This is a genomic window from Martelella mediterranea (assembly GCF_004342225.1).
GTDB classification, from domain to species: Bacteria; Pseudomonadota; Alphaproteobacteria; order Rhizobiales; family Rhizobiaceae; genus Martelella; species Martelella mediterranea_B.
Window position 1 is genome coordinate 230,383 of sequence record NZ_SMAR01000001.1, and the last position, 83,341, is coordinate 313,723.

At 55.6% G+C, this 83,341-nt stretch carries 82 protein-coding genes and 1 tRNA gene (1 of these 83 cut by a window edge); 37 read left to right on the forward strand and 46 right to left on the reverse strand.

Annotated features, from left to right (window positions below; all coding sequences use genetic code 11):
* Positions 1-780 carry the 5' portion of an RluA family pseudouridine synthase gene (locus EDC90_RS01025; RefSeq protein WP_132307606.1) on the reverse strand. The gene continues 249 nt to the left of window position 1, outside the view, so 780 of the gene's 1,029 nt are visible here — the first part of the coding sequence; it begins with the start codon at positions 778-780; its stop codon lies beyond the left edge, outside the window.
* Between the two features lie 146 nt (positions 781-926).
* Here EDC90_RS01025 and EDC90_RS01030 point away from each other — a divergent pair, with 146 nt between their 5' ends.
* Together EDC90_RS01030 and EDC90_RS01035 are read left to right on the forward strand one after the other, a co-directional pair.
* Positions 927-1,310 (forward strand): hypothetical protein, encoded by a 384-nt coding sequence (locus tag EDC90_RS01030; protein ID WP_132307608.1) that lies wholly within the window; start codon positions 927-929, stop codon positions 1,308-1,310.
* Positions 1,311-1,320: 10 nt separating this feature from the next.
* Entirely contained in the window at positions 1,321-2,154 is an 834-nt protein-coding gene (locus EDC90_RS01035) for a TrmH family RNA methyltransferase (protein ID WP_132307610.1), read from the forward strand.
* Positions 2,155-2,160: 6 nt separating this feature from the next.
* Here the strand turns inward: EDC90_RS01035 and EDC90_RS01040 are convergent, their stop codons facing one another.
* Both EDC90_RS01040 and EDC90_RS01045 read right to left on the reverse strand, forming a co-directional pair.
* Positions 2,161-2,454 carry a hypothetical protein gene (locus tag EDC90_RS01040; RefSeq protein WP_132307612.1) on the reverse strand — a complete coding sequence of 98 codons (294 nt, stop codon included), beginning with the start codon at positions 2,452-2,454 and terminating at the stop codon, positions 2,161-2,163.
* Positions 2,455-2,465: 11 nt separating this feature from the next.
* On the reverse strand, positions 2,466-2,981 hold the full coding sequence (locus EDC90_RS01045) for a DUF1134 domain-containing protein (RefSeq protein ID WP_245510880.1): 516 nt from the start codon (positions 2,979-2,981) through the stop codon (positions 2,466-2,468).
* A 296-nt stretch (positions 2,982-3,277) separates the two neighbouring features.
* Here EDC90_RS01045 and EDC90_RS01050 point away from each other — a divergent pair, with 296 nt between their 5' ends.
* The 3 genes from EDC90_RS01050 to EDC90_RS01060 all read left to right on the forward strand — a co-directional run bounded on the left by EDC90_RS01050 (position 3,278) and on the right by EDC90_RS01060 (position 6,829).
* The gene (locus EDC90_RS01050) at positions 3,278-3,922 is read left to right on the forward strand and encodes a histidine phosphotransferase family protein (RefSeq protein ID WP_132307616.1); all 645 of its coding nucleotides are present in this window, start codon (positions 3,278-3,280) and stop codon (positions 3,920-3,922) included.
* A 289-nt stretch (positions 3,923-4,211) separates the two neighbouring features.
* Positions 4,212-5,432, forward strand: coding sequence for an efflux RND transporter periplasmic adaptor subunit (locus EDC90_RS01055; RefSeq protein ID WP_132307618.1), 1,221 nt, complete (start codon positions 4,212-4,214; stop codon positions 5,430-5,432).
* Positions 5,433-5,515: 83 nt separating this feature from the next.
* Positions 5,516-6,829 carry a TolC family protein gene (locus tag EDC90_RS01060; protein ID WP_132307620.1) on the forward strand — a complete coding sequence of 438 codons (1,314 nt, stop codon included), beginning with the start codon at positions 5,516-5,518 and terminating at the stop codon, positions 6,827-6,829.
* A gap of 47 nt (positions 6,830-6,876) precedes the next feature.
* On the opposite strand, the gene ctrA is transcribed toward EDC90_RS01060, so the two are convergent.
* Positions 6,877-7,578 (reverse strand): response regulator transcription factor CtrA, encoded by a 702-nt coding sequence (gene ctrA, locus EDC90_RS01065; RefSeq protein ID WP_132307622.1) that lies wholly within the window; start codon positions 7,576-7,578, stop codon positions 6,877-6,879.
* An 88-nt stretch (positions 7,579-7,666) separates the two neighbouring features.
* On the opposite strand from ctrA, the gene EDC90_RS01070 reads away from it, so the two are divergent.
* Both EDC90_RS01070 and EDC90_RS01075 read left to right on the forward strand, forming a co-directional pair.
* On the forward strand, positions 7,667-7,864 hold the full coding sequence (locus EDC90_RS01070) for a hypothetical protein (protein ID WP_132307624.1): 198 nt from the start codon (positions 7,667-7,669) through the stop codon (positions 7,862-7,864).
* A gap of 139 nt (positions 7,865-8,003) precedes the next feature.
* Positions 8,004-8,354 (forward strand): flagellar export protein FliJ, encoded by a 351-nt coding sequence (locus EDC90_RS01075; protein WP_132307799.1) that lies wholly within the window; start codon positions 8,004-8,006, stop codon positions 8,352-8,354.
* A 445-nt stretch (positions 8,355-8,799) separates the two neighbouring features.
* Here the strand turns inward: EDC90_RS01075 and EDC90_RS01080 are convergent, their stop codons facing one another.
* The 3 genes from EDC90_RS01080 to EDC90_RS01090 form a co-directional block, all read right to left on the reverse strand.
* Positions 8,800-9,075, reverse strand: a complete 276-nt coding sequence (locus EDC90_RS01080; protein WP_132307626.1) for a DUF1153 domain-containing protein — start codon at positions 9,073-9,075, stop codon at positions 8,800-8,802.
* Positions 9,076-9,304: 229 nt separating this feature from the next.
* On the reverse strand, positions 9,305-10,342 hold the full coding sequence (locus EDC90_RS01085; RefSeq protein WP_165972697.1) for a DUF2793 domain-containing protein: 1,038 nt from the start codon (positions 10,340-10,342) through the stop codon (positions 9,305-9,307).
* 157 nt (positions 10,343-10,499) lie between these two features.
* Positions 10,500-12,050: a YifB family Mg chelatase-like AAA ATPase gene (locus EDC90_RS01090; protein WP_132307630.1), complete on the reverse strand. Its 1,551-nt coding sequence runs from the start codon at positions 12,048-12,050 to the stop codon at positions 10,500-10,502.
* Positions 12,051-12,314: 264 nt separating this feature from the next.
* Here EDC90_RS01090 and EDC90_RS01095 point away from each other — a divergent pair, with 264 nt between their 5' ends.
* Positions 12,315-12,647: a TM2 domain-containing protein gene (locus tag EDC90_RS01095; protein WP_132307632.1), complete on the forward strand. Its 333-nt coding sequence runs from the start codon at positions 12,315-12,317 to the stop codon at positions 12,645-12,647.
* A 164-nt stretch (positions 12,648-12,811) separates the two neighbouring features.
* Here EDC90_RS01095 and cydX read toward each other — a convergent pair whose 3' ends face one another.
* The 6 genes from cydX to EDC90_RS01125 form a co-directional block, all read right to left on the reverse strand.
* Entirely contained in the window at positions 12,812-12,937 is a 126-nt protein-coding gene (gene cydX, locus EDC90_RS01100) for a cytochrome bd-I oxidase subunit CydX (protein WP_132307634.1), read from the reverse strand.
* A 66-nt stretch (positions 12,938-13,003) separates the two neighbouring features.
* A complete protein-coding gene (cydB, locus tag EDC90_RS01105; protein ID WP_132307636.1) occupies positions 13,004-14,155 on the reverse strand; it encodes a cytochrome d ubiquinol oxidase subunit II in 1,152 nt (383 codons plus the stop codon).
* A gap of 6 nt (positions 14,156-14,161) precedes the next feature.
* Complete coding sequence (locus EDC90_RS01110) at positions 14,162-15,757, reverse strand: cytochrome ubiquinol oxidase subunit I (protein WP_132307638.1); 1,596 nt, start codon at positions 15,755-15,757, stop codon at positions 14,162-14,164.
* Between the two features lie 197 nt (positions 15,758-15,954).
* Positions 15,955-17,658 carry an amino acid ABC transporter ATP-binding/permease protein gene (locus tag EDC90_RS01115; RefSeq protein ID WP_132307640.1) on the reverse strand — a complete coding sequence of 568 codons (1,704 nt, stop codon included), beginning with the start codon at positions 17,656-17,658 and terminating at the stop codon, positions 15,955-15,957.
* Positions 17,655-19,454 (reverse strand): thiol reductant ABC exporter subunit CydD, encoded by a 1,800-nt coding sequence (cydD, locus tag EDC90_RS01120; RefSeq protein ID WP_245510881.1) that lies wholly within the window; start codon positions 19,452-19,454, stop codon positions 17,655-17,657. Before cydD ends, EDC90_RS01115 begins: the two co-directional genes overlap by 4 nt.
* Positions 19,455-19,457: 3 nt before the next feature.
* Positions 19,458-20,039 (reverse strand): GbsR/MarR family transcriptional regulator, encoded by a 582-nt coding sequence (locus EDC90_RS01125; RefSeq protein ID WP_132307642.1) that lies wholly within the window; start codon positions 20,037-20,039, stop codon positions 19,458-19,460.
* A 366-nt stretch (positions 20,040-20,405) separates the two neighbouring features.
* Between EDC90_RS01125 and EDC90_RS01130 the strand changes: the two genes are divergently transcribed.
* Complete coding sequence (locus tag EDC90_RS01130) at positions 20,406-21,914, forward strand: acetyl-CoA hydrolase/transferase family protein (protein WP_245510882.1); 1,509 nt, start codon at positions 20,406-20,408, stop codon at positions 21,912-21,914.
* 69 nt (positions 21,915-21,983) lie between these two features.
* On the opposite strand, the gene EDC90_RS01135 is transcribed toward EDC90_RS01130, so the two are convergent.
* The 3 genes from EDC90_RS01135 to EDC90_RS01145 all read right to left on the reverse strand — a co-directional run bounded on the left by EDC90_RS01135 (position 21,984) and on the right by EDC90_RS01145 (position 24,534).
* Positions 21,984-23,177, reverse strand: a complete 1,194-nt coding sequence (locus EDC90_RS01135) for an MFS transporter (RefSeq protein WP_132307646.1) — start codon at positions 23,175-23,177, stop codon at positions 21,984-21,986.
* A 38-nt stretch (positions 23,178-23,215) separates the two neighbouring features.
* The gene (locus EDC90_RS01140; protein ID WP_132307648.1) at positions 23,216-23,560 is read right to left on the reverse strand and encodes an ArsR/SmtB family transcription factor; all 345 of its coding nucleotides are present in this window, start codon (positions 23,558-23,560) and stop codon (positions 23,216-23,218) included.
* Between the two features lie 206 nt (positions 23,561-23,766).
* A complete protein-coding gene (locus EDC90_RS01145; protein WP_132307650.1) occupies positions 23,767-24,534 on the reverse strand; it encodes a LamB/YcsF family protein in 768 nt (255 codons plus the stop codon).
* 226 nt (positions 24,535-24,760) lie between these two features.
* Here EDC90_RS01145 and pyrC point away from each other — a divergent pair, with 226 nt between their 5' ends.
* Complete coding sequence (pyrC, locus tag EDC90_RS01150) at positions 24,761-25,801, forward strand: dihydroorotase (RefSeq protein WP_132307652.1); 1,041 nt, start codon at positions 24,761-24,763, stop codon at positions 25,799-25,801.
* A 54-nt stretch (positions 25,802-25,855) separates the two neighbouring features.
* On the opposite strand, the gene galE is transcribed toward pyrC, so the two are convergent.
* Positions 25,856-26,848: a UDP-glucose 4-epimerase GalE gene (galE, locus tag EDC90_RS01155; RefSeq protein ID WP_132307654.1), complete on the reverse strand. Its 993-nt coding sequence runs from the start codon at positions 26,846-26,848 to the stop codon at positions 25,856-25,858.
* A 97-nt stretch (positions 26,849-26,945) separates the two neighbouring features.
* On the opposite strand from galE, the gene EDC90_RS20790 reads away from it, so the two are divergent.
* Positions 26,946-27,107, forward strand: a complete 162-nt coding sequence (locus EDC90_RS20790) for a hypothetical protein (RefSeq protein WP_165972698.1) — start codon at positions 26,946-26,948, stop codon at positions 27,105-27,107.
* A 465-nt stretch (positions 27,108-27,572) separates the two neighbouring features.
* Positions 27,573-28,139: a hypothetical protein gene (locus EDC90_RS01160; protein ID WP_132307656.1), complete on the forward strand. Its 567-nt coding sequence runs from the start codon at positions 27,573-27,575 to the stop codon at positions 28,137-28,139.
* A gap of 90 nt (positions 28,140-28,229) precedes the next feature.
* Here EDC90_RS01160 and EDC90_RS01165 read toward each other — a convergent pair whose 3' ends face one another.
* Both EDC90_RS01165 and EDC90_RS01170 read right to left on the reverse strand, forming a co-directional pair.
* Complete coding sequence (locus EDC90_RS01165; protein ID WP_132307658.1) at positions 28,230-29,210, reverse strand: aldo/keto reductase; 981 nt, start codon at positions 29,208-29,210, stop codon at positions 28,230-28,232.
* 63 nt (positions 29,211-29,273) lie between these two features.
* Entirely contained in the window at positions 29,274-30,158 is an 885-nt protein-coding gene (locus EDC90_RS01170) for an aldo/keto reductase (protein WP_132307660.1), read from the reverse strand.
* Between the two features lie 730 nt (positions 30,159-30,888).
* On the opposite strand from EDC90_RS01170, the gene EDC90_RS01180 reads away from it, so the two are divergent.
* On the forward strand, positions 30,889-33,081 hold the full coding sequence (locus EDC90_RS01180; RefSeq protein ID WP_132307662.1) for a putative bifunctional diguanylate cyclase/phosphodiesterase: 2,193 nt from the start codon (positions 30,889-30,891) through the stop codon (positions 33,079-33,081).
* Positions 33,082-33,317: 236 nt separating this feature from the next.
* Here the strand turns inward: EDC90_RS01180 and EDC90_RS01185 are convergent, their stop codons facing one another.
* The 3 genes from EDC90_RS01185 to EDC90_RS01195 are packed head-to-tail and all read right to left on the reverse strand — an operon-like array spanning position 33,318 to position 38,638.
* A complete protein-coding gene (locus tag EDC90_RS01185) occupies positions 33,318-36,650 on the reverse strand; it encodes an error-prone DNA polymerase (protein ID WP_132307664.1) in 3,333 nt (1,110 codons plus the stop codon).
* Between the two features lie 7 nt (positions 36,651-36,657).
* Positions 36,658-38,130 (reverse strand): Y-family DNA polymerase, encoded by a 1,473-nt coding sequence (locus tag EDC90_RS01190; protein WP_132307666.1) that lies wholly within the window; start codon positions 38,128-38,130, stop codon positions 36,658-36,660.
* Complete coding sequence (locus EDC90_RS01195; RefSeq protein ID WP_132307668.1) at positions 38,057-38,638, reverse strand: ImuA family protein; 582 nt, start codon at positions 38,636-38,638, stop codon at positions 38,057-38,059. The genes EDC90_RS01190 and EDC90_RS01195 overlap by 74 nt, the downstream gene beginning before the upstream one ends.
* Before the next feature lie 363 nt (positions 38,639-39,001).
* On the opposite strand from EDC90_RS01195, the gene EDC90_RS01200 reads away from it, so the two are divergent.
* The 3 genes from EDC90_RS01200 to EDC90_RS01210 all read left to right on the forward strand — a co-directional run bounded on the left by EDC90_RS01200 (position 39,002) and on the right by EDC90_RS01210 (position 40,138).
* Positions 39,002-39,145: a DUF1127 domain-containing protein gene (locus tag EDC90_RS01200; RefSeq protein WP_132307670.1), complete on the forward strand. Its 144-nt coding sequence runs from the start codon at positions 39,002-39,004 to the stop codon at positions 39,143-39,145.
* Positions 39,146-39,505: 360 nt separating this feature from the next.
* On the forward strand, positions 39,506-39,649 hold the full coding sequence (locus EDC90_RS01205) for a DUF1127 domain-containing protein (protein WP_132307672.1): 144 nt from the start codon (positions 39,506-39,508) through the stop codon (positions 39,647-39,649).
* Between the two features lie 279 nt (positions 39,650-39,928).
* A complete protein-coding gene (locus tag EDC90_RS01210; RefSeq protein WP_132307674.1) occupies positions 39,929-40,138 on the forward strand; it encodes a cold-shock protein in 210 nt (69 codons plus the stop codon).
* Positions 40,139-40,393: 255 nt separating this feature from the next.
* On the opposite strand, the gene EDC90_RS01215 is transcribed toward EDC90_RS01210, so the two are convergent.
* Both EDC90_RS01215 and hpt read right to left on the reverse strand, forming a co-directional pair.
* Positions 40,394-40,753 (reverse strand): response regulator, encoded by a 360-nt coding sequence (locus EDC90_RS01215; RefSeq protein WP_132307676.1) that lies wholly within the window; start codon positions 40,751-40,753, stop codon positions 40,394-40,396.
* Positions 40,754-40,913: 160 nt separating this feature from the next.
* Positions 40,914-41,456 carry a hypoxanthine phosphoribosyltransferase gene (gene hpt / locus EDC90_RS01220; RefSeq protein WP_132307678.1) on the reverse strand — a complete coding sequence of 181 codons (543 nt, stop codon included), beginning with the start codon at positions 41,454-41,456 and terminating at the stop codon, positions 40,914-40,916.
* Between the two features lie 308 nt (positions 41,457-41,764).
* Between hpt and ftsE the strand changes: the two genes are divergently transcribed.
* From ftsE to EDC90_RS01240, 4 genes are all read left to right on the forward strand, one after another.
* Entirely contained in the window at positions 41,765-42,430 is a 666-nt protein-coding gene (gene ftsE / locus EDC90_RS01225) for a cell division ATP-binding protein FtsE (RefSeq protein WP_132307680.1), read from the forward strand.
* 169 nt (positions 42,431-42,599) lie between these two features.
* Positions 42,600-43,550 (forward strand): cell division protein FtsX, encoded by a 951-nt coding sequence (locus tag EDC90_RS01230; protein WP_132307803.1) that lies wholly within the window; start codon positions 42,600-42,602, stop codon positions 43,548-43,550.
* Positions 43,551-43,721: 171 nt separating this feature from the next.
* A complete protein-coding gene (locus EDC90_RS01235) occupies positions 43,722-44,456 on the forward strand; it encodes a YdcF family protein (protein WP_165972699.1) in 735 nt (244 codons plus the stop codon).
* Positions 44,453-45,262: a lysophospholipid acyltransferase family protein gene (locus tag EDC90_RS01240; RefSeq protein ID WP_132307685.1), complete on the forward strand. Its 810-nt coding sequence runs from the start codon at positions 44,453-44,455 to the stop codon at positions 45,260-45,262. Before EDC90_RS01235 ends, EDC90_RS01240 begins: the two co-directional genes overlap by 4 nt.
* A gap of 137 nt (positions 45,263-45,399) precedes the next feature.
* On the opposite strand, the gene EDC90_RS01245 is transcribed toward EDC90_RS01240, so the two are convergent.
* Positions 45,400-45,951 carry a gamma-glutamylcyclotransferase gene (locus EDC90_RS01245; protein WP_132307687.1) on the reverse strand — a complete coding sequence of 184 codons (552 nt, stop codon included), beginning with the start codon at positions 45,949-45,951 and terminating at the stop codon, positions 45,400-45,402.
* A gap of 52 nt (positions 45,952-46,003) precedes the next feature.
* Here EDC90_RS01245 and EDC90_RS01250 point away from each other — a divergent pair, with 52 nt between their 5' ends.
* Entirely contained in the window at positions 46,004-46,999 is a 996-nt protein-coding gene (locus EDC90_RS01250; protein ID WP_132307689.1) for a DUF2125 domain-containing protein, read from the forward strand.
* A 108-nt stretch (positions 47,000-47,107) separates the two neighbouring features.
* Here EDC90_RS01250 and EDC90_RS01255 read toward each other — a convergent pair whose 3' ends face one another.
* The 3 genes from EDC90_RS01255 to EDC90_RS01265 all read right to left on the reverse strand — a co-directional run bounded on the left by EDC90_RS01255 (position 47,108) and on the right by EDC90_RS01265 (position 50,026).
* The gene (locus EDC90_RS01255; RefSeq protein WP_165972700.1) at positions 47,108-48,037 is read right to left on the reverse strand and encodes a prephenate/arogenate dehydrogenase family protein; all 930 of its coding nucleotides are present in this window, start codon (positions 48,035-48,037) and stop codon (positions 47,108-47,110) included.
* Positions 48,037-49,161, reverse strand: coding sequence for a histidinol-phosphate transaminase (gene hisC, locus EDC90_RS01260; protein WP_132307693.1), 1,125 nt, complete (start codon positions 49,159-49,161; stop codon positions 48,037-48,039). Before hisC ends, EDC90_RS01255 begins: the two co-directional genes overlap by 1 nt.
* 100 nt (positions 49,162-49,261) lie before the next feature.
* Positions 49,262-50,026, reverse strand: a complete 765-nt coding sequence (locus EDC90_RS01265) for a class I SAM-dependent methyltransferase (RefSeq protein WP_132307696.1) — start codon at positions 50,024-50,026, stop codon at positions 49,262-49,264.
* A gap of 85 nt (positions 50,027-50,111) precedes the next feature.
* Here EDC90_RS01265 and gloB point away from each other — a divergent pair, with 85 nt between their 5' ends.
* Entirely contained in the window at positions 50,112-50,882 is a 771-nt protein-coding gene (gene gloB, locus EDC90_RS01270) for a hydroxyacylglutathione hydrolase (protein WP_132307698.1), read from the forward strand.
* Positions 50,882-51,307, forward strand: a complete 426-nt coding sequence (locus EDC90_RS01275) for a cupin domain-containing protein (RefSeq protein WP_132307700.1) — start codon at positions 50,882-50,884, stop codon at positions 51,305-51,307. The genes gloB and EDC90_RS01275 overlap by 1 nt, the downstream gene beginning before the upstream one ends.
* Before the next feature lie 6 nt (positions 51,308-51,313).
* Here the strand turns inward: EDC90_RS01275 and yddG are convergent, their stop codons facing one another.
* Both yddG and EDC90_RS01285 read right to left on the reverse strand, forming a co-directional pair.
* Positions 51,314-52,192, reverse strand: a complete 879-nt coding sequence (yddG, locus tag EDC90_RS01280) for an aromatic amino acid exporter YddG (protein WP_132307702.1) — start codon at positions 52,190-52,192, stop codon at positions 51,314-51,316.
* 41 nt (positions 52,193-52,233) lie between these two features.
* Positions 52,234-53,010 (reverse strand): DUF3108 domain-containing protein, encoded by a 777-nt coding sequence (locus tag EDC90_RS01285; RefSeq protein WP_132307704.1) that lies wholly within the window; start codon positions 53,008-53,010, stop codon positions 52,234-52,236.
* 232 nt (positions 53,011-53,242) lie between these two features.
* On the opposite strand from EDC90_RS01285, the gene rpmB reads away from it, so the two are divergent.
* Together rpmB and EDC90_RS01295 are read left to right on the forward strand one after the other, a co-directional pair.
* Positions 53,243-53,539, forward strand: a complete 297-nt coding sequence (rpmB, locus tag EDC90_RS01290; protein ID WP_132307706.1) for a 50S ribosomal protein L28 — start codon at positions 53,243-53,245, stop codon at positions 53,537-53,539.
* 98 nt (positions 53,540-53,637) lie between these two features.
* Positions 53,638-54,279, forward strand: a complete 642-nt coding sequence (locus EDC90_RS01295) for a VUT family protein (protein WP_132307708.1) — start codon at positions 53,638-53,640, stop codon at positions 54,277-54,279.
* A 134-nt stretch (positions 54,280-54,413) separates the two neighbouring features.
* On the opposite strand, the gene EDC90_RS01300 is transcribed toward EDC90_RS01295, so the two are convergent.
* The 4 genes from EDC90_RS01300 to EDC90_RS01315 form a co-directional block, all read right to left on the reverse strand.
* A complete protein-coding gene (locus EDC90_RS01300) occupies positions 54,414-55,862 on the reverse strand; it encodes a mannitol dehydrogenase family protein (RefSeq protein ID WP_132307710.1) in 1,449 nt (482 codons plus the stop codon).
* Positions 55,863-56,015: 153 nt separating this feature from the next.
* On the reverse strand, positions 56,016-58,388 hold the full coding sequence (locus tag EDC90_RS01305; protein WP_132307712.1) for a glycoside hydrolase family 31 protein: 2,373 nt from the start codon (positions 58,386-58,388) through the stop codon (positions 56,016-56,018).
* A gap of 6 nt (positions 58,389-58,394) precedes the next feature.
* Positions 58,395-59,705, reverse strand: a complete 1,311-nt coding sequence (locus EDC90_RS01310; protein ID WP_207903818.1) for a TRAP transporter large permease — start codon at positions 59,703-59,705, stop codon at positions 58,395-58,397.
* Between the two features lie 12 nt (positions 59,706-59,717).
* Positions 59,718-60,278 (reverse strand): TRAP transporter small permease, encoded by a 561-nt coding sequence (locus tag EDC90_RS01315; RefSeq protein ID WP_132307714.1) that lies wholly within the window; start codon positions 60,276-60,278, stop codon positions 59,718-59,720.
* Between the two features lie 231 nt (positions 60,279-60,509).
* Between EDC90_RS01315 and EDC90_RS01320 the strand changes: the two genes are divergently transcribed.
* From EDC90_RS01320 to uxuA, 4 genes are all read left to right on the forward strand, one after another.
* Complete coding sequence (locus tag EDC90_RS01320; protein ID WP_132307716.1) at positions 60,510-61,505, forward strand: TRAP transporter substrate-binding protein; 996 nt, start codon at positions 60,510-60,512, stop codon at positions 61,503-61,505.
* A 98-nt stretch (positions 61,506-61,603) separates the two neighbouring features.
* A complete protein-coding gene (locus EDC90_RS01325; RefSeq protein ID WP_132307718.1) occupies positions 61,604-63,412 on the forward strand; it encodes a glycoside hydrolase family 2 protein in 1,809 nt (602 codons plus the stop codon).
* Positions 63,397-64,164 carry an FCD domain-containing protein gene (locus EDC90_RS01330; RefSeq protein ID WP_132307720.1) on the forward strand — a complete coding sequence of 256 codons (768 nt, stop codon included), beginning with the start codon at positions 63,397-63,399 and terminating at the stop codon, positions 64,162-64,164. Before EDC90_RS01325 ends, EDC90_RS01330 begins: the two co-directional genes overlap by 16 nt.
* A 61-nt stretch (positions 64,165-64,225) precedes the next feature.
* Positions 64,226-65,383 carry a mannonate dehydratase gene (gene uxuA, locus EDC90_RS01335; RefSeq protein WP_132307722.1) on the forward strand — a complete coding sequence of 386 codons (1,158 nt, stop codon included), beginning with the start codon at positions 64,226-64,228 and terminating at the stop codon, positions 65,381-65,383.
* A gap of 137 nt (positions 65,384-65,520) precedes the next feature.
* On the opposite strand, the gene EDC90_RS01340 is transcribed toward uxuA, so the two are convergent.
* Positions 65,521-66,063: a VOC family protein gene (locus EDC90_RS01340; protein ID WP_132307724.1), complete on the reverse strand. Its 543-nt coding sequence runs from the start codon at positions 66,061-66,063 to the stop codon at positions 65,521-65,523.
* A gap of 135 nt (positions 66,064-66,198) precedes the next feature.
* Here EDC90_RS01340 and EDC90_RS01345 point away from each other — a divergent pair, with 135 nt between their 5' ends.
* Positions 66,199-66,852 (forward strand): TetR/AcrR family transcriptional regulator, encoded by a 654-nt coding sequence (locus EDC90_RS01345; RefSeq protein ID WP_165972701.1) that lies wholly within the window; start codon positions 66,199-66,201, stop codon positions 66,850-66,852.
* On the opposite strand, the gene EDC90_RS01350 is transcribed toward EDC90_RS01345, so the two are convergent.
* From EDC90_RS01350 to EDC90_RS01365, 4 genes are all read right to left on the reverse strand, one after another.
* On the reverse strand, positions 66,845-67,813 hold the full coding sequence (locus EDC90_RS01350; RefSeq protein ID WP_132307728.1) for an esterase-like activity of phytase family protein: 969 nt from the start codon (positions 67,811-67,813) through the stop codon (positions 66,845-66,847). The genes EDC90_RS01345 and EDC90_RS01350 overlap by 8 nt on opposite strands.
* On the reverse strand, positions 67,810-69,708 hold the full coding sequence (gene cobT, locus EDC90_RS01355; RefSeq protein WP_132307730.1) for a cobaltochelatase subunit CobT: 1,899 nt from the start codon (positions 69,706-69,708) through the stop codon (positions 67,810-67,812). Before cobT ends, EDC90_RS01350 begins: the two co-directional genes overlap by 4 nt.
* A 10-nt stretch (positions 69,709-69,718) precedes the next feature.
* Positions 69,719-70,708, reverse strand: a complete 990-nt coding sequence (gene cobS / locus EDC90_RS01360) for a cobaltochelatase subunit CobS (RefSeq protein WP_132307732.1) — start codon at positions 70,706-70,708, stop codon at positions 69,719-69,721.
* Between the two features lie 66 nt (positions 70,709-70,774).
* Positions 70,775-71,413, reverse strand: a complete 639-nt coding sequence (locus tag EDC90_RS01365) for a J domain-containing protein (protein WP_132307734.1) — start codon at positions 71,411-71,413, stop codon at positions 70,775-70,777.
* Positions 71,414-71,522: 109 nt separating this feature from the next.
* Between EDC90_RS01365 and EDC90_RS01370 the strand changes: the two genes are divergently transcribed.
* Entirely contained in the window at positions 71,523-71,804 is a 282-nt protein-coding gene (locus EDC90_RS01370; RefSeq protein ID WP_132307736.1) for a BolA family protein, read from the forward strand.
* An 18-nt stretch (positions 71,805-71,822) separates the two neighbouring features.
* Here EDC90_RS01370 and EDC90_RS01375 read toward each other — a convergent pair whose 3' ends face one another.
* The 3 genes from EDC90_RS01375 to EDC90_RS01385 are packed head-to-tail and all read right to left on the reverse strand — an operon-like array spanning position 71,823 to position 74,858.
* Positions 71,823-73,142, reverse strand: a complete 1,320-nt coding sequence (locus tag EDC90_RS01375) for an HlyC/CorC family transporter (RefSeq protein WP_432419974.1) — start codon at positions 73,140-73,142, stop codon at positions 71,823-71,825.
* Positions 73,139-74,266: a 3-dehydroquinate synthase gene (gene aroB / locus EDC90_RS01380; protein WP_132307738.1), complete on the reverse strand. Its 1,128-nt coding sequence runs from the start codon at positions 74,264-74,266 to the stop codon at positions 73,139-73,141. The genes EDC90_RS01375 and aroB overlap by 4 nt, the downstream gene beginning before the upstream one ends.
* Positions 74,247-74,858: a shikimate kinase gene (locus tag EDC90_RS01385; protein WP_132307741.1), complete on the reverse strand. Its 612-nt coding sequence runs from the start codon at positions 74,856-74,858 to the stop codon at positions 74,247-74,249. The genes aroB and EDC90_RS01385 overlap by 20 nt, the downstream gene beginning before the upstream one ends.
* Positions 74,859-74,947: 89 nt before the next feature.
* On the opposite strand from EDC90_RS01385, the gene xerD reads away from it, so the two are divergent.
* The 4 genes from xerD (at position 74,948) to EDC90_RS01405 (ending at position 78,527) form a co-directional block, all read left to right on the forward strand.
* Complete coding sequence (gene xerD, locus EDC90_RS01390) at positions 74,948-75,901, forward strand: site-specific tyrosine recombinase XerD (RefSeq protein ID WP_132307743.1); 954 nt, start codon at positions 74,948-74,950, stop codon at positions 75,899-75,901.
* A gap of 75 nt (positions 75,902-75,976) precedes the next feature.
* Positions 75,977-76,930: an acetyl-CoA carboxylase carboxyltransferase subunit alpha gene (locus tag EDC90_RS01395; protein ID WP_132307745.1), complete on the forward strand. Its 954-nt coding sequence runs from the start codon at positions 75,977-75,979 to the stop codon at positions 76,928-76,930.
* Between the two features lie 147 nt (positions 76,931-77,077).
* Positions 77,078-78,271 (forward strand): L,D-transpeptidase family protein, encoded by a 1,194-nt coding sequence (locus EDC90_RS01400; protein WP_132307748.1) that lies wholly within the window; start codon positions 77,078-77,080, stop codon positions 78,269-78,271.
* 1 nt (position 78,272) lies between these two features.
* The gene (locus EDC90_RS01405) at positions 78,273-78,527 is read left to right on the forward strand and encodes a sulfurtransferase TusA family protein (RefSeq protein WP_245510883.1); all 255 of its coding nucleotides are present in this window, start codon (positions 78,273-78,275) and stop codon (positions 78,525-78,527) included.
* Here the strand turns inward: EDC90_RS01405 and EDC90_RS01410 are convergent.
* Together EDC90_RS01410 and EDC90_RS01415 are read right to left on the reverse strand one after the other, a co-directional pair.
* Complete coding sequence (locus EDC90_RS01410) at positions 78,501-79,595, reverse strand: CobW family GTP-binding protein (protein ID WP_132307752.1); 1,095 nt, start codon at positions 79,593-79,595, stop codon at positions 78,501-78,503. The two genes, EDC90_RS01405 and EDC90_RS01410, sit on opposite strands and share 27 nt — an antisense overlap.
* Positions 79,596-79,606: 11 nt before the next feature.
* Positions 79,607-80,737 carry a D-alanyl-D-alanine carboxypeptidase family protein gene (locus EDC90_RS01415; RefSeq protein ID WP_165972702.1) on the reverse strand — a complete coding sequence of 377 codons (1,131 nt, stop codon included), beginning with the start codon at positions 80,735-80,737 and terminating at the stop codon, positions 79,607-79,609.
* Positions 80,738-80,876: 139 nt separating this feature from the next.
* On the opposite strand from EDC90_RS01415, the gene EDC90_RS01420 reads away from it, so the two are divergent.
* Both EDC90_RS01420 and EDC90_RS01425 read left to right on the forward strand, forming a co-directional pair.
* Complete coding sequence (locus tag EDC90_RS01420; protein ID WP_132307756.1) at positions 80,877-82,046, forward strand: M20 aminoacylase family protein; 1,170 nt, start codon at positions 80,877-80,879, stop codon at positions 82,044-82,046.
* Between the two features lie 128 nt (positions 82,047-82,174).
* Positions 82,175-82,251: transfer RNA gene (locus EDC90_RS01425), tRNA-Arg, on the forward strand.
* Positions 82,252-82,430: 179 nt separating this feature from the next.
* Here the strand turns inward: EDC90_RS01425 and EDC90_RS01430 are convergent.
* Positions 82,431-82,622 (reverse strand): hypothetical protein, encoded by a 192-nt coding sequence (locus tag EDC90_RS01430; RefSeq protein ID WP_132307758.1) that lies wholly within the window; start codon positions 82,620-82,622, stop codon positions 82,431-82,433.
* Positions 82,623-82,699: 77 nt separating this feature from the next.
* Positions 82,700-83,341, reverse strand: a 642-nt coding sequence (locus EDC90_RS01435) for a DNA adenine methylase (RefSeq protein WP_132307760.1), incomplete at its 5' end; no start/stop codon positions are given.

Sequence of the window (83,341 nt, forward strand, 5' to 3'; positions counted from 1 at the left end):
GTGGGTTCTCCCGGTTTCCAGCCTGCACTCAACGAGAGAGGCAAGGGCGGTGCCATCTGCCTTCTCGCCGAACCGCTCGTCGACCGTATAATGGGTGATCGCAAAATCCGCGTCAGACGAGTCTCTTGATTTGACAGCGCGCCGCACGCGGTCAGCCGAGCGGCCAAGTGGCGCGTCAATCGTGCCGGTCAGCGCTCTGGGGCGTCCCCAGACAAGCGCTTTGTAAGCCCGTTCCAGAGGGCCTGTGCGCCCGTGATCGGCAAATTGCGCCGCCAGCGCCTGATGTGCAATGTCGTTTTTTGCAACGACCATCACACCGCTTGTATCTTTGTCCAGCCGGTGAACAATACCGGGGCGTTTAACCCCGCCAATGCCTGAAAGGGTTGTGCCGCAATGGTGGATCAGGGCATTGACCAGCGTGCCGGTCCAGTTGCCAGGGCCGGGATGAACGACAAGGCCGGGCTGCTTGTTGATGACAATCAGGTCGTCATCTTCATACAGAATTTCAAGCGGAATTGCCTCACCCTTGGGTTCTGGGTCTTCTGCTTCAGGCACTGCAAATGTGACAGTCTCACCGGACTGGATCTTGCGGCTTGGATCTTTTACCGGCACGCCATCTATCGAAACGGCGCCTGCAAGGATGAGCGCCTTGATGCGCGTTCGGGACAACCCCTCATCGGCACCGGCGGCAACGAATGCATCCAGCCGGCCTTTTGTGCCTTCCGGTACGGGAAGGACTTTCTTATTCGGCTCTGTTTGTTTAAAGGGGTCTTCTGTCATAAAAGGTCCGCCAGAGGGCTTTTCCGAGTGAGTTAATCTTCGCATGTCCGGACGGAAAGCCGGTTTCCGCTTTTGCTGGACATGCCGCAGAAACCCGGTACGCAAGACCGCGCTTTTAAGCGAAACAACGCCGTGGGGCAATGAATATGTCGCAGAACAGCTTTGACGAGAATGAAGAAGAGCCGCTTGATCCGGCGGTCGAGATGGTTCGGCGGCGGATGCTGCGCTTGCAGATCGTTTCCGCGTTGATCATGATCGTGTCGCTGATGGCCGTCTTTGGTGCCATTCTCTACAAGGTTTTCAACAAACCGGATGCTGAAGAGGTTGTTTCTTCGGGCGCCATCGTGCCTTCGGATGCGCCCCGGGCTTTGACCGCGACGTTGCCGCGTGGCTTCGTTATCGCCGATATCAGCTATGGCAATGGTCAGGCCCTGATATATGGCACGAAAGAAAACGGCGAGCAGACGCTTTACCTCTACGACCTGAACACCGGCCGCATGGCCGCTGACGTTGAAATCCGCTTCGACTGATCTTGAGCAGATGACGCGGCCCGTTACTGCAATCAGTGATCCCGATGACGACCGGATTGCGCCGTTCAAGGCAATCCGGGAGAGGGACCTTGTTGGGCGCAGCGGGCGGTTCATTGCCGAAGGAACGGTGGTTCTACGAGTTCTGGCAGAGGCGCACGCAGAAGAAGAACGGTTTGTCGCCGACAGGATACTCGTTCTGGAAAACCGGCTGAAGGGTGTTGCCGATATTCTGGATCGGTTCCCGCAGGACGTGCCGGTTTATAGCTGCACCTCAGCGGTTCTCAACGCCATTGCCGGTTTCGACATGCATCGTGGTGTTCTCGCGCTTGGCCGTATTGCACACGCACCGGATTTTTCGGCGCTGATCGCTGACCTGCCCGGGAACGCTCTGGTCGTCGTATGCGTGGGCCTCTCCAATCACGATAATGCAGGCAGTGTTTTCCGAAACGCGACGATATTCGGCGCTGATGCCGTGCTTCTTGATCGGACATCATGCGATCCGCTTTATCGCAAGGCGATCAGGGTTTCTGTTGGGTCTGTGCTTAAAATGCCGTGGCACAGAGGCGGCGAAGCATCTGAGTTGCTGTTCACGCTCAGGGATGCTGGCTTTGATGTGATTACGTTGTCGCCCTCGGGTAAGACACCGCTCAATGCCCTGAAGCCCGCTCAGCGACGCACAGCACTCGTTCTGGGAACGGAAGGTGAAGGGCTGCCGGAGGATATTTTATCCGCATTTCAGCCGGTGCGTATTCCGCAATCCGGCAAACTCGACAGTCTGAATGTTGCAACGGCAGCCGGTATAGCGCTGTTTCAGATTGCCACCGCCAGCGGCCGTATCGTCTGAGCGTTCTCAGTTGCGATGCAACTGATCCATGATTTTCAGTGCACGGTCTGCAAGGCTGAGCCGCGACCTATCGCGACCCTCTGTTTCACCCTGTTTACCAAGAGCATCTGAAATGGCCTCGCGTCCACCTGTCAGGTCGGTATAGGCGATCATCAATGCCGAGAGCTCCGCGATTTCATCACGAAGCTGGCTGTCTTTTTCGCCCGTTTCTGCATCAGCTTCAATTGCCGCGCATATGGCCTGATAGCGTCTTTCAATCGCGCGCTTCAGCTCGTCAGTGGTGTCGCTGCCATTCGTCATGCAGTTGGCTCTCAGAAGGGATTCCAGGTGGGCTTCTGGGTGAGTTTCAGGTAGCCGATATTCACACCGAGCCTAGCACCGACACCGGTTCTGACCGGAACCAGTATGACATTCTGGTTCTTGTAAACCTGCATGGAGAAACCTGCGACGACATATGCAGAACCGGAAACACCGCCATAACGGGCATAAAGTGCAGGAACAGACGGCAGGTTATAAACCAGCATCATCGAACGCGAACCATCGCCGCCGTAATCAATGCCCAGTGACGGGCCTTGCCAGAAAACCTGATGGCGCCCGGCATTTTTGGTATTCAGCCAGCCTTCGCCATAGGTCAGTCCTGCGATAAATGCGCCGGAGCCTTCCGAGCCGAGGATATAGCCGTTGGGAAGGCCGTATTTGGAAAATGCGTTTTGCAGCGCTTTGGCAAGGCCGGAACTGGCCGAGCCGAAGAAGGTGTTGCCCGCGTCAATGATTTCCTGTGCGCTGTAGCTTCCGTCCTGCTGTTGTTGCGGGGGCTGTTGTTGCATTTGTGTTTGCGCTGACGCCTGAGGCGCGATAAGCGCAAGCAGAAAAAAGGCGAAAAGGACCGCTGGACCGCTCCGGTAAAATGATCTGGCACGCATGGCGTTTTCATTCCTTTTGTTCTCGGGCCTTGCCGGATATGAACAAAATCCGGCATGCATAAAAATCTGTCCCATTGTGACCGCGACCTCTTAACAATGGATTTACCAAATATGGTGTTTTTGGTGAAAACGCTTTTACGCAAAACATGGCCATCAAGTCACGGCGTCCGGTGAGCCTGAAACAACGAGGAAATCCGATCATGGAAAAAAATCCTAATCTGACGCTGAGTGCAGCCGATCTGTCCGCGCTTCTTGCAAGCCGCATATGCCACGATGTGGTCAATCCGATCGGCGCATCTTCAAATGGTCTGGAGTTGCTCGATGAAGGCGGGATGGATGAGGATGCTCTGAACCTGATCCGGCAAAGCACGCTCAGTGCCGCGACCCACTTGAAGTTCGCGCGACTGGCCTTCGGTGCATCGGGGACACTCGATACCCCGCTGGATACCGGAGAAGCGGAGACGGCGGTGCGTGATCTGATCGGGCTTGGCAAACGGATTACGCTGAACTGGGTCGGGCCCCGTATCAGCGCCCCCAAGGATCGGGTCAAACTGCTTTTGAACCTTGTGCTTATTGCCCAGTCGTCGATCCCGCGCGGTGGCACGATTGATGTCGGTCTGGATGCGGCTGGCGATATCTTTGCATTTATCGTCCGCGCCCGCGGGAACTATATCCAGTTTCCTACGGATTTCTCACGGATTTATGGTGGCGTGATGGATGATCCCATCACGTCGCATAATGTGCAGGCCTATTACACGGCGCTGATGGCCGAGGAGGCGGATATGAATGTTGAATTCGTTGTCAATGACGGTGAGGTCGTCTTCGAGGCCAAACCGGTTGCTTGACGCCAGACGTTGACTTTAGACGGACAAAGCATGATGAACCGCCCGGCGCATCCACCGGGCGTTTTTCATGAAGGGCTGAACGGTTCCGCCTAAATGCTATGTCTCGTTCTGCTTTTCTTATTCTTGCCAAGCTTTCGCGTTAGCGAAAGAGAAGCTTTGGCCGTGTTTGCAGCTGTTGTTGTGAAAACGTTGCTGTTGTGTGCAGATGCGAAACCATTTCAGGTTTACCGCGTTGCATAAAAGATAAGAGTCCCGCTCAGACCGCCTGACCTCTCCGGGGAGTTGTCACGTGAAATCCTGTATTCAGTCTATCAAACTGATGCCGTTTGCCTTGCTTCTGGCTGCCGCTTCGCCTGCTATCAGCCATGCGGAGGATGTGCAGGCATCTGCAACCGTCGATCAGGCACCGGGCAACGCCAAAAATGCCGTGCCGGTTGAAATCCGCCCCTTTCGCAAGGCTCTCGAAAGACGCTGTGAGATCGGCTATGGCGGTGCGGTGCCTCTTCTGGCGCCGATGAAAGGCGCATTGCGACTTTCAGTCGAGCAGGGCGCGCAGGTTAAAAAAGATGATGTGATCGGTACATTTTCGACAGACACGCTTGAGCCCAAACTTGCCGAAGCAAAGCGCTCTGTGGCTTATGTGAAAGCCCGGCTCGATTACAGGGCTGGGGTTTATCTGGAAAATCTCTCAGCCATTCACACGCTTGATGAAGCGGGGAAATCCGCAGCCCGGGATCATCTGGCCGCGCAGGTGGCTGATATGAAACGGCTTTATGGAAAAGGTCGTTTGGCGCTTGGGCGTTTTCAGGACGCCCAGCGAAGGCTGGATGCGGCTGATGCTGCGCTGGAGCAGGCCCGCCGCCGCCACCAGATGGAGATGCGGGAGGCAAACCTGAATGTGATCAGTTTGCAGAATGACCTTGCCAGACAGGAAGCGGAACTGGGGCGTCTGCAGCAAGAAAAGCACGAAGCGACATTTCTGGCGCCGACCGCCGGGCGCCTGATTGACATTGAAACGGCGAGCGTGTCGGGGCGCTCACTCAATGTGGAGGAAGGTGAGCGGCTTGCTCTTGTTGTCGACCCAGGCATGATGGGGGCGCGATTGACCTTTGACCGGCGGGAAATGCAGCTGGTGAGAAATGCCGATATTCAGGTGACGCTTGAGAACAGCGGCGAACAATACGATGCGCGCATTCTGTCTGTTCAGGCGGTCGAAAGTGAAGCAGAGCGGCGCCTTGGTCACTTCAGAAATGAAATTGAGATTGGGTTTGCAGCGCGCGAAGGCGCGGTACCCGTCGGTGCTGATGCGACCTGCCGCTTTACCCGTCCGGAAGCCGAGACTGCCCCGGCGGTTCCCGTTGCTGCCATTCGTATGGGCAATGGCGGCAATTATGTTGAGAAGGTGAAAGAGGGCGGTAGCGAGCGCGTCAAGGTGGAGCTGGGAGAAGTTTCAGAAAACTATGCACGCGTCCTCTCCGGCCTGAAACCGGGCGATCGGGTGCTTGAATAGTCAGAATGATGCTGCCGAAACCGAAGTCCTGGGTTTTTAAAGCCAGTATGCGCAGACATATGACCGCGGGTGTGGCTGTGTGCGTGTCTATGCTGGCTGCTGGGTGTGTATCGCAGCAACTGGAGGAGACCGTCGGGCGTATCGATGTGATGGAGGCGGAGCTCAATACGTCACCGCCGCCGCCACCGAAGCCGGGTAAGACCCTTGGCCCCGAGGCCCTCCTGGAAACCGCTGAAAAGCGAGGTCGCGACTTCTTGCAGGCGCGGATCAGCCGCGCGCGTGCTGTGCTGGAACTGGATGAAACCAAGTCAGGCCGATATCCGCGCATCTCTGCCGAAGCGCGTAGTGTTTCCACTTACACCGGTCATGGTGACGATAGTGCGGAGACCGTTTCCAATATCGTGCTTGGCGTGAACTGGGATGTTTCGCGCGCGCTTTTGAGGCTGGACCAGAACGAGGTGAAAATCGCCGGAGAGCTGATCCCGGTTCAGTATCAGATCGCACAGCGAAATGCGACGCGCGGGCTTATTGATGTCTATGACGAATACACTGCACTTGATTTCAAGCGCCACGACGTATCGCTTGAGAAGCAAGCGCTGCAGTGTGATGTGGATGGCACAGAAGTGGAGGTCGCGCTTGGCAATGCAAGCGAGTCGGAACTCGATGCACTGAACGAGCAGATTGATGCCGCCGAACGGGAGGTGCTGGCCGTAAGCAGGGCTTTAAACTCAAAGCGGAACGAGCTTTTGGGGCTGGTCGGCCTTTCTGAAGGTGGCTATGACGTTTCTGCCGGTCGTTCACCGCAGGAGGCGTTGTCTGCTTATTCTTCTGTCGGGGTGGATGATGCTGATGTCTGTTTTGATCGGTCCGGTCAGAAGCGCCTGGAAAATCTGCTGGTTGAGGCTGCGGGCGCTCAGCTGGATCGGGCCAAACAATCGCGTCTGACAAAGCTGACCACTTCCATCCCAAGCTTCATGACGCAAACAGGCGGCTTCAATCTGCAATTTTTAGTGTCATATGTCTTGCCGCTCGTTGACCAGGGGGATGCCTTGCGTATCACCCAGACAGCGCGGCTGGCCTTGCTGGAAACGATCTTGACGGCGCGCGACAACCGACGCTCCTTCATGAGTACATTCGATGACCTGCAGGTGTCCCTGGCTTCTGCCGAAAGTGACCTTGCTGCTGCTCGGACCGCGCGCGCAAAAGCCGAAAGTACAGTGCAGAACGCCGGGCCGACGGATCGCTGCACGGCCAATGTCGATCTTCTGAAAGCGCAACATGCAGTGAAGCGCGCTGAATACAAAATCGAGGTATTGCGCGGGAAACTCAGGCTTTTGTGCGCGCCGCTCAGCGAGAAAACAATCGATACGGCCGGTCTGGCGGCGAATGCAAAATAAAAAACCCGGTCAGAGCCGGGCTTTTTGTCATTATCATCTGAACGTGTTCAGGCGCGTTGTTGCATTTCCTGGCTGGACGGATCACGCAGCACGTAACCGCGGCCCCAAACCGTTTCGATGAAATTGGTGCCGCCTGCGGCGTTCGCCAGTTTCTTTCTGAGCTTGCAGATGAAGACGTCGATGATCTTCAGTTCAGGCTCATCCATGCCGCCATAAAGGTGGTTCAGGAACATTTCCTTCGTCAGTGTTGTGCCCTTTCTCAACGAAAGAAGCTCCAGCATCTGATATTCCTTGCCCGTCAGATGAACGCGCTGACCGCCGACTTCAACCGTCTTGGCGTCGACGTTTACGGAGAGCTCTCCGGTGTTGATGATCGACTGCGCGTGACCCTTGGAACGGCGCACGATCGCATGAATGCGCGCCACAAGCTCTTCCTTGTGGAAGGGCTTGGTCAGATAATCATCCGCACCCGATCCGAAACCACGAACCTTGTCGTCCGTTCCGGACATGCCGGAGAGAATCAGTATAGGTGTTGCGATTTTTGAAACCCGCAATGCCTTGAGAACCTCATAGCCGGACATATCCGGCAAGTTGAGGTCAAGGAGGATAATATCATAGTCGTAGATCTTGCCCAGATCCACGCCTTCCTCGCCAAGATCCGTCGTGTAGACGTTGAAATTTTCGCTCTTGAGCATCAGCTCGATGCTGCTTGCTGTGGCGCTGTCGTCTTCGATTAAAAGAACCCGCATGTCTTTCCCCTTGAACCGCCGCAATGAAAGGTCTTGTGTCGCCCCCGACGCGATACGGACTCAGTGATGACCTGATCTGGAAGCTGCCATGGAATGGTTAACAAATTCTGATTCTCTTTGGCAAGATGGTCAGAATTTATTAATGGTTCTCGTCATCATTCTGATTTTTAAGCTTTTTCAAGTAGATAAAAAACTAGAAAAAGGTTTAAGAAAAGAGCTTAAGCGACTCATCCGACTCGCAAGTTTTTCTCCGTATCACTGTGGGAATTTACCGACCCTTAAGTGATGAGGCCTATGATCGGTCATGACTGTAAACGAAAGGTTACCAGCGTTTGGTTTTTGTTAAGCCTTTTTGGCTGGCAAAAACGAATCATGTGCGGGGGGAGCCTTTTGGTCAGGCGTTTGTAAGCCGGGGAGTTTTGCGTATGAAGGCACGAAACAGTCTGTTGCGTCTCAAGGCGTTTCAGGTGAAAGAAAAGAAGCGTCAGCTTCAGCAGCTTCAACTTATGATGGATGAATTCAGCCGCATGTCGGATGAACTCAAGCGTCAGATTGAAGCAGAAGAGCAGAAAACGGGAATCACCGATCCCGAACATTTTGCCTATTCAACCTTTGCCAAATCCGCGCGTCAGCGGGCTGAAAATCTCAGCGTGTCTGTTCAGGATTTGCTGGAGCAACGTAACGTGGCTGAAGCTGAATTGGCGGAAATTGAGCTTGACTATCAGCGCGTTGAAGCGATGGAAGAGCGCGACAGCGCGGGCCGTAAGCGCGCCTGATGTGAGCCCGAGGGGTATAAGCTGCGGCTTTTAAGGAAGCCGCAGGGGGCTCTTAACAACACGGTTTTTCAAACTAAAACGGCCGCAACGTGTGATAACGCTGCGGCCGTTTTGGATCTTGTGTGCACAGGGGAATGTGTTGCCGGAATAATGCTTACTGCTTCCTGCCGTCGTTGTGACGCTCATAACCAGCCACTTTCGGGGCGCTCAATCATTGCCACGCCAGCGCATCAGCAGATGCGATGACGTGAAATATCCGGCAGGCAACTTCCTGGAAAGTTAGTGGAATAAACTTGACATTTGAATCCCGCCTGCCGCCAGTGATAGTTTCAAATGTCAAATTCGAAAATTCCACTAGAAATATAGACTTGGCTAGTGGTTCTTTTGATTCCGGCATTTGGATAAGCGCGTGCGGAAAAGGGAACCAAATGCCGGAATCGAACCACTAGTTTCGGTACTGCTGAATGCGCGTCGTTCGCAAACCAGCAAGTCCATGATCATCAATCGATGCCTGCCATGAAAGAAACTCTTCAACTGTGAGGCAGTAGCGTTCACAGGCTTCTTCAAGGCTTAAGAGCCCACCACGCACAGCTGCGACCACCTCGGCCTTTCGGCGAATAACCCATCGCCTGGTGTTGGTGGGGGGAAGGTCTGCAACCGTCAGCGGACTGCCGTCTGGACCTATGACATATTTCGCGCGTGCGCGGGCTAGCTCGGTCATCGTACTCTCTACTTAAACTCACAACCTACTTTGCTAACCTAGCGCCACACTTTTAAAATTTGACTAAGGCACAGGTAACGCTCTGGTAACCAAAAATACCGGGGTTTTCAGCGATTTTCCGGTGCGACCGGCGTGCTGTCTACCCTTGCGACTCCCGACTCTTTTAAGTTGTGCAGGTCAAACACCAGGACAGTGTTGGCGTGGCTTGGCTTAATCGGGCCGTCAGCCTCTAAATCATGAAGGCAGAAACCTCGGTTGCGCCATAGCCGAAGAGGTGAGTCGGAGTGCCCGAACTCAAAAAGGTGAGTTTGTCGCCGATTGACATGTACATGATGGCTGAGGCTCCGATTGTCGTATTCGTGTCGCCATTTTGGCCCGCTGCGATGCGCAAAACGGTCTCTGTACCGTTCTTTCTCAATTCCAGAGCGTAAAATGCGGAGGCCGCCGCCGTCGAAACCATATGGATCGCATAGTAGCCGCTGGTCGGAAAAACGAGCGATTGTCCGCCTGCTGTCGCCGGATCACCCAAAGCAAAGTCGCCTTGATTACTAAAAATAGTGTCAAAGCCGAAGGTCTCGCCGTCACCCACGGTAACGGCACCTCCCGTTGGTGCAGCCCGCACGATGGGCTTTTGTGGTTGATGCACTGCACCTGATGGATCAAGCCGCAGGGCCTCGAACCAGTTTGAACCGTCAGGGCTGGTTTTGATTGCAAAGGAATCCGAGCCAGCCAGCCCCATTTCTGCACGGCCGGACCAGCCTGTCTGGAACAGAAGAGATGCCGTGTCATCAGGCGATTGCTTGTTGACCTTGAGCTGGTGGCCTCCACCATCATTGTTGAAAAGCGTGGACGGTGCGGCCACAGCAAGACGGTTATTCAAATCGGCAGTGGCATTAATGCCCAGTGTTGCAACGCTTGAATCTTGCGGGAAAGCGGGGACTGTCCAGGCGGCGCCATCAAAAAAACGGTTCTGCTGCACGGCTGAAAACCATGCCGACCACCCGGCAGCAGGCTGGATAAACTGCCAGAGCCCGTCCTGAAACAAGGCGATCTGACCATCATGGCCGGACCAGCTTGCTGACGCGCCTAGGCCGACAAGATAACAAACCCCTTCGTCTGGTTCGTCTGGCGGAGATATCAGCTCATCAGCGATCGCGATGTGAACAAGAGCATCGAGGCGTTGCAGAGCCTCGTTATGGGTGACGTGTTTCTGTGCCTGTGCTGGCAGAATGAAAGGCAGGCCAAGCTTTTGTGTCGTATCGGTCATTTGTAAACCCTTCGTAGTGGCGGATCGGGTGCCGCGTCTCAAACGAAGAATACATCTGCCTTGCTGCCACGAGGAAAATGGTGGGTCAGATTGTAGCGCAGTACGAAGTGCTGATTTCAATATTTTCTGACTGATGATCGTCTGTTGCGGGAAAATATCACATCGCATGCGTTGCTCCGGTGGTGTCGTTCTGGTGGCCCGGCGTGGCTCGGTAAGCAATCGCTTCACCGATATGCATTCGCCCAACCTGTGCTTTTCCATCAAGGTCTGCGATCGTGCGCGCAACTTTCAAGATGCGATGATAGCCGCGGGCTGAAAACTTCATCTTTTCGGCCGCCTCGCGCAGCAGCGCCAGCCCAGCGGCATCCGGCTCGGCCAGTTTTTCGATCAGGTTTGCCGAACAATGCGCATTCACGGTTGCCGCATATGAAAGACCGGCAAAACGCTCTCTTTGTGCATCCCGGGCGCGCGCGACGCGCTTCGCGACACTGGCACTGCTTTCCCGCTGCTCCTGCGCTCCAATCAGGTCAAGGGCACTGACAGCAGGTACATCGATGCGGATATCGATACGATCCATCAGCGGGCCTGAAATACGAGCCTGATAGTCGGAGACACAGCGGTGGCCGCGTGCACAGCTGTGGCCGGGTTCGCCCGCCATCCCGCACCGGCATGGGTTCATCGCGGCGACAAGTTGAAATCTGGCGGGATAGCTGACCCTGTGATTGGCGCGGGCGATGACACATTCCCCGGTTTCAAGCGGTTGCCGGAGTGCATCGAGAACCTGGGGCGGAAATTCCGGAAATTCGTCGAGAAACAACACACCATGATGTGCAAGCGATGCCTCGCCCGGCATCGCCTTTAAGCCACCACCTACCAGCGAGGCCATACTCGCAGAATGATGCGGTGCGCGAAAAGGCCGGCGGTCAGAAAGTTTGCCACCGGCCAGCTTGCCTGCGATTGAATGCACCATCGACATGTCCAGCAATTCATGCGGCAGCAGCGGTGGCAAAATGGAAGGCAGGCGCGCCGCCAGCATCGATTTTCCAGCACCGGGCGGCCCCACCATAAGAAGATTATGTCCTCCGGCCGCGGCGACCTCCAATGCTCTTTTTGCGCTTTCCTGTCCTTTGATGTCGGCAAGGTCTGGCAGTTCACCGGAGCCAGTCCGAATGGCTGCCTGTGGTCGCGACAGAACCTGCGTGCCCTTGAAATGGTTTGCAATGGCAATCAGGCTGCGGGGCGCCAGAATATCGAGGTCGGCACTGGCCCATGCCGCTTCGGGGCCGCAGCCTGCAGGGCATATAAGCCCCTTATCGTCTGCGTTGGCGGCCATCGCGGCAGGCAGAGCGCCTGCCACATTGGCAATGGTTCCATCAAGATTGAGCTCACCGATCACCACATAGCCGGAAATGGCGTCCGCCGGTATCGCACCCATGGCCGCCATCAGCCCGAGCGCAATCGCCAGATCAAAATGGGACCCTTCTTTGGGAAGATCGGCAGGTGCAAGGTTCACGGTGACGCGTTTTGCAGGAAGCGCAAGACCCGTGGCATGAAGTGCTGCCTGAACCCTTTCACGGCTCTCTGCAACGGCCTTGTCGGGCAGTCCAACGATCTGCATGCCGATCTTGCCGGGCGCGATCATGATCTGGACATCGACCGGCACCCCTTCGACGCCATGAAATGCAACCGTTGAAACCCTCGAAACCATCGTCCGTCTGCCCCAAACCAAGATGAAATATGATGAAATGTATCTTATGGTTGTAAAGGTTGCACACTTGGATTAAACAATCAAGAACAAAATAGGAACAAGTCTGAATGGGATGGACAAGCTTCTCCATCGGCCTTAATCCGACGAAAACCGCAGCCTGTCGGCGACTGAACGGCAGGATGTTGAATTTTTGACATGGTGGAACGGGCCAACGGGCAGCTGTCGGCTTCATGTATGGAAAGCGTGCCAGCGGAGAGGCAGAATATGGGACTTACGACTGAAGAGCAGATCCTGATCGAACAGCGGGTGACAAATGAGGCCAAATCGACGGCTGCGACCTATCTTCTTTGGTTCTTTGTCGGCTGGGCCGGCGCACATCGGTTTTATCTGGGGCGTAACGGCTCGGCGATCGCCATGCTTTTGCTGAACATCGTTGGCTGGATGACGTTCGCTTTTCTGATCGGTATACCGCTTGTCGTGATCTGGGGCATCTGGTGGCTTGTCGACCTGTTCCTGATCCCCGGAATGATTGACGCACAGAAGAACAGTGTCCGCAATTATCTGACGCAGGAAGCACTCGTCCGGCAGAAGTCATAATAGATATGCGCTGACGAAGCGTATTATTGCCGTGAGGTCGAAACCGCACGAGGTGTGCGTTTTGGGTATTGCCGGAAAACTGTCAAAAAAAACCAAAAGCCCGGATGCTGTTGTCAGCATCCGGGCTTTTGTTTGTCAGGTCAGAGCGTGATCGGTCGGCCTTGTTAAAGGTCGCCGGACTGCGCCTGTTCCTGCTTTGCCTTGTCGTCCATCAGTTCATACCACATGGCGTTCAGCACTGCGAAAAGTGCGGCCAGCGGCAAGCCCAGGATCCATGCAAAATACCACATTGAAATCTCCTTTATGGATTTCTTGACCCTTTCAGTGGAGGGGCCGCATGCGGCCCCGTCCTGTGATCAGTAGGCGTGTCCGTCGCCGGTAACATCCTTATCCGTAACCTTGCCCCACATGATGTGGTAGACCCAACTCGTATAAGCGATGATCAGCGGAACGAAGATCACTGCACATACCAGCATGATGAACAAGGTGAGTTGGCTTGAAGACGAATCCCACACTGTCAGGCTGCTCGACGGATCCTGCGAAGACGGCAGAATGAACGGGAACATGGCTACGCCGGGCGTGGCCACAACGCCGAAAACCGAGGCTGAGCTGGATAGCATGCCGAGGATTTCCTTCTTCGTCTTAAAGCCGATCAGCGCACCGATAGCACCAAGAAAGCCGAGAGCAGGTGCCAGCATCATCCACGGATATTTGCCGTAGTTTGTGAACCAGGCTCCGGGTTCGCGCGCCACGTCGCTCATCAGGGGATTGGACGGGCCACTCGCATCGACAGCACCGGTGAAGGCATAGCCCTGAATGCCGTAGTAGAGCCAGACGCCGGCGAGTGCGAACAGGACGATCAGAGCAACGGCCGAGATGCTGCCGAATGCACGTGAGCGTGCTGCAACCGGCCCTTCGGTCTTCAGTGCCAGCCACGATGCGCCATGCATTGTCAGCATGGCAACGCAGACGAGGCCGGTCAGAAGTGCGAAGGGGTTCAGGAGTGCGAAGAACGAGCCGTCATAGAACATCCGAAGATCATCATCGAAGCGGAAAGGCACACCCTGAAGCGTGTTGCCCAATGCGACGCCGATGATCAGCGTCGGCACAAAGCCGCCAATGAACAGCATCCAGTCCCAGGTCGTGCGCCAGGTCTGGCTTTCCCGCTTGGAGCGGTATTTGAAGCCCACCGGACGCAGGATGAGCGCGAACAGGATCGCAAACATCGCCAGATAGAAGCCGGAAAAGGATACCGCGTAGACGAACGGCCAGGCGGCAAAGATGGCGCCGCCACCAAGGATCAGCCACACCTGGTTGCCTTCCCAGACGGGACCGACTGTATTGACGACAATGCGACGTTCAACATCGTTCTTGCCGACGAAGGGCAAAAGCGTCGCCGTGCCCAGATCGAAGCCATCCATGACGGCATAGGCGATTAACAGCACGCCGAGCAACAGCCACCAGATAACTCGGAGGACTTCGTAGGATATAAGATCGTGTAGTACCATGATGATTTACTCCGCAGGTGCAGCCATCGTGCCGTGCTGGCGGCGGAAGCCGAGCGTTGGCATTTCAGGCCCGTTGTCGGGTTGCGGTCCTTTGCGGATCGCGGCGAGCATCAGGCCCATTTCGACAATGAACAGCACCGTGTAGATTGCGACAAACGCGACAATCGTCAGCAGAACAGTGGATGCACCGAGGCTTGATACGGCAGCTGCCGTGGGCAGAATACCTTCGATAATCCAAGGCTGACGGCCAAACTCGGCAACAATCCAGCCGCATTCGGCAGCAATCCAGGGCAGTGGGATGATCCAGACTGCGAGCTTGAGAAGCCACGGATAGTGGTCGAGACGGCGCCGTGCCGAAAGGTAGAAGAATGCCCCCATGACCGCGATAAACAGGAAGCCGCAGGCAACCATGATGCGGAAGGTCCAGAACAGGATCGGGACATCCGGAACGAGACTGTTGGCGGCCATGTCGATCTGTGCCGGGGTTGCATCGCGCGGGTCATCAACCCAGCGCTTCAGCAGGTAGGCATAGCCGAGGTCATTGCCATACTGTTCAAGGCGCTGCTGATCAGCAGTGTCTGCGACGCCCGTTCCCATGTTTTCACGCACTTTGACGAGAGCGTCATAGGCAATGATGCCGTTTTCAATCCGGGTCTTGCCCTGTTCGACAAGCTGATTGATCCCCTCGATCGGCGTGTCCAGAGAGCGGGTCCCGATCAGGCCCATAACCCATGGAATGTGAACGGCGAAATGGGTTTCACGGTCCTGCATATCCGGAATGCCGAAGAGGGTAAACGACGCCGGTGCCGGTTCGGTATCCCACATGGATTCGATTGCGGCGAGCTTCATCTTCTGATGTTCGGTGGTCAGGTAGCCGCTTTCGTCACCGAGAACGACCACTGAAAGAGCGGCCGCAAGGCCGAAGGAACAGGCTACAGTCATCGACCGTTTGGCCAGTTCCGAATGGCGGCCCTTGAGAACATACCAGGCAGAAACGCCCAGAACGAACACAGCAGCCGTCACATAACCTGCTGAAACTGTGTGGACAAACTTCGCCTGCGCAACCGGATTGGTCAGCACTTCAAAGAAGTTCGTGACTTCCATACGCATGGTTGCCGGGTTCAGCTGCGAGCCCACCGGGTTCTGCATCCAGCCATTGGCGATCAGGATCCACAGAGCCGAAAAGTTTGAGCCGATTGCCACACACCAGGCGGTGATCAGGTGGGCAACCTTCGACATGCGATCCCAGCCAAAGAAGAACAGGCCGACGAAGGTGGCTTCCAGGAAGAAGGCCATCAACCCTTCGATCGCCAGCGGTGCACCGAAGATATCACCGACATAGTGGCTGTAATAGCTCCAGTTCATACCGAACTGAAACTCCATCACGATGCCTGTGGAAACGCCCAGCACAAAGTTGATGCCGAACAGGGTTCCCCAGAATTTGGTCATCTGCCGCCATATGCGGCGACCCGTCATGACGTAGACCGTTTCCATGATCGCTACGATCACGGAAAGGCCCAGCGTCAACGGCACAAACAAAAAGTGGTAAAGTGCCGTCATAGCAAATTGAAGGCGCGATAGCGCCACGATATCCAGTTCCATTGCGTCTCTCCCGCGTTCAAACCGGGTCTTAATTGACCGGCTGCGCCACCCTCTCCGGCAGCGAAGCCGCATTCTTTTTATTTTCAGCCGCGTGGCCTGATGGGGCCGTTCACTGCTGACTTCGGTTCGCGCACCGTTCCGGGGGAAAGCCGGAAACCGGGTTTCACCCGGAACAGTGCGCTGTCACGACCAGACACTCAGTCTGGCCGAAGGGCGGCCAGTGCTGCCTGAAAGGCAGGTTCGCCGCGTTTCGGGGCGGCAATAATCCGCCCGGAATTCATGATCAGAAGCCGGTCGGCAATTTCTGCCTCGCGGCGGATGTGTGTCGCGATCAGGAGCGTGCGTTCATCAACAGCGCGCTCATCAATCCGCGCCATCACATCGCGCGCCGTCGGGCCATCAAGGCCCTCGGTCGGTTCATCGAGAAGCCAGACCGGCGTGTCACGCAGCAAAAGCCGCGCCAGTGCCAATCGCCGCGCCTGACCACCCGACAGTCCAAGACCTTTTTCGCCAAGCTCTGTATCCAGGCCTGCCGGCAATCCGCGCACCGTCTCGTCAAGTCCGGCGGCATCAAGCGCGTTCATCAGGGTTTCGTCGCCGGCAGCTGGCAGGGCAAGCTTCAGATTGGCGCGCAGCGTGTCCTGAAAAAGCTCTGTGCGCTGGGTGAGAAGTGTCGTTGGCAGTGCCGAAACAGAACCTGACACAGGGGCAGCTTCTCCTGCGAAAAGTGCCATGATCGAGGATTTTCCAGTGCCACTTGCACCGATCAGCGCGACCTTTTCACCTTTTGCGATTGAAAGTGAAAGTGCGCTGACAGCAGGTGCACTGCGACCCTCATATTGCATCGTCACAGCATCAAGGCTCAGAGCTAAACCGGGCCCGGGCGTGGCTGGCTGAAATTCGGTCGTATCCGGTGTGCCTTCAAAGCGTGGTGCGAGCCTGCGCGCAGCCAGAAGCGTGCGTCCGAGCTCCAGAGCACCCCGTCTCAATGCTGCAAATGGTTCAAGCGCTGCAAAGGCAATCAGCAGAGCAAGAGCGGCGAGCGGTGCGGAAATTGTCCCGGCTTCACTGAGGCTCGCACCCGCCAGCAATACGCCCGCGAGGATGCAGGCTGTAACAAGGTCGAAACCAAAGCCGGTATTGGTCTCGATACGGTTCAGCGCAACATCGGCTTCCCTTTCGCGCGTATCGGCGTCAAGGACACGTCCACGCTGAGCGTGAAGTTCGCCTGCGAGTGCCAGCTCACTCTGACCGGCAACCATATCTACAGCGCGGGCGCGAAGCGCTTCCTGTGCGTGTGCCCGGCGACGCGCCGGAACCTCAGCGCGACGAGCGGCGAGAACCGGCATCATAATGCCCGGGATCATAATGGCAGCGGCAACAGCCAGTGCCAGTGGCCACGAGAGAAAGCCAAGCACGATCATGGTCGTCAGACCTGCGATCACAGCCACTGCGCCTGGAACGAGAACGCGCAGGTAAAGCGTATCCAGTGCGTCTACATCAGCTGTCAGTCGGAAAAGCAGGCGTGCCGGGCGGAAACTCAGCGCCTTGGCGGCTCCTGGCGCTGCAAACCCCTTGAACAGGCGGACGCGCAAATCCGCCAGCACTTTCAGCGTGGCATCATGGGTCTGCAGGCGTTCACCATAGCGCGCTGCAGTTCGTGACATGGCAAGAAAGCGGATGGCCGCCGAAGGGGCGAACACGTCAAAGGCCAGCGCGGTCGCACTCGTCAGACCGGCAATTGCCGTTGCTGTGACAAACCAGCCGGAGACACCAAGAAGGGCAACGCCTGCCAGCACAGTCGCTGCAGCAAGTGCTGCGCCGGCCAGCAGACCTCTGCGCTGCTCCGACCAGAACAGTCGGATCACCGGTTTCAGATATGAAAGGCCATGCCGTCTCATTGTGCATCCCTCCGGAAGCGATCATTGAGGTCGATAACCCTGTCCATGCGCTCCGCCAGAACCGGATCATGGGTTGCCACGATCAGCGTGCGGTCCGTTGCAAGTGTGAGCAGCGATTCTGTTATATCATTCGCGGTATGGTTGTCCAAATGCGCCGTTGGCTCATCGGCGAGAATGAGGCCGGCGTGATGATTGGCCGCAGCGCGTGCAAGTGTCAGGCGCAATCCTTCGCCGCCGGAAAGCCCCGCGCCATTTTCACCGATCATCGCGTTGCCATGCGCATTGGCGGCGTGCTCAAGCGAGGCCAGTGACAGCGCCGCTTTGATATCGTCAGGGCGGATATTCCTGCGATGGAGGCGGATGTTTCCGGCAATGGAACCGGCAAAGAGGTGCGGATCCTGCCCGATCCAGGCGATGCGTGCGCGCAAGGCCGACGCTGTTTCGGGTGAGAGCGTTTCGCCATCAATGATAATGCGACCATGGCGGATTTCAGCGAGTCCTGCGATCAGCGCCAGAAGTGTTGATTTCCCGCTGCCTGATGGTCCCAGCAGTGCCACATGCTCGCCGGGTTTGACTGAAAGACCGAAGCTGTCGAATACGGCTTCAGCGCTCCCCTGATGGGTGAACGAGAGGTCTCTGATTTCCACAGCAACAGGGCCATGCGAAATTGCATCCGTGCTTATCGAGCCAGACGGCTTCTGGTCCACCATGACGAGACCGTCTTCGGCGAGGCCGTCAAGCGCCAGAAGGGCTGCATCGCCCGACGCGCGATCATGCCAGACGGATGACAGCATCCGCAGCGGATCGAAGAATGCGGGCGCCAGCAGAAGAATGAAAAGACCTTCGGAGAGCGACATTTTGGTGCCCCAGGCGCCGAAGTTGATCTGGCCGAGAAGGTGAAAGCCGATATAGGCAGCGGCCATCGCCACACCAAGCGCAGAAAAAAGTTCAAGCACGGCAGAGGTGAGAAACGCCACCCGCAAAACTGCCATTGTCCGCTTGCGCAGGTTTTCGGCTCTGAGGCGAAGGCGCCGTGAAACCTGTTCGACGGCATCAAAGGAGCGAATAGTTGAAAGGCCCCGCAGCCGGTCCAGCAGGAACGCATTGAGCGTGCCCATGTCGGCCATGTGTTTTTCGCTGGCCGACTGCGCACTCCATCCGATCAGGGCCATGAAAACCGGGATCAGTGGTGCTGCAATCAGGAGTACCAGGCCTGCAATCCATGAAATCGGAAAGACAACAGCCAGAATGGCAAGCGGTACAACCGATGCCTTGAAACGTGCCGTCTGAAAGCGCGAGAGATACGGGACGATGTATTCGGCCTGCTCGGCAAGAATGCTGGCTGCTTCGCCGGATGCAGCACGGCTGCTATCCAGCGGAGAACGCATCGCCATGGCCGAAAGTGCGGCTTCCCGCTTTTCGCTCAGGATATTTCGGGCCGCCCGGTATGCACGCCGGCTGCCGGCCTTTTCCAGCACAGCCTTGAGAAAGCCAAGGGCAAGCACGCCAAGAGCAAGCGGCCAGACGGCAGACACACCCTGTCCTTGCGCGATCAGCCCGATCCCGTGCGCCAGACAGGCGGCCTGCGGCAGCCACATCAGTTCGGCGAGCGTCTGAAGCCAGGCTGCTGTCTTCAGGTCCCGGCTTTTTGGCACTGGCGCACGTTGGCTTTTGCGTGTTGCGCGTGTTTGAAGCGGCTTTTTCGACTGAGGCCGGGTCTCAGATGCATGCATGCCCGTTCGCGGTGTTGAACCCACGTTCTTTAGCCTGCTTTTGTCACGAACAATCTGGTCCATGGCCTATGCGCCTGCCTTGTTGCGCTTGGATGCTGACGTTTTGCCGAGCGAGACCACCTTGTCTGCTGTGTCCAACAGTTTTGTGACTTTCGAGCCAAGCCCAAGCAACATCACCAGCCGCTCTGTCTCAAGGTCCTTCACGTCGTCATACCAGTTGGAGAGCTGCTCAATCATGGCCTGCATCTCGCTCATCTTGCCTTGAGCATAGGCCTCATTTTCATCCTGCGGCTCGCGCAGAGTGACCTCCCGCAAAAGGCTGAGCGTGGGGTCGACCTCGCGCTTCTTTCTTTCTTCGGCCAGCGTGCGCAGGATCGCCCAGACATCATCCGGGGTGGTGTAAAAATCGCGGCGGTCTCCGGGAATATGCCGCAGCAGCACTAGGTTCCAGCTTTGCAGCTCTTTCAGGCCGGTTGCGACATTGGAGCGCGACATCTTGAGCAGCGAAACCATGTCGTCAGCGCACAACGGTTCCCGTGAGGCATAGAGCAGGGCATAGATCTGACCGACCGTGCGGTTAATCCCCCAGCGACTGCCCATTTCTCCAAAATGAAGCACGAAATCCTGCATTAGCGGTGACAAAGTCATTAGTATTCCTGATGCGTCAGAATTTTCAGTAATTTCTGAAAATTATGTACCGCGAAATCTGATATCGTGCAAGCGCGAGCCTGCTCTCCATCAAAATACGCAATCCCATCCCCTTTAATGGCAATGGGTTTAGCAGAGGGGGGGAGGTGGCCGTTTGATTTATGTCATCTTGCGGTAAAAAGTCGCTCCCCGACTAAGGTCGTGGTTGTTCATTCCATTCTTGCACTGCAAAACAGTTAAGTTCGGGGCTGTGGACAGTCTGTGTCCAGAAAGTTCCGGATCATGTCTTTTTGCGTTGCAGGTCATGCTGAAGCACTCTTGCCTGTTATCCCCTGCGACGCCTTATCCAGAAAAGGGAGGCAGGTTTTGGATAACCGGGTTCGTGATCGGAAGCTGCGCGACAAAATCGTCAGTGCAGAGGAGGCAGCGAATTTAATTCACGATGGCATGGTCGTCGGCATGAGTGGTTTTACCCGTGCCGGAGAAGCCATGGCGGTGCCGCTGGCGCTTGCCGAGCGCGCGAAGAAAGAGCCTTTTCGCATCACGCTGATGACGGGCGCATCTCTGGGCAATGATCTCGACAAGACACTGGCGGAAGCTCACGTTCTGTCGCGGCGAATGCCATTTCAGGTGGATCCGGTTTTGCGCAGTGAAATCAATGCGGGCGAGGTGATGTTTACTGATCAGCACCTTTCACAAACTGTCGAACTGCTTCGCACCAGGCAGATACCGCCGGTTCAGGTTGCTGTTATCGAAGCGGTTGCCGTTTTGGAACATGGTGGCATTGTGCCGACCACCTCTGTCGGTAATTCCGCCAGTTTTGCAATTCTGGCCGACAAGGTGATTGTCGAGGTTAATCTGCATCATCCTGAAACGCTGATCGGCTTGCATGATGTTTTTATTCCTGCCCAGCGTCCTTCGCGAACACCGATCCCGGTGGTTGCGCCCGAAAGCCGTGTGGGGCTGCCCTATATTCCCATCCCACCTGAAAAGATTGCGGCAATTGTCATCACCGACAAGCAGGACAGCGAAGCAAAGGTGCAGCCACCGGATGCTGAAACCCGCGCCATTGCCGGACACCTGATGGAGTTTCTCAAGCATGAAGTGAAGCAGGGGCGGCTGACCAATTCACTTTTACCTCTGCAGGCCGGGATTGGCGCCATCGCCAATGCCGTGATGAACGGCTTTCTCGACTCACCGTTCGAAAACCTGAAAATGTATTCTGAGGTTCTGCAGGATTCGACATTCGAGCTTTTCGATGCAGGTAAGCTGGCTTTTGCGTCCGGCTCCTCAATCACGCTTTCGAATGCGATGTACAAGAAGGTCTTTGCTGATCTTGACCGGTACAAATCCCGGCTGATCCTGCGCCCGCAAGAGGTTTCGAACCACCCGGAGGTGGTGCGGCGTCTCGGCACGATCGGGATCAACACTGCGCTTGAGTTTGATATTTACGGGAATATCAACTCCACCCATGTCGGTGGTACGCATATGATGAATGGCATCGGCGGTTCCGGTGACTTTGCCCGAAACGGGTTTCTTTCCGTATTTGTCACCAAGTCACTGGCAAAGGGTGGGGCGATTTCGTCGGTCGTACCGATGGTCAGCCATGTGGATCATACCGAACATGATGTGAGTGTCGTTGTTACCGATGTCGGACTGGCGGATCTGCGCGGTCTGGCACCCAGAGAGCGCGCTCGCCAAATTATCGATCACTGTGTCCACCCGATCTACCGCGAGAAGCTGAATGACTATTTCGAACGCGCCTGTCATCGTGGCGGACATACGCCGCATGTGATGGAAGAAGCCTTCAGCTGGCATACAAACCTGAAGCAGTATGGTTCGATGATGCCGGAAGCGCGTGCTGCCGCTGAATGACGTTCCTTCAGCATCGGCCCGAAAATCGGAATCGATTTTCGGAAAGCACTTCGCTCCAAAAGCCGCCCGTCAGGCGGCTTGCCTTTTGAAAGAAAATACGAGGAAGGTGAGCGGGATCAGCACGGCCGGGAAAACCAGCCAGTTCATCAGGGCCCAGCCATTATCCGTATTGACCAATGCGCCGGCCAGAAATGAGGCAAGGGCCACAGAGCCGAAGACCAGAAAATCGTTCAGGCCTTGCACTTTGCCGCGTTCTTCCGGTGTATGGCAGTCGGTGATCATCGCTGTCGCTCCGATAAATCCGAAGTTCCAGCCGACTCCGAGCAGGATCAGCGCGAGCCAGAAATGCGTGAGGCCGAGGCCGGAGAGCGCAGTCACCGAGCAAAGGGCGATCAGAATGAGGCCGGTTGCCGCGATCTTTTCCTTGCCGAAACGTGCGATCAGCCGGCCTGTGACAAAACTTGGCCCGAACATGGCCAGCACATGCCACTGAATGCCAAGTGTAGCCTGCCCGACGCTGTGACCGCAGGCCACCATTGCCAGCGGTGTTGCCGTCATGATGAAGGACATCAGTCCGTAGGAGACAACGCCGGTGCCTGCGGCCAGGATGAAACGCGGTGAGCGCGCGATCTCACCGATCGTGCGACCGCCCGTGAGGTTGGTTTTCTGATCGGGGTGACTTCTGGGGAAATGCAGGCGACTGACCAGCAAGAGCGTCGCCATAGCCAGCACAGACTGGCCAACGAAACTCGCGGCATATGGAATTCCGGGGATTGCGTCGCTGGTCCATATCACAACCTGCGGCCCGATGATTGCGGCAAACAGGCCGCCGATCATCACACGCGAAATCGCGCGCGCTTTCATATCGCCGGAAACGGAATCTGTCGCGGCGAAACGAAAGCTTTGAATATAAGCGCCGTAAAGACCTGCAAGCGCAGTGCCGATGCAAAACAAAACGAAGGTCTCTGCCGCGATTGCTCCGGCTGCAACGAGCCCGCCCAGAATGCCGATCATGGCACCAAAGACATAGCCATGACGCCGGCCCACTTTTCGCATCAGCCAGGCGGCTGGCAGTGTACCGACTGCAACACCGAGATTATAGATGCTGACAGGAATGGTAGCGAGTGCGGGATCGGGTGAGAGCGTCTGGCCGACAATACCGCCAAGCGAAATAATGATCGGCGGGCCTGCGCCACCCAGTGCCTGAGCGACGGTCAGAATCCGGATGTTACGTTGACCGTCGGCTGCGGCTGGATTTTTCATTTTAGTCTACTTCTGGAGATCAGACAAACGCGAAGGCGTCAGCCACATTGGGTTTCGGCAGTCGCGCCAGTGTCTGCATCGTTCGGCGCGCAATATGTTTGATAAAGTGCTGTTACAATTTCACGGGCAGGGTGGCTTTCGATGTGATACCAGATCGTCTGACCATCCCGGCGGCCAGCAATCAGCTTTTCACGGCGCAGAAGAGCCAGATGCTGTGACACCGTTGAATCGCGAATGCCGAGGAATTCCGCCAGTTGACCGACCGAGCGTTCGCCGTCAATCAGCTGGCATAAAATGAGCAGACGATGCCGGTTGCTCAGCGCTTTGAGCAGCTCGCAGGCTTCGTTTGCTGTTTCCATCATATCTTCAGAGTTAACGTTCATATTTTCGTATTTACGTTTCTTTGTATATAATGTCAAGGTGAAGGTCTGGTTGGTCTATCGTATCACCTGACAAAGCGCAAATAACGGCCTGCCAGCAAAGCTTATGCATATCTGTTGCGAACGGCCTACGAATGCGGGTGTCGAAAAGGCGATGAGAGCGTCGGGCGAAAAAGTGGGATCCGTTTTTTTGGACAATCACGGCGGCTCTAGTGGATGAAGTTGGCGATCGCGTAGCCCTGCTTTTCCAGTCCGTTTCGCACTGCCTGAGCAATGGCGGTCGCTTCCGGCATATCGCCGTGGACACAGATCGAGCCGATATGGGTAGGAATTCGTTTGCCTGTGACAGTGACGACTGCGCCCTCGCTGACCATCTCGACAGCGCGCCATGCAGCAACATCGGGATCACGGATGACGGCATCTTTCTGTCCGCGCGGCACCATTTCGCCAGAATCCAGGTAAGAACGATCAGCCGCAATTTCCGGTATGACGGTCAGCCCGGTTTCCTCGGCAATTCTCTGCTCGTGTCCCAGTGCAGCAGCCAGACAGATCAACGATGGGTCCACAGCCTTGATTGCATTGGTGATGGCGCGCGCTACGCTTTTATCCTGCTGGGCAAGGCGCCCGAGCGCGCCGTGAGCTTTCACATGCGTGATCGGATGTCCGACATATTGAGAGACGGCTTGTGCAGCGCCGATCTGGTAGGCCACCATCCGTTCAATCTCGCCGACAGAATATGGGATATGACGGCGACCGAAGCCCATAAGATCCTGAAACCCCGGATGCGCACCGACGGCGACGTTGCGATCACGTGCCATGGCAAAGGTCTGGGCCATGATATCCGGATCGCCTGCATGAAAACCGCAGGCAACATTGGCCGATGAGACAATTCGCAACATCGCTGCATCATCACCCATTTGCCATGCACCGAAGCTTTCGCCCATATCGCTGTTGATATCGATTCGCCGACGCGTCATGCCGCAGGCCTCCCGTTTCACACGATTATATCTTTTCATTCAGTGTAGTGGTTCCGGGGAAAGCGTCACAATGGTTTTCTGGAGATCAGTTATGCAATATTAGCATTTCTGGGATGTGCTTGATGCATGGTTCCTGTCGTTTTAAAGTGTCCTGATCGTTGGCTCAGAGTTGCCATATGTTCGAAAGCGATGCTATCGCCTGATGAAGCGTTACAGGAGATATGGCATGAACCGACTGACGATCCGCCGCCCGGATGACTGGCATCTGCATTTGCGTGACGGCGCAATGATGGAGGGCGTTGTTGGTGACACTGCAAGGCATTTCGGTCGGGCGATCATCATGCCAAACCTTGTGCCGCCGGTTGTGACCGGAGATGACGCTGCAGCCTATCGCGACAGAATCCTGAAAGCATTGCCTGAAGGCTCGGCCTTTCAGCCGCTGATGACCCTTTATCTGACGGAAACCACAGATCCGGCAGATGTGGAAAAGGCTTTTAAAGCCGGTCTCATACAGGCAGTGAAGCTTTATCCGGCTGGCGCAACCACCAATTCGGCAAGCGGCGTCCGTAATTTTGAAAACGCGATGCCGGTTCTGGAAAAGATGGCCGAAACCGGTCTCAATCTTTGTGTTCACGGCGAAGTCACCGCGCATGATGTCGATATCTTCGATCGCGAAGCGGTTTTCATCGAGACTGTTCTGGAGCCGCTGCGCGCGCGTCTTCCAGAACTGAAGATCACGATGGAACACGTGACCACCAAGGACGGCGTCGATTATATCAAAGGCTCAGACTGTAATATAGCCGGTTCGCTGACCACGCATCACCTGATTATCAATCGGAATGACATTCTCGTCGGTGGAATTCATCCACACTACTACTGTTTGCCGGTTGCCAAGCGTGAAAACCACCGTCAGGCGCTGGTAGAAGCCGCGACCTCTGGCGACAGCCGTTTCTTCCTGGGAACGGATTCCGCACCGCATGTCGATCCCTCGAAAGAATGCGGCTGCGGCTGCGCTGGCATTTATACGGCACCTAACACGATGAGCTGCCTTGCCCATGTGTTTGAAAATGCGGGCGCGCTGGATAAGCTTGAGAGGTTTACGTCGCTGAACGGCCCAGCCTGGTACGGGCTTGAGCCGAATACAGATACGATCACGCTTGTGAAGCGCGATACACCGGTTGCCTACCCGCCGAAACTTTATACCGGAGCGGGCATGGTCACGTTGTTTGATCCGAAGTTTGCGCTTTTCTGGGATGTCGAGGCCTGACCGCCCAACCGGCGAGCAGGCTTTTTGAAAGGGCGGTAAAAGGCCGCCCGCCGACTAAAGCTTCACGCGACCTTTCACGAGCTGGTCTTCCCAGTCCAGAGCGTGCTTCACGATGGTGTCAAGGTCATCATATTGCGGTTGCCAGCCGAGGATCTCGCGAACGCGGGCACTGTCTGCAACCAATGCCGGCGGGTCGCCCGGTCGGCGTTCGGCCAGATCAACACGAAAATCAACGCCGGAGACCCGTTTGATGGCATTGACCACCTCAAGAACCGAAAATCCGTGACCATAACCGCAATTGGCGACGAAGTTGTCACCGCCATTGAGAAGATGCATCAGTGCTTTCACATGCGCATCGATCAGGTCGGTGACATGAATATAGTCGCGCAGGCAGGTGCCGTCCGGAGTCGGATAGTCCGTCCCGAAAATCTGCATACGGTTACGGCGGCCAGTGGCGGCCTGCGCAGCAATTTCAATCAGGTGGGTGGCGTGTTCACGGGATTCACCTGTGCGCCCCTGCGGATCCGCTCCGGCGACGTTGAAATAGCGTAAAGCTGCGTATTTCAGGCCGTAGGCTGCAGCACTGTCGCGCAGCATCACTTCCGTCATCAGCTTGGACCAGCCATAAGGCGAGACGGGCTGCAGGTTCTGTTCCTCATCCAGAAGGTCGACGCCCGGTTCGCCATAAACTGCGGCGGTGGATGAAAACAGGAAGGCTTCGATTTTGGCTTCGACGGCTGCTTCGATGAGCGCGCGCGATTTGACAGTGTTGTTTTCATAATAGGTCAGCGGATCGGAAACGGAATCCGAGACCACGATGGAACCGGCGAAATGGGCAATCGCATTGATGTCTTCGTCGGTAATCAGTTTTGCGATCAACTGTTTGTCCGCGATATCGCCTTCGACCAGTTTTGCCGCTTCCGGGATGAGTTCCTTATGTCCCGTCGAAAGGTCGTCGATTACGATGACCTTTTCGCCGCGGTCAACGAGTGCGTGTGCCATGTGGCTGCCCACATAGCCGGCGCCGCCCGTAACCAGTATTGCCATTGTTTCCTCCTGCGGTATTGCGAGCGAACCAGATTTGCGAGGGTCCGCTGGAATTTAACTTGTCTAAAACTGCTGAAACCGACGTGATGCTTGCACGATGATTGCGCTGGACAATGCAACAGAACGCAACTGTTTGGAAGGCCGCTTTATCGCTCTTTTTTCGCTTTCGGCAGTCTCCGGCGCCGGATCTGGCACTGGCACCAAAGATGAAAAATGTCTCTGGCCTGGCAGAGAGAAACATATCTTTGCGGCTTATTAAATTTCCTGATTTTTCTATTCCATGATGTAGGCTTTAGTTTCGGTCACATTCCTCTTCGTTTCCTTCCGACCTTCAAACTTCAGGGTATATTGCGCCATGATGAAACATGTGACGAAAAACTGTATTCTGTCTGTTCATCCACAGAACAACTCAGCCCAAGCCGTTCAGACGCCGCCTCAGGCTGCCAGGCGTCGCAACCCACCGACTGGCGCAAGCGTCCAGCACGCTCAACATGCGCATTCGCCAAGAGAAGCGGGCATATCGGCGCATGACTTCTTTCTGGCCAATGTGCCGCCGCCGCCCGAAGCGCCGCTGCCTCCGCCTTCTGCCACGAAACCTTCACTCAGCAATCTCATGGTGAGATCGGGAGAAACTGATCATACGAGCAAAACGCAGGCCCACCGGGCTTTGAAAGGGCCTGCACCGCCACCACCGGTTGCCCCTAAGCCTTCTCTGAGTGGCCTGGTGAAAGCGAAAGAGGCAGAAGCTGTGAAGGCATCCGGCAATGAAGCGATGCTGAACATTCCGCCGGAGCCGAAAATGCCGCCACCACCACCACCGGCTTCAGCAAAGCCGGAATTGCACAGTATGCTGCATTCTGGAGGTGAAGCGAAAAATATGTCCAAGCGTGGCTTGGTTGAAAAACATGTGAGGTTTGATATCCCGACTGACGGGCCACCTGAACCTCAAAGGCTCCATGCAGGGGACAACATTTCCCCGTTTGCAGAACGCAACGCTCAGCGTTTGTCTCATGTGGGTGATCGGCATGCATCGATCCCTGAAGGAAAGCATGTGGCCAGCCACTCGCTTTCTCGGTTTATCAGAAGCGTTTCACCGGCTCGTTTCTTAAAGAATGGCGCGGCGTTAATTGCTGATAGAATGCCCGGTCATGGAAAAGAGGCCGTCGGCAACAGGCATACCGGGCAGCCGATGCCGACCTATCAGTCTTTTGAAGAGCGCCTGGACCCGGATATAGAGGGCATCCATACTGATTTTCAGAGGCTGCAGGATACCGAGATTATTCATTTTTAGCGGTGCCATTGAAGGATGGTCTTGAAAGGTTGACAGGCGGAATTTTGAAGAGACGATCAGCCCGAAAGAGCTGATCGTTCCTTTCGCGAGTTATTTGAAGCCTACGACCGCATGTGGGATGTAAGGCGCTTCAAGCTTGGCGATTTCTTCACCGGTCAGCTTCAGGTTGAGCGCTGCCTGCGCGTCATCGAGATGGTGCGGTTTTGACGCGCCGATGATCGGGGCAGAAACAACTTTCTTGGAAAGAACCCAGGCCAGCGCCACTCTGGCCATCGGCACGCCGCGGGCATTGGCGATCTCGCTGACGGCTTCTACAACCTTACGGTCGGCTTCCGCTGTTTCTGAATAAAGTGTTTGCCCAAACTCATCGGTTTCAGAGCGTGCCGTCGTCGTATCCCAAGGGCGAGTCAGGCGGCCGCGCGCCATTGGGCTCCATGGGATGACGCCGATGCCTTCAGCCTCGCAGAGCGGAAGCATCTCGCGTTCTTCTTCACGGTAGAGTAGATTCACGTAATTCTGCATCGTGACGAATTTTGCCCAACCATTGGCTTTTTGAGCCGCCAGCATTGTCGCGAATTGCCAGGCAAACATGGAGGACGCCCCGATATAGCGGACCTTTCCTGCTTTGACGACGTCGTTCAGAGCTTCCAGGGTCTCTTCAATCGGTGTGCCATAGTCGAAGCGATGGATCTGATAAAGGTCGACGTAATCGGTGCCAAGCCGGCGCAGTGAATTATCAATCTCCTGCATGATGGCCTTGCGTGACAGGCCCGCGCCATTCGGGCCTTTGTGCATGCGGTTGAAGACCTTCGTCGCAATCACGACCTCATCGCGGCGGGTATGTTCTTTAAGCACCTTGCCGACAATTTCTTCCGATGTTCCGTCAGAATAGACATTTGCTGTGTCGAAGAAATTGATGCCATCTTCGACGGCCTTGCGAATAAACGGGCGGCTGTCTGCCTCACTGAGTGACCAGGGGTGGCTGCCGCGCTCCGGCACACCATAGGTCATGCATCCAAGGCAAAGGCGGGAAACTTCAAGGCCGGTGCGGCCAAGTTTTACATAGTCCATAGGAAAGGTCCTGATTTACGGCTGCAACAAAAAGCCGCCGGAAAAACCGGCGGCTGGTTCCTGTCACTTTTCTTTGTTGGCGAAAGCCTTTTTTCCCTCGTTATCAAGGGCGGCAAACTCTTCGTCGGAAAGCGTGATGTCTGCGGCTGAAACATTTTCCTGCAGATGCGCGATCTTGGAAGTGCCGGGAATCGGCAGCATGACCGGGCTTTTTTTCAGAACCCAGGCGAGCGCGATCTGACTTGGCGCAGCATCGTGTTTTCTGGCAATGTCGTCCATCAGAGAACCGGACTTTGCCAGATCGCCTGCCGCCAGAGGAAACCAGGGAATAAAGCCAATGTCGTTCTTTTCGCAGTAATCCAGAACGTCTTCGCTCGTGCGATCGACCAGATTATAGCGGTTTTGAACTGTTGAAACCTTAAACACCTTTTGTGCGGCTTTGATTTCTGAGACGGAGACTTCAGACAGACCGGCGTGTGCAATCAGGCCTTCGTTGAGAAATTCCTTGATGGCACCAAACTGTTCATCCGCCGGAACCTTGGGATCGATACGGTGGAGCTGCCAGAGCGGGAGTTGCTCAAGTCCAAGATTTCGCAGGCTCTTGTGCACCTGTTGCCGCAGATACTCCGGCCGCCCCACGGGAAGCCAGACACCGGGGCCGGTTCGTGTCAGGCCGCCTTTGGTTGCAATCGTGATGCCGTTATAGGGCGCCAGCGCCTCCCGGATGAGCCATTCTGAAACATCGGGTCCGTAACTGTCGGCGGTGTCGATAAAATTTACACCAAGCTCCGGCAGTTTTTTCAGGGTCTGAAGCGCACCATCGCGGTCTGCGGGTTCGCCCCACACGCCGTCGCCGGTGATGCGCATGGCACCGTAACCAAGCCGGGTAACTTCAATATCTCCGCCAATCGCGAATGTGCCAGCTTTGTGAGCAAGCTTCTCTGCCATAACTGTCTCCTGTGCTTTTGCTGCATCGCCGGTTGAAAAGAGGGCCAGATCTGACCTTCGCAAGGCGATGGCATTTGAAACGTATTTCAGGCCGGTACTGCGGTTTGATCACACAGCCGGCGGTGTGAGTGACAACGATATGCCGGGCAGCCGGTTCCATGTCCGGTATTCAGGTATTGCGCCCTGCGCGCCATAGCGACGTCACTCGTCACATAACCACTTGGGCCGCTGGACGACGTATTTCAATAAGCAAAGCTTAATTTCAGGAATGGGGAAAGTGATGAACATCATCGCGTGTTGACGGGTGGCAGAAAAGTTCAGGCCGCTTGTTGTGTCATTGCGTCAGGCAATTTCCTGCTGGTAGGCGCTGGAACCGCGCTTTTCATAATCCACTGGCGCCTGTGCGCCGGGTCTGGTCGACGAATGGCAGCGTGGCGGCTTCGATGTTGATCCGTATATTACCCATAATATGGGGCATGAGCAGATCAACACGGCTTTCGATCTTCTTTATGCCGGAAAGTACGATGCTGCAGAGGCCGATAGGATGAAATGCCCGCCGATCTGTTTTCGGATATGGCGGGCATTTTGTTTTGAAACATCACCGCAACTGTGGATTAAGACTGATTTTGCATGCACTTATATGACAGAAAACAACTGCTGCATATGTATTAACTTGCTCTGAAATACTCAGTTCTTCATAGTCCCGGTATATCAATAACTGGTTGCCGGGATGGACAGTCAAAATAAGGCCGAAGCGAAATACCACTTTTTCCTGACACGGGCTTTGCCGATCATGGCAGTGGCGCTGATGGTTGGTTGTGGTATTTTGACTCTGTTAATCTGGTCCAGCCGCGAGACAGACCGGATATCCAGTGACAGGCAGGCGAGCTTGATGGCGCTCGTGGTTTCACAGCTTCGCACTGCGGTGGCGCATGATCAGGAAAGTGTCACGGTCTGGGACGAGGCCGTGAAGCAGACGCGTGCGGGAAACGCTGGCTGGATGGACAGTAATCTCGGGTCCTGGATGTATGATTACTTCGGACTTGATGGAATCTATGTTCTCGATCCCGCCAATCAGCCGGTTTATGCCTTTGCGCGGGGCAGAGCCGTTTCTCCGGACGCTTTCTCTGCAATAGCAGAAGACGTTCTGCCTCTGGCTGATACCCTCAGAGCGATACAGCGTGCCGGTGATCGCAGTCAGATCAGTGATAGAGTGCTCACTCCCGGTGTTTCCGATATCGCTGTTATCAACCGGCGCCCCGCTATTGTAAGCGTTAAGCCGATCGTTTCGGATACCGGTGATATCGTTCAGGCGCCCGGTGAAGAATATCTGCATGTCGCGGTCCGCTTTCTCGACGGTAACCTGCTTGATGAACTGGAAAGCGATTATCTGTTTGATAATCTAACTTTCTCATGGGTGCAGGATCATGCTTCCGATGTATCAAGTCAGGCCTTGCTTTCAATTGACGGGCAGGTGAAGGGCTATCTGCTGTGGCATCCTTATCGCCCCGGCTTGGCCGTCATGCAAAGAGTGATACCGGTTCTGTTGATTGTTATCGTCATCGCCGTCTGTTCAATCGCTGGCTTTTTGATGCTGCATCACAATCGTTCGAAGAAACTTGAGGCCAGCGAAGTGCGCATTCGGTACCTTGCTTTGCATGACCCTCTGACAGGGCTGCCGAACCGTACCTACTTCAATGAGCATGTTGATCATGCACTCAGCGACGAGCCGCTGCAGCCGGTAGCACTGCTTTATCTTGATCTGGACCGTTTCAAGCAGGTCAATGACACACTTGGGCATCCAAGCGGGGATGCGCTGATCCGGGAGTTTGGGCAGCGCCTCAGAGCTGTCGTGCGTCAGGATGATGTTGTGGCCCGTATCGGCGGAGATGAATTTACCATCATGCTGCGCGGCAGAAGTGACCGGGTTGAGCTTGAACGGATCTGTGAACGTATGGTGGAGGTCGCCCAGCGACCTTTTGAGCTTGATGGTCACAGTGTCTTCGTCGGCGTCAGCATTGGTGCGGCGCTGGCTCCGGATGATGGTCGTGAACGGGTTAACCTGCTGCGCAAGGCCGATGTGGCGCTTTACTATTCGAAGACCACTGGCAGGGGGCGGTATTCCTTCTTTTCCGAAGATATGGATATGACGCTCGGCCGCCGACAGCGTATCGAACTGGACCTGCGGCTGGCACTGGCGGAAGGCGGGCAGCTGCATGTTTACTATCAACCCATCCGCTCGGCCCGTGACCGGCAGATCGTTGGATACGAGGCTTTGCTGCGCTGGAACCATCCGGAAAGTGGCTGGATATCGCCGGAGTTTTTCATTCCCGTTGCTGAGGAAACGGGTCTGATTGAGGATATTGGTGCCTATGTGCTGAGTGAAGCTTGCGCTGCTGCTGCATTCTGGACGGGTATGACAGTGGCTGTGAATGTTTCTGCCGTCGAGCTCCGCAATCCCGCATATGCAGAAAAAGTTGAAAAGACACTGGCCGCTGCGGGCCTTGAGCCCCGGCAACTGGAACTGGAAGTGACCGAGACGGCAGCGACAGATGAAACGACTGCCGCCGCTGATAATCTGCGCCGGTTGCGTGCTTTGGGCGTCAAAATCGCGATTGATGATTTCGGGACCGGCTTTTCTTCGCTGGGACGGCTGCAATCTCTCAACGTGGACAGGATTAAAATCGACAAGAGTTTTGTGCGTGGACTGGGACAAAAGGCCGGCGATGAGGCCATTATTCGCGCGATCGTTGATCTTGCCCATGCCCGCGGTCTGAAGACCACGGCGGAAGGTGTTGAGACACCTGAACAGGATGCAGGACTGACCAGAATTGGCTGCGATAACCTGCAGGGGTACCTCTATTCAAAGGCTGTTCCCCTGCACGAACTGAAAGACATGATTGTTGCGCGCAGAAAAACCTGAAAACGGTTTCCTTTGGGGCGTGTTTGGCGTTGACCGTCTGGAGAGCCGGGACCGTTGATCCATGATATGGGCAACAGACGTGCGATGTTTATGTCAGGGCGTTTCGGATGGAGGCGAAAGCCACTGCCAGTCTTACAGTGTCGGCCCGAAAATCGGAATCGATTTTCGGAAAGCACGATGCGTAGATTCAATAGGTTAGTGCGTCCTTTGTGCATCCGAATGGATGCGACAGCGCTCTAATGAAAATCGCGGCTCGGAAACAGTCTTTTGGCCTGTTCGCGCGGGTGATAGGCACGGGGCTGTGGCCGCGTGCGGCGGGGTGTGTCATCGGCTTTCGGATCGGTCACACCAACCGCCTCATCCATTGGATGGCCAAGCTCTGAAAGGCGATGGGATTCATCTTCAATTGTCTCGGCAATAACATGCACAACCTGTCCTTCGCGCTGAAGTTTGCCCGTAACTTTCAACAGCCTGCCACCCATGACCGAGCGACGATAACGCTCGTAGATCTTGTTCCAGACGACAATATTGGAAACGCCGGTTTCATCCTCCAGCGTTAAGAAAATCACGCCGGATGCCGTGCCGGGGCGCTGCCGGGTGATCACCAGCCCGCAGACACTGACACGCCTGTCCTGTGTGCTCAGCAAGTTGCTGTGCAGTGTCAGCCCCTTCATTTTCGGCCGCAAAAGCTCCATCGGGTGAGCCCGCAGGCTCATGCGCGTGGCGACATAATCCTCAACAACCTGCTCACCAAGGTTCATCGCCGGTAATGTCACCTCCGGTTCGCTGATATTTTCACCATCGATGGGATCGGAAAAAAGCGGCAATGGTTTTGCAGAGCGGATCGCTCTGACCCGCCACAGCGCATCACGGCGCGAAAGCCCGGCATCGGCAAAGGCATCAGCCTCTGCAAGCCGCTCCAGTGTGGTCGGCATAAGCCCGGCGCGAAGCCACACATCTTCCGGTGTGTGATAGCCATTGCCGCGCGCAATGTTCAGCCAGTCTGCGTCTTCTTTTCGAAAGCCCTTGATCTGGCGGAAGCCGAGCCGCAGTGCGTAATTGCCGTCGGCCCGCCGCTCAAGCGTGCAGTCCCATTCACTGTGGTTGATCGAAATCGATCGCACTTCCACCTGATGTTCACGGGCATCGCGCACGATCTGGGCCGGCGCATAAAAACCCATCGGCTGGGCGTTCAGCAGCGCACAGGCAAAAGCCGCCGGATAATGGCATTTTAACCAGGCGGAAACATAAGTCAGCATGGCAAATGCTGCCGCATGACTTTCGGGAAAGCCATAATCGGCAAAGCCTTCGATCTGCGCAAAGCAGCGTTGCGCAAACTCCAGCTCATAGTTGTTATCTAACATGCCGCTGATGAACTGATCCCGAAATGCACCGATGGTGCCCATGCGCCGGAAGCTGGCCAGAGAACGTCGCAAACGGTCTGCATCTTCTGCGGAAAACCCGGCCGCAACTACGGCGATCAGCATCGCCTGCTCCTGAAACAGAGGTACGCCGAGCGTCTTTTGAAGTACGCCTTCCAGTTCAGGTGAGGGGTAGGTAACTTTCTGCTTTGCCTGTCGTCTCTGGATATAGGGCTGAACCATGCCACCCTGAATTGGGCCGGGGCGAACGATCGCGACTTCTATGACGAGGTCGTAAAAAGTTTCGGGGCGCATACGCGGCAGAAAATTCATCTGTGCGCGGCTTTCCACCTGAAACACACCGACGGCATCGGCTTTGGTCAGCATTGCATAGGTGGCCGGGTCTTCCTGCGGTACGGTGTCAATGGTCAGCGAGCGGTTATAATGCAGCCCAACCAGAGCAAAGCATTTCTGCAGACAGGTGAGCATTCCGAGGCTCAAAATGTCCACTTTCAGGATGTTGAGCGCATCAATGTCATCCTTGTCCCATTCGATGATCGTACGTCTTTCCATGGCCGCATTTTCAATCGGGCACAGTTCGTCCAGCCGGTCATTGGTGATAATGAAACCGCCGACATGCTGGGAAAGGTGGCGTGGAAAACCGATGATTTCGCCGATCAGGCGAAGGGTCTGGCTCAGTCTGCGGTCAGAGATATCAAGGCCGGCTTCACGCAACCGGTCAGGATCAGCACCCTTGCTGGAAATACCCCAAATCTGGCTGGAAAGACTGGACGTCACATCATTGGAAAGCCCCATGACCTTGCCCACTTCGCGAATAGCAGAACGTGAACGAAAGTGAATGACCGTAGCGCACAACCCGGCACGATGGCGGCCATAACGATCGTAAATATACTGGATAACCTCTTCGCGGCGTTCATGTTCGAAGTCGACATCAATATCCGGCGGCTCGCCGCGATGGCGGGAGACGAAACGCTCAAACACCATGCCGATCATATCCGGGCTGACATCGGTTATGCCCAGCGCATAACAAAGGATAGAATTGGCCGCCGAGCCGCGCCCCTGACATAAAATCCCCTTGCTGCGGGCGTATGTGATGATGTCATGGACGGTGAGAAAATAGGCGGCAAATCCCAGTTCCCCAACAAGTGTTAACTCCTTTTCCGCCAGTTCTCGATGGTGTTCGGGAATACCTGCCGGGTTGCGCTTTTTCAGTCCGTCCCAGGTGAGGCGGGCCAGGCGGGCCTGCGGTGCTTCGCCCTTGGCGATCTCATCGGGGTAATTATAAGACAGTTCAGACAGATCGAAAGCGCATCGCCATGCAATTTCCACAGTGCGCCGGAGCGCTGCCGGATGGGCTGCGAAAATGCGCTCCATTTCGGCAGCACCTTTCAAACGCCGTTCAGCATTGGGCAAGGCAAGGTGCCCGATCTGATCAATGGTGATATGGTGACGTATACAGGTCAGCACATCAGCAAGCTGCCGTCTGCTGGCATTGTGCATGAGCACGTCGCCAATGGCGACCATCGGTGCGCCGGTTTTGTGGGAAAGCGTCGCCAGCGCTGCAAACCAGTCCTGATCAGAACCATCATAGGGCGGGACTGCGCCCGTAAACACATGGCCGGGAAACCGGCGCAGGGCCTGAATGATGTGGTCTGTCGTTTCTGCCTTTTTCGAAAGGCCCTGTTGCGGCAGTGCAATCAGCACTGTGTCGTCGGCCCATTCCAGCATATCGCGCAGGTGAAGTTTACATTCGCCTTTGGCAGCGTGCTGCTTGCCCTGACTTAAAAGCCGCACAAGCTTCTGATAACCGGACTTTTTCTCAGGCAGGGCGATGAATTCGACCGGGCTGTCGCAAAGCACAAGGCGGCAGCCGACAATCAGGCGCGGCACATGCGGCAAGGCCTGAATATCAAGTGTTCTGGCCTGACCTGTCGGCTGGCGGGAGGAGGGATCGACCGGCTGTCTTGCAGTCAGTGTAATGACCTTCCTGTCTCCCTTTTCCGTCAACGTGCGTTTGATTTCCTTAAGGGCGGAAAAAGCCCTCACCACACCGGCAAACGAGTTCCGGTCCGTTATGGCAATGGCCGAAAGCCCCAGCTCTGTGGCGCGCGCAACCATTTCTTCCGGGTGTGAGGCGCCGGTTAAAAAGGTAAAATTTGTGGTGACGCAAAGTTCGGCATAGTCCATGGGCGCCTCACGCAAACAGTCCGTGAACATGCCAGCCGGGGGCCTGCGGTGTATGAAACATCCACAGCCGCAGGCCTTCCCGTGTTTCCACACGCCAGTAATCACGCAGGCCCGAGTGCCATGCTGGGTCATTCCGCCACCATTCCGGTGCCAGCCGCTCCGGCCCGCTGGCCCGCGCCGTGACAAAACGCATACGCCTCCACGAAAACCGGGAGGGGGGACGCCGCGCCGTATCGGCGGTCACCGGCTCTGGCGGGAAAAGGCGCAGAGGCCGCGGGCGAACTGGCTTCGGCCATGGCTTCAAAAGTGGTTCATCCGCTGCCGGACGGGTGGCAAAGGTGCGCTCGGGAATATGACTTTCTGCCGGGCAGTACCGGCTTAGATTCTCAAGCCCGATGCGGGCGCCGAGCCGGGTGATCAGATCCGCCAGTTTTTCATCCGCAGCCGGGCCGCCGCTGGTCAGCTGTTCTGCGGGCATGGGTTCCACCGCGCTGGCAGCAAGCCGCATGCGCTCAATGCCGAAACCGGCATCAATGGCGGCCACGTTGCGCTCAAACAATTTCACGATCCGGATGGCATCGCGCATTGGCCGGGCCAGCCTCAATTCGCAGGTTTCCGCCGAGGAGTCTGCCCGGGTCATCGTCAGGGAAAGGATACGCACACCGACTTCATGGGCTTTCAATCGGTCGCAGAGCCGCCCGGTAAGACGCTGCAAGGCGGCCATTACATCATCCAGCAGGCCGATGGGCTCGGGAAACATCATCCGTACGCCATAATGCGGTGGTTCGGCCAGAGGTGATACGGTTTCACCACGCTCCCCGGTCGCCTGATCCAGCTTCTCCAGAAGGCTCATATCGAAACGGCGGACCAGTGTGGCGCGTGGCAGGTTTGAAAGATCGGAAACCGTATTAAGCCCGAGACGCTTAAGCGCGGTGACGGCTTTGGCTTCAATGCGCAGCGCTTCCACCGGAAGGCCTGCAATGGCGTGTCTGGTTTTGCCGGGCGCGGCGATGCCCGGGGCAAAATGTGCCATTGCCCAGGCGGCTCCGCGTGTATCGGCAAATCCGGCATGCAGAGAAAGACCGGCGCGTTCTGCGCGAATTCTCATATCCTCCAACATGGCATGTTCGCCGCCAAAAAGATGCGGCACACCGGAAATGTCGAGTACCAGCCCATCACCCCCATCGAGCCCGGCATAGGGCGTGTAGCGTGTTGCCCAGCGCGCCAGCGTGTTCAAGAAAACCGCATCTGCATTTCGGTCTGCAGGCCGGGTTAAAAGGTCCGGCACATAAGCGCGCGCATCAGCCAGCCCCATGCCGCGCGAAAGCCCGGCTTCCTCCGCAGCAGCATTCAGGCAATATATTTTCTCATGGTTGCCTTCACTCAGTGTGACGGCAAACGGGCCATCAACCGGGCGGCGGCGTAAAATCCGCTCGCTCGGAAGCCTCGGAAACCACATGGATACGACGCGACGTTTCATCCCAACGGACCGTCCAGCTTCTGTTTGTTCCTGTTTTGTTCTTTATAAGAGACCAGTTTTGCAGAGTCGAGTCTGATTCATCAAAGAGCGGGTAGGTTCGCCAGCGCGTCGTGGCGGCCTGATTGCCGACGTTTTCGGGAAACAGGCAGAGGCATGTGGATCTTCCTGCTTCTGCGGAGAGCTGCAGGCGCCGTCCGGGCGTCAGCTCAAGCGAGGTTTCGCATTCGAGAACAACCAGCTGCACGGCGCCGGAGCGTAATCCCTCTTCGCCGACTGACAATGTTTCCGTCTGGTCGGCCGTGCGTGCCACCACCAGCCCGTCGGGATTGGCGTAAGCACCATAAGCGGTTGGGTTGATTGTGTCGGAAAACCAGGCGGGCCTGACCCAGAGCACTGGCCCGCCATATTGCCCGGCCAGCACTGCAGCAAAGAAAAAGGCGCCTGCGCCTGAAACATCGTGCGCGCGGCCTTTCATCAGAGGAAACATGTTCTCAAAACCGACTGTCATGGCCCCATGATATAACGCATGTCATGAGAATGAAAAGAGAACAAAAATGTGAAGGCCCGCCGGAAAAATCCTCCGCCATGCGATTTTGGAGCCTGCCGCGACCGCAGGTGCATCAAGAGCGCGTTACAGGTTCGTTTTCGGGCGGTCTTGCCTGTCCTTTCCCTGGCGTACATCCAAAATGCCTCCTTTTTTGACGCATGTTTGGTAAGCCTTGCGTATTGCGCATAGGCGCTTTGCTCAAAGCCACCTGCCCAAACCGGTTTGAGAGGCGTATCTCTTGGTCATCGAAATCAAAAAGCGGCGCGGTACACGCGCCCCGCAAAGACCCTCTCAGGTGAGGGCAGAAGAAAGAGATTTGATACCATGAGCATGGCCCGTTCTTTTAACAACTGGATCAAGTACCGTAGAACCGTCAGCGAGCTTGACCGCATGAGCACACGCGAACTTGCAGACCTCGGCATCAACCGCGAAGATATTCGTCGCGTCGCCCGCAAGGCCGCATTCTAAAAGATCAGAGAGTTTCGGAGCCGCGCTATCCTCCTCCTCCCAGGCGCGCTTCGTTCGGTTAACGATCTCCTCCTCCCAGTCGTTAACCCCTCAAATGGCGCCCACCGGATATCCTCCCCCGGTGGGCGCTATTTTTTTATCCGGATTCTGGTATTGCAGACTTGGTTTTATCCGGGGATGCCTCTTTTCTGAACGCTTTATGAAGGCATTTTGTCCGAGCCTTGCGCCTGGCGCATAGTGGCGTTGACGTAAACCGGCTGCCTCATAAGCGTTTGAACAGCTATATTCTGATTGTCGCTTCAAGGAGCACCGGAAACGATCTCCGGATGCAGAAGCGCCCTTAAAAGATGGAGAGACGATATGAGCATGGCTCGTTCTTTCAATAACTGGATGAAATACCGCCAGACCGTCGGCGAACTGAACCGCATGAACAGCCGCGAACTGGCTGATCTCGGCATCAATCGCGAAGACATTCGCAATGTTGCCCGTAAGGCTTCCAAGTAAGCCGGCAGACGGTTGACCGCGGTCGCGCGGGTAAAAAATGACCTCCCAAAATGCCCTTCGTCCCGGCTTCGGGATGAAGGGTTCTTTTTGTCAAATGGCAGGCTTTGCGTAATGCGTCTTGCCTCTGACACAATTATAGCGTATCGATTCCGCTATCGAGTTGGTTTGCTAAGTACGTTTGCGCGAAAGTGCATTGAACGATCTTCCTATCAAAATCGAACGACACGGCATGGCGCATGTCATGCTTTCTTTAGCTACACGATTTGAAAGGAAATCGTTATGACTGTCGGTACTGTAAAATTCTTCAACACCACCAAAGGCTATGGCTTTATCGAACCGGAAGACGGCAGCAAGGACGTTTTCGTCCACATCTCCGCTGTTGAGCGTTCTGGCATGACCACGCTGGCTGAAGGCCAGAAGGTCAACTTTGAAGTTGTAGCCGATCGCCGCACGGGCAAGAGCGCTGCTGAAAACCTCAGCGCCGCCTAAGGCATTTTGACGGTTGCCGAGTGCGGCAGCCTTCATTGTGAATTTCGGAAACCGCCGCGGCATATGTGCTTTGGCGGTTTCTTTTTATCCGCTGTTCGCGAAGGCCGTCACGGTCCGATGCTTAAATGCGTCATCAAACGCTGTCAGCTGTTGCACGAGAAAAACCCGCCGAAAAGTCGACGGGTTTGCAGGCTCTTGGAGAGCGACCCGGTTTAGGGGCGCGGCTCATGTTGACATGGGGCGCAGGGAAAACTGTCAGGCAGCCAATGCGCGAGCAACCGCTTTGCGGATTTCCGGCAGCGCAAAGGGCTTCGGCACGACGTCAATAATCTTTTCCATCAGGTCGTCGGCGCGTTCGCGCTGCTCGGCAAAGCCCGTCATCAGCAAAATCTTCATTCCAGGATGATCGGAAGAAGCGGCATGCGCCAGCGCAATGCCGTCCATGATCGGCATACGCACATCAGAAAGCAGAAGGTCATATCCGCCTTCAGACAGACGTTCCAAACCCTCTGCTCCGTCCGATGCCTCAACGGTTTCATGACCGTCCAGGCGAAGGGCGCGCGCAACGAAGGCCCGCAGCGAAGCTTCATCTTCCGTAATCAAAATCCTGGCCATGTCTTTTCAAGCTCTCTGTCTTATCAAAACCCGATATACGTGCCTGTTGTTCCAGGCTTTGTTGAGACAGACTTCACCAGAATTTTCCTAGCGAGAGGTAAACGCGCGATTTTGCTCGATTCTGTAGTTAACAAGCTGTTTTAAGCGGCTTTATAATTGATTAAGCATCCCCGGTGATAACACCGACGAAAGGCAGCTCGCGGAAAGCATAAGCCACGTCCATTCCATAGCCGACGACGAACTTGTCCGGGCACCGGAAACCGGCATAATCTGCTTCCATTGTCGCTTCGCGTTTGTCGTGCTTATCGAGTAGCACTGCGACCGAAACATTGGCCGCCCCGCGCTCGAACATCAGCCGTTTTGCGTATTCCAGCGTGCGTCCGGATTCCAGAATATCATCAATCAACAGGACATCGCGGCCCTTTACATCGCTGTCAATGTCCTTGACCAGCCTGACGCCACGGCTGACCGTGCCTGTGCCATAGCTTGAAAGCGTCATGAATTCGACCTCCGGTGCCAGCCCGGTCTTGTGCAGTGCACGAATGAGGTCGGCTGCAAAAACGAAAGAACCTTTCAGGATTGCAATCACCAGAAGATCTTTTGACGGACCATCGGCAATCTGGCGTGCAAGCTCTTCATTACGGCGAGCAATCTCTTCCGTGCTGAACAGTTCCTCAATGTTCTTACCGCGCACAACTGGCATCGGCAGGCTCCCTGGGCTGGCGCAATGTTCAAGATGAGCGATGCGCGAAAACACTGGCATGAACCGCCACACGAAACCGTGACTGTGGGCGGCTCTGGTCAAAATATGCTCTGGCTTTTAGAGCTTTGTGGCGGAAACGGCAATGCAAACGCGACTGAAGGCTGTGCTTCATCGGCAAAACTTCGTGGATATCGTGGAAGAAGGCGCACAAAACAGCGCGTCCGACCCTCCACATCGGGTTTGCGGTATGCGGCTTAGCTGGTATTGATGTTTTCGATAAAGCGTCATTTTGTAATCTTGGGTTGAGTATGGCTCTCATTCAATTCGAAAATGTCGGCCTGCGTTACGGAATGGGGCCGGAAGTGCTCAGGGATCTTACCTTCGATGTCCCAAAACACTCATTTCAGTTCCTGACCGGGCCTTCCGGCGCGGGAAAAACAACACTGCTCAGGCTTATGCTGATGGCTTTGAAGCCGACGCGTGGGCTGATCCGTCTTTTTGATCGCGATGTGGCGGTCATTCCACACCGTGAACTGCCGATGTTGCGCCGGCGGGTCGGTATTGTGTTTCAGGATTTTCGCCTGCTCGATCATATGACGACTTATGAAAATGTGGCGCTGCCGCTGAGGGTTCGTGGCAAAGACGAAGTCACTTATCGCAATGATGTTATCGAGCTTTTGAAATGGGTCGGGCTTGGCGAGCGGCTTCATGTGCATCCGGCCGTCTTGTCCGGTGGAGAAAAGCAACGCGCAGCCATTGCCCGGGCGCTGATTGATCAACCGGAGGTGTTGCTGGCCGATGAGCCAACCGGCAATGTTGATCCGCCGATGGCGCGGCGGCTGCTCAGCCTTTTTGTCGAGCTGAACCGTCTTGGAACTGCAGTTGTCATCGCGACTCACGATATCGGTCTGATGGATCGTTATGATGCCCGCCGTATGATCCTGTCTGAAGGGAGGCTTGAAATCTATGAGTAGGCCGCCCCAGTCAGGTCGCGATCCCAGACGTGGCGTGCCGGGTCGCAACGCTCAGGATGCTGCCCGAAAAGGCGGAGCCGGTCTGCCACCGCGCCGCTTCGGAGCGTCGAAAACCGGCGGTGCAGGAGCGGGCGGCGGGCGAGTGTCAAAACCGTCAGGACCTCCACGTATGATTGCATCTGGCAGGAGGAAGCCGACGCCGATCGTTCCGCCCGGCAATGTTCAGTCTCGGGCCCTGATGGCGGTGATTGCCATCATGGCGTTCCTGGCATGTCTTACGCTTGGCGGTGTCTCGATGATCCGGGCAACAGCGGCGAGCTGGCAGGGCGGGATTTCGCGTGAAGTCACCATCCAGATCAAGCCGCAGGAAGGTCGAGACATGAATGCGGCATTGCTGCAGGCCCGCGATATTGCCCTGCAGTTTGTCGGCACAGTGGAGGGGCGGATTGTCGACGAAGCGGCCACTGAACGTCTGCTGGAACCATGGCTTGGCACCGGCCTTGATTTTGATGAACTACCTGTACCGCGTCTGGTGATCATCACAATTGATGAACGGAACCCGCCGGATTTTTCGGCAATGGCCAACGCGCTGCAAAAGCAGGTTCCCGGTGCCTATCTGGACGATCACCGGGCCTGGGTGAACCGGCTTTCGTCGATGGCGGATGCAATGACGTCGATCGGCCTTTCGATCATGATGCTGGTTTTCTTCGCCATGATCCTGACCGTGATTTTCGCAACGCGTGGTGCGCTTTCCGGTAGCCGGTCAATTGTCGAAGTGTTGCACTTCGTCGGTGCTGAACGCTCCTTCGTTGCCTCACAGTTCCAGCGTCATTTTTTCAATGTTGCGTTGAAAGGGGCGTTTCTTGGTGGTTTTCTCGCCTGTCTGTTTTTCGCCGCTGCCCGGATCTGGCAAAGCCGCTTTCTGGCAACCCCCGGCGCAGATCAGGCCACTGCGCTGTTCGGATCGATCTCCATCGGCTGGGGGGCTTTTGCCGGCATCCTGCTGACAGTCCTGATTGTCGCTGCGTTGACAACTCTGACAGCACGTCTGACGGTCATGCGCACAATTCACGAGATCGACCACATCCGCTCAGATCCGGAACAATCTAATCCGGTCTGATGCTATATTGAACGACCTTTTCTTATCCTTGTGTTTTCATGCATGACCGGGGGCTGAATTTCGGCCACAAAAAACTTGATGTATAGAGGTCAGGTTCGCCCTGATTCGAACAAAACTTCTGGGTTCATACCCACAATAAATAATGGAACTGGCCTTCAGGCCGCGAATAAAGTGAGCGAACCACGCATGCCGGAACAAAACGGTCAGCCGCATGACAATGCTGAAACCGCTGCAAATGGCAGTGCTGAGCCTGTGAGGCGTTTCTCGCTTTTCCGGTTTCTACTGGCTTCATTGGTGATCTGTGCGGTGGCATTCGCGGGTGGCTTCGTCTGGTTTTGCGGAAATATTCTTCTGACCAACGCGCCAGCGCATGTGAAAGGCGATGCCATTGTCGTGCTGACCGGTGGCCCAAGACGGATTGATGTAGCGTTGCGTCTTCTTGAGGAGGGCAAAGGTGATCGGCTTTTGATCTCTGGAGTCAATCCATCAACGAGCGGTGAGAGTATTCGAAAGCTTACCGGTGGAGACAGTGATCTTTTTGAGTGTTGTGTTGATATTGGCTACGAAGCCTTAACGACACAGGGCAATGCTGCAGAAACACGGCATTGGCTGGCCGACCATGATTACCAGCGTGTTATCGTGGTCACGAGCGGTTATCATCTGCCACGCAGCTTGTTTGAGCTGCGGTCGATTGATCCGGACACGACCTTTATCGGCTATCCTGTTGCCAGTCTGAGTGAAAACGCCGGATTTGCAGAAAAGTTTAAGACATTGAAGATTGTCGGGGCGGAATATCTCAAGTTTATCGGTGCGCATGTTCGCGCCTATGCCGGTCTGGAGCGTATTTCAGGAACTGGCCTGCAAAGTTCCATGACAGATTTGTCTGCACGCGGGAGAGCGGCATGAGGCTGTTGCGCTCTTTCATCTTCAACTTTGTTTTTTATGTTGGAACGGCGCTGCGCATGATTGTGCTTTCGCCGTTCTATTTCAGCGTTTCGCGAGAGCGGGCTTACCGTGTCGTGGTTCAGGGCTGGGGCCGTTTTGTCAATCGCCAGATGCGCTGGTGGGCCGGTGCAACATTCGAGATCGAGGGGCTGGAGCATCTGCCGGATGGTCCTTGCATCATCGTTCCCAAGCACCAGTCAGCCTGGGACACAATCCTGCTTTTGCCATGGATCCCCGATTCCGTCTTTATGCTGAAACGTGAACTGATCGAGATGCCGCTGTTTGGATGGTACCTGAAGAAGCAGCGCCAGATTGCCGTCGATCGCGCTGCAAAAGGGCGCAACATGGCTGATGCGATCCTTCGCACGAAAGCTGAGGTGGAAACCGGACGCCAGCTTATCATTTTTCCTGAAGGGACGCGTCGTCCGCCGGGCGCTCTGCCAGAGTACAAGCGTGGCATCCAGAAACTCTATGCCAATCTCGATATTCCTGTCATTCCTGTCGTCATGCATCCGGGTCTGTTCTGGCCGCGTGGCAGTTTCTGGCGCTATGGCGGGCACTTTAAAGTGCGCGTGCTGGAGCCGATCGCGCCCGGCATGGAGCCAAAAGCCTTTTTTACCCATCTGGTTGAAACCATGGAGCGGGAAAGCGATCAGCTTCTTTTGGAAACAGTTGCAGCCAATCCTCAGCTGCCCTTGCCTGAAATCACGCAGAAGCGTGTTGATGCATTGAAGAAAAACGCGAACCCGCTGGCTGAAATGCGCTAGCCTATTGAATCTACGCATCGGCTCGAATCTGAGGTTCGTTTCACTGTTCCGCTTGCTCTGACGGAATGTCAGATTCAAGGAGAGTGACTGGCAAGTTCGTGTTTCTCTTGTGGTTTTCGAATTTCAAATTCACCACACTAGCGCCCCACCTTGTCTGCAGGCCTTTCAGGCGCCTGTTCCAGAAGCCTGGCGACCAGCTCAAGATCGCTGTCCTTTATGGACATTTTTCTCAGATGCTCAACCGTGCTGATCACATAGTCGTGGTTTGCGCCTGCCTTGCCCTGCGCATGGCGCACCATCTGCGCCTGACGGTCAAGGCTGAGCCGGCCCATATACTGCTCATGGGCAGGATCGACCACATAGCAAACGGCCGGTACCGACTGTTCATTGGCAAGCGTGATGGGCAGTATAAGTTCACGGTAGGCGTTGGTCACAAGCTCTCTGGCGCGCAGATACTGCATCACTTCCCGCTCTTTTTCCGCATCGACCGCAAAGGCAACGCCTTCACAGGCGCCACCGCGATCCAGTCCCATGACGAGGCCTGGCGTTTCGCGTGTCCCGCGGTAAATATGAGAGGAAATGCAAAGGCTCCGGTGGTATCCAGAAAGCTGCGCGCGTGTGCGTCGCAGGCTTTCAAAACCCGGATTCCACATTAAAGAGCCATAGCCAAATACCCAGAATTCGTTCATATGCTGTTGCCTGACGCTGATTTGACGAACACAGGAAAAGTGGAGAAGCGCAATGGCGAGGTCAAGCCGGACAGGAAAAGTTCTGAAATGGGCGGTCATCGCCGTTGTCATTCTGGCTGTCCTTTATGCCGCAGGCTGGTTTTTTATTGCCCGAACCGTAAAAGCCCGCATTTTCGCTTTGCTTGAAGGCACAAACGGGCAGGACGTGGTCGTTCAGTGCAGCGAGCTTGGCTATCAGGGTTTTCCTGTGAATTTCGGATTTTCCTGCCGCGATTTGCATGTGCGTGACCGTGCAACGAATATGACGGCTGACCTGCCGGGCCTTCTTGCTCGTGCGCCGGTTTATTCGCCCTGGGCGGTTGAAACCACGCTGGAGGGACCGCTGACGCTCGATAGCGGTCATGGTGTGATGGTGCGTTCTGAATGGAGCGCACTGGGCGGTAAGATGATTTATGGTGATGACGCCCCGCGCTTTCTGTCCTTCAGTTTTGAGGATATGACCACGCGCTTTTCCAATGCTGATGATCAGGAAGGCACGCTGACGATTGAAGGCGGCGAAGGGCTGACGCGCGATAATGAAGGCGACCTTGATGTCGCCTTGTCCATCAGCAATGCGATTTTGCGCCCTCAGAACAAGGCGGATGCTCTGGACCCTGTTTCGATCAATCTGAATGCAACAGTTGAAAATGGCGGCGCGATGCTGGGCGAGCCGATCCGGCTGGAAGCACTCCGGGGTAAAAGTGGCATTGTCGATCAGGCGATGCTGACCATTGGTACGCATGGTTCCCACGTAGCACTTTCAGGCCCCTACAGTTTCGATGCGCAGGGGTATCTGAGCGGTAATTTCAAAGTTGAACTTGCTGGTATCGATATTCTGGCACGTGCGATCGGTATCGCTATCCCCGAATCCGCCAATGCCGTGAACACCATCGCCGGGCTGGTAAATGCACTTGCATCCGGGCAGAAGAGCCTTGCAGTTACAGTTAAGGTTGATGGTGGCAAAGCCTCCATGGGCTTTATTCGGCTGGGCCGGTTGCCGCCAATCTGAGGTTAAAACCAGAGCGGGACCGCTGTTCACTGAAACACGGACCCGCTCTGTCTTTTTCTTTGAAGCTGTTTGCAGACCTCAGACGTTTCCGTCTGACGGCGAAAGGCCTCAGTCTTTACGCTCGATCTTGTGGCGGCCAAAGTCGGGCGCATCGACGTCCTGACCGGCCTCGATGATCGAACGGCGGATCGCCCGGGTCCGTGAAAACAGATCGAAAAGCTTATCGCCTTCACCCCATCGGATCGCGCGCTGAAGATAAGCGAGGTCTTCGGAAAACCGCGCCAGCATCTCAAGAATCGCATCCTTGTTGTGCAGGCAGACGTCGCGCCACATTGTGGGATCGGAGGCCGCCAGGCGGGTGAAATCCCGAAAGCCGGAAGCCGAATATTTGATCACTTCGCCTTCGGTCACGGTCTCCAGATCATCTGCTGTACCGACAATATTATAGGCTATGATGTGCGGCAAGTGTGAGACAATCGCCAGAACCTTGTCATGGTGCGCCGGGTCCATCTGATCGACCATGGAGCCTAGCGCCTGCCAGAAACGTGTCAGCTTATCCAGCGCATCAGGATCAGTGTCATTCTGCGGTGTCAAAATGCACCAGCGGTCTTTGAACAAGCCTTCAAATCCCGCATCCGGGCCAGAGCTTTCCGTACCGGCGATCGGGTGACCTGCGATGAAGTGCACGCCTTCAGGTACATGGGGAGCCATCTGCTCAATGACCGATTTCTTGGTTGAGCCCACATCGGTCAGTATGGCGCCGGCTTTCAGCGATGGTGCAATGGCTTCGGCGACTGCGCCGGAGGCACCGACGGGCACAGAGACGATCACGAGGTCAGCACCACGCGCGGCATCTCTTGGGTCCGTAGTGTAGCGGTCCCCCAGATGAAGCTCTTCGGCACGGCGCAGCGTTTCGGCAGACCGTGTTGAAACGACGATCTCACCGGCCAGACCTTTTGCCCGCATATCACGGGCGATGGATGAGCCAATCAGCCCGATGCCGATCAGCGTCACACGTTGAAAATGCACATCCCTCATCATAAAGCGCCTGTTTTTGCTTTCTGATTCATAAAGGCCTTTAAAGCTTCGATCACGCCGAGATTGGCTTCTTCTGTGCCGATGCTCATGCGCAATGCATTGGGGAACCCATATCCGGCGACAGCACGCAGCACATAACCTTTCGAAGAAAGGTAACGGTCGGCATCCGGCGCGCGCCTGCCATCTTCATCCGGGAAGTGGATCAAAATGAAGTTTGTGACCGATGGCGTGACCTTCAGGCCAAGCGCCGTCAGTTCCTCAGTCATCCGATCAATCCAGCTGGTGTTGAAGGCAACGGCTTCTTCGGTGAAGCCGGTATCCCTGACCGCCTCTGTCGCCGCGGCAATCGCCATCGCATTCAGATTGAACGGGCCACGTACCCGATCCAGTGCCTGTACAATTTCGAGAGGACCGTAAAGCCAGCCGACGCGCAGGGCAGCCAATCCGTATACCTTCGAAAACGTTCGGGTCATCACGACATTGTTGCTGTGGCCGACAAGCTCCATGCCGGATTCATAGTCATTGCGGCGCACATATTCGGCATAGGCAGCATCAAGCACCAGAATGACATTGGCAGGCAGCGCTTCCTGAAGTCTGCGGATCTCCGACATTGGCAAATAGGTACCGGTCGGGTTGCCCGGATTTGCAAGGAAAACCATTCTGGTTTTGTCTGTCACCGCAGCCAGAATGGCATCGATATCGACACGGGCATCCTTTTCTTTCACGGTAACCGGTGTTGCGCCATTGGCCATGATCTGGATTTTATAGACCAGAAAACCGTGCTCGGTGATGATCGCTTCATCGCCTTCACCAAGGTACACATGGCACAGCAGCCCGAGAAGCTCGTCGGAACCATTGCCGCAAATGATGTTTGCCGTGTTCAGACCATAAAGCCCGGCAATCGCCTGCCGAAGGCTGGAGGCCTGGCCATCGGGATAGAGTTCCAGATGTGCGGCAACATGTTTCATTGCTTCCAGCGCCTTCGGGCTGGGGCCGAGCGGTGTTTCATTCGACGACAGCTTATGCACCTTCGCCACGCCTTCGACATGATCTTTGCCGGGCACATAAGCGGCAATATCCATGACACCGGGGCGGGGGGTGGGCTTTATCGTCGAATTACGCATCGGAAACCTCAAAGATATTGTGGGCTGAAACTGCCCGATTAAAACGGAAGAAGGAATAATCAGGATTACCGCGATTGTCGAGGGCGGCAGCGCCCGTCTTTTAAGGGGTGTGTGGCCAGTCAGCTGGTCTGTCCCGGGTCGTGGGAACCCCCTGCGGCGAAAGCGCGGGAACAAGAACCTTGCGCGATGCGCGGGCTGTCACCGGCAGACCCTGATAAAGCCGCTTCTGCGCTTCAACAAGGATGGCGCCGGAAAAGGCTGGCCAGAGCGTTCGTCCTGATCGTTCAAAACTTGAGCGAAACTTCAGCACGGCACGGCTTTTTGAAGGCGGGAAGAACAGCGCTTCGGCGAAGGCGCCGGGGGTGAAATTCGTCTCGCGCAGCAGGCCTGTGATCTGACTTTTCGAATAGGGCCTGCCATTGCCGAAAGGTGTGTGATCGAGACGCGCCCATACACCGCGACGGTTTGGGGCCACGATGACGACGCGGCCTCCAGGTGCCAGAACCCGCCAGAGTTCGCGCATCGTGTCACCCGGACTTTCGGTAAATTCAAGCGCATGGACCAGAAGTACGCGGTCGACCGAGGCGTCGGGCAGAGGCAGTTCCTCATTATAGACCAGTGCGGTGGCTGAAGGGCCTGATGATGGCCAGTTGATTGCACCCTGAGAGGCCGGCATGAAAGCCATGGCGCGTTCTGCATCCGCACTGAAGCGGTCAAGATAGGGGAGGCTGTAACCAAGGCCGACCAGCCGTTCATCCGGCATTTTCGCCCATATCGACGTTAACGCCAAAGAGATCGACTGGGCAGCAAGCCGCCCCAGCCGGGTATGATAGAAAGCGCGCAGATCGACGATATCAGTGTTCATGTGCTGAGTTAATCCCGAGGCCGGTTGGACTTCAAGTGCCAAATCACTACATTGAGAAAAGCAGACAGTATCAGAGGAAGAGCTGATGACCCGACTGGAAATCGCCGTATTCATGTGCCGCTCGGATAATTATGGCGTTCTCGTTCATGACCCTGAAACGGGCCGGACAGCAACCATTGATGCCCCTGATGCGGACGCGGTGGCGGGTGAGGCTGAAAAACGAGGCTGGAAGCTCACGGATATCCTGACGACCCACCACCACAAGGATCATGTCGAAGGTAACCTTCCGCTGAAGGAACGTTATGGTTGCCGGATCGTCGGCCCGGTCGAGGAGGCGGTGGTGATTCCCGGCCTCGATCTTGCTGTGGCGGAAGGCGATCCATTGGAGTTTGCCGGTCACCGGATTGAGGTGATTGAAACGCCCGGCCATACGGCAGGTCACATCTGCTATCACTTTGTTGATGACAAACTGCTGTTTGCAGCTGACACGCTCTTTGCCATGGGCTGCGGTCGGCTGTTCGAACGGCCTGCGGCAGTCATGCTGACGTCACTTGAAAAGCTGATGGCGCTGCCGGACGATACAGAAGTGTATTTCGGTCATGAATATACGCTGGCGAATGCGAAGTTTGCGCTTTCCGTCGATGGTGACAATCAGGTGTTGAAGGAAAGGGCAGAGGCCATCGCAGCGCTTCGCGATGCCGGTGATTTCACGATCCCCACGACCATCGGTCTGGAAAAGAAAACCAATCCTTTCCTGCGGTTTGAAAATCCGGCAATGCGCGCCGGTCTGGAAATGGAAAACGCCAGCAATGCCGAAGTGCTTGCTGAAATCCGCCGGCGAAAGGATCATTTCTGATGACAGCCGATGAGATTATTGAAACGCTCGGGCTGCAGGGACACCCCGAAGGTGGCTGGTTTGCCGAGACCTATCGGGATTTTTCCGACGGTTCTGAACGCGGCGTTTCGAGCCTGATCTATTTTCTGCTCAAACGCGGCGAACGCTCTCACTGGCACCGGCTGCATTCCGCCGTAGAGGTTTGGCATTACTATTCCGGAGATTCGCTGAAGCTGCATATGTCGGGCGATGCGGGGCCTGTGGAAACCGTGGTGCTCGGACCTGATCTGGCCAACGGCGAACGCCCGCAAGCCGTTGTTCCGGCGGGATGCTGGCAGGCCGCAGAAACACGCGGCGATTACACGCTGGTTGGTTGTACGGTCGCGCCCGGATTTGTATTCGACGATTTCGAACTGGCCGTTTCTAAGTGGGTGCCGGGGACTTGATCGGTTTTACCCTGCGTTGCGCTTTTTGAAGATCATATCACGGGCGGCCAGCAGCGCGCCGCCGGTGATCAGGAGGCAGGCCATGATGACGCGCCATCCGGGTTCGCCGAATCTGAACGCGATCAGAATGATTGTTGAAAGCAGAGGTGCTGCATAACTGGCGGCTCCCAGGACCTGAATATTGCCCTTCTTGACGCCAAAATCCCACGCGTAAAAAGCAAGTCCCACTGGAAACAGGCCCAGTCCGATGACAGCGAGCCACTGGCTGATGCTTTCCGGCCAGACCGTTGTTTCAAGCAGGAGATGACAAAGCAGGGACAGAAGAGAGGTCGCAAGACAGAAGCCGGTAACCACATCTGTCGAAACCTTGGCAAAGGAGCGTGAAATCAGCGAATAGCTGGTCCAGGTGAATGCGCCCAGAAATGCCGCTGCATAGCCAAGACTGTATTCTCCGCTCAAAGTCAGTCCCCCGCCGCGCGTCACCAGTATCGCGGTTCCGGCGAAGCCTGCAACGGCACCCAGAATGTGATGCGCCTTCAGCTTCTCGCCGGGAAGCAGCGCCGAACCGACGACGATCAGCAGTGGCCAGAGATAGGCGATCAGCCCGGCATCCACGGCGGGCGCATTGCGAAGGGCGGTGAAATACAGAAAGTGATATCCGAAAAGCCCACCGATCCCGGCAATCCAGACCTTCGGCGGCTGCCGCAGCAGGTGCAGGCGTTCAGGCTTTGCGGTCAGAACCGCGATTCCCGGCAGGCTGGCAATGGCAAAGGCAATAGCAGAAAGCTGAAAAGGCGGGACGTTGCCTGAAGCTGCCGTGAAAAGGGCGAGAAACGACCACATCACAACAGCGGAAAACCCGATCAGCGTGGCGCGGAGTGTCATGAAAAACCTTTGGAGAGAAGAAGGTGTCGGACCAGATCAGCTTAAACGCCGAACTTTGATGCGTAAATCTGAAGCTGCCCGATCTTCAGCGGAATTTTAGCCATCACCGGCGCATAAACCTGCAGCTCATCGTTAAAGGCGAACCAGACAACAAGCTCGCGCGTATTGGCCAGGTATTCGATGTCGTCATCCTCACGCTCATAGCCGGCAATCGGGCGGAAGCGAACCGCGCAGCCAATGGCGCGGCCGGAAAAGCCTGTTGTCGAAAACGGCCGGCTGCCCACAGGCGCAAGTTCGAGATTCAGGCGAGTCTCACCATCGAAAATCGCAATCTCGCCATAGCATGGGTTTTTGGAGGCCGGCAGCAACAGCGCCGAAATGGGATCAATGACGTTTCTGAGGTGCCGCGATTCGACCTCGACCCAGTCCGGTCCGCGCGGACCATGTGGTGGATTGACTTCTGCACTGGTGACACGATTGCGCGAAAAAGCAGCTGAATACGTTCGTTCGTCATCGCCTTCACGGTAGGTCAGATCAAATTGACGGGTCTCCGGCTTGTTGTTTTTCCACACACCTTCTGCCTTAACATCGACGGCAATATCGGAAAACAGGCTGCCAAGTCCGGCAGCTTTGATGTCGGCTGCAATCGAGTAACGGTTGTCCTTCACTGTTGTGTTGAAGGCGGCATTGGCGATTCGGATCCCGGAAAAGGATAGCGTGTAAACCGTTTCCTGCGAGATATCCTCAGCGCTGGCCGAAGCGAATCCCGTCAGGACTATCGAGATAACGGCAAGACAATAAATGGCGGTTCTACGCATCTGGCTTTCCTGAATCGTCAAAAACTTACATTGTTGCTAGACTGTATCTCTAACAGAGAAATAAAAAAACACCGCGAATTTGTGTGTGCTTAACGAAAAACCGGACGTTTGCCTTGACCTCAGCGGGGCATAAGACTATAGAACCGCAACTTTCCAATTATCTGCCAATTGGATCGCGGGGCTAGGTCGTCCCGTTGAAGGCCGTTGGCTGAAGACGAGAATAGGTGAAATTATGTCCCGCACGTGTGAATTGACTGGTAAGGGCGTGCTGTCCGGCAACAATGTCAGCCATGCCAACAACAAGACCCGCCGCAAGTTTCTCCCGAATCTTTGCCGCGTAACCCTGATGTCCGAAGCCACCGGCCAGAGCTACAAGCTGCGCGTTTCCGCTGCCGCTCTTCGCTCGGTCGAGCATCGTGGTGGTCTGGATGCATTCCTGCTGAAGGCAAGTGACAACGAGCTTTCTTCGCGCGCTCGCCTGCTGCGCAAGGAAATTGCCAAGAAGACAGCTGAAAACGCTGCAGCCTGATCGTAGGGCTTTCTGATTAGTCTGGGAGAGCCTTCCGCTTTGCGGTGAGGCTCTTTCTTTATTCAAACGCCGCTGGTGGCATAACCCAGGATAAAAAAATGCGACAGTCTTCGTCTGTTCTCATTTACAGCCTGCTGATGGCAGGTGTCGTTCTCGCCTCAAACATTCTTGTACAGTATCCGGTTCAGGGAGCGCTTTATGGCATTTCTCTGGCAGATCTGCTGACATGGGGCGCCTTTACCTACCCGCTTGCTTTCCTTGTGAACGATCTGACCAATCGGCAGTTCGGACCGGTTGCGGCCCGAAAAGTTGTATTCGTCGGCTTTGTGATCGGTGTGGCCTTTTCTTTCTATGCGTCTGTTCCGCGAATCGCGATTGCCTCGGGTACAGCGTTTCTGGTCGGTCAGTTGCTGGATGTGACGCTGTTCAACAGGTTACGGCGTCAAAGCTGGTGGAAGGCGCCGCTTGTCGGATCGTTCTTCGGATCGATTCTTGATACGGTCCTGTTTTTCTCGATCAGCTTTGCTGCGGTTTTCGTCTTCATCGGCGCCAATGACGAGTTTGCGCTCGGTGTCGCGCCACTCTTCGGTGTGTTTTCGGTCGTCGAAATTCCGCGCTGGATGTCTTGGGCGCTGGGCGACCTTTCGGTCAAGCTCGGCTTCAGCCTGATCATGCTTTTACCCTATGGCGCGCTGATGAGCGTTCTGAAGCCCATGCGCGCGGTTGAACGCACTGCTTAAATCAGAATGAGGTTTTGCGCCTCTGCGGCCAGCTTGCAAGATCAATGAAGGCCCGGTCCGTTGTTTCTGACCGGGCCTTTTTGTATTCTTGATGACTAAAGCACGATGCTTAGATTTAAGGCCAGTCCCGGCCGTCACTGGTCGCCGCTGACGATGGCCTCAACCATCCGTCGCGGGCCTTTCTCCGCAATCATGCGATAGGCACCGGTAACTGCCGAACGAAAAGCAGGCTCGCGGCGCAGCTCCTCATCGAAAATGCTTTCTTCCGAAAGGATGTGGTCAACCAGTGCATCGCCCTCAAGTGTTCGTGCAGCATCCAGCAGGGTTTCTGCCATCGGATCGGTGAGTTTCTCACCGGTGATCTGCTTTTCGCGGATGAAGTGGATCCAGCCTGCAACTGTCAGAGCCAGAAGCGGCCATGGGCGCGCATCATCGATATTGATGGCGACGCCATGTAAGATGCGCTGTGGCAGCTTCTGGCTCGTATCCCAGGCGATCTGTGCCGTGCGATGCTTCAGCTTCGGGTTCTCAAAGCGGTGGGTCAGGGCATCGGCATAGTCTTCCAGGCTGACGCCTTCAATCGGCGGCAGGGTGGGAGCCTGTTCTGACAGCATGATCTGGCGTGCGGCCTTGCGGAAAACCGGATCTGCCATGCAGTCGGAAACGGTTTCGAGATCGGAAAGGCTGCCCAGCATGGCAAGAAATGTATGCGCCCCGTTGAGCATGCGAAGCTTCATCATTTCATAAGGGCGCACATCGTCCGTCAGCATCGCGCCGCCTTCAGCATATGGCGGGCGTCCTGCGGCAAAATCATCCTCGATGACCCACTGGCGGAAGGGCTCGCAAACGATACCGTTTTCATCTTCACGCCCGTCGTTCAGCTCCAGAAGCAGGCCTCTGCCGTAATCATCGAGTGCCGGAACAACGCGATCCACCATGGTCGAGGGGAAGGTCACATTGGCGTCGATCCAGTCGGCAAGCCCGCGGTCACGTTCATGGGCATAGTGTAAAACTGCAGCGCGTGCCAATTTGCCATTGTCGGGCTGATTGTCGCAGGAGAGAACAGTCAGTCCGCCAAGGCCGCGTTCCCTGCGCCGGGCCAGTCCGGCCACAATAACGCCGATTGCCGTTGTCGGATGTTCCGGGTTTTCCAGATCAGCCTGAATGCCCTTGTTCTGAAGGTCAAGATGGCCGTTTTTGCAGCAATAGCCTTTTTCGGTGATGGTCAGGCTGATGACTGACATTGCATCGCCGGCGATATGGTCGAGAAGGGTATCAATGCCGTCACGTTTGGGGTGACAGGTGCCTATGACCACGCCGATCTCGCGTGCGGTGACGCTCTCTGCATCGATCTCAGCGACGGTATAAAGTCCGTTGGCTTCATCAAGAGCGGACAATTCCTCCGCCCCGGAGTTCAAACGCACGGCGATCACGCCCCAGTCACCGCCGGTTTTGTTCAGCCCTTCCTGCAGATAGACCATCTGATGCGCGCGCGCGAAAGCACCGAATCCGATATGCAGAATGCGTGGCTTCAGGGCTTTGCGGTCGCATTCCAGTCCAGCCCGGGTAAAGGTTTCTTGCATTGTCAGGGTCCTCATGTTTCGGCCTTCCAGGCGATAATGCCAGAGGTTTACTACCGCACAGGCACGCTGACAAACGTCAACACGTCATTTCCGGGTAGAAAAAAGGCCTCCCGGTCAGACAAGGACCGGGAGGCCGGAAGATGCTTGCCGCAATCAGAGCGGCAAAGACACGTCGTTCGAAGCAGGCTCGCCGTTCACCTCAAGCACACGTTTTTCGCCATAGGGCAGGATGAATGTGGCCTCGCTGTAGGGCGGCTTGTAGCTGCCTTCGCTGGCCGTGGTAAGCGTCAGGCTGTCGGTGTTGCCCGAGAGCTTGAAACGCATCACCCGGCAATCACCATCCTTCCAGCGCATTGTGTCGCCATCATCTTCATACTGAGTGCTGTCAGCCGTAAATGCGCCTGGAACCGGGAAGACGGCAAAGGTGCGTTTCACGTCTGCTGCAGCGTTGGCACGGTTTGCGCCTTCACTGAGCGGAATGATTGCTCCGGCACGAACAAACAGCGGCATGCTGTCGAGTGTCACAGGAAGCGTGATTTCCGAGCCAGGCATATAATATTCGCCAGTCCAGAAATCCCACCAGCCTGTTTCGTTTTCCGGCAGGTAAACGGTGCGCCCGGTTGCACCCTTTTCCACGACATTGGCCACCAGAAGATCACGCCCAAGCATGAAGTCGTCGGTTTCCTCATAGGTGCGCAGATCGCGGGGGTGATCCAGGAAGGTCGGGCGGATCATCGGTTCGTGATCGACCGTTGCCAGCCATGTCAGCGTGTAGAGATAGGGTGTCAGACGATAACGGAAGTTCAGAGCCGCGCGGATCTGCGGCAGCACTTCAGGATACATCCAGGCTTCATTGGCCGTGCCGTCATCGTTCCACGAATGGATCGTCAGGCGCGGGTGGAAAATCCCGTTTTGCACCCAGCGGACAAAAAGCTCTGGTTCCGGTTTCGGGCCGGAAAATCCACCGACATCGTGGCCGACATTATAGATGCCGGAAAGCGAGAGGCCCAGTCCCATACGGATGTTGTAGCGGATCGTGTCCCAGCGCGTGTAATTGTCGCCGGTCCATGTCTGAACGTAACGCTGAATGCCGGGGCAGCCAGCACGCGAAATCAGGTACTGCCGGTGATCCGGACTGAAAGCCTGTTGTGCTTCCAGCGAGGCACGACTCATCAGCATGGAATGCAGTGGACGAATAACGGAAATCGGAATTTCGTGGCCAAAACCATGGCAGCGGGCTTCGTCATCCCAGATTTCGTATTCGTTGTTGTCGTTCCAGGTGCAGGCGATACCTTTTTTCAGCAGTTGTTCGGTTACACCGGCTTTCCACCAGTTGACGGCATCCGGATTGGTGAAATCGAGATGCGCGCCGGAATCATCCCAGTAAACGGCATCGGCATAGGTGTCTTCTTCGCTGTCCTTGACGAACAGACCGGCTGCAAGAGCTTCGTCGAAGCGCGGATGGTCCTGCAGAAGTGCCGGTTTGATATTGGCGATCAGCGTCAGCCCGGCATCGGAGAACTTTTCCGACATGGTCTCAACGGACGGGAACTTTTCATAATTCCAGTTGAAGACGTAACGTTTGGGGCCGATGGAGGTATAGCCCGAAGACATCTGAAAGCTGTCGCAGGGAATGTCGTGCTCGGAGAGTTTCGACAGAAAACCTTCAAGCTCCTGCTGTGCGTTTGGACGATCGGTATAGGCCATCGTCGAGCCAGAATATCCCAGTGCCCAGCGCGGCATGAAGGCCGTGCCGCCGGTGAGTTTGGTCTGACCCTTTACTAGGTCGATGAGCTCCGGTGCCCATGCGAAGTAATAGTCAAGGTCACCGTCGAGCGCGCGATAGGCGCGGAACGGCTTATGATAGTTGTCGAACTCGTTACCGAGATCGAACCAGCAGGACGACAGGTTGTCATAAAAAACCGAAAAGGCACCAGCATCCGGTGTGGCCGTCAGTGTGACTGGCAGATGCTTGTAAAGCGGATCGGTCGATTTGGCGTCATAGCCCATTGCATCGAGATTGCGCATCTCGAAGCGACGGCCTGAGCGCTCCAGATTTCCCGCCTTTTCACCAAGCCCATAGACCTTTTCGCCGGGCTTTCTGAGAAGAAAGTGGCTGTTGCGATGGTCACGGATGCCAAGCATGTAAGCGCCGGTAGGGCGCTCTTCGGCCACAAGCCGCCAGTTGCCGTCTGCCTGCTTTGCTTCCCAGCGCATGGTCAGCGGCTGTTCAATAATCAGCCGCAGCGTCGTTGTCGACAGCGTGATGGCTTCACCTTCTTCGAGGCTGAAGGCTGGTCGTGTGAAGCCTGAAAAATCGTCACGGGAGCGGCCTTCAAAAGGGACGTCTTCAGTTGGTGCCACAGACCATGTGCGATCCAGCCGCCATTGCCCGTCTTTCTTGAGGGAGACCCTGAAAAGGGCCTCCTCCAGCACGGTGACTTCGAGCGTGTGTCTGTCATCGACAGTCAGGCGAATGCCGTTTTCGTGTTTGTCGGCAAGTACCCAGTTTTTCAGTGTACGCATTGTATCTTACCCTGCATATCCAAGGAGCCAGCGCGGCAGCGACAGGCTGATTGCGGGAATGTACGTGACCATCATCAGTACAACGAGCAGCGTCAGGAAGAACGGGATCAGTGGTTTGATCACTTTCGGAATCGTTGTTTCGCCTACAGAGCAACCGATAAACAAGGCCGATCCTACAGGTGGTGTGCAGATGCCAACGCAAAGGTTCAAAGTCATCATGACGCCGAATTGAACCGGATCCATGCCGAGCTTTTCAACAACCGGCAGCAGGATCGGGGTGAAGATCAGCAAGGCCGGTGTCATGTCCATAAACGTGCCGACAACCAGCAAAACGACGTTCAGGATCAGCAGGATCATGATCGGGTTATCCGACAGGTTCAGCATATAGTCGGAGATCATGTTCGGGATGTTCCCGAAGGCCATTGCGCGTGACATGGCGATCGAGCAGCCGATCATCAGGAGAACGACCGAAGTGGTGACCGCTGATTCCAGAATGATGGATGGCAATTGCTTGATCGAGGTTTCACGATACCAGACGAAAGCCAGCAACAGCGTATAGACGACGGCGATGGCCGAGGCTTCAGTCGCCGTGAAAATACCGGCGATGATTCCGCCCATGACGACGACGATCAGGCCAAGCGGGAGGATGGCGTCGAGGCCTTTGGTGACGAACTCACGGGTGCTGGGACGGGGTTGGGTCGGGTAGCCACGCTTTTTGGCGATGATACCAGCCACAATCATGATTCCAAAACCCATGAGAATGCCGGGAACATAACCGGCGACAAACAGCGCTGCGACCGATGTGCCACCGGTGATCAGCGAAAACACAATGAAGGTCGCGCTTGGCGGGATCAGAAGCCCGGTGGTGCAGGATGAGATATTGACCGCTGCCGAGTAGGCCGGGTCATAACCTTCCTTTTTTTGCAGTGGCGACATAACGCCGCCGACGGCGGCGGCCGAAGCAACAGCCGAGCCTGAAAGCGCGCCGAACATCATGTTGGCAAGAACATTCACATGCGCCAGAGAACCGGGAAGCGCGAAACCGATCACCTTGGCAAAATCAATGAGCCTGCGGGCGATGCCGCCGCGGTTCATGATATTGCCTGCCAGAATGAAGAACGGGATTGCCAGCAGGGTGAAGGAATCAAGCCCGGAGGCCATCTGCTGGGCAACGATAAAGAACGACTGGTCAAAGCCGACAAACAGCATGAAGGTGAGTGCTGCTGCGACACCGATTGCAAAGGCAATCGGAACGCCGATCAGCATCAGGACACCAAAGCTGCCGAACAGGACCAGAGGGGCGTAAGACATCAACATTTTATTGTCTCCTTAGTCCAGCGGGCCGCCGGCGGCTTCGCTTTGTCCGATTTCAACATCATCATCCCGGTTGATGACCTTGAGTGCCATCTGAATGCAGTAAAACAGGATGATCGCGCCACCGATGGGAATAGCCAGATAGATGTAGCCCATAGGCAGTTGCATCGCCGGTGAAACCTGGCCGTTGGCCAGTGTGCGTGCGACCAGTCCGCCGCCGCCCTTCATCATCACCATGATTGCGAAGAACGCGATGATGACGAGTACCAGGAGTTCGGAAAGCTTCTTGCGCCAGCCGGAAAGGGCAGGGGAGAGCAATTCAATCGCCAGATGGCGGCCTTTGCCAAATGTATAAGCACCGCCGATCAGAGCCAGCCAGATAAACAAAAAGCGCGAGATTTCGTCTGTATAGATCGATGGCGTCTGAAGCACATAGCGGCTGAAAACCTGCCAGACGACACATGCGACCATGACGGAGAAACCGGTGACAATAACGACGCCAAGTATAGCATCAAGAACACCGGCAATGCCGTTTACGATACGGCTGAACGTGTCGGGTTTCTGACTATCAGACATCCGACCCTCCCTTGTGTCTGTTTTTACGCAGCCCTTGCTGACCCGAGAGTCCCGGCTGATGGTCTTCAGATTGCCTCAATTTAAAAAATTGGTCAACCAATTAGTGAATTTGGTTGACAAGGGTGGGAAATTGGTCGACCTTTTTAATCAGTCGCCACGAACTTGGCACCTGAAGACGGCGGCTGAAGCATCCAACTATTCCTGAATTGAAAAGGTGCCGGGAGGACAGATATGAAAGTCTTGACCAAACTCGCTCTGGTGTCTGGTGCGGCTGCCGTCGCATTCGCCGCTTCGGCCGAAGCGCGTACGCTGCGTCTGAATCACAACAACCCGCCGGATCATCCCCTGCATGCTTCGATGCAGTACATGGGTGAGCGCCTTTCCGAGCTGACCGATGGTCGCTGGGACATTCAGGTGTTCCCGAACGGTCAGCTGGGTAACCAGCGCGAATCCATGGAACTGGTGCAGAGCTGCGCGCTCGATATGGCCAAGAGCAATGCTTCTGAGCTGGAAGCGTTTGCACCGGCATATTCGGCGCTGAACCTGCCCTACCTCTTTGTGAATGAAGATCACCTCTTCGATGTTCTGACCGGCGATATCGGTACGGAAATTCTCGACTCGTCCTATGATAAGGGATTTCAGGGTATTGGGTTCTTTGTTGAAGGCGCCCGCTCATTTTACGGCAATAAGCCAATCTACACGCCAGAAGATCTTCAGGGCATGAAAATCCGTGTTCAGCCAAGCCCGTCTGCCATTCGCATGGTTGAGCTGCTTGGTGGCAGCCCGACGCCGATTGCCTGGGGCGAGCTATACAGTGCCCTGCAGCAGGGTGTTGTCGATGGTGCTGAAAACAATCCGACCGCGATGACCACCGCACGTCACGGCGAAGTTGCCAAGCACTTTTCGCTTGATGAGCACACGATGATTCCGTCGGCTGTTGTGATTTCGAACTGCGCCTGGGATCAGATGTCCGATGAAGATAAGGCTGCCTTCCATGAAGCTGCTGTTGATGCGGCTGGTTTCCACCGTGAAGCCTGGGACAAGATCGTAGAGCAGGCCATGGTCGACATGCAGGAACAGCTCGGTGTTGAGGTTAACGAGGTCGATAAGGCTCCGTTCGTTGAAGCTGTTCAGCCGATGTATGAGGAAATTACTTCCAAGTCGCCTGTTATTGCCGATCTGGTTGAGCGCATTCAGGAAGAAGGCAAGAACTACGGCGGTCAGTAATCTCATCGCCTGATAATCGAAAATGACGGTCGCCTTTTTCCGGCGGCTGTCACCGCAGCAAAAAACGAAAACAAAAGTTGTTCTGGTGGAGGATTGAAATGCTCGAACGGTCTGAACTGGCGGAAAACGCGCTCGCGGCTCTGCATGATGAGGATTATGACCGACCTTTCAATCCGCAGAACCTGAACCATGAGACCATGATTTTCATGGGAGACCGGAAGGGCCGGTCACTCGATGGAGACTGGAATTTCTGCGTTGATATTCTTGATACCGGCCTGCGGCAGAAATGGTTTGCGATGCTGCCCGCCGATCCTTCTGAGCGTGACGAACCCTGGGACTATGACCCTTACATGGGGGAGACAACGCCGGTGCCATCCTGCTGGCAGGTTCAGAAGGAAAAGTGGTACTTTTTTGAAGGCAGCGCCTGGTACACCCGTCCCGTTGATTTCTCGGCATCGCCCGGAAAACGCTATTTTCTCCGCATCGGTGCCGCGCAATATGACTGCAAGGTCTTTCTGAATGGCGCATTCGTCGGCAATCACTATGGCGGATCGACGCCGTTCTTCGCCGAGCTGACCGGCAAGCTGAAAGATGGCAGCAACTGGCTGATGCTGTGCGTCAACAACGTGCGTACGACCGATCGTGTGCCAATGCGCAATACCGACTGGTTCAATTATGGCGGTGTTTATCGGGAGGTCTCTTTGATTGAGACGCCTGAAAGCGTCATTCGGGATTTCTTCATCTATCTGTGTCCTGAAGGCCGGAACCGGCAGATCAGAATGTCTGTCCACGCTGAAGGAGCAGAGACAGCCACTGTTGAAATCCCTGAACTCGGCATTTCTCAGAAGGTGGACATTCATGAAGGGCATGGAGAAGCCGTGATTAATGCGGGCCCTGTGCTCTGGTCGCCGGAAAACCCGAAGCTTTACGATGTGATTGTGAAGGCTGGAGAAGATGAGGTTTGCGACCGCGTTGGGTTCCGCACGATCGTGCGAAAAGGTCGTGAGCTTTATCTGAATGGTCGCCCACTTTGGTTGCGCGGCATCTCCGTTCATGAAGACGACGACAAGCTTGGCAAGGTTATTACAGAAGATGATCTGAAGCGTCGTTATGAACATGCAAAGGAAATGGGCTGCAACTATGTTCGGCTTGCTCATTATCCGCATCATGAGCGCGCTGTTCAGCTGGCCGATGAAATGGGACTTTTGCTTTGGACCGAAATTCCGGTCTACTGGGCGATAGACTTCGAAAACCCTGCAACGCAGAACGATGCGCGCAACCAGCTGCTGGAAATGGTGAAACGTGACCGCAATCGTGCCAGCGTCATCATCTGGTCCGTCGGCAATGAGAATGCCGATACGGATGCGCGGCTCGACTTCATGCGCGGGCTTGCCGAAACTGCCCGGTCAGAAGATCCGACGCGCCTCATTGCTGCTGCCTGCCTCGTCAACCACCAGAAGCTCAAGATTGAGGATCGATTGGCTGCGTATCTCGATATCATCGGGATCAATGAATATTATGGCTGGTACGATGAAGACTTCTCAGAGCTTCCGAAAATCCTGGCCAACTCTCAGCCGGATCGCCCGGTTGTGGTCTCTGAGACCGGAGCCGATGCCGATATCACCGAGCAGGGGCCCAAGACCGGACTGTTTTCCGAGGCCTATCAGGCCGAGGTTTATCGCAAGCAAATCGAAACGCTGAAAGATCTTGATTTCGTCAAAGGCATGTCGCCCTGGATTCTCTACGATTTTCGCACAGAGCGCCGTCAGGGCATCTTTCAGCGTGGGTTTAATCGCAAGGGTCTAATCGCAGCCGACAAGGTCACCAAAAAGGAAGCCTTTGATATTCTTGCGTCTTTCTATCACGCGCGGGCTGCCAGGGAGGCTGAAGAATGGGAGAGGTCGTAAAACGCCGGTATCAGGAAGTTGCTGATGAAATCCGCGCCCTGATCGCGCGATCCGATTATGCGACGGGTGATCGACTCAAGACTGAACGCCAGATGGCTGAAGAGTTGGGAGTGAGCCGTTCGCTGGTACGTGAAGCGGTGATCACACTGGAGCTTGAAGGTCTGGTCGATGTGCGCAAGGGCTCCGGTATCTATCTGGCTGAGCCGCGACATGAGACTTTGCCGGATGCCGGCGCTGCCGATGAGCTGACCGACGACATTGGTCCGTTTGAATTGCTGCAGGCCCGTCAGCTTCTGGAATCAACAATCGCTGCCTTTGCCGCAGAGATGGTTTCCATGGGCGATATCCGCCGGATGCGCGAGGCGCTGGAACTGGAGCGTTCAGCAATCCGTAAAGGCAGTGATGACGGCTACGATGCCGACGAGCTGTTTCATCGGCTGATTGCCGAGGCAACGCAGAATTCGGTTCTTGTGGATCTGGCCGAAGAGCTTTGGAACCGGCGTAAAAAGAGCCGCATGTGGGCGCAACTGCACACGCGGGTCTTCGATACCGACTACCGTAAACGCTGGCTGTCTGATCACAGCGAAATCCTGCAGGCACTGCAGATGAAGGATCCAGCCCGTGCGCGCCATGCGATGTGGCAGCACCTGCAGAATGTGCGGGAAACGCTGATGGCGCTTTCCGATGTCGATGACCCGAATTTCGATGGCTATGTGTTCGGCTCCGATGAACTCGGCCGGATTGTCGGATAGGTGCGCTGAGCGCGGTGAAGAATTTGGCCTTTCGGCCATGGATTGAGACAGGAGAATACCGATGAAGGAAAGCTGGCGTTGGTTCGGGCCCCAGGACCCGATTTCTTTGGCTGAAGTTCGCCAGACAGGCGCCACGGATATCGTGACGGCGCTGCATCATTTGCCCAATGGTGTGCTTTGGGAAGAAGATGAAATTGCGGCACGCCGTGACATGATCGCAAAAGCCGGGCTGACATGGTCGGTTGTCGAGAGCATTCCTGTTCACGAAAAGATCAAGACCGCAGAACCCGGCTGGGAGGAGCTGGCAAAGACCTGGGGTCTTTCTGCGCAGAACCTAGCCAGACAGGGCGTCAAGACGATCTGCTATAATTTTATGCCGGTTCTCGACTGGACGCGCACAGACTTGTCCTATCCCCTTGAAGACGGCGCGCGCGCTTTGCGCTTTGACTATATGCTTTATGTGGTTTTTGATCTCTTCGTGCTGAAGCGCAAGGGTGCCGAATCTGACTACAGCGAAGACGTTGCCAGGAAAGCCGAAGCGCTTTTCAAAACACTGTCGGAGGCTGATATTGAAAAGCTGGTGGGCACAATTCTGGCCGGCTTGCCGGGATCGGAAGAAAGCTATTCACTTGATGATTTTCGCGCTCAGCTTGCCCGTTATGACGAGATCGATGCGAAGACCCTCGGTGATCAGCTTGGCCGTTTTCTTGAGATCGTAGCCCCGATGGCAGAAGAGGCCGGTGCTGTTCTCGCCATTCATCCGGATGATCCGCCACGGCCGCTGTTCGGTTTGCCCCGTGTCGTTTCTACGGTTGAGGATATGGACCGCCTGGTTTCGCAGGTGCCAAGCCCGGCCAACGGCTTCACATTCTGCACTGGTTCTTATGGTGTGCGCGCCGACAACGATCTTCCTGCCATGCTGCGCAAGCATGGCGAGCGGGTACACTTCCTGCATCTGCGTGCGACCAAGCGTGAAGAAGATGGCCTGAGCTTCCATGAAGCACCGCATCTTGAAGGCGATGTCGATATGGTTGCGGTGGTCAAGGCTGCGCTTGAAGTTGAAAGAGCCCGTGGCGTTCAGATTCCGTTCCGTCCTGATCACGGACATGCCATTCTTGATGACCAGACACGCAAGACCAATCCGGGTTACCCGCTGATCGGGCGGTTGCGTGGACTTGCAGAAGTGCGCGGTATTGCGCGTGCCATCGCGGCCGGATAGAGCCATTCTCCTCCCCCTCAAATATGGCTTGAAGAGGCGATAAGACAAAAGACTTGAAAGCGACCGCGTCGTGTCGCTTTCACGCCAAAATGATCCGCCGCAATGATAGCCGGAGTGTCGCATAGACACTCCGGTTTTTACGTTCGGGGGAGTTTTCGGAAGTACTTTCTTGACTGCGATTCAGCCCATTCGGGATGCTGGCTCTCAGCCGCTTTCCAGGCACGAATAGTGCGCATGTAGGATGCAGGTGAGGCTATTGCAGGGATATGCGCCAGTTCCCAGTGGATGCCATTGATCGGATCATCAAAGAAAACCGCGTAATAACCCGGTGCATAGACCGGGTATTCGACAGGGGCTTCGGTTACCGGAACCGCGTTCGGGGTTAGGAAGTCGCTATGAAAACGGTCCACTTCCTTGCGATTTTTGGCCCAGATCGCAATATGGTGGATGCCTGTTGCCCGGGCTTCATGGTCGAGTTTTCCGCCGGTTTTTGCGGGCTGTATCCCGATATAGCTGTGGGGAAAAGGAAATCGGGCCATGTAATAAGTCGAGTGGTAGCCGATATCCATGGTCCAGAAACTCTTGTAGCCAAGCCAGCCAAACATCTTGTCGTAAAATTCGACCGATTTTTCGTAATCGATTACCGAGAATTCAACATGATTGACACCACGCCATCGCATCGGTCATCTCCTTTCATATCTGAGGAACTTGTGGTCGAGCATGCCCGTCATTCCTGCTGTCTCAAAATATTAGACTGGTGGTCTAAAAATAGCAATGAAAGTTAGAGAATGTCGGAAAGAAAAAGTTTAAGGCCAATGGCTTCAGGACATACCGCGCTTGAGAGGCTTGAGTCGCTTGCACCTGAACGCAGAGCATTGCTGCTTGAAACTGCGGCCTCTGCCTTCGCAGAAAATGGCTTTTCCGACGCCTCATTTAACGCGATCTTGAAGGCCGCAAAAGTGAGCAAGGGGCAGGCGTATTACTACGTGCGCGATAAAGGCGACCTTTATTGCGCCGTTATTGAGAAAGCGCTCGGCGAACTCATCAGCCAGGTTGATTTTTCAGGTCTGATGGATGTTCGGGATGCCGAAAGCTTTTGGATGGGGCTTGATGATGCCTTTGCAAGGATTGCGGACCTTCTGATCGCGGATCCGCGTCTCGCCGCTTTGGGACGGACAATGTATGAAGGTCCGTCAGCTGAAAGCGCAATTGATGGCCCGCTTAACCATATTCGGGAGGCTGTCGGACATTATGTGAAACTTGGTCAGATGCTGAACGCGATCCGCTCTGATGTTCCGCTCACGATGATTGTTGAGATGATATTTTCTGCAGGTCGTGCCCTAGACGGCTGGTTTGCGGAAAACTGGGACGACCTTGCTCCGGAAGAAGCCAGGCGACTGAATATTGAAGGGTTGAAAATGATCCGTGCCATGGTCGCCCCCGCAGCCAGACAAAGCCCTGTCAGTTGATCAGCCGGAATTCCAGCAACAGCGTTTTTTGAAGCGGTGAGGCGTTGTCATCGGAAACAAGGATCAGGTGTGTGGTGCCGTCCGGCCCGTCGATCACGTCAATGCCCTCCATATTGTCGATGTGATGCATGCGGCCATTGGCCTGCATAAGCACTTTTCCATCGACCAAAGCGCCGGGCCTTACGGACGCGCCCTCAATCTTGCGGATGCGCATCGCGACGCCGGAAAGAAGCGAGAAACGCCGCTCCAGCACCAGAAGATCACCGTCAGGCAGGAATACCGCGTCAGTGACATCGAAGCCCTGCCGCTTGACGACCTTGAAAAGTCCCTTCTTCGGGCCTTCGATAATCGCGGCAAAAAGATTGCCATCCGTATCGATGCTCTTTTCGGCAATGACCACCGTTTTCCCGCTCTGATTGGTGGCAAGGGCTTCGAAACTGCCATTGCTCCGGAGTTCAAAAGACGGGATCAGATAATCCGGGCCCTCGGAGGCAGCGGCGGTTTGATGTCTTCCGAGCGGATACCGATCAATCCTGTGCCGACCTTCAAAACCGACGAGGATGCGGTTGCCATTGATATCGAGGCTCTCGGCGTCCATGCCGCTTTTTCCCGCGTGGACGCCGTTTGCATTTTTCATCGGCGTAACCGTGACATTTGTCAGCCCTGACAGGCGGCCGTGCGCGTCGCGGGTCACTGTTCCGTCGATCCAGTATCCGGTATCTGCCACCGCGACAAAAGTCTCGCCATCCGGCAAAAAGCGGGTGGCTGACAAAGAATGAAAATCCGGGTTTGCGGAGGTCAGGGTCAGTCCGCTGAGGAATTCAAGTTGCCCAAATCGTGCCGTTGCACTGTCATCGGAAAACTGGCGGACTGGCGTTGCCGTGACCGTGGCGTCTGCTGCCGGAACCTGAAGCGGAACGCTGGCAAGCATCAGAGCCAGAAAGGCGGCAGCAGGCTTCATCCGCGACGGCGGCCTTTAGCCGCGGCGGCTGCCTGTTCCTCAAAGAGAGCGGCGAGCTGGTCTGTCATCGCACCTGCCAGTTCATCAGCATCGACGATGGTCACGGCACGGCGATAATAACGGGTCACATCATGACCAATGCCGATCGCCAAAAGCTCGACGGGCGATTTCGTTTCGATCTGCTCAATCACAGCCCGAAGGTGCCGCTCCAGAAAGTTTCCGGGATTAACCGAAAGCGTCGAGTCGTCAACGGGCGCACCATCGGAAATCATCATCAGAATACGACGTTGTTCAGGCCGACTCATCAGCCGGTCATGCGCCCAGATCAGTGCCTCACCATCGATATTCTCTTTCAGAAGGCCTTCGCGCATCATCAGGCCGAGATTGGCGCGTGAACGCCGCCATGGCTGGTCTGCTGATTTGTAGATGATATGGCGAAGGTCGTTGAGGCGGCCCGGTGTTGCCGGTTTGCCTTCCTCAAGCCATTTCTCGCGTGACTGACCGCCCTTCCAGGCTTTGGTCGTAAAGCCGAGGATTTCCACTTTTACACCGCAGCGCTCCAGCGTGCGCGCCAGAATATCGCCGCAGGTCGCCGCAACCGTGATGGGGCGGCCGCGCATGGAACCAGAGTTATCGATCAACAGGGAAACGACCGTATCGCGAAACTGCGCGTCGCGCTCCATCTTGAAAGAGAGCGGCTGCATTGGATCGATGATCATGCGGGTCAGGCGGGCTGTGTCCAGGTAGCCTTCTTCGAGGTCAAAATCCCAGGACCGGTTTTGTTTGGCCATCAGACGGCGCTGCATCCGGTTGGCAAGCCGACCGACGGCACCCTGAAGATGCGCCAGTTGCTTGTCGAGATGGGCTCGCAGGCGCTGCAATTCTTCCTGATCGCAGAGGTCTTCTGCGGTTATCTCTTCATCGAATTCCGGTGTGAAAACACGGTAATCGATTTTCTCGTTCAGCTCATCAAAGGCTGAGTTCGGACGCTGGGTCTCACCGGCAACTTCGGAATCCGGATCAGCGTCTTCATCAAGGTCGGTGTCGGCCACTTCGGCGCCGTCCAGCTCGCCCTGGTCAAGCTCTTCGTCAGCCGTTTCGCTTTCTTCGGCGGGGGCGGAATCCTGTCCGGATTCTTCTTCAACCTGCTCGTCGTTTTCACGCTCCGAGCGCGGCTGATCTTCGTCCGAAAGGCTTTCATCCTCTTCGTCGTCCTGCTGATCGTCCTCAGCATAGTCATCTGCCAGTTCCATAGACGACAACATCGAGCGCACAACGCGTGCAAAAGACTGTTGATTCTCAATGGATTCGGCCAGCTTGTCGATATCGACGCCAGCTTTTTGTTCGATGAAATCGCGCCAGAACTCCAGAACCTGACCAGCAGATTCCGGTGCCTTTTCGCCCGAGAGTTTTTCTCGCACCATCATGGCGACGGCTTCGGAGACGGGAGCGTCTTCTTTCCGGTCAATGGCCGCGAAATTAGCCTTGTCGTATTTTTCCGCATGCATCGCCGCCAGATTTCGCGCCATGCCGGGCATGCGTTTCGCACCGATGGAATCGATACGCGCCTGCTCCACGGCATCAAAAATCGCCTGCGCATCCGCGCCACCGGGCGACATCTGAGCATGGGTGACTGGATTATGGCACGACATTCTGAGTGCCATGGAATCACCGAGCCCACGGACAACCGCAAGCTCGCTCTGTGTCGGGCGTTTCGAGAACTCCGGCAGTCGGATCTGATTGCCGGACATGCCGGGTCTGTCGCGCGAGAAAACGACTTCCGTTTCGCCCTCGCCGGAGATAGCACGCACGCAACCTCCGATAGAGCGGTGCAGTGGCTCCAGATCAACCGGGGCGTGCGGATTGGTTTTGCGATTGTCGCCGGGGCCAGCCATTACATGATCCTCAAGCGCCAATAACGATATTCGCCGCGCTTTCTTTCAGTTCTTCGCCAAAGGCACGCTGATAGTGCTCAGCGACCAGCGAGCGTTCCAGCTCATCGCATTTGTTGAGGAATGTGACCCGGAATGCAAAGCCGACATCGCCGAAGATTTCAGCGTTTTCTGCCCAGTTGATCACAGTACGCGGGCTCATTACGGTTGAAAGATCGCCATTGACGAAGGCCGAACGTGTCAGGTCGGCGACACGGACCATATTGGAGATCGTCTCGCGCCCTTCTTCCGTGTTGAAGCTTTTGACCTTTGCGACAATGATCCCGACTTCCTGCTCATGCGGAAGATAGTTCAGCGTCGAGACAATCGACCAGCGGTCCATCTGTGCCTGGTTGATCTGCTGCGTGCCGTGGTAAAGGCCGGTTGTATCACCCAGACCAACAGTGTTGGCTGTGGCAAAGAGACGGAACGCCGGATGAGGGCTGATGACGCGGCTCTGGTCCAGAAGGGTCAGCCGGCCAGACGATTCCAGAACACGCTGGATCACGAACATCACATCCGGACGGCCGGCGTCATACTCGTCGAAAACCAGTGCCACGTTGTGCTGGTAAGCCCATGGCAGAATGCCGTCTTTGAATTCTGTAACCTGAAGGCCGTCCTTGACGACGATGGCATCTTTACCAACCAGATCGATACGGCTGACATGGCTGTCGAGATTAACGCGAACGCACGGCCAGTTCAGGCGCGCGGCAACCTGCTCGATATGTGTTGATTTACCCGTTCCGTGATAGCCGGAAATCAACACGCGGCGGTTATGTGCAAAGCCGGCAAGGATGGCGAGCGTCGTATCGCGATCGAAGAGGTAATCGGGATCGAGATCTGGCACATAAGGGTCGTCCGCAGAGAAGGCCGGAACTTGCAGATCTGTATCAATACCAAAGGTCTCACGAACCGAAACGGTTGTGTCAGGCCCGTTCGAGTAATCCAGTTCAATCTTGCTCATCATGTCTCCAGCGCGGCTTTTGGGAGGAGCCGCTTGCACGTCTTTTCGCTGTTGTTACCAAGCGTCCTAGCAGAACCCGGCCTGCTTTAACAATTGGTATGCCTGCACAACGGCACGAAATGTTTCTTCAGATCCCCGGTCACCGCCATTGGTATCCGGATGATGCTTTTTCACCATCGCCTTGTACTGTTTTTTAATGTCATCGGATGTCGCGGAAGCTGAAAGCCCAAGTGTGTCGAAAGCCTTGGCTTCCAGCGTTTTAAGCTTGCGCTCACGTTTCGGGCGCTGGGCGCGTGTACCGGGTCCGTCCTTGACGAAGCCGAAGGGATCATGCGTGCGCGAAAATGACGCGGTGTTTCCAGCCTTCTTTGAACCGTTGACGGGTGTCTTGCGGGTGTCGCCGTTCACACCAACCGTCCATGTCGGGCGATGGCCGGTCAGGGCTTCCTTCTGGTAGCGGGCGATTTCCCCATCGGAGAGGCCTTCGAAGTAGTTGTAGCCTTTGTTATAAGCTTTCACATGCTCAAAGCAGAACATGAAAAACTGCCCTTCGGCATTCCGGCCGACGGGCGCGCGATGATGCGCAGGCTTGTTGCAACCATCCCACTGGCAGATGGGGGTTTCTGGCGCCGCCTCTTTTTTGGCGGAGGCCGGGCGTTTGCGCTTGGTGCGCAGCCGGTCGAAATATTTAGAGTCGAGATTCATAGCGCTTGATTATGACCTTCATGACCCGTCACAACAAGAATTGACAACGGGCTTTGTTGCTGGCTTTGTGGAGCGTTAACGTGCGCTTCGCAAAAACCGGGACAAAGACATGAGTTCAACCGTCGAAATCGAAAACAAGCTTAAACGCATCTTCGATCCCGAACGCCTGGTTCTGATGGATGAAAGTGCCCGGCATGCCGGGCACATCGAAGCGTCGGGAAGTCCGGCGCTGAGCCATCTCCGAGTACGGATCGTCTCCGCACACTTCGAGGGGCTGAATCGTTTAGAGCGGCATCGTGCCGTGAATGAGGCATTAAGCCAGGAAATTACCGAAGGCCTGCATGCGCTGGCAATCGAAGCTGCGGCCCCCGGCGAAAGGACACGCTGGTAACGCTGCGGGGGTTTACTGTCAACGCGAAGATGGTGTCATAGCAGCCGCACCATCCAGCGGACGGATCCTGAGTTTGGTAATGCGATTTTTCTCGCGCTTCATAACGATGAAGCGCTTGCCATAAAAGGTGAATGACTGCCGCTCTTCAGGTATCGTCTGGCTTTCATGGATGACAAGACCCGCAATCGTGGTGGCCTCTTCATCCGGCAGCATCCAGTCCAGCGCGCGGTTCAGATCGCGGATCGGGACCGTGCCATCGACAACGATTGAGCCATCTGCTTCCTGCTGCACGCCGGAAATTTCAAGATCGTGCTCATCGGAAATATCGCCGACGATCTCTTCCAGAATATCTTCCAGCGTGACAATGCCCTGAACTTCACCATATTCGTCGACAACAACAGCGATGTGAACCTTCTTGCGTAAAAAGGCGTTCAGCTGATCCTTCAGATTTGTGCTGTCCGGCACAAACCATGGTTTCTGCGCCACTTTCACGATGTCTATCGTTGAGGGCGAAGCATGGGGTTCCGCCAATGCACGCGACAAATCCTTCGAATGGATCATGCCGATGATATTGTCGATGGAACCACGCCAGATCGGAAGCCGGGTATAAGGGCTTTCCAGCACGGTCTTTACGGCGGCCTCGGGTGTGTCATCAGCATTAACGGCCCGCATGGCAGTCCGGTGGATCATGACATCTGAGACTTCCAGCTCACCGAGGTCCAGAACACCGCCCAACCGATCGCGGTCAGCTTTTACAACTGAACCTTCCTTGTGCAGCAGATCGACGGTACCGCGCAGTTCATCACGCGCTGAAAGCATGGACCCGCTTTTGGAAAGCGTTACCCCGAAACGTCCGAGAATGAAGCGGACGATCATGTTCACGAGGCTCGACAGCGGGCCGATGATCAAGAAGACAATGCGCACCAGAGGGGCAACAGTGAGTGCAAACCTGTCCGTTGCCGAAATGGCCCAGCTCTTTGGCAAGACCTCGGCAAAAACCACCAGAAGCGCGGTCATGATCAGCGTGGCATAAACGACACCATTGGCGCCAAACAGGCTCAGGAACAGTGTTGTTGTGAGTGATGATGCCAGAATGTTAACCAGATTATTGCCGATCAGCAGTGCGCCAATCAGCCTGTCCTGCCGTGCAATCATGGTCGAAACCGTGCCGGCGCGCTTGTCACCCTGCTGCTCAAGAGAGTGCATACGCGCTCTGGAAACTGCCGTTAATGCGGTCTCTGAGCCGGAAAAAAAGGCAGAGATCACAATCAGGCAGATGATCCCACCCATCAGCAGCCCGTATTCGGCAAAGAATTGCGATATATCGCTCATCGTCATTGCGGATGTTTTTCCGTCAGAAATGCCAGAACTTCAGATGGCGGCACATCATCGGCGATGAAAGCCTCACCAATGCCGCGTGTCAGGATGAAGGTCAGCTTGCCTCCCTTCACCTTTTTGTCCTGGCCGATTGCGTCCATCAATATATTGGGTGGTGGCAACGTTCCGTCAATATCCCCCATCGTTGTTGGCAGTCCGGCCTCTTTCAGGTGGTGCGCAACACGCTTTGCATCATCGGGGCTGGCAAGGTTCATCCGCGCGGAAAACTCATGCGCCAGAACCATGCCGATGGCCACACCTTCACCGTGAACAAGCCTTGCACTGTCGTACTCAGTTGCCTTTTCCAGAGCGTGGCCGAATGTGTGTCCGAGGTTCAGAAGCGCCCGTCTGCCGGTTTCCCGTTCATCGGCGGCGACCACAGCCGCCTTGGCTTCGCAGCTTTTCGCAATCGCTTCCGCGCGGGCTGTACGACCAGAAAATATTTCCGTCCGGTTCTTTTCAAGCCAGTGAAAAAAGTCGGGCTGATCAATCAGTCCGTATTTGACGACTTCGGCATAACCGGCAGCGAATTCGCGATCACTGAGCGTATCAAGCACTGAAGTGTCGGCCAGAACCAGATCAGGCTGATGAAAGACGCCGACAAGATTTTTGCCGTGTGGAGCGTTGATGCCGGTTTTACCGCCGACGGAGGAATCGACCTGAGCCAGCAATGACGTCGGGATTTGAATGAAGTGCACCCCGCGCCGGACAATTCCTGCAGCAAAGCCTGCCAGATCGCCGATCACACCGCCGCCAAGCGCGATCACGGCGTCGGAGCGTTCGACCCTTGCCTCCAGGACCCCATCGACAACGGCGATCAGATTATCGAAGCTTTTGGTCTTCTCTCCGGGGTCCAGCGTGATCGTGTAGGTTTCAATGCCGTCGGTCTGAAGGCTTTCAACCAGAGCATCAAGATAGAGCGCGCCGACGTTCCTGTCGGTCACGATTGCTACTTTTTTGCAGTTGAGACGCGCGAGAATCTCACCGCCCGCGTGGCCGAGAAGGTCGTTGCCGATGAGAATGTCATAGCTGCGCGTGTCGAGGTCGACCCGCACAATCTTCCGGTCATCCTGCATCTTGGTCATGGGCGGCTCCCTCATTTCTGTCATGCAGCGCTGCCAGGGCTTTCAGCACATCGCGCATCACTGTTTCTTTGCGGACATTGCGCGATAATACGGTGACTTCCGCTTCCGCATAGACCGGATAACGCGCATCCATCAGATTTTTCAAAGTCTGTTTCGGATTTTCTGTCTTGAGCAATGGGCGTGTCTGTCGCCGCCGTACCCGATCCCAAAGCGTTTCAAGGTCAGCTTTGAGCCAGAGAGACAGACCGGAATCAGCAATTAACTTGCGATTGACCGGATTGACGAACGCGCCGCCGCCCGTCGATACGATCGCCGGACCTTCCGTGAGGATACGTTCGATCACCCGGGTTTCAAGCGCGCGGAACTCAGGTTCGCCATATTGCTCGAAAAGATCGGCAATCGTCATCTGCGCGGCGGCTTCAATTTCCTGGTCGGTATCGACGTAAGGCAGTTTCAGCTTATCGGCGACCAGTTTGCCGATGGCTGTTTTGCCTGCCCCCATCAGGCCGACAAGGATCAGGTTCCGCCCAGCCAGCCCGCTCAGTGCCTTCTGTTTTAGGTTCGGATTGCCCGAATCTTGCTTTGCGTTCATATCGCGCCCATTGTTTTCAGCCACGTATCGGCAAATGCTGCCGGGGCGTCAAGTCAAAGCGATCTGTAACACGGGGAATCGTAAAGGAAATGGCTCTGGACCTCTCAGCTGCGCATATTGAAGCTTTTCTCGAAATGCTGAGCGCAGAGCGTGGCGCATCCGATAATACGCTTGTTGCCTATAAACGCGACCTTGGTGACTTCCGGGATTTTCAGACAGATCGTGGTGTTCGTGTCGATAATGCGGCCACTGCAGATATTTCCGCCTATCTTTCTGATCTCGTTACACGGGGCTTTGCCGCGACTTCGCAGGCAAGGCGGCTTTCGGCACTGAAGCAGTTTTATCAGTTCCTTTATGCCGAAGGTTTGCGCGGTGACGACCCGACGGGTGTGATTGATTCTCCCAAAAAGGGAAGAGCGTTGCCCAAGACGCTTTCTGTTCACGATGTTGACCGGTTGCTGTCGCGGGCCAAAACCGAAGCTGAAGAAGAAGGGGCGGGGCATTTTGAGCGCCTGCGCATGGCCGCACTTTTAGAAACGCTTTACGCCAGTGGCATGCGTGTGTCCGAGCTTGTGACCTTGCCTGCCAGTATTCTCAAACGTGATGAGCGGTTCGTGACCATCCGGGGAAAAGGCAATAAGGAAAGGGCGGTGCCGCTGTCACGGCGTGCCATTGCAGCACTTCACGCTTTTAATGCAGCGCGTTTGGCCGCCATCGCTGGAACGGATGCTGAGTATAACCCATATCTGTTTGCTTCTTCCGGACGCGATGGTCATCTGGCGCGTCAGGTTTTCGCGCGGGAGCTGAAAGGTCTGGCGGCCCGTGCCGGGCTGCCTGCTTCTGCTGTGTCGCCGCATGTGTTACGTCATGCTTTTGCAAGTCATCTTCTTCAGAACGGAGCAGACCTTCGCGCAGTACAGGAAATGCTTGGACATTCAGACATTTCCACAACGCAGATTTACACACATGTTCTTGAAGAAAGGCTTCGGGAACTGGTTGAAATGCATCACCCCCTTGCAAAAATAGCTAAAAAACGGGATTAAGCGGCATCAAATAACAATCATATGAAGATTGCAGCCCGTCAGGCCGCTTCAGGGATAACCACGGAAAGTCCGACAATGTACAGCTATCTCGATTTCGAACGACCGATTTCCGATCTGGAAGCGAAGATTATCGAGTTGAAGAAAATTGTCTCCGACGGCGAGAGCATCGATACGACCGACGAGATCCGGCGGCTTGAAACACGCGTCGATGAGGCCATGAATGAGATCTATGCCAAGCTGACGCCATGGCAAAAGGCGCAGGTTGCCCGTCATCCGCAGCGCCCGCATTTCATTGATTATGCTGCCCGCCTGTTTACTGAAGTCACGCTTCTGGCCGGTGATCGTAATTTTGGTGAAGATGCCGCCATTCAGGCCGGCGTCGCCCGCTTCCGTGGCCGTCCTGTCGCTTTCATCGGTGAGGAAAAAGGCAACGACACCAAAAGCCGGTTGAAACACAATTTCGGTATGCCGCGCCCGGAAGGATACCGCAAGGCTATCCGCGTGATGGAACTGGCCGAGCGCTTCAACCTGCCGGTCATCTCGCTTGTCGATACGGCTGGGGCCTATCCCGGCGTCGGTGCCGAGGAGCGTGGCCAGGCTGAGGCGATTGCCCGCTCGACGCAGATGTGTCTGCGCATCGGTGTGCCTCTGATCACGGTGGTTATCGGCGAGGGTATGTCCGGCGGCGCCATTGCCATTGCCGCTGCAAGTCGCGTTTATATGCTGGAGCACTCGATTTATTCGGTGATTTCGCCGGAAGGCGCAGCCTCCATTCTCTGGCGCGATTCGGCCCGTGCCAAAGAGGCAGCGACAAATATGAAGATCACGGCGCAGGATCTGAAGGGGTTTGGTGTCGTCGATGAAATCATTCCGGAGCCGGTTGGTGGAGCGCATCGTCACTCCGAAACGGTGATTGATGCTTGTGGCGACCAGATTGCCGAGGGGCTGGCATCCATGGATGGAATGTCGGGAGAGGAAATTCGCAACCAGCGCCGGCAGAAATTCCTGGCGATCGGGCGGAACCTTTAATCGCCTTCACGCAGCCCGGTTTCGTTGTTGCGCAATTCGTTGAGAACGGTTAACGCTTTCTTGATGATTGGCGGTGCATAGTGTTCGCTCAGAACGCAATTTATAAGCTAAGTTGCGTTAACGGCGAAAATCCGGCAGGTTGAACCCATGCGTTTAAAGATCCTTGCCCCAATGTTCTTCGCCACGATGGCGCTGACGGGCTGCAACAGCTTTTTTGACAGTACCGACTTTTCCTCTGTTCAGGAAAAGATGAATTATGCTTTGCCCTCATCCTTTGTCGCCAAGATGCGTTCGAACGACATGGATAAGTATGCGCCGATTACGATTCGCATCTTCAAGGAAGAAGGTGTTCTGGAAATCTGGAAACAGAAGCGCGATGGCACCTATGGCGAGCTCGAAGCTTATGAGATCTGCGCCTGGTCGGGAAAGCTCGGGCCGAAGAAGAAAGAAGGTGACCGTCAGGCACCGGAAGGTTTCTATCCGCTTTCAAAAGGTCTCCTGAATCCGTATTCGCAGTATTTTCTGGCTATCAACACCGGTTACCCGAACAGGTATGACCGTGCGAACCAGCTGACCGGTTCTAATCTGATGATCCATGGCGCCTGTTCTTCACGCGGCTGCTATTCGATGACGGATGAGCAGATTCTTGAGATTTTTGCGCTGGCGCGCGATGCCTTCAAGGGCGGACAGCAGGCCATCATGCTGCAGGCTTATCCGTTCCGCATGACGGCGGATAACATGGTTCGTCACCGTTTCAATGAAAACTATCCCTTCTGGCAGATGTTGAAGCCCGGTTACGACTATTTCGAGGTCACGCACAAAACGCCCGATGTCGATATCTGCGGTGGCAAATACCTGTTTAACAAGGATCCGGTTGCGGGTGCTTCCTTTGCCTCGGACCAGGCTTGTCCTGCAACGGTCGTCAGCATGTCTTCTGCAGATGCTCAGGCGATTGCCGAGTATGAGACGAAGTATCAGAAAGACTTCGAAAAGGCCTTGAAGAAGAATGAAGGCAAGGTCTGGATTGATCCGAGTGAGGCTGAACGCAAGGCGCTTGTCGCGGACCTGCGTGAAGACCCGACCGATCCGCTCTATCAGCCGACCGGGTCATCACTTGAGGCCGGGCGTTATGTGACGCTAGAAGAATACCGTATTGCGAAGTTTGGTCCGGTTGAGCAGCCCGAGGTCATCGACACAACGCAAACCGCTGCGATTGAAAATGTGCCGGACGTGCCTGTCGCAACTGGCGGTGTTCCCATTCCGCAGCGCAGCCCAATCACCTCTGCTTATGCAGAACAGCCTGAGACGCAGGAGAAGAAGCCTTTCTGGAAGTTCTGGTGACGTGGCAGAGCCTTTGCCACTTTACGATCTGCGTGGGCTGAAATGCCCGCTACCTGCGCTCAAAGCGCAGAAGCGTCTGGCCTTGATTGCGCCAGGTGAGCGTCTTTTGATTGAAACCAGCGATCCGCTGGCCAAAATCGACATTCCCCATCTTTGCAATCAGCATGGCCACCGGCTCCTCGAAATCGAGGTAACAGCCGATGGTCATCGTTTTCTCATTGAGCGTGGTTCAACTGAGCTTAAAGCCGAAGGCTGAGAGCGGGTTGTCTTCGAGTGCAGCCCGATCCGGGCGGTCGATGACAGGATTATTCAGAAATGCGTCGAACAGATCGCGCACATCGGCTTCACGCAGGTCACGGGTGATCACGACAAGACGGGTATTCCCCTTGTCATCTTCGCCTGCAGATTTGAGCCGCCTCGGTGGATAGACCGTTTCCTGCACACCATGGACGACAAAGGGAGCATCGGCATTGCTGACTGCCACGATGCCTTTTATCCGCAGAAGTTTTTCGCCGTACTGAGCTGCCAGCCTCTGCAGAAATGCCTGTATCGTGGAAAGGCTATCGACCGGTCCTGTCTGGAGTGCAAATGCACGGATGTGTTCGCCATGGCGGTTTACATCGTGATGGTGGTGATGATGGTGCCCGGTATCGGCATTGGACAGCCATTCTCCCACATGCCCGGGCTTGCTCTCAGGATCGAAAAGGCCAGCCACAAGAAGCGTTGGCCTGGAAGCGATTTCGTCATTGACATCCACGATCTCGGCCATCGGGTTGATGGCGGAGAGGCGGCTTCGCAGTTTGCTGACGGTATCTTCATCAACGAGATCGGTTTTGGTCATGACCAGCCGGTCGGCAACAGCGGCCTGCCGGGCCGCCTCGTCATAAGTCTCGATAGTCTTGAGGCCCGAGATGGCATCAACCAGCGTAACGACACCATCGACCCTGAAGGTGGCGGCAATAGCCGGATGCGCCATAACCGCCTTGAGAACCGGAACCGGATCGGCAAGGCCGGTCGTTTCTATGATGACGCGGCTGAACGGCTTGATCCTGCCGGTCTGCGCCTTGTCGAGAAGGTCGGCAAGCGTATCGATCAACTCTCCTCGCACCGTGCAGCAAAGGCACCCATTGGACAATTCGACAACATTCTCGCCAGAAGTCTCGACCAGCATGTGATCGATTCCGACTTCGCCAAACTCATTGATGATAACCGCGGCATCGGAAAGAGCTGGCGCATGAAGCAGCCGGTTGAGGAGTGTTGATTTCCCGGCACCCAGAAAACCGGTGACGATGGAGACTGGAATAACGTCGGAAGGATGAAACATGGATAGTCTTTTTATTGTCTGGGACGGGCGTAAGGCAGTGGAACGGCGCTCAGCGTATCAAGTCTGTTTGAAGCCATTTCGGTGTCGTTTGGTAGCCTTTTGGCCTCAACCATCGGAAACTCTTCCGGGATCTGGTGAAGGTAAGGTGAGGTGAGTATATAGTTGCCGTCTTCGTCGCGCAAAGCTGCGCGGGCTTCAGCGGCCTCTGCCGAGCAGACTTCACTTGTCACGTCGGCCACAGATTTATCAGCATCAGCAGGTGGCAGATAGGTGGCCAGGCGGGGGCCATTGCGCATATCGGCGTTCAAACCGGCCTCCAGAAGCTGAGCCGCTGTTTCAACACGCGCCACGACACTCGCAGAGCCAAGTGCGACAGCTATAATGTCCTTGCGACCGCGCGAAGCGGTCGAGACCTGATTATAGCCGGAAGAACAGGTGAAGCCGGTCTTCATGCCAGTGGCGCCGTTGAAATTATCGATCAGGAGATTGGTATTCCGATATTCGCCGCTGTCCGCATCAATGCCTGGAATGGTGAAGTAATCGAGGTAGTCGGGAAACTTCTTTTTGATAGCCAGCGCCAGCACAGCCATATCCCGTGCAGTCGTATATTGTCCCGGCTGAGGATCATTCATAGCGTCCATGCCGTTGGCATTGACAAAATGTGTGTCGGTCATGCCGATCTGTTTGGCCGTTGCATTCATGCGGTTGATAAAATCAGAGCGTCCGCCCGGAGCGTTGTCCGCAACCGCATGAGCCGCATCGTTGGCAGAGCGCACGAGCATCATCTTCAGCGCCGTATCAAGTGTAACCCGCGTGCCCGGAGCGAAATACATTTTGGCTGCCGGTTCTCCGGCGGCGGCAGCAGAGAAGGTGATGACCGTGTTCTTGCTCAGGCGGCCAGCTTCCATATCTTCAAATGTCAGATAGGCCGTCATCAGCTTCGTCAGTGAGGCCGGGTACCAGCGTTTGAATGGTTCCTGAGCGTAAAGAACGCGTTCGGTTTTTGCATCAACAACAATATATGGATTGGCGCGCGCTGCTTCAGACCATGCCACACTTGTAAGTGAAACAATGAAAAGGCAGGCGGCAACCACCAGAGGGCGGATGTTTCCGCATGTTTTTGTGCGTGCTGCTGCCGACACGTTTTTACTCCACTTGCCTGATGACTGCGATACATATAGGCCTTGAACGAGCGGATACTGTTGCATGTTAACCGTGCATATCCCACATCCTCTCAGTGCCTTTTACAATGAATTTCTGAAAAATGCAGGGGTAACCTTAATGCCATTGTTGAATTCTGCCGCTCACCTTCAGGATGAGGCGACCGCCTGGCGGCGATACCTGCATGAAAATCCAGAACTTCTTTACGATGTCACTGAGACAGCAGCGTTTGTTGAAGACAAATTGCGGTCTTTTGGTGTCGATGAGATCGTGACCGGTATCGGCCGTATTGGCGTTGTCGGCATTATCAACGGTAACAAGCCGGGAAACCGCACAATCGGTCTGCGCGCTGATATGGATGCTTTGCCGATGCAGGAGCGGAGCGGAAAGCCCTGGGCGTCGAAGAATCCCGGCAAGATGCATGCCTGCGGCCATGATGGCCATATGTCGATGTTGCTGGGGGCGGCGAAGTATCTGGCGCAGACGCGGAATTTTTCCGGCCGGGTTGCGCTTGTCTTTCAGCCCGCGGAAGAAGGTGGCGCCGGTGGCAAGGCGATGATCGAGGACGGTCTCATGGATCGCTTCGATATCTCGGAAGTCTATGGCTTGCATAACTTTCCCGGTCGCCCTGTGGGGAGCTTTTCCATCCGCTCCGGACCGATCATGGCTGCAACCGATGAGTTTCGCATCGTCATCAAAGGTGAGGGCGCACATGCTGCCCAGCCGCATGCATCTGTCGATCCGATTGTGATCGGCAGCCAGATTGTCGGAGCATTGCAGACGATTGTTTCGCGCGCAATTAATCCCGTCAGTGCACTTGTGGTTTCGGTAACTGAGTTTCACGCTGGCTTCACGCATAACATTATTCCCGGTGAGGCCGAACTGGGCGGTACTGTTCGTTCGTTCACGCCTGAAAGCCGTGACATGGCCGAACGAAAGATTTCAGAGATCGCAGAAGGCATTGCCAGCGCACATGGTGCCATGGCTGAGGTGCAGTATGTTCGCAACTATCCGCCGACGGTGAACCATCCGGATGAAACGGCTCATGCGATTGCCGCAGCGCAGTTTGTGGGCGGTGAAGGCGCAGTGGATACGGATTTTGGTCCGTGGACGGCAGCAGAAGATTTTTCCTATATGCTGGAAGCCAGACCGGGCGCTTTCATCCTGCTGGGCAACGGTGACACGGCCGGGCTTCATAATCCTCATTACGATTTCGACGATGAAGCGCTGGCCTATGGGATCTCCTACTGGGTACGGCTTGCAGAGCAGCGGCTTTCGAACGGAGCATGATTTCAGCAAAATCAGGGCTTTCCTTTCGAAACTGTGTTTTGTATTGAGGAATGCGTCACCGGAAGGTTTTTGCTGGCCGGTGACCGGCCTCTGTCGTGAGCAGGTATCTGCCTCCGGCCTTTGATGATGGTCCCGTAGCTCAGCAGGATAGAGCATCAGATTCCTAATCTGAGGGTCACGCGTTCGAATCGCGTCGGGATCACCATTTCTTCTTTCAGAGTTTCTGCGCTTTTCGGTTTCCATGGCTCATCTGACACTGAATCCGGCGCTTTCAGACATGAAACAGCCTCCTTCCTGACGGATGTGTGGCGCGCCGCCGCCTTCTGGACAGAGATGAAACAGCTTCTGGACGGAAATCTTTGCGCTGAGACAAACCACGCGTGCTCATTGCGCCTCGCCGTCACCCATAAAATCTGCGACCACCTGAAGGCGTTTGGTCTCCTCCTCTGATAACCGCATCTTGTACTCGGCTATTTGCTTCTTGGTTTCAACGTTCAGATGGACGCGAGCCAGATACGCGGCTGCTGCGATTGCTGCGACGCCCAAAACGGTAATAACAATTTCTTGTCCGTTCATTTCCTTTTCCCTTCGTTAGAAAACGCATGATCATCGCAACATTCTGACGCAAAGACGTGCAGCCCCAACAGGTCTTATCAAGCCGCCATGCGCAAAGTCTTTGCTGGTGTGATGATGACCTCCTTCACGCCCTTCCCATTCCCGTCGCTAATCGAATAGGTGCAATCGACCTCCTCGATGTCGAACTGTGAGAAGGTTTGATAGACGCCCTGAACCGCGTTCAAAGACAGAATGAAGGTGCCTTGAAGCCCTTCGAGAACAGCGGCCATCTGCTCAAAATCGTTCCGGCCAAACACTCCGGTGCCGTAGTCGGTCTCATTGCCCCAATAAGGTGGGTCGAGATAAAACAGCATGCCCGGCCGGTCATAGCGCCGGATGAACTCCTGCCACGGGAGGCACTCGATCACGACACCGGCAAGCCGCTCGTGGATGTCCTCCAGCGTTGAGGCAAGCTTGGTCAGGTTGAACCGGGCGCTGGTGGTTTTGCTGACCCCGAAGTTGCGGCCGGCCACCTTGCCGCCGAAGGCCAGACGCTGAAGATAAAGAAAGCGGGCCGAGCGCTCCAGATCGGTGAGCGTCGTCGGGTCGGTCTTCATAAGCCGCTCGAATTCCCGCCTGCCGGAGATCTGGAAGCGGAGCGTATCCATGAACTGCGGAAAGTGGCGCTGCAGGATGCGGAAGAAGTTAGCGACGTCACCGCTGATATCGTTGATCACCTC

Bases quoted from the DNA above. Each gene is read 5' to 3' on its own strand.
- EDC90_RS01030 (WP_132307608.1), top strand. From the start codon at position 927: ATGTCGCAGAACAGCTTTGACGAGAATGAAGAAGAGCCGCTTGATCCG.
- EDC90_RS01035 (WP_132307610.1), top strand. From the start codon at position 1,321: ATGACGCGGCCCGTTACTGCAATCAGTGATCCCGATGACGACCGGATT.
- EDC90_RS01040 (WP_132307612.1), bottom strand. From the start codon at position 2,454: ATGACGAATGGCAGCGACACCACTGACGAGCTGAAGCGCGCGATTGAA.
- EDC90_RS01045 (WP_245510880.1), bottom strand. From the start codon at position 2,981: ATGCAACAACAGCCCCCGCAACAACAGCAGGACGGAAGCTACAGCGCA.
- EDC90_RS01050 (WP_132307616.1), top strand. From the start codon at position 3,278: ATGGAAAAAAATCCTAATCTGACGCTGAGTGCAGCCGATCTGTCCGCG.
- ctrA (WP_132307622.1), bottom strand. From the start codon at position 7,578: ATGCGGGTTCTTTTAATCGAAGACGACAGCGCCACAGCAAGCAGCATC.
- EDC90_RS01070 (WP_132307624.1), top strand. From the start codon at position 7,667: ATGGAATGGTTAACAAATTCTGATTCTCTTTGGCAAGATGGTCAGAAT.
- EDC90_RS01075 (WP_132307799.1), top strand. From the start codon at position 8,004: ATGAAGGCACGAAACAGTCTGTTGCGTCTCAAGGCGTTTCAGGTGAAA.
- EDC90_RS01080 (WP_132307626.1), bottom strand. From the start codon at position 9,075: ATGACCGAGCTAGCCCGCGCACGCGCGAAATATGTCATAGGTCCAGAC.
- EDC90_RS01085 (WP_165972697.1), bottom strand. From the start codon at position 10,342: ATGACCGATACGACACAAAAGCTTGGCCTGCCTTTCATTCTGCCAGCA.
- EDC90_RS01090 (WP_132307630.1), bottom strand. From the start codon at position 12,050: ATGGTTTCGAGGGTTTCAACGGTTGCATTTCATGGCGTCGAAGGGGTG.
- EDC90_RS01095 (WP_132307632.1), top strand. From the start codon at position 12,315: ATGGGACTTACGACTGAAGAGCAGATCCTGATCGAACAGCGGGTGACA.
- cydX (WP_132307634.1), bottom strand. From the start codon at position 12,937: ATGTGGTATTTTGCATGGATCCTGGGCTTGCCGCTGGCCGCACTTTTC.
- cydB (WP_132307636.1), bottom strand. From the start codon at position 14,155: ATGGTACTACACGATCTTATATCCTACGAAGTCCTCCGAGTTATCTGG.
- EDC90_RS01110 (WP_132307638.1), bottom strand. From the start codon at position 15,757: ATGGAACTGGATATCGTGGCGCTATCGCGCCTTCAATTTGCTATGACG.
- EDC90_RS01115 (WP_132307640.1), bottom strand. From the start codon at position 17,658: ATGAGACGGCATGGCCTTTCATATCTGAAACCGGTGATCCGACTGTTC.
- cydD (WP_245510881.1), bottom strand. From the start codon at position 19,454: ATGGACCAGATTGTTCGTGACAAAAGCAGGCTAAAGAACGTGGGTTCA.
- EDC90_RS01125 (WP_132307642.1), bottom strand. From the start codon at position 20,039: ATGACTTTGTCACCGCTAATGCAGGATTTCGTGCTTCATTTTGGAGAA.
- EDC90_RS01135 (WP_132307646.1), bottom strand. From the start codon at position 23,177: ATGAAAAATCCAGCCGCAGCCGACGGTCAACGTAACATCCGGATTCTG.
- EDC90_RS01140 (WP_132307648.1), bottom strand. From the start codon at position 23,560: ATGAACGTTAACTCTGAAGATATGATGGAAACAGCAAACGAAGCCTGC.
- EDC90_RS01145 (WP_132307650.1), bottom strand. From the start codon at position 24,534: ATGACGCGTCGGCGAATCGATATCAACAGCGATATGGGCGAAAGCTTC.
- pyrC (WP_132307652.1), top strand. From the start codon at position 24,761: ATGAACCGACTGACGATCCGCCGCCCGGATGACTGGCATCTGCATTTG.
- galE (WP_132307654.1), bottom strand. From the start codon at position 26,848: ATGGCAATACTGGTTACGGGCGGCGCCGGCTATGTGGGCAGCCACATG.
- EDC90_RS20790 (WP_165972698.1), top strand. From the start codon at position 26,946: ATGATTGCGCTGGACAATGCAACAGAACGCAACTGTTTGGAAGGCCGC.
- EDC90_RS01165 (WP_132307658.1), bottom strand. From the start codon at position 29,210: ATGGACTATGTAAAACTTGGCCGCACCGGCCTTGAAGTTTCCCGCCTT.
- EDC90_RS01170 (WP_132307660.1), bottom strand. From the start codon at position 30,158: ATGGCAGAGAAGCTTGCTCACAAAGCTGGCACATTCGCGATTGGCGGA.
- EDC90_RS01180 (WP_132307662.1), top strand. From the start codon at position 30,889: ATGGACAGTCAAAATAAGGCCGAAGCGAAATACCACTTTTTCCTGACA.
- EDC90_RS01185 (WP_132307664.1), bottom strand. From the start codon at position 36,650: ATGGACTATGCCGAACTTTGCGTCACCACAAATTTTACCTTTTTAACC.
- EDC90_RS01190 (WP_132307666.1), bottom strand. From the start codon at position 38,130: ATGAAACGTCGCGTCGTATCCATGTGGTTTCCGAGGCTTCCGAGCGAG.
- EDC90_RS01195 (WP_132307668.1), bottom strand. From the start codon at position 38,638: ATGACAGTCGGTTTTGAGAACATGTTTCCTCTGATGAAAGGCCGCGCG.
- EDC90_RS01200 (WP_132307670.1), top strand. From the start codon at position 39,002: ATGAGCATGGCCCGTTCTTTTAACAACTGGATCAAGTACCGTAGAACC.
- EDC90_RS01205 (WP_132307672.1), top strand. From the start codon at position 39,506: ATGAGCATGGCTCGTTCTTTCAATAACTGGATGAAATACCGCCAGACC.
- EDC90_RS01210 (WP_132307674.1), top strand. From the start codon at position 39,929: ATGACTGTCGGTACTGTAAAATTCTTCAACACCACCAAAGGCTATGGC.
- EDC90_RS01215 (WP_132307676.1), bottom strand. From the start codon at position 40,753: ATGGCCAGGATTTTGATTACGGAAGATGAAGCTTCGCTGCGGGCCTTC.
- hpt (WP_132307678.1), bottom strand. From the start codon at position 41,456: ATGCCAGTTGTGCGCGGTAAGAACATTGAGGAACTGTTCAGCACGGAA.
- ftsE (WP_132307680.1), top strand. From the start codon at position 41,765: ATGGCTCTCATTCAATTCGAAAATGTCGGCCTGCGTTACGGAATGGGG.
- EDC90_RS01230 (WP_132307803.1), top strand. From the start codon at position 42,600: ATGATTGCATCTGGCAGGAGGAAGCCGACGCCGATCGTTCCGCCCGGC.
- EDC90_RS01240 (WP_132307685.1), top strand. From the start codon at position 44,453: ATGAGGCTGTTGCGCTCTTTCATCTTCAACTTTGTTTTTTATGTTGGA.
- EDC90_RS01245 (WP_132307687.1), bottom strand. From the start codon at position 45,951: ATGAACGAATTCTGGGTATTTGGCTATGGCTCTTTAATGTGGAATCCG.
- EDC90_RS01250 (WP_132307689.1), top strand. From the start codon at position 46,004: ATGGCGAGGTCAAGCCGGACAGGAAAAGTTCTGAAATGGGCGGTCATC.
- EDC90_RS01255 (WP_165972700.1), bottom strand. From the start codon at position 48,037: ATGAGGGATGTGCATTTTCAACGTGTGACGCTGATCGGCATCGGGCTG.
- hisC (WP_132307693.1), bottom strand. From the start codon at position 49,161: ATGCGTAATTCGACGATAAAGCCCACCCCCCGCCCCGGTGTCATGGAT.
- EDC90_RS01265 (WP_132307696.1), bottom strand. From the start codon at position 50,026: ATGAACACTGATATCGTCGATCTGCGCGCTTTCTATCATACCCGGCTG.
- gloB (WP_132307698.1), top strand. From the start codon at position 50,112: ATGACCCGACTGGAAATCGCCGTATTCATGTGCCGCTCGGATAATTAT.
- EDC90_RS01275 (WP_132307700.1), top strand. From the start codon at position 50,882: ATGACAGCCGATGAGATTATTGAAACGCTCGGGCTGCAGGGACACCCC.
- yddG (WP_132307702.1), bottom strand. From the start codon at position 52,192: ATGACACTCCGCGCCACGCTGATCGGGTTTTCCGCTGTTGTGATGTGG.
- EDC90_RS01285 (WP_132307704.1), bottom strand. From the start codon at position 53,010: ATGCGTAGAACCGCCATTTATTGTCTTGCCGTTATCTCGATAGTCCTG.
- rpmB (WP_132307706.1), top strand. From the start codon at position 53,243: ATGTCCCGCACGTGTGAATTGACTGGTAAGGGCGTGCTGTCCGGCAAC.
- EDC90_RS01295 (WP_132307708.1), top strand. From the start codon at position 53,638: ATGCGACAGTCTTCGTCTGTTCTCATTTACAGCCTGCTGATGGCAGGT.
- EDC90_RS01300 (WP_132307710.1), bottom strand. From the start codon at position 55,862: ATGCAAGAAACCTTTACCCGGGCTGGACTGGAATGCGACCGCAAAGCC.
- EDC90_RS01305 (WP_132307712.1), bottom strand. From the start codon at position 58,388: ATGCGTACACTGAAAAACTGGGTACTTGCCGACAAACACGAAAACGGC.
- EDC90_RS01310 (WP_207903818.1), bottom strand. From the start codon at position 59,705: ATGTTGATGTCTTACGCCCCTCTGGTCCTGTTCGGCAGCTTTGGTGTC.
- EDC90_RS01315 (WP_132307714.1), bottom strand. From the start codon at position 60,278: ATGTCTGATAGTCAGAAACCCGACACGTTCAGCCGTATCGTAAACGGC.
- EDC90_RS01320 (WP_132307716.1), top strand. From the start codon at position 60,510: ATGAAAGTCTTGACCAAACTCGCTCTGGTGTCTGGTGCGGCTGCCGTC.
- EDC90_RS01325 (WP_132307718.1), top strand. From the start codon at position 61,604: ATGCTCGAACGGTCTGAACTGGCGGAAAACGCGCTCGCGGCTCTGCAT.
- EDC90_RS01330 (WP_132307720.1), top strand. From the start codon at position 63,397: ATGGGAGAGGTCGTAAAACGCCGGTATCAGGAAGTTGCTGATGAAATC.
- uxuA (WP_132307722.1), top strand. From the start codon at position 64,226: ATGAAGGAAAGCTGGCGTTGGTTCGGGCCCCAGGACCCGATTTCTTTG.
- EDC90_RS01340 (WP_132307724.1), bottom strand. From the start codon at position 66,063: ATGCGATGGCGTGGTGTCAATCATGTTGAATTCTCGGTAATCGATTAC.
- EDC90_RS01345 (WP_165972701.1), top strand. From the start codon at position 66,199: ATGGCTTCAGGACATACCGCGCTTGAGAGGCTTGAGTCGCTTGCACCT.
- EDC90_RS01350 (WP_132307728.1), bottom strand. From the start codon at position 67,813: ATGAAGCCTGCTGCCGCCTTTCTGGCTCTGATGCTTGCCAGCGTTCCG.
- cobT (WP_132307730.1), bottom strand. From the start codon at position 69,708: ATGGCTGGCCCCGGCGACAATCGCAAAACCAATCCGCACGCCCCGGTT.
- cobS (WP_132307732.1), bottom strand. From the start codon at position 70,708: ATGAGCAAGATTGAACTGGATTACTCGAACGGGCCTGACACAACCGTT.
- EDC90_RS01365 (WP_132307734.1), bottom strand. From the start codon at position 71,413: ATGAATCTCGACTCTAAATATTTCGACCGGCTGCGCACCAAGCGCAAA.
- EDC90_RS01370 (WP_132307736.1), top strand. From the start codon at position 71,523: ATGAGTTCAACCGTCGAAATCGAAAACAAGCTTAAACGCATCTTCGAT.
- EDC90_RS01375 (WP_432419974.1), bottom strand. From the start codon at position 73,142: ATGACGATGAGCGATATATCGCAATTCTTTGCCGAATACGGGCTGCTG.
- aroB (WP_132307738.1), bottom strand. From the start codon at position 74,266: ATGACCAAGATGCAGGATGACCGGAAGATTGTGCGGGTCGACCTCGAC.
- EDC90_RS01385 (WP_132307741.1), bottom strand. From the start codon at position 74,858: ATGAACGCAAAGCAAGATTCGGGCAATCCGAACCTAAAACAGAAGGCA.
- xerD (WP_132307743.1), top strand. From the start codon at position 74,948: ATGGCTCTGGACCTCTCAGCTGCGCATATTGAAGCTTTTCTCGAAATG.
- EDC90_RS01395 (WP_132307745.1), top strand. From the start codon at position 75,977: ATGTACAGCTATCTCGATTTCGAACGACCGATTTCCGATCTGGAAGCG.
- EDC90_RS01400 (WP_132307748.1), top strand. From the start codon at position 77,078: ATGCGTTTAAAGATCCTTGCCCCAATGTTCTTCGCCACGATGGCGCTG.
- EDC90_RS01410 (WP_132307752.1), bottom strand. From the start codon at position 79,595: ATGTTTCATCCTTCCGACGTTATTCCAGTCTCCATCGTCACCGGTTTT.
- EDC90_RS01420 (WP_132307756.1), top strand. From the start codon at position 80,877: ATGCCATTGTTGAATTCTGCCGCTCACCTTCAGGATGAGGCGACCGCC.
- EDC90_RS01430 (WP_132307758.1), bottom strand. From the start codon at position 82,622: ATGAACGGACAAGAAATTGTTATTACCGTTTTGGGCGTCGCAGCAATC.